The following is a 111648-nucleotide window of genomic DNA, read 5'->3' on the forward strand; positions in this document are numbered from 1 at the left end:
TCAGCGTGGAGTCCCGCAGCCAGCAGAAGCGGTAGTCCCAGTTGCGTTCGCCGCCTGCGCACTCGGGGAGCGAGGTGGTCGGCGCCGCGACGATGCCGCCGGTGGGCGCGTAGGTGAGGGCTTTGAGCGTGATCAGCGAGCGCGTGACGGCCTCGCGCCAGGGGCCCTGGTAGCGGCACCGGGCGGTCCAGCGGCGCCAGAAGTCACCGGTCGCCTTCAGCGCCGTCTCGGCGGGGACGCTCAGGGGTGCGGGCAGCCCCGGCAGATGCGAGGGCGCCCAGGCGAGCTGCAGCGTGAGGCGCTGACCTGCCGAGACGGTGAAGTCGATGACGGTGGAGTCGCGCAGGCCCACGTCGTGAGCCGTGCTGTACGCGCCGCCGCGGATCTCCATCGGTCCGTCCGCGCTCACCCACAGGGAGTCAGGACCGGCGACGGCGACCGTGCAGTGGCCTTCGGCATGCACCCAGGGCACGACGCGGCCCTGATTGAAACGCGGGCGCAGTTCGCTGCTCATGGCCACGGCTCCGGACAGGCCCTCGACGATGCGTACGACGCAGGGCAGTTCGGAGCGGGGCGGCATGAAGTCCGTGACGCGGACGGCGCCGGACGGGCACTCCCAGAAGGAGTCCATGATCAGGGTGTCCTGGCGGTAGGCGCGGCGGGTACACGGGCCGCCGTCGACGGGGGAGACGCGCCAGAATCCGTGGTCCTCCGTGCCGAGCAGAGCGGCGAAACAGGCCGGTGAGTCGAAGCGCGGCAGGCACAGCCAGTCGATCGACCCGTCCCTGCCGAGCATGGCAGCCGTTTCCAGGTCGCTGATGAGGGCGTAGTCCTCGATGCGTGTATTCATGATCGAACCGGACCACGCCGTGTGCACTTTGCCGCCCTTCTATTGTACGGCGGACAGGGGCGTCCGGCCTGGCCTGACGGGCACTTCCGGGGCCGGTTCAGGCCCCCGCCCCGGGCACCACGAGCCCCGATTCGTACGCCGCGACCACCGCCTGGGTGCGGTCCCGAAGGCCGAGCTTGCCGAGCACCCGGCTCACATGGGTCTTCACGGTCTCCTCGCTGACGTGCAGCCGCCCGGCGATCTCCGGGTTGGAAAGGCCTTCCGCCATCAGCCGGAGCACCTCGGTCTCGCGCGGCGTGAGCGCGTCGATGCGGGCAGCGGGGCCGGCGGGCGGCCCTGGCCTGAGCCGTGCGAACTCCGCGATGAGGCGCCGGGTCACGGTGGGGGCGAGCAGCCCCTGGCCCGCGGCCACCACCCGCACGGCGTCGAAGAGGCGCTCCGCCGTGACGTCCTTGAGCAGGAACCCGGCGGCGCCCGCGCTCAGCGCGTCGTACACGTGCTCGTCCAGGTCGAAGGTGGTGAGGATCAGCACGCGGGTACCGGTCCCGGCGAGCCGCCCGGTCGCCTCGATGCCGTCCATCACCGGCATGCGTACGTCCATCAGGACCAGGTCGGGCAGCAGCTCCCGGCAGAGCTCGACCGCCCGGGCTCCGTCGGCGGCGGTGCCGACGACGGTGAAGTCCGGCTGGGTGGCGAGGAGTCCGGCGTATCCGGCGCGTACGACTTCGTGATCGTCGGCGATGACGAGGCGCAGCGGGGTGGGGCTCGGGGCGGTGCTCGGGAGGGCGCTCGGGGTGCTCATGCGGCATGCTCCCTCACCGGCGCCGGGAACCTCGCCTCGATGAGGAAGCCGCCGCGCCGCGCGGGGCCCGCGCGCAGTTCGCCTCCCACCATCGCGGCGCGCTCACGCATGCCGAGCAGTCCGTGTCCGTCGTCGAAGCCCTTGGCCCTATGTGGACTTGGCCCGTTGTCACGCACCCGCAGGCGCAACGCGTCCTGGGTGTAGTGGAGTTCGATGTCCACCGCGGCGCCAGGCGCGTGCCGCCGGGTGTTGGTGAGGGCCTCCTGCACGATGCGGTAGGCGGTGAGTTCGAGGCCGGGGCCCAGGGGGCGGACAGGTCCCTCGACGATGAGGCGCACGGCCGCGGCGGAGGCGTCACGTGCCTCGTCGACGAGCTCCCCCAGTTGTTCGAGGCCCGGCTGGGGGCGCCGGTCAGGGGTGGTGGTGCCCGCGTCCTCGCGCAGCACGCCGAGCAGTCTGCGCATCTCGGTGAGGGCCGTACGGGCCGTGTCACCGATGGCGAGGAACCGCTCGGCGCCGACGGCCGGGAGCCCGGGGGTGGTCAGCCGGGCGGTCTCGGCCTGGACCGCGATCATCGAGATGTGATGCGCGACGACATCGTGCAACTCCCGGGCGATCCTTGCCCGTTCGCCCCGCGCGGCATGCTCCAGGAGGGTGTCCGCGATGGCCTGCTCGGCCGCGCTGTTCACGAGGGCGGTGTCCCGCGCCCGCCGCGCGAGCCCCGTACCGGCGGCGACTCCCGCGCACACCGCGACCAGCACGGTGAGGAACCGCTCCCCCGCGCCGGATCCCGCCGGGGCGGTGACGGCGTACGCGATGAAGGGCAGCGGCAGAAGACCCGCCAGCGGCTTCGGCCCGCGCAGCCCCGCCTGGTGGAGCGCGACGAGCAGCGCGCACACCCCGGCGCCGGTCAGCACGTGGAACGGCGCGAGGGAGAGCGCGGCGGCCACGGCGGCCAGGACGGCCGCCGCGGTGAAGGTGGCGGAAGCCACCCCTGCGCCCACCAGGGCCGCGACCGGCGCCGTCGTCCCCAGCGCGAGTGACAGCGCGAGCGGCAGCGGAACCTCACCGGCGGCCCGCAGCAGCACCTCGCTCGCGGCGGCCAGGGCCAGGAGTGCCGCCGCCACGGCCGGGGTCTTCGGCCCTCGCGCGAGACGGCCACGCACCGCGCCGCGCCCGTGGACCAGGGACCGCGCGGCCCCGCGCCCGAAGACCGCTCTGGATGATTTCGCCCTCACACGTGTCATTGTCACCGGCACGGCCCCCGGCGGAGTCCCTCACGTGAGGGATACGAAGACGGCTCCACGGCGTGACGACCCGCGGGCACGGCCGTCCCTAACCTCGCTTCTCATGGATGGCATCACAGCAACGGCCGATGGCGGCGAAGCAACCATCGAAGTGCGCGGTCTGCGCAAGCGGTTCGGGTCCGTCACCGCGGTGGACGGGCTCTCCTTCACGGTGCCGCCGGGGCAGGTGACGGGGTTCGTCGGCCCCAACGGGGCGGGCAAGTCGACCACCATGCGCATCGTCCTCGGTCTCGACTCCGCGGACGAGGGCACCGCCCTCATCGGCGGGCGCCCCTACCAGGACCTGCGTACACCCCTCCTCGAAGTGGGGTCCCTGCTCGACGCGGCGGCCGTGCACCCCAGCCGCCGGGGACGCGATCACCTCCTGTGGATGGCGCACTCGCACCGGCTGCCGGTGCGCCGCGTCGACGAGGTCCTTGAGCTCGTCGGCCTCGGGCAAGCGGCGCGGCGCCGGGCAGGCGGATACTCGCTCGGCATGCGGCAGCGTCTGGGCATCGCGGCGGCGCTGCTCGGGGACCCGCCCGTTCTCCTCTTCGACGAGCCGGTCAACGGGCTCGATCCGGAGGGCATCCGGTGGATCCGCGGCTTCCTGAAGTCCCTGGCGGCCGAGGGCCGTGCCGTGCTGGTCTCCAGCCATCTGATGAGTGAACTGGAGGACACCGCCGACCACTTGGTGGTGGTGGGACGCGGTCGCGTCATCGCGGACACGAGCGTACGGGAGCTGCTTGCCGCCGCGTCGGACGACCGCGTGGAGGTGCGGACGACCGAGCGGACGACGGCGATGACCGTCCTGGCGGGCGCCGGAGCGAGTGTCGCCGCCACCGGACGCGACACACTCACCGTCTCCCATCTCGAAGCGGGGCGCGTGGTGGAACTGCTCGGCGGCGCGGGCGTCGCCTTCTCGGGCGTCGCCGCGCACCGGGCCACGCTCGAAGAGGCGTACATGGAACTCACCAGGGACGACGTGGAGTTCGCCACCGAGACCGCCGGGCATGCCGAGCAGACAGCCGAGGGGGGCTCGCGATGACCACCGTGACTCCGCCGCGTCGCCCCAGCACGGTCATCGTCGGCCGCGACGGCTTTCCGCAGCTCCTTCGCGCCGAGTGGACGAAACTGCGAACCGTCCGCCGGTGGGGTCTGACGCTGCTGGGGGCGGTCCTGGTGACCGTACTCATCTCCCTTTTCTCCGCGTCCAGTTCACGCCTCGATCTCGCGGGCGGCGGCTCGACCGCGCCCACCGGGCCCGGCGGGCAGCCCATCCGGGACGACTTCACCTTCGTGCATCGCACGCTGCCCGCCGACGGCAGCATCACGGCGCGGGTGACCGGGCCCACCGGCGTGCGCCCCGACCGTGCGCCCGAGTGGGCCAAGGCCGGAGTACTCGTCAAGGAGAACACCGAGAGCGGCTCCGACTACGCGGCGCTGATGATCACTCCGGGGCACGGGGTGCGCTTCCAGAGTGACTTCACCCGTGATGTCGCGGGGGGCGCCGCGTCCGCGGGCAAGCCGCACTGGCTGCGGCTGACCCGAGCGGGCGCCACCGTGACGGCGTACGCGTCGGCCGACGGCCGCGGCTGGCACGAGATCGGCACCAGTCGCATCGACAGGTCGACGGGCGCGGTGACGGTCGGCCTCTTCGTGGCGTCGCCCAACGCGCAGTCGATGAAGCGCGCCTTCGGCAACGTCTCGATCAGCGACAACCCGTCGCGCTCCTCCGCCCGCTTCGACGAGGTGACCGTCAAGGGCGCGGTGAGCGGCACGGACTGGCAGCGGACCGACGTCGGCCAGGACGGAGGAAGGCAGGGCGACGGAGGGCAGGGCAGCGGGCAGCAGAACAGCGGGCAGCAGGGCGAACTGGTCCGCTCCGGCGGCACGTTCACGGTCAGCGGTTCCGGCGACATCGCCCCCGGCACCCCCATGCAGCCCGACCTCGTGGCGACCTCCCTGAACGGCAGCCAGCTCGGCCTGGTCCTCATCGCGGCGCTCGGCGTCCTGTTCATCACCGCCGAGTACCGGCGCGGCATGATCCGCACCACGTTCGTGGCAAGTCCACGGCGCGGCCGGGTCCTGGTCGCCAAGGCCGTGGTGGTCGGAGCCGTCGCCTTCGCCGCCGGGCTCGTCGCGTCCCTCGCCTCCTACCTGCTCAGCATGCCGGTACTGCGGGACAACGGGCACAAGCCGCCGCTCTTCCCCGAGTTCGCACTGACCGACGGGCTCGTCCTGCGCGCCGTGCTCGGCACCGCCGCCCTGCTCGCGCTGATCGCCGTACTCGCCCTGGGACTCGGCGCCCTCCTTCGCAGCACCGCCGCCGCGATCACCACCGTCATCGTGGTGATCGTCCTGCCGCTGATCCTGGTCAGCGTGCTGCCGCTCGGCCTGTCGCAGTGGCTGCAACGCCTCACGCCCGTAGCGGGTTTCGCGATCCAGGAGACGACGCCGCGCTACGACCAGGTGTCGAGCCTGTGCCTCCCTGAGGACGGCTGCTACCCGCAGGGCGCCTTGGCCGGCTTCGCCACCCTGGCCGCGTACGCCGTCGTGGTGCTCGGCATCGCGGTGTGGCGCATCCGGAAGCGGGACGCGTGAACGCCCGGGCGCCGGGCCGCGCGCTCGGCACGGTCCATGCCGAGTGGACCAAACTCCGTACGCTGCACAGCACTTGGTGGCTGCTGCTCGCCCTGGTGGCCCTGACCGTCCTCGCGGGCGCGGCCACCACCGGGTCGATGACCGCCGGGGACTGCCCCGTCCCGGCCGACTGTCACGAGGACACCGTCAAGCTCAGCCTCACGGGGGTCTGGCTCGGCCAGGGCGCGGTCGTCGTCCTCGCGGTGCTCACGATGAGCGGCGAGTACGGCACGGGCACGATCCGTACGACGCTGACGACGGAACCCGGCCGCGTACGACTGCTGGCTGCGAAAGCCCTCGTACTCTGCGCCCTGACCGCGGCGGCCAGCGCCGTCGGTGTGCTCGGCTCGCTGGTCGTGGGCCGGCTGCTGCTTTCGGCCGACGGCTTCACGACGCCCGGCCTCACGGACGGCCCGACCCTGCGCGCGGCCGTCGGCACGGTCCTCTACCTGACGCTCGCGGCGCTGATCGGCCTGGGCGCGGCCACGGCGCTGCGGGACACGGCCACGGCCGTCACCGCGGTCCTCGCCCTCTTCTACGCCTTCCCGCTCCTCGCGGGGCTGCTCGCCGACCCCGACTGGCAGGAGAGGGCGCTGCGGGCGGCCCCCGCGACGGCGGGCCTCGCGATCCAGGCGACCATCGACCTGGACCAGTTGCCGATCGGGCCCTGGGCGGGGATCGGGGTGCTCGGCGGGTACGCGGGGGCGGCGCTCGTCGCGGGCGGCTGGGTGCTGCGGGCGCGGGACGCGTAAAGCCGGGGCACGGAGCGCGGGGCGCCCCCGGAGACGTCCACTGGCCCAGCACACATGCCGTACCGCTGGGCCATTGGTACAGTCACCAGGTTCACCTCCGCCTCCCCGGGAGCCTCGCGCCATGGCCGTCGACGAACTCGACACCCGCATCCTGCGTCTCCTCCTGGAGCAGCCCCGCACCAGCGTCCGCGAGTACGCGCGCGTGCTCGGCGTCGCCCGCGGCACCTTGCAGGCCAGGCTCGACCGCCTGGAGCGGGACGGGGTGATCACCGGGACGGGGCCCTCCCTCTCCCCCGCCGCGCTCGGGCACCCGGTGCTCGCCTTCGTGCACATCGAGGTCACACAGGGGCATCTGGACGAGGTGGGCGACGCGCTCGCCGCCGTACCGGAGATCATCGAGGCCTTCTCGATCACCGGCGGCGGCGACCTGCTGACCCGTGTCGCCGCACGGGACAACGGCCACCTGGAGGACGTGATCCAGCAGCTGATCCAGCTGCCGGGCGTCGTCCGCACCCGTACGGAGATGGCCCTGCGCGAGCGCGTCCCGCACCGGCTGCTTCCGCTCGTGGAGTCGATCGGCCGGGCGTCCGCCGCGTCCGCCGCGTCCACCGCTCGGAAATGAGCGGTTCGCCCCCGCCCCTCGCCGCCGTGAACTGCGGCTTTGGCATGCTGGACGGCATGAGCACCTTGGGCAGGATCTCGGTCATCTTCGATCTCGACGGCACCCTCGTGGACAGCGAGCCGAACTACTACGCGGCATCGCGCGAGCTGCTCGCCGAGCACGGCGTCGACTACACCTGGGCCGACAACGAGCAGTACGTGGGCATCGGCACCCAGGAGACCCTCGCCGCCTGGAAGGACCGATACGGCATCGACGTACCGGTGGCCGGGCTGCTCACCGAACTCGACCGCCGCTATCTCGCGCTGGCCCGCGCCGACACGCACGTCTTCCCCGAGATGCGGGGGCTCGTGGGGCGGCTGTACGAGGCGGGCGTGCCGATGGCCGTGGCCTCCGGGTCCTCGCGCGCCGCGATCGAGGCGATCCTCGCGGGCACGGGCCTCGATGCCCTGTTGACCACGGTCGTCTCGGCCGACGAGGTCGCGCACGGCAAGCCCGCGCCGGACGTCTTCCTGGCCGCGGCGGCTCTCCTGGGCGCGGACCCGGCCGACTGCGTGGTCCTGGAGGACGCCGCTCCGGGCGCGACGGCTGCGCACGCGGCGGGCATGCACTGCATCGCGATCCCCTACGTCACCGCCCACGCGGACGCACCGGCGTTCACCGCGGCGGGGCTGCTGCTGCGGGGCGGTCAGGCCGAGTTCACGGCGCGGGGCGCCTGGGACCACCTCGTGGAGCTGACGCAGCCTGCGGCGCGGCCCGCTCTGTGAGCTCTGGCTTCTTGATCCTGCCGATGGGGCGGCTCCTCAGCGTGCGGGTTCGACTCCGAGCAGGTGCAGGAACATGGCGGTCACATCGCGTACGGCCGCGTCGTACGCTGCCGGGTCGGCCGCGGTGAGCCGGGCGAACTGGGTGCTCATGCCGCCGACCGCGCGGGCGACGGCGAGGGGGTCGGCGACCGGGGACGCCTTGCCCTCGGCCGCCAGGCGCCGGATGTAGCGGGCCGAGCGGTGGATGGGCCGCTCCTGGGTCTCCTCCCACAGGGCGCGCACGTCGTCGTCGGTCTGCGCCTGCTGCTCAAGGAGTCGCAGCAGCGGCAGATGGTGGGCGTAGGCGGCGATGAAGGCGGCGGTGGACGCCCCCGCGACCTCGCGGGCGTCGTCCAGGTCGACGCCCGGCACGTCCTGCGCGGCGAGGAACGCGTCCCGTACGCGCACCGCGAGGACGCGGAAGATCTCCTCCTTGGACGCGAAGTACACATAGAAAGCCGCCCGCGAGACCTCCGCGTCGGCCGTGATGTCGGCGATGGTCGTCGCGCCGTAACCGCGCCGCGCGAACACGGCCTCGGCCGCGTCAAGGAGCCGCCCGCGGGCGGGGGCGTCGCTGCGGTCGCGGGCGGTGCGGGTCGCCCAGGGCTGCTGCTTACGTGCCACGCGGCGAGCATATTGACGTTGACGCCAATGTCAATGAGCATGGCGGCGCACGACACTTCAGGAGGGCTTCATGGGTTCTGCCGCCGTGCTCGTCGCCAATCGCGGGGAGATCGCCGTCCGCGTCCTCCAGGCCGCCGCGGAGGACGGTCTGCGTACCGTCGCCGTGTACGCGCAGGACGACGCCGCCGCGCGGCACGTCCAACTGGCCGATGAGGCGCACCCGTTGGGCGGCGTCGGTCCGGCCGCCTATCTGGACGCTGACGCGGTGCTCGCCGTGGCGCGGCGCTCCTCGTGCGAACTGGTGCATCCCGGTTACGGCTTCCTCAGCGAGGACGCTCACTTCGCGGCGCGGTGCGCACAGGCGGGGCTGCGGTTCGTGGGGCCATCCCCCGAGGTGCTCGGTCTGTTCGGCGACAAGGCACGCGCGCGTGCGCTCGCCGAGCGTCTCCAGGTGCCCGTCCTCGCGGGTACGCGCGGGGCGACGAGCCTGGTGGAGGCCGCCGAGTTCCTCGCCGGGCTCGGCCCTTCGGGTGCGGTGATGGTGAAGGCCATCGGCGGCGGAGGCGGGCGCGGCATGCGGGCCGTGCACCACGCGGACGAGCTCGCGGACGCCTGGGAGCGCTGCCGCTCGGAGGCCTTGCAGGGCTTCGGGCGCGCGGAGTTGTACGTGGAGGAGCTGCTGACCGGGGCCCGCCACATCGAGGTACAGATACTCGGCGACGCCACCGGCGAGGTCACGCACCTGTGGGAGCGGGACTGCAGCGCGCAGCGGCGCCACCAGAAGCTCATCGAGATCGCCCCGGCACCCGGCCTCTCCACGGCCGTCCGCGCCAAGCTCCTGTCCGCCGCCCTGCGTATGGCAGGTGAGTGCGGCTATACGGGCCTCGGCACCTTCGAATTCCTTGTCCGGGGCGAGGAGTTCCACTTCATCGAGGCCAACCCGCGTCTCCAGGTCGAGCACACGGTCACCGAGGAGGTGACGGGCGTGGACCTGGTGGCCGCTCAACTCCGCCTGGCCGCAGGAGAGTCCCTCGCCGCGCTCGGCCTCTCGGGCCCGGTGCCGGAGCCGCGTGGCTACGCGATCCAGGCCCGCGTCAACGCCGAGTCCCCGGCGGCCGACGGCGCCGCGCTGCCCTCCACGGGCACGCTCACCCGCTTCGACGTACCGACCGGGCCCGGCGTGCGGGTGGACACCGCGGCGCGGAGCGGCTCGGAGATCGGGTCACGCTACGACTCGCTGCTCGCCAAGGTCATCACCCATGTGCCGCACGGGGACTTCACGGCGGCCTGCGAACGCGCCTCGCGCGCCTTGGCGGACTTCGCCGTCGAGGGCGTACGCACGGGGATTCCGCTGCTCCGTGCGCTGCTCGCCCATCCGGGGTTCACGGCGGGCGGCGCGCACACGGGCTTCGTGGCGGAGCACATGGCGGAGCTGCTGCCGGGGACGCCGCGGGTGTTCTCCGGTGACGCGGTGGTGGCCGCCCCCATGACGGGGACGGTCGTCGCCGTGGACGTGTCGGTGGGCGAACAGGTCGTAGCGGGGCAGCAGTTGCTGGTCCTCGAAGCGATGAAGATGGAACACGTGCTGCGCGCGGAATCCTCCGGAACCGTGACCGCCCTGCACGCGCGCGTGGGCGACACGACGGCGGAGGGCCACCCCTTGGTGACGGTGGACGCGTCGGCGGGCGCCGAGGCGAGCACGGCGTCCGCCGAGGAAGCGTTGGACCCGGACGCCGTCCGCCCCGACCTGGCCGAGGCCCTGGCCCGGCACGCCACCGGCCTCGACGCGCACCGCCCCGACGCCGTCGCCAGACGCCACCGCATCGGCCGCCGCACGGCGCGCGAGAACATCCAGGACCTGTGCGACGAGGGCACGTTCACGGAGTACGGGGCACTCGCGATCGCCGCCCAGCGCCGCCGCCGTTCGCTGGAGGACCTGATCGCGTCGACGCCCGCGGACGGCATGGTCACCGGGACGGGGCGGATCGACGGCGTGCGGTGCGTGGCGATGTCGTACGACTACACCGTGCTCGCCGGCACCCAGGGCCTGCAGAACCACCGCAAGACGGACCGGATGCTCCAGCTCGCCGAGGAACGGCGGTTGCCTGTAGTGCTGTTCGCGGAGGGTGGCGGTGGGCGGCCGGGGGACACGGACACGACGTCCGTGGCCGGTCTTGACGTGCCGACGTTCCACCGGATGGGCAGGCTGAGCGGTCAAGTCCCTCTGGTGGGCGTCGCGTCGGGGCGGTGCTTCGCGGGCAACGCCGCACTGCTCGGCTGCTGCGACGTGGTGATCGCGACGCCGGAGGCGAGCATCGGGATGGGCGGCCCCGCGATGATCGAGGGCGGCGGCCTCGGCGTGTACCGCCCCGAGGAAGTCGGCCCGCTCTCCGTCCAGGTGCCCAACGGCGTCGTGGACATCGCGGTCGCCGACGAGGCGGAGGCGGTGCGGGTGGCGCGGAAGTACCTCGCGTACTTCTCGTACGAGGACGGTGCTCACGGCAGTTGGGACGCACCGGACCCGCGGCTGCTGCGGCACGCGGTTCCGGAGAACCGGCGCCGCGCCTATGACGTACGGGCCGCGATCGAAGGAATCGCCGACCTGGACTCGGTCCTGGAACTGCGGCGTGGTTTCGGCGTCGGCATCATCACGGCTCTCGTACGCGTCGAGGGCCGCCCGATGGGGCTGCTCGCCAACAACCCCGGGCATCTGGGCGGGGCGATCGACCGCGACGCCGCGGACAAGGCGGAGCGCTTCCTGCGGCTGTGCGACGCGTTCGGCCTCCCGGTGGTCTCCCTCTGCGACACCCCGGGTTTCATGGTCGGCCCGGACGCCGAACGCACCGCGACCGTACGGCACTTCGCCCAGCTCTTCGTGACCGGCGCGCAGCTGCGGGTGCCGCTGGTGAGTCTGGTCCTGCGCAAGGCGTACGGGCTCGGCGCGATGGCCATGATGGGCGGCTCCACCCGGGCTCCGGTGGCGACGGCAGCCTGGCCGAGCGGCGAGTTCGGGGGGATGGGGCTTGAGGGCGCGGTCCGCCTGGGCTACCGCAAGGAACTGGCGGCGATCACCGATCCCGAGGAGAGGCAGCGGGTGTTCGAGGCCCGGGTCGCGGAGCTGTACGAGCATGGCAAGGCGGTGAACGCGGCGGCTGCGCTGGAGATCGACGCGGTGATCGACCCGGCGGGGTCGAGGGGCTGGATTCTGGCGGCGTTGGAGGGGGTTGGTGAGGGTGGGCCCGTCCCGGAGAGGGCCCACTGATCGCCCTGTCGGCCGCCGATCAGTACATGATCCCCACCAAGCCGTCCCCCTCCTCGGCGCAGACGAGGCCGCCCGCGCAGCAGGCGCCCCAGCCGCCGGACTCCGGGCCGAGGAGGGTCACCCGCTCCCAGCGGTCCGCCGTAGGGTCGGTCCGTGAGAGCCGGAGGCCCAGCTCGGCGACCGTCACCTCGGCCGGTGGCGTGCCATCGGCCGCGGCGGCGCCCGGCAGCACGGCCACGATCTCCGTGGCGGGATAGCCGAACAGGTCGATGTCCTCCCAGGCGACGGGAGTCACCTCCGCGCCACCCTGCCGGGTCCGCGTCCGGATCTCCACGCGGGACAGCCGGTCCGTGGCCCCGGGGCCGCCACCGCCGAAGCCCAGGACGACGCCGTCGAACTCGGCGTCGAAGTTCCACTCCGGCTCGAAGAGGAGGCCGCCGAGCCAGGCATCGTGCGCGTGCCGAAGCTCCGCGTACTGGCTCAGCGTCAGCCCGAGGCACTGCCGGTGGCGCGTGACCTTGTCGGGCGGGAGTTTTTCCAGGATCTCGCCGGGCGCCATCCCGAACTTCAACAGCCCGGCGCCGCCCGGCAGTTCCACGCCGACTTCTCGCAACAACTCCAACATTGCACCATTGTTCACCCGTTGGAGCAGGTGGCAAGGCCGTCGACGAGATCACACAGGAAACGGGTGCCGGGCAGCGGTCAGGAGTACGCAGTCAGGCGTCGGCGGTCAGGACTGGGGCCGGCTGCCGTGATTGGCCGCGTGCTTGCGGCGTGCCTTCTTCTTGCGGCGTCGCTTCGATGACATGCGCTTCCCCTCTCGCAGGGTTTGCCGGTTCGCCAGGTCGCCACATGGTGGCTTTTCATTCGGTTTCTACCGTTCCATACACCCGGAACAGGTGCGAGCGGGGGCATGGGCGATTGCGATCGGGGGCACGGGCGAGGGGCGCCTGGGCGGCCCTAGCCCAGGACGGCCGGCCGGAGCACCTCCTCGCACCACTGGCGGAAGCCGGCGGGCGCGGTCTCGGGGGTGCTCGGCGCGGCGGCGCCGTAGAAGCCCTGGGCGTTCATCGCGTTCGTCATGTCGGCGAGACCCTGCGCACTCGCCTCGCTCGCCCCGAAGCGCAGCGCCGTCGCCTTGTACTCCATGCTGCTGGTCCGCCGGAAGCGCACCGTACGGCCGAGGACCTCGGAGATGACCCCCGCCATCCCCTCGGGGGTCAGCGCGTCGGGCCCGACCAGCGGGACGTCGCCCTGCCCGGTCCAGGAGCCGTCCAGGAGCAGCCGGGCCGCGGTGGCTGCGATGTCACCCGTGGCGCAGGTGCGCAGTACGCGGTCTTCGGCAAGCGCCAGGTAGAAGACACCCGCGTCACGGATGGACCCGGCCTGGCCCAGCAGGTTCTCCATGAGGAACGGCGGGCAGAGCGCCCGGTAGTGCACGCCGGTGGCCTCGATGGCCTCGTCCATGGACAGCGACGCCGATACCTGCCCGGCGTTCTTCGCCACGCCGCGTCCCAGGGACGACACGTTCACGACCCGCTCGATGGCCCCGCGTCCGATCTCCTCCCGCAGGGGCTCGGTGAAGTCACGGAAGTGGCCCTCGACGCTGTCCGCCGCGGGCGCAGGGGGCACCAGCCAGAACAGGCGGTCGGCGCCGGCGCACGCCTCCTTGAGGACGGCCGGGTCGGCGTGCGAACCCCGTACGACCTCGACGCGTTCGCGCACCGCCGCGGGGAGCCGGGCGGGGTCGCGGACGATCACGCGGACCGGCGCGGCTCCCTTCGGGGCGTGGGGATGGGCGTCGAGGAGGTGGTCGAGGACCTTCCGGCCTATCTGGCCGGTCGGGGCGGTGACGACGATCATGAAAACTCCAGGGGGAACGCTTGATGCTTGATCTCTTGCGTCTCTTGCGTCTCTTGCATCTCTTGATCTCTTCATCGGATGCGGTCGAGCCTGCTGCCTCGCGCGCCCGAACTGAAGGTCCGAGCCGCTCCCTCTTGTTACCCTCAGGGCAATACCGGCCGCCCCCGCTGGAAAGGAGGGAGAGGATGGAATCCCGCCCCCTGCGCTACTTCGTCGCCGTAGCCGAAGAACTCAACTTCGCCCGCGCCGCCGAGCGCCTCGGCATCTCCCCGCCGCCCCTGTCCCGCGCCATCCGGCAACTGGAGACGGAGATGGACGTCACCCTCTTCGAGCGGACCACCCACAGGGTGGCCCTGACCCCGGCCGGGACGGTACTCCTGGCCGAGGCCAGGATCGCCCTGGACGCCCTGCAAGCCGCCGGCCGACGGGCCCAGCGCGCCGCCGCACCGGAGACGAAGCTGATCCTCGCCGTCAAGGCCGACGGGGACGCGGGGCTCCTCGAACCGATCCTGGCGCGCTTCGCCACGGAACCGGCCGCTGTGCCCGTCGCCGTCAGGTTGTGCGGCTGGCAGGAACAGCCGCGGCTCCTGCGCCGGGGCGAGGCGGACGCGGCCCTGGTCCACGAGCCGTTCGACCGCACCGGCCTGGACACCGAGACGCTGACCGCCGAACCGCGCGTCGCGGCGCTCGCCACCGCCCACCCGCTCGCCGCCCGGGACCGCGTATCCCTCGCCGACCTGGGCCTGCGCCCCGACGACCTCCAGCAGTACATCGACGAGACCCGCCGCGAGAGCAGTGACCTCGCCCAACTGCTCACGCTCGTCGGACTGGGCGGCGTCGTCCCCGTGCTGCCCGCCTCCGTCGCCGCCCGCTATCCACGCCCGGGCGTCGCCTACCGCCCGGTCCACGACGCACCCCCCGCGATCCTCGCCATCGCCTGGCCCCAGCAGTCCCGCTCGACGGCTACCGCGGCGCTCGTCCGGTCGGCGGCCTGGGCGGCCTCGGTGGCCTCGGTGGCCGCCACCCGGCGCGACGCCGGTCAGGACCCGGAAGCGGACGAGTGACTCGCCCCCGCGAGGGTGGCCGCCCGCGCAGCGGGGAAGGGCGGGAACTCCCTGTACGATCGCTCCCGCCATGCAGATGAATGCCAATTACACCAGTCTTGTCGCGGTCGGCGACTCCTTCACCGAGGGCATGTCGGACCGGCTGCCCGACGGCAGCTACCGCGGCTGGGCCGACCTGCTCGCCGGTCGGATGGCTGCCGCTTCCCCCGGATTCCGGTACGCGAACCTCGCGGTGCGCGGAAAGCTCATCGGGCAGATCGTGGCCGAGCAGGTGGACGTCGCGGCGGCGATGCAGCCCGACGTGATCACGCTGGTGGGCGGCCTCAACGACACGCTGCGGCCCAAGTGCGACATGCCCCGCGTGCGGGCTCTCCTGGAGGAGGCCGTCGAACGCCTCGCCCCGGCGTGCAAGCAGCTGGTCCTGATGCGCAGCCCGGGCAGGAACGGTCCCGTGATGGAGCGTTTCCGTCCGCGCATGGAGGAACTCTTCGTGTACGTCGACGACTTGGCGGCGCGGCATGGCGCGGCGGTCGTGGACCTGTACGGATCGGCCGTGCTCGGCGACCAGCGCCTGTGGGACGTGGACCGGCTGCACCTGACGGCCGAGGGCCACCGCAGGGTCGCCGAGGCGGTGTGGCAGACCCTCGGCTACGCGCCCGAGGACGACTGGCGGTCCCTGCTCCCGGCCACACCCCCGCCGAACTGGGCGGCACGCCGCGTCGGCGACATCCGCTTCGCCAGGCAGCACCTCGTCCCGTGGATCGGCCGCCGCCTCACGGGCCGCTCCTCCGGCGACGGCCGCCCGGCCAAGCGGCCTGATCTGCTGCCGTACGAGGGCCCGCTCGACTGACCCCACCCTGCTCCCGCCGGACGGCGGAGGCAGGCCGCCCCGGTGGCCGCCGCCCCCACGGCCGCGCCATCCCAGGGAGGGCCGCGCGCTCCCACGCAGGCCACACCCCCGCCCCGCTCTCGTAGCTTCCGACAAATCAGCCCGTGGCGCTGGCCTGCATGAATGCCCAGTAGAATCCGTACACGTGACTTCCGCGCCTGCAAAGCCCCGTATCCCGAACGTCCTCGCCGGGCGTTACGCCTCCGCCGAGCTCGCCACGCTCTGGTCGCCCGAGCAGAAGGTGAAGCTGGAGCGTCAGCTCTGGCTCGCCGTGCTGCGGGCGCAGAAGGACCTGGGGATCGAGGTGCCGGACGCCGCCATCGCCGACTACGAGCGCGTCATCGACGACGTCGACCTCGCCTCGATCGCCGAGCGCGAGAAGGTCACGCGCCACGACGTGAAGGCCCGCATCGAGGAGTTCAACGCGCTCGCCGGGCACGAGCAGGTCCACAAGGGCATGACGTCCCGTGACCTGACCGAGAACGTGGAGCAGCTGCAGGTCCGGCTCTCCCTGGAGCTGGTGCGCGACCGCACCGTGGCGGTGCTCGCGCGGCTCGGGAAGCTGTCGGGTGAGTACGCCGAACTGGTCCTCGCAGGGCGCTCGCACAACGTCGCCGCGCAGGCGACGACGCTGGGCAAGCGGTTCGCGACCACCGCCGACGAGCTGCTCGTCGCCTACCGCCGCGTCGAGGACCTGCTGCGCCGCTACCCGCTGCGCGGCATCAAGGGCCCCGTCGGCACCGCGCAGGACATGCTCGACCTCCTTGGCGGCGACGCCGAGAAGCTCACCGACCTCGAGCAGCGCATCGCCGGGCACCTCGGCTTCGACCGCGCCTTCACCTCGGTCGGCCAGGTCTACCCGCGCTCCTTGGACTACGAGGTCGTCACGGCGCTCGTGCAGCTCGCCGGCGGGCCTTCCTCGCTGGCCAAGACCATCCGTCTGATGGCAGGGCACGAGCTCGTCACCGAGGGCTTCAAGGCGGGCCAGGTCGGCTCGTCCGCGATGCCGCACAAGATGAACACCCGCTCCTGCGAGCGCGTGAACGGCCTCACCGTCATCCTGCGTGGCTACGCGTCGATGACCGGTGAGCTGGCGGGCGACCAGTGGAACGAGGGCGACGTCTCCTGCTCCGTCGTACGCCGTGTCGCCCTGCCCGACGCGTTCTTCGCGCTCGACGGGCTTCTGGAGACGTTCCTGACGGTCCTCGACGAGTTCGGCGCCTTCCCCGCCGTCGTCGCGCGCGAGCTGGACCGCTACCTCCCCTTCCTCGCCACGACCAAGGTCCTGATGGCCTCGGTGCGGGCGGGCGTCGGCCGCGAGGAGGCCCACGAGGCCATCAAGGAGAACGCCGTCGCCTCCGCGCTCGCCATGCGCGAGCAGGGCGCCGAGCGCAACGAACTCCTGGACAAGCTCGCCGCCGACTCGCGCATTCCGCTGGACCGCGCTCAGCTGGACGAACTCATGGCCGACAAGCTGTCGTTCACGGGCGCGGCCGGTGACCAGGTCGCCGCCGTGATCGCGCAGATCGAGGCGGTGCTCAAGGAGCACCCCGAGGCCGCGGCGTACACGCCGGGCGCGATTCTCTAGCCGCCTGTCGAGGAGTGGGCGAGGGGGGCGGGGCGGGGGTCAGGCCTTCGGCTGGTGCTGCGTGGCGCAGTGGATGCCGCCCCCGCCCTCGGCGACGTCGTTGATCTCCAGCTGGACCACCTTCCGCCCCGGGTAGGCCGCTCGGACGATCGCCGCCGCGTTCCGGTCCGCTTTGCGGTCGCCGAAGCGCGGCATGATCACGGCGCCGTCCGCGAACGAGAAGTTGGCGTAGCAGCCGAGGAAATCGTGGCCTCGGCTGCCCAGCTCGGCCGGGTCGGGTTCCGGCAGGTCGACGATCTCGATCTTCCGGCCACGGGCATCGGTGGACGACTCCAGGACGCCGCGTGCCTGGTCGTAGGCGCGGATCCACACGTCCGGCGCGGCGTCCTTCGGCGGGCGGCTGAGCAGGACGACGCCGTCCTCGGCGAAGCGTGCGAGGGAGTCGACGTGGTAGTCGGTGATGTCCTTGCCGCGGACGCCCTTGAACCAGATCACCTTCGTGGCGCCGAGCAGGTCCTTCAGCGCTTCCTCGATCTCGTCCCGGGAGCGGCCGGGGTTGCGGTTGTCGTTGACGAGGGAGCTCTCGGTGACCAGCAGGGTTCCGTGACCGTCGACCTCCAGTGAGCCGCCTTCGGCGGTCAGGGGCGCGTCGACGCGGGGCACGTCGGCGAAGTCGAGGACGGCGCGGGCGACCCGTGCGTCACGCGTGTGCTCCTGCTTGCCGCCCCAGCCGTTGAAGTGGAAGTCGACGCCCTGCGGGCCGTTCGCGCCGAGGACGAAGGTCGGGCCGGTGTCGCGCATCCACAGGTCGTCCACCGGCACGGGGATCACCTCCACCCCTGAACCGCACGCCCGCCGGGCCGCCTCGGCCTCCGTCGGCGCCGCGAGCAGCACCACGGGTTCGAACTCCGCGATCGCGCGGGCGATGCCCGTGATGTCGCCCTGGACGTCCTTGGCCCACTTTCCCCATACGGAGTCCAGCGGCGGCCAGGCCATGAACGTACGGACATGCTCCCGCGTCTCCGCGGGCATGCGGCGCCGCTGATCTCTCGGTTTCCGCTCGCCGGACGCGTTGTCGCCGCCGGGCACGCAGGCGCTCAGGCCGGCTCCGGCCAGCACGGCGGCCGCTCCAGTCCTCAGCAGCGTCCGGCGGTTCGGGCGGCGGATCATGTCGTGACTCCCACTCTCGGCAAGCTGCGCTTCCTGACTGCACTGCCCACCCCTGACTGTCCTGACTGAAATTTCAGTCAGGACAGTCGACGCTAGCACGCGGGAGGTTCAGTCCCGGCGCGACGATCGGTGCTCCCCCTTGCCCGACCTGCGCACCCGCACCGCCACGAAGGCCAGCACGGCGAGCGCGGCGGCAGCGAGGACGCCCTTGGAGTACAGGCCGACCAGATCGGTGACCTGGTGCCAGCGGGCACCCAGCGCGTGGCCGATCAGGATGAAGACGGCGTTCCAGATGAAGCTGCCCGCGGTCGTCAGGGCGAGGAAGACGGGCAGCCGCATCCGCTCGACGCCCGCCGGAATCGAGATCATGCTGCGGAAGATCGGAATCATCCGGCCGAAGAAGACCGCTTTGGTGCCGTGCCGCGTGAACCACTCCTCCGTGCGCTGGATGTCGGAGACCTTCACCAGCGGCAGCCGGGCGGCGATGGCCACGGTGCGGTCCCGGCCGAGCAGCGCGCCGACCGCGTAGAGGGCGAGCGCGCCGATCACCGAGCCCGCCGTGGTCCAGAGCAAGGCCGCGACGAGGCCGAACGAGCCCTGGCTCGCTGCGAATCCGGCGAGCGGCAGGATCACCTCGCTGGGCAGCGGCGGAAACAGGTTCTCCAGGGCGATGGCCACGCCCGCGCCGACGGCGCCGAACGAGTCCATGAGGTCGGCGGCCCAGCCCGCGATGCCGCCGGTGGGGGCTTCGTTCGCGGCAGCGGCGGATTCGTACGCGGCAGTCAGGATCATGCACTCGACGCTACGAACATCCCGCGCGCGGCGGTATGAGGGCGGCCACAGAGCCTTGGTGCGGTGGACCGCAGGCAGCTTTGTGGTTTTCCGCAGTCCGTACGTGTGCGCGACTCGGCTAGCGTGACCGATCATGCGTACGCACATCAAGCGCTGGCTCAGGGTGACGGTCGGCGTCCTCGTCGGCGCGCTCACCGCGGTCGTCGAGCTGGCCTTCGCCCTGGTGGCGGGGGTGTGGCTGCTCGCCACGCTCGGGCGGCGCACCGGGCGCGGCGCCGAGGCCCGCGTGGTGGCCGGGGCCCGACGGCTCGCCGAGATGGAGCGGCGCCGCATGGCCGCCTTCTTCGGCACGGACCTCGCGGCGGCGCCCACCGGCCTGCCCGCGGTCAACTACATCTCCTCTCGCTGGACGGTAGGGCTGCTCGGTGGTGTCGTCCTGGCCTGCGCGCTCATCGGGGCCGGTTATGCCTCGCTCGCCGTGTGGGGGTGGTTCCTCACCGACGTCCGCGCTCCGGGAACCCTGCTGCTCTCCTCGGTCGGCGGTCTCTTCCTGCTCTACCTCTGCGTGCAGGGGACGTACGGCGTCGCGCTCGCGGACGAGCGGCACGCGCGCCGCTTTCTCGGCCCGGACGACGGGCAGCTCATGGAGCGCAGGATCGGCGAACTCGTCGCGAGCCGCGCCGGAGTCGTCGAGGCCGTGCACGACGAGCGGCGCCGCATCGAACGCGATCTGCACGACGGCGTCCAGCAGCGGATCGTGGCTCTCGGCATGCTCCTCGGCAGGGCCCGCCGCGCCTCCGATCCTGAGAAATCGGCGCGGCTCCTCGCCCAGGCGCACGAGGAGTCCCAGCGGGCCCTTGTCGAACTGCGTGACGTCGCCTGGCGCGTCTACCCCGCGGCGCTCGACGAGGGCGGACTCGCCGCCGCCCTGGCCACGGTCGCCGAGCGTGCGGCGATCCCCGTGCGGCTCGACTGCGCGCTGCACGAGACGCCTCCCCCGACCGCGCAGGCCGTGGCGTACTTCGTCGCCGCCGAGGCCGTGACGAACGCGGTCAAGCACTCCGGCGCCACCCTCGTCACCGTCCACGCCGAGCAGCGAGGTGCCGTGCTGCACTTGCGGGTCGAGGACGACGGACGGGGCGGCGCCGACCCGTCCGGCGGCGGTCTGCTCGGGCTCGCCCGGCGCGTCGCCGCCCTGGACGGCACCCTCACCGTGGCCAGCCCCGCCGGAGGGCCCACTCTCATCACCGCGGAGCTGCCATGCGCGTAATGCTCGCCGACGACTCGACCCTGCTGCGGGAGGGCCTCGCCCGGCTCCTCGCGGACGAGGGGCACACGGTCACGGCCTCGGTGGGCGACGCGCGGGCGCTGCTCGACGCCGTGGCCGAGGATCCGCCGGACGCCGCCGTGATCGACGTACGCATGCCGCCGACGCACACGGACGAAGGGCTGCGCGCCGCACTGGAGATCCGTAAGGAGTGGCCGCAGACGAGCGTGCTCGTGCTGTCGCAGTACGTCGAACGGCGTTACGCCACCGAGCTGTTGACCACCGCGACCGAGGGCGTCGGCTATCTGCTCAAGGACCGGGTGGTCCAAGTCGACGAGTTCCTGGACGCCTTGGAGCGGGTCGCGTCGGGTCAGACCGCCTTCGACCCGGAGGTCGTACGGCAGTTGCTGACGCTCAGCAGTCACACCGACCCGCTCCAGCGGCTGACGGCCAGGGAGCGCGAGGTGCTCGGCAAGATGGCGCAGGGGCACACCAACGCGGCGATCGCCGGGCAGTTGTACGTGTCGCAGAGCGCCGTGGAGAAATACATCAACGCCATCTTCGACAAGCTGGAGCTGACCGGCACGACCGGCTACAGCCGCCGCGTGCTCGCCGTCCTGCGCTATCTCGGATCCTGATCTCGGATCCTGACGCTCCTGGCGGGGCGCTCGCTACAGGCCGACATCCCTGCTGCGGAAGTCCTCAAGGGACTCGCGCCGCACCAGGAGCCGCGCGTGCCCGTCGGCGACGGCGACCACGGGTGGGCGCCCGACGAGGTTGTAGCCGGAAGCCATGGAGAGGTGGTAGGCACCGGCCACCGGCACGCCCAGGATGTCTCCCGGCCTTATGTCGCCGGGGAGTTCGACGCCGGACGCGAGCACGTCGCCCGCCTCGCAGTGGCGCCCCACCACGGTCACCGGCGCGGCGGAAGCCGTGGAGTGGCGGCCGATGAGCCGCGGCACGTACCGCACGCCGTACAGCGCGGGCCGCGGGTTGTCGCTCATCCCGCCGTCCACGGCGACGAAGGTGCGTCCGCCGGTGCGCTTGACGGCGAGGACGCGGTAGAGGGCCACTCCTGCGGGGCCCACGATGGCGCGCCCCGGTTCGATGAGCAGCTTGGGCACGGTGATCCCGGCCGCCGCGCAGCTCTCGGTCAGTTCGGCGCGCACCTTGCGGGCGAGCGCCGTGATGTCGAGGGCCTTCTCGCCGGGGCGGTAGGCGATGCCGTGGCCGCCGCCGAGGTCCAGTTCGGGGAGGGTGAGGCCGTGCTGGTCCTTGACGCGGGCCATCAGGCCGACCAGTCGGCGTACGGCGGCGAGGAACGGTTTGTCGGTGGTGATCTGTGAGCCCAAGTGGCAGTGCAGGCCGGTCAGTTCGAGGCCTCTCTGGCCGATGATGCGGGCGATGGCGTGCTGCGCGGAACCGTCGGTGATCGACAGGCCGAACTTCTGGTCGTCGGTGCCGGTGCGGATCTTGGCGTGGCCGCCGGCCGCGATGCCCGGCACCACCCGGACCATCACCTTCTGGCGGCTGCCCGGCGCGACGGCCGCGGCAAGCCGGGCGATCTCCGATGCGCTGTCGATGACGATGCGCCCCACGCCGAGCCGCAGCGCGGCCTCGAGGTCGTGCGGGCTCTTGGCGTTGCCGTGCAGGATGACGCGCTCGGCGGGGAAGCCCGTGGTGACGGCGAGTTCCAGTTCCCCGGCGGAACAGACGTCGAGGCCGAGGCCCTCATCGGCCACCCAGTGCGCCATCGCGCGGCACAGGAACGCCTTGGCGGCGTAGTGGATTTCGGCGTCCGGGAAGGCGTGCAGGTAGGTGCGGCAGCGGGTGCGTACGTCGCCTTCGTCGATGAGATAGGCGGGGGTGCCGAAGCGTTCGGCGATCTCGGTGAGCGGTACGCCACCGATGGCGAGGTCCCCGTGGGTGAGGCGCGCGGTGGACGCGGGCCAGACGGACAGGTCGTCGTCGGCGGTGGCGTCCGGGGTGACCGGAGCGTGCACGGTGGTCATGGCGGGTTCTCCCTTCGCCTCGTCCTTAGCCGATCCGGGTGGTCAGGGCACCGGCCGACGCCGCCCGCGGGGACACTTCGCGCCAGGCGGGGGTGGGCCGCTCGGGTGCGCCGACGGGGTGGGCGGCGAGCCGCGGGTCGACGGTGACCGCGGTGACGCCGAGCGGCTCGGTGAGCGCGCGCAGGGCCGGTTCCGAGAGCCTGATCCATGCCTGCCGGGCGCCGAGGGCCGCGTACAGGCACCGGGGTGTGGTGAAGGCGACGGCGGTACGGCCGCCGAGCGGCGTGCGGAACAGGCGGGCGACGCAGCCCGCGGGTCCCGGCCGGACGGGGACGAAGAGCGGTCCGGCCGGGCCGGGTTCAGAAGGCTCGGGGTCTTCGCCGTACTGGAGCTCTGTCATGGGGGTGCCTCCTTGAGGATCCTGCTTCCGTGAACGGTCGCCCCCTGGGCCGGGCGGGAACCCGGGGGCACGTGGTGACGCTATGCCCGGCGCCGGGTGCGGCCGACCCTCCATGACACGACGTTGACGGCGGCCCGGCCGACGCTGACACGATGCTGACGGCGCGCGGGCCCTCTGCCTGCGGTGACCGTCATCCACCGGCATCAGTCGACATCCGCCGCGGCCGTAGCCGTCCGCTCGTTTGAGATCAAGAGAGCGCGGAAGAGGTCAAGGTCACAGCCCTATACGGCACCCGGTGCCACGGGTTCCGCCCTAGCATCATGCCCATGACGGTCCTGCCTGACGACGGGCTTTCCCTGGCCGCCGAGTTCCCTGATGCGACCCATGAGCAGTGGCAGCGCCTGGTGGAAGGCGTGCTGCGCAAATCGGGTAAGGACGTATCGGGGCCGGCCGCCGAGGAAGCGCTGTCCACCGCACTCGAGGACGGGCTCAGCACCCGCCCCCTGTACACCGCCCGAGACGCCGCGCCCGACGCCGGTTATCCGGGTTTCGCCCCCTTTGTCAGGGGCGGCACCGTAGCGGGCACTGCCCCGTCCGGCTGGGACGTACGGCAGCGGCACGCGACGGCGGATCCCGCGCGCACGAACGAGACGGTGCTCGCCGACCTGGAGAACGGCGTCACCTCGCTGTGGCTCGGTGTCGGTCCGGGCGCGCTCCCGGTCTCCGGTCTCGCCCGGGCCCTCGAAGGCGTCTATCTCGACCTCGCGCCCGTCGCCCTCGACGCGGGCGGCGAATTCGAGCCCGCCGCACGCGCGTTGTTCCGGCTGTACGAGGAGCGGGGCGTCCCCAAGGACGCGGCGCGCGGAACCCTCGGCGCGGATCCCATCGGCCACGAGGCCCGCACCGGCGAGCGGCTCGACCCTGCCGCCGCGGTCGAACTCGCCCGCCTGTGCGGCCAGGAGTATCCCGGTCTGCGCGCCCTCGCCGTCGACGCCCTGCCGTACCACGAGGCGGGCGGCTCGGCGGCGCAGGAGCTCGGCGCCTCCCTCGCCACGGCGGTCGCCTACCTGCGCGAGCTGACCGATGCGGGGCTTGACGTCGAAGCGGCCTGCGCTCAGCTGGAGTTCCGGTACGCGGCAACCGCCGACCAGTTTCTGACCATCGCGAAGCTGCGGGCCGCGCGGCGGCTCTGGGCCCGCGTGGCCGAGGTCTGCGGCGCTCCGGACGCGGGGGCGCAGCGTCAGCACGCCGTGACCTCGCCGGTGATGATGTCGCGCCGTGATCCGTGGGTGAACATGCTGCGGACGACGGTGGCCTGCCTCGGCGCGGGCGTCGGTGGCGCGGACTCCGTCACCGTCCTGCCCTTCGACCACTCGCTGGGCCTGCCGGACGCGTTCGCGCGCCGCATCGCCCGCAACACCTCGACGATCCTCCTTGAGGAGTCGCACCTCGCCCGCGTGATCGACCCGGCGGGCGGCTCCTGGTACGTGGAGCGGCTCACGGATGAACTCGCCCACGCGGGCTGGGAGTTCTTCCAGGAGATCGAGCGCGCGGGCGGCCAGGCCGCGGCCCTGCGCTCCGGTCTGATCGGCGAACGCCTCGCCGCTACTTGGGCCAAGCGGAGCGAGAAGCTCGCCAAGCGCCGTGAACCCATCACCGGTGTCAGCGAGTTCCCGAATCTGACGGAGCGTCCGGTGGAGCGCGAGGCCCCGCCCGTCCAGGCGCCGGGCGGCCTGCCGCGCGTCCGCCGCGACGAGGCCTACGAGATCCTGCGCTCCCGCTCGGACGCGCACCTCGCCTCGACGGGGGCGCGCCCCCGCGTGTTCCTCGCCGCGCTCGGCCCCGCCGCCGCGCACACCGCGCGGGCCTCCTTCGCCTCCAACCTCTTCCAGGCGGGCGGCATCGAAGCCGTACACGACCCCGCGACGGTGGACGCGACGACGGCCGCCGAGGCGTTCAAGACCAGCGGCGCCACGGTGGCGTGCCTCTGCTCCAGCGACGCGCTCTACGAAGAGCAGGCCGACGAGGTCGCCAAGGCGCTCAAGTCGGCCGGCGCGGGGCGGGTGTTCCTGGCGGGACGTCCCGCCGAGCGCCCCGATGTGGACGCGTACGTCTTCGCCGGCTGCGACGCCGTGTCCGTGCTCTCCTCCACCCTCGACCACATGGGAGTGGCGTAATGGCGATCCCCGACTTCACCGGTGTCGACCTGACGTCGGCCGCCGCCGCCGACGTCTCCAAGGACCAGTGGCGCAGCGCCGTCAAGGAGTCCACCGGCAAGGCCGACGACGACCTCCTGTGGGAGACGCCCGAAGGCATCGCGGTCAAGCCGCTCTACACGGGCGCCGACCTCGAAGGCCTCGACTTCCTGGAGACGTACCCCGGTGTCGCGCCCTATCTGCGCGGCCCCTACCCGACGATGTACGTCAACCAGCCCTGGACGATCCGGCAGTACGCGGGGTTCTCCACCGCCGAGGAGTCCAACGCCTTCTACCGCCGCAACCTCGCGGCAGGACAGAAGGGCCTCTCGGTCGCCTTCGACCTGCCGACGCACCGCGGTTACGACAGTGACCACCCCCGGGTGACGGGCGACGTCGGCATGGCGGGCGTCGCGATCGACTCGATCTACGACATGCGTCAGCTCTTCGACGGCATCCCGCTGGACAAGATGACGGTGTCGATGACGATGAACGGCGCCGTGCTCCCCGTACTCGCGCTGTACATCGTGGCCGCCGAGGAGCAGGGCGTACCGCCCGAGAAGCTGGCCGGGACCATCCAGAACGACATCCTCAAAGAGTTCATGGTCCGCAACACCTACATCTATCCGCCCAAGCCCTCGATGCGGATCATCTCTGACATCTTCGCGTACACCTCGCAGAAGATGCCGCGCTACAACTCCATCTCGATCTCCGGCTACCACATCCAAGAGGCGGGCGCGACGGCCGACTTGGAGCTCGCCTACACCCTCGCCGACGGCGTGGAGTATCTGCGGGCCGGTCAGGAAGCGGGCCTGGACGTCGACGCGTTCGCGCCCCGGCTCTCCTTCTTCTGGGCGATCGGCATGAACTTCTTCATGGAGGTCGCCAAGCTCCGCGCCGCGCGCCTCCTTTGGGCGAAGCTGGTCAAGCAGTTCGACCCGAAGAACGCCAAGTCGCTCTCCCTGCGCACCCATTCGCAGACCTCGGGCTGGTCTCTGACCGCGCAGGACGTCTTCAACAACGTCACGCGTACGTGTGTCGAGGCGATGGCGGCGACGCAGGGCCACACCCAGTCGCTGCACACGAACGCCCTCGACGAGGCGCTCGCCCTGCCCACCGACTTCTCCGCCCGCATCGCCCGCAACACCCAGCTGCTCATCCAGCAGGAGTCGGGCACCACGCGGTCCATCGACCCATGGGGCGGCAGCGCGTACGTCGAGAAGCTGACGCACGACCTCGCGCGCCGCGCCTGGCAGCACATCGAGGAGGTCGAGGCTGCGGGCGGCATGGCGCAGGCCATCGACGCGGGCATCCCGAAGCTGCGCGTCGAGGAGGCCGCGGCCCGCACGCAGGCCCGCATCGACTCCGGGCGCCAGCCCGTGATCGGCGTCAACAAGTACCGCGTGGAGACCGACGAGCAGATCGACGTCCGAGCCGTCGACAACTCCTCGGTGCGCACGCAGCAGATCGCCAAGCTGCGCCGGCTGCGCGAGGAGCGCGACGAAGCGGCCTGCCAGGACGCGCTGCGCGCGCTGACGGCGGCGGCCGGACGAGACCCCGGTCCGGGCCTTGAGGGCAACCTCCTGGCGCTCGCGGTCGACGCGGCGCGCGCGAAGGCGACGGTCGGTGAGATCTCCGACGCCCTGGAGACCTCGTACGGGCGGCACGCGGGGCAGATCCGTACGATCTCCGGTGTGTACCGCACCGAAGCAGGCTCCTCGCCGTCCGTGGAGCGCACCCGCACGCTCGTCTCGTCCTTCGAGGAGGCCGAGGGGCGCCGGCCGCGCATCCTGGTCGCCAAGATGGGCCAGGACGGCCACGACCGCGGCCAGAAGGTCATCGCGACCGCCTTCGCCGACCTCGGCTTCGACGTGGACGTCGGCCCGCTCTTCCAGACCCCGGCGGAGGTGGCACGTCAGGCGGTCGAGGCGGACGTGCACATCGTGGGCGTCTCGTCGCTTGCCGCGGGGCACCTGACCCTCGTACCGGCGCTGCGCGCTGAGCTCGCCGCCGAGGGCCGCGAGGACATCATGATCGTCGTGGGCGGTGTGATCCCGCCGCAGGACGTGCCGACGCTCCTGGAGATGGGCGCCGCCGCCGTCTTCCCGCCCGGCACGGTCATCCCGGACGCCGCCTACGACCTGGTGAAGCGGCTGGCGGCCGACCTCGGCCACGGGCTGTGAGCATGGCGGCGCCGAGGATCGACATCGACGCGTACGTCAAGGGCGTACTCGACGGGAAGCGGGCGCAGATCGCCCGCGCCATCACGCTCGTCGAGTCGACCCGGCCCCAACACCGGGCCCTGGCACAGGAGTTGCTGACCCAGCTGCTTCCGCACAGCGGGCGGGCGCGGCGGATCGGCATCAGTGGGGTGCCCGGCGTGGGCAAGTCGACGTTCATCGACGCGCTCGGCACGATGCTGACGGGGCTCGGCCACCGGGTCGCGGTCCTCGCCGTCGACCCGTCGTCCACGCGGACGGGCGGCTCCATCCTGGGCGACAAGACCAGGATGGAACGCCTGTCGGTGGACCCCGCGGCCTTCGTGCGTCCATCGCCCACCGCGGGGACGCTCGGCGGGGTCGCGAAGGCGACGCGCGAGTCGATCGTGGTGATGGAGGCGGCGGGCTACGACGTGGTGCTCGTGGAGACGGTGGGCGTGGGCCAGTCGGAGACGGCGGTCGCGAACATGGTCGACTCGTTCCTGCTGCTCAGCCTGGCCCGGACCGGCGACCAGTTGCAGGGCATCAAGAAGGGCGTCCTGGAACTGGCGGACGTCCTCGCCATCAACAAGGCGGACGGCCCGCACGAACGTGACGCGCGCTCGGCGGCGCGTGAACTGGCTGGCGCGCTAAGGCTGATGCACCCGGCGGATGCGGCCTGGACTCCCCCGGTGCTCAGCTGCAGCGCACGGGAGTCCAGCGGCCTCGACGAGGTCTGGGACCGCCTGGAGCAGCACCGTTCCCTGCTCGACTCCACGGGCCGCCTCGCTGCCAAGCGGCGCGATCAGCAGGTGGACTGGACGTGGACGATGGTGCGCGACGAGCTGCTTGACCGGCTGCGGGGGGATGCGGTGGTGCGGGCGCTGGCCCCCGACCTGGAACAGCGGGTGCGGGAGGGCACGTTGACGGCTACGACTGCGGCCGAGCGGATTCTGGAGGCGTTCCAGGGGGGCGGGGGCAGTTCTCACTGACGCCCGAATCCCCTGACGAAAGTAGGGGGTTGCTCCACACCTTCGTCGCTGCCGGAGGCTTTCCGCGGTTCATACGCTCCAGGGCATGATCAGAATCCGCGTACGGCGCAACGCCGTCACCGTTTTGTTGGCCCTCTCCCTCCTCGCCCCTGCCTTCGCGGCCTGCGCCGAGGACGGCGGCTCGTCGTCGGCGGGACACGCTTCCCCGTCGGCGACGGAAGCCGCGCTCGCCCTTCCGCGCCCAACCGGGTCCTACGAGATCGGCCGGGACTCCCTCCACCTCGTGGACGACAAGCGCCGAGACCCGTGGGTGCCGTCAGCGGGGTCCCGCGAGCTGATGGTGTCCGTCTTCTACCCGGCCCGGCACCGGGGCGGTGACGGCGACCGCGCCCCGTACCTGTCGGCCAAGGAGGCGGAACAGCTCCTGAAGGGGCAGAAGCTGGACAAGGTGATCCACGCCGAGCAGCTGACCTCCGTCCGCACGAACGCCCGTTCCACCGCCCGCCCCGCCAGGGGCAAGCACCCGCTGGTCGTCCTCTCCCCGGGCTTCACGCTGCACCGCGCAACTCTCACCGCGCTCGCGGAGACATTGGCCTCGCACGGTTACCTCGTCGCCGTCGTAGACCACGCGTACGAGTCCTTCGGAACGGAATTCCCGGGTGACAAGGGCTCCTCGCGCATCCGCACCTGTGTCGCGTGCAGGAAGGTCGAGGAGGCGCCGGGCGGTGACGCCGGGGAGAAGAAGATGCTGGCCAAGGCCACAAGGAACCGGGCGGCTGACATCTCTTTCGTCATCGACGAGCTGACCGCAGGGTCCCGCCCAGGCGGGGGGCGGCACCCCGATTACGCGGCGCTCGTCGACACCCGGCGGATCGGGGCCGCAGGCCACTCGCTGGGCGGAAACGCGGCGGCTGTGGCCGCCGGCACGGACCACCGGATCCGCGCCGCCGCCAACTTGGACGGCACGTTCTTCGCCCCGGTGCCGTCCGCGGGTACCAGCCGCCCCGTCCTCATGCTCGGTACCCGCGAGGGTCACAACCCCCGTGCCGACGACGCCACTTGGCTTCAGCAGTGGCAGCGCCTGAACGGCTGGAAGCGCTGGCTCACGGTCGCGGACTCCGGGCACCTCACCTTCACCGATCTGCCGATACTCGGCGAACAGCTGGGGATGACCGACCCGAAGGCCCCGCTCTCCGGCAAGCGCTCGTGGCAGATCACCACCGGCTACGCCACGGCCTTCTTCGACCGACACCTCCGCAACCAGCACCGCCCCCTCCTGGACGACCCCTCGAAAGCCAACCCGGAGGTCGCCTTCCACTCGCCGTGACGGACCAGGGCCGCCCCTTCCGCCGTCCGCCGAAAGCCACACCGTAGATTCGAACCGTGCGTGCGCCGTCCGTCACGCGCTGATCGACCGACCGAGTCACCCGTCGAAGGAGCCACCCGCCCCATGACCACCGCTGACTCCGACGAAGCCCCCGTTCTCCTGCGCACCCACGGCCGCGCGGGGCACATCGTTCTCAACCGTCCCCGTGCCATCAACGCCCTCAACCACGCCATGGTCCGCCTGATCGACGACGCCCTCCGGCGTTGGGAGCGGGACGACGCCGTCGCCACCGTCGTCCTCACCGGGGCCGGTGAACGTGGGCTGTGTGCCGGGGGTGACATCCGGTCCATCCATGACGACATCCGTGCGGGCGGGGGCGCCGCGTCCGTGGACTTCTGGCGTGCCGAGTACCGCCTCAACGCCCGCATCGCCCGCTTCCCGAAGCCGTACGTCGCCGTGATGGACGGCATCGTGATGGGCGGCGGCGTCGGACTCTCCGCGCACGGCGGCGTGCGGATCGTCACCGAGCGCTCCAGGGTCGCCATGCCGGAGACCGGGATCGGCTTCGTGCCGGACGTCGGCGGTACATATCTGCTGACGCGCGCGCCCGGCGAACTGGGCACCCACCTCGCGCTGACCGGCGCAGCCGTGGGCGCCGCCGACGCGCTGCTGTGCGGCCTCGCCGACCATTACGTGCCCTCCGAACGGCTGGCGGACTTCACCGCCGCGCTCGCCGAAGCCGAGGTGAGTGAGGTTGTGGAGGAGTACGCTGCCGCCGCTCCCGAGGGTGAACTCGCCTCCCACCGCGAGTGGATCGACGCCTGCTATGCCGCGGACTCCGTGGAGGAGATCGTCGACCGGCTGTACAACTCCGGTGACCGGGCGGCGAAGGAGACGGCGGAGACGATCCTCGGCAAGTCGCCGACCGCCCTGAAGGTCACGCTCGCCTCCCTGCGCCGGGCCCGCGCCCTCATCTCTTTGGAGGAGGTGCTCGACCAGGAGTTCCGCGTCTCGTCCACCGCGATCACCGCGCCGGACATGGTCGAGGGCATCCGCGCCCAGGTCGTCGACAAGGACCGCGATCCGCACTGGTCCCCCGCCGAGCTCACGCGGGTGACCGACGCGGAAGTGGCCCGCCACTTCGCGCCCCGCGGCGGCGACGAGCTGGGCCTGGCGCCTGATGCGGCCCCGCGGTGACCCTGATCCTGACGCCCCGCCTCGTGCTCCGGCGCTGGCGCGAGACGGACGTCGCACCCATGACCGTGATCAATTCCGATCCCGAGGTGATGCGCTGGATCGGCGACGGTTCCGTCCACGACCGGGAGGAGCAGACACGGTCCACCATGGCGATGTGGGAGCACGGCTGGGACACCGAAGGCTTCGGTCTCTTCGCGGTGGAGGTGCGCGCCACCGGTGAACTCGCCGGGTTCACCGGCCTGTCCGTGCCGCGGTACCTTCCCGAGGTGCTGCCCGCCGTGGAGATCGGCTGGCGGCTCGGACGCTCCTTCTGGGGGCGGGGTCTGGCCACCGAGGCGGCACGCACGGCCCTCGACTTCGGTCTCACCGACCGTGGTCTGGAGCGGATCGTCAGCATCGTCCAGGTGGGCAACGACGCCTCGGAACGCGTCATGCACAAGCTCGGCATGCGCGTGGAGCGAGGAACGCGTGACCCCAACTGCGGCCGGGCCCTGCGCATCCATGCCTACGACGTCCACACCCCCGACGCGTCCGCTACGGCGGATCGATCTCCGTGACCACGGCGAGGAGCTGGAACGGCAGCTCCTTGTCCCACTGCGAGACACCGAGCGCGATCCACCGGCCGTCGACCCGCCAGAGGTGAAGATCCGGCACCGACGCGCTCAGTGAGCCCCACGGCTCCGATACGTCTTCGACCTCGTCCCCGCCCTGCGTCCGCTCGAAGAGGCCGGCCAGGCTGAATATCTGCGGCGCTCCCCAGCGGTCGGCGAGGAGGACCGAAAGGCCGTCGCGCTCGGCGTCGTACTGATCCGCTGTCGCCTCCCACTGCGTGCCGTCGTCCTCCCAGAAGCCGTCGCTCGTCAGTAACTCGGCGATGTGGTACCCCGGACCGCCGACGCCGCTCCCCGACCTGCCGTGCTCCGCGGGGAACTCCCTGGAGCACAGCAGGTCGATCGCGGCGAGATGCTGTGCGGTACTCATGACATCCAGTAAAGCCGCCACCACTGACAACTGGCCCCCTGTCAGGTCCCCGTCCTCAGCATCCGGACATCCGCCTCACGCGTCACGGCGCCGCACGGCCCACCAGCCCGCAAGGAGCGCGGCCCCCGCCCACGCCGCCATCACGGCAAGCCCCGCCCAGGGCCCGAGTGTTCCGGTCGGGTCCTGGTGGAGCACCTGCTGTCCCGCCTTGTCCGGCAGGAACTGGGCGGCGCCGCTCGCGACGTCCCCGACCACGAAGGAGACGATGAGCGTGAACGGGATGAGGATGCTCAGCACGGCGATCCCGCTGCGCAGCAGCGCGGTCAGCCCCGCGGCGAGCAGCGCCATGAGCCCGAGGTACACGCCTCCTCCGACGCACGCCCGGACCGCGCCGTCGTGACCGAGGCCGATGGCGTAGTCCCCCATGAAGGCCTGCCCTGCCAGGAAGCTGACGAAGCTGGTGACGATCCCCACGCCGAGCGCCAGCGCCCCCACCACGGCGACCTTGGCCCCGTAGAAGAGCCCTCTGCGCGGCACCGCGGAGAGCGAGATCCGCAGGGCCCCGTTCAGATACTCGGAGGACATCGCCGTCGTACCGAAGCTGATGGCGGCGATCTGGCCGAAGTTGAGCGCGTAGAAGGCACCGAAGAGCGGTTCGAAGCCGGCGTTGTCCGCCTCCGCCGTGCCGATCGAGGCGAGCGCGAGCACGGTGATGGCGACGGTGGCAAGGAAGACGGCGATCAGCGACCCGAGACCGGCCCGCAGCGACCTGATCTTGATCCACTCCGAGTGGAGCACGGCGGTTGTGGTCATGGTCATGGTCAGACCTCCTGGCGGGGCGTCGGCGCGGCGGCGAACTCGGTGTCGTCGGCTGTGAGGGCGAGGTAGGCCTGCTCCAAGGAGGCCTGCTGGTCGGAGAGTTCAAGGAGGGGGACGCCGTGCCCGGCGGCGATGGCCCCGATCTCCTCGGCCTTCGCGCCGTCCACCGTCCAGCGGCCGTCGTCCCCCGCGGTCATCGCGTACCCCTTGTCCGCGAGGAGGTCCCGCAGCCGCTCGCTCTCCGGGGTGCGCAGCCGGACCCGCGGGGCGCTGTGCGCCTCGATGAAGTCCCGCATCGAGGTGTCGGCGAGCAGCCTGCCCCTGCCGAGGACGATCAGGTGGTCGGCGAACGTGGCCGTCTCGTTCATGAGATGGCTGGACACCAGCACCGTGCGGCCCTCGCGTGCGAGGCGTCGCACCAACTCGCGGATCCAGATGATGCCTTCGGGGTCGAGCCCGTTGGACGGCTCGTCCAGCATGACGGTCCTGGGGTCGCCGAGGAGCGCCGCCGCGATGCCCAGGCGCTGGCGCATGCCCAGGGAGAACGTCTTGATCCGGCGCCCGGCCACCGTGGTGAGTCCGGCCTCTTCGAGGACCTCGTCCACGCGGCGCGCGGGGATGCGGTTGCTGACGGCGAGGGCGAGGAGGTGGTTCCTTGCCGTCCGCGATCCGTGCGCGGCCTGGGCGTCGAGCAGGGCTCCCACGTGGCGCAGAGGTTCGTCGATGGCCGCATAGGAACGGCCGCCCACGGTCGCGCTCCCCGAAGTGGGCCGGTCGAGGCCGAGGACGAGGCGCATGGTGGTGGACTTGCCGGCGCCGTTGGGGCCGAGGAAACCGGTGACCTTGCCCGGGCGGACGGTGAACGACAGGCCGTCCACCGCGCGGACGGTGCCGTACTCCTTGGTGAGGTCTTGGACGTCGATGCTGGTCATGGGCCCAGACTCGCGGCCCGGCGGGTGGTGGGTCTTCCCCCGCCCGGGGAGTCCGCCTCCCCCGCACGGGGGAACCGAACGGCGAGAGGTGGCTGGCACGATGGCGTGATGCCCCACTTCCTCAGGCCGCTCACCCGCGCGGTCACCTACACGCGTTGGCTGCATCTGCTCATCGGTTCGGCCATCGCGTTGATGATCGCGTTCGTCTATCCCGGCCTCAGCGATCCTTCGTACGCCGACTGGGCGCTGATCGTGGTCCAGCCGGTCCCGCTGGTGGCGGCGGCCGCCCTGCTGCCGTCCATGCGCCGTGCGGAGGGGCTGCAGGCCCGGCTGATGCTGTTCCCGGGGCAGCACGCGCGCGTGCCGGGCGATGACGAGGATCCCGGCGTCTCCGTCGCCCCCTCCGCGTCCTGGCGCGACCGGGGCAGGACGGCGGCGTGGCTCGTGCTGCGCCTTGAGGCCGGGGCGGCGGGCGCGTTCTGCACGGTGCAGCTGCTCGGGACCATGCTGGCCCTGCTGGGTGCCGCCTCGGAGCCCGCCGAAGACCCCGGGCTGCTCCTCCCCGTCCCCGCCCCGAACTGGACCAACCCGCTGCTCGCGCCGCTCCCGGTGCTGCTCCTGCTCGCGCTTGCCGTGGTGGCGGGCCGGCTGATGGCGGCAGCCGCCCGCCGGCTCCTTGGCCCCTCCCCCGTGGAGCGTCTCGCCGCCCTGGAGGTGCGCACCGAGCAACTCCTCGAACGCAACCGCATCGCACGGGAACTGCACGACTCCATAGGTCACGCGCTGACCATCGCCGTCGTCCAGGCGGGCGCGGCCAAGGCCGCGGCCGACCCGGAGTTCACGGACCGCGCCCTTGACGCGATCGCGGACACCGGCCGGGCCGCCCTGGAGGACCTGGAGCGCGTCCTGCGCGTCCTGCGGGAGGACGCGCGGCCCGCGAGCGGACGCCCCACACTCGGCGACGCCGAGCGGCTCCTGGACTCCGCGCGGGCCTCGGGGGCGAAGGTCGACATCGAAGTGACGGGCCGGCTGGAGCGGTTGCCGGGACCGGTCACCCGCGAGGCCTACCGGATGCTTCAGGAGGCGCTCACCAACGTGCTGCGCCACGCGGGTCCTGTCCCGGTGCGGATACGGCTCACGGTCGACGAAGCCGCCCTCGTGATGGACGTGCGCAACGCCCTGCCCGCGGGCGGAGAGGCCACCGGCCGCGGGGGCAGCGGGCTGCGCGGCATCCGCGAGCGGGCGGCCCTGCTCGGCGGCCGGGCCACGACGGGCCCGCGTGAGGGTGAGTGGCAGGTGCACGTCGAGCTGCCCCTCGGGTGACCTACGCTGGCCGGATGCCTGTCACCGTCCTGCTCGTCGACGACGAACCCCTCGTACGCACGGGCCTGCGAGCCGTCCTGGAGGCGCAGCCCGACATCGAGGTGGTCGGCGAGGCGGCCGACGGCGCCGCGGTGATCCCCCTGGTGCGTCAACTGCGCCCGGATGTGGTCGCCATGGACGTCCGCATGCCGCTGCTCGACGGCATCGAGGCCACGCGCGCCGTCCTGCGCACCGTGCACGACCCGCCGAAGATCCTCGTGGTGACGACCTTCGAGAACGACGAGTACGTGTACGAGGCGCTGCGCGCGGGCGCCGACGGCTTCCTCCTGAAGCGGGCCCGTCCCGCGGAGATCGTGAACGCCGTGCGTCTTGTCGCGGAGGGCGAGTCGCTGTTGTTCCCCGCAGCGGTGCGGCAGTTGGCGGACGAGTACGGGCGGCGCCCCGGCAACGCGGGGGCCAAGGCAGCCCTGGAACGGGCGGCGCTCACCGAGCGCGAGGCGGACGTGCTGCGTCTCATGACGCGGGGCCTGTCGAACGCGGAGATCGCGGCGGAGCTGGTCGTCGGCGCCGAGACGGTCAAGTCACATGTCAGTTCCCTGTTGGGGAAGCTGGGCGCCCGCGACCGGACGCAGGCCGTGATCGCCGCGTACGAATCCGGTTTCGTCGCGCCCGGCTGAGCGGCGGCCCGAGCGGCCGGGCCGAGCGAGGGGAAGATCGGCACACTGTGTGACAGATGGGCCCGGCACTCGCAGCGACCGGCCACGGCGAGTACGATCCGGCCAACATGCGCACGAGCTGGGAGGACGGACGTTGGGGCGGCTGACCGGCGGGGATCCCTCTCTGCTGCGGCGGATCAACTCCGCGGTGGTGCTGCACGCGCTGCGTGCGACGGACTTCGCGACACTCACCGAGGTGACCCGGGTGACCGGGCTCTCCCGGCCCACCGTCGAGGGCGTGGTCGAGGGGCTGATCGAGGCCGGGCTCGTGGTGGAGACCGCCGCCGAGGAAGGCGCGGCCAGACGCCAGGGACGGCCCGCCCGGAGGTTCCGCTTCCGGGCGGAGGCGGGGCATCTGCTCGGCCTGGAGATCGGCCCGCACCGGGTGGCCGCCGTCCTCTCGGACCTGGACGGCCGGGTCCTTGGCACGACGGCCAAGGTCGTGGACGAGACGGCCCCGGCTGACGAACGCATCGAGCGCCTGCGCACGGCGGTCGCCGACCTGCTGCGCCGGGGCGGCATCGCCCGCAGCTCACTGCGGGCGGTCGGGGTCGGCAGTCCGGGCATCGTCGAGGCGGACGGCACGGTCCGCCTGGGCACAGCCCTGCCGGAGTGGACAGGTCTCCCGCTGGGCGAGCGCCTTCGCAGGTCCTTCAAGTGCCCGGTCCTGGTGGAGAACGACGCCAACGCGGCGGCCGTCGCCGAGCACTGGAAGGGCGCGGCGATGGAGTCCGACGACGTGGTGATGGTCCTCGCCGGGCTCAGCCCGGGAGCCGGTGCGCTGATCGGCGGGCGGCTGCACCGCGGCTACGGAGGCGCGGCCGGGGAGATCGGCGCGCTGCATCTGCTGGGCCGTGACGTGACCCCGGAGACGCTGCTTTCGACCACGGACGAGCCGCTGCATCCGCTCGACGAGCAGGCGGTGGCGGAGGTGTTCGCCCACGCGCGCGAGGGCGACGAGCGGGCGAAGCAGGCCGTCGAGCGGTTCATCCAGCGCCTCGTGCACGATGTGGCGGCGCTGGTCCTCGCCCTTGACCCCGAACTGGTCGTCGTCGGCGGCTGGGCGGCAGGCCTCGACGGCGTGCTCGAACCCCTGCGCCGGGAGCTGGCCCGCTACTGCCTGCGGCCACCCCGGGTGGCCCTGTCGATACTCGGCGAGGCCGCCATCGCCACGGGCGCGCTGCGCCTAGCGCTCGACCATGTCGAGGAGCAGCTGTTCGCGGTGGAGGGGACGGTCACGGCGCGGCGCTGAAAGCGCCGCGCTCGGGTCGGGCGGGCGTCAGGAGGCCTGGCGCTCCGGGCCGTGGTGGATCTCGACGCCGACCGCGTCACCGAACGTGAGGCGGCAGGTGTCGGCGCGGTAGGTCGCCGCGGAGACCGCGGCGGTGCGTCCCTCGGCCAGGAAGCGGGTCGTCACGACGAGGACCGGGGCGCCGGGCAGCCGGTCGAGCGCCTTGGCGTCGTCCGCGCGGGCCGAGCCCAGCTCGACGGCCCTGTCCTGCCCTTCGAGACCGAGCCGGTGCAGCTCACGCAGCACGGCACGCGCACGCGCGGGCCCGGACGGGGCATCGATGGCGGACAGTTCCGCGACGGATGACAGCGGGACGTACAGCAGCTCGGCGGCGACGGGCTGGCCGTGCGAGACGCGCGTACGACGCACCACGTGTACGGGCTCTTCGGGCTTGGTCTCCAGCATGCGGGCCACCGCGGCGGGCGGGACCGCCGGCGCGCAGTCTACGGGCTGCCAGGCGTCGCCGACCGCGCCCGGCCATGTGCCCTGTGCGGATCCGACGGCCACACCCATCCGCGGCGGGGCGACAGTCGTGCCGACCCCGCGGCGGCGCTGCAGTCGGCCTTCGAGCTCCAACTGCTCGAGCGCCTGACGGAGCGTGGCGCGGGCGACGCCGAAGCGGGCCGCGAGATCACGTTCGTTGGGCAGGATCTCGCCCACGGCGAACTCGGAGTCGAGTGCCTCGCTGAGCACGGTCTTGAGGTGCCAGTACTTCGGCTCCGGTGCCGTTTCCAGCTGCGTGGTCCCCACCCTGTCCTCCGCAATCGCCGTGTACCGGCGGCGTTTTAGCGCCCTTGTTTATTAAAGGTTCCTGCACTATCTCTGCGACGATAGAGCCGCACCCACCCTTGGTCAAGACCAATCCTCGATCCGTTACAGCCCGCACAGGGTCGATGCCACAGAGCATTCACGCGATGTTGGCGTACGGCCACGCGCGCGTGGCCCACACGACGAAACCCCCGCCCTTGATGGACGGGGGTTGGCCGGTCGCCGACTGCGCCGGCCGGCGTCTATACGCCGAGGCCGAGCAGCTTGTCCGGGTTGCGGATGATGTAGACGTATCGGATCTGCCCGTCGACGACGTCCAGTTGGAAGACGCTGTCCGGTTTGCCGTCGACCACGACCAGGACGGAGTCGGCGCCGTTGATCTCCAGGAAGCGGAACTCCACCTTCGCACCCTCGGCCACGCCCTTGCGGGCCGCGCCGTCCAGGAAACGGCCCACCTTGTCGGCGGTCTCGATGACGCGCAGCGGCGCCTTGGCCTTGCCACCGCTGTCGCCGACGAGGCGTACGTCCGGGGCGAGCAGGGACATCAGGCCGTCCAGGTCGCCCTCGGCCGCCGCGGCGAGGAACCGCTCGGTCAGGTCGCGGCGCTCGTCCGGGTCCACGTCGTAGCGCGGCCTGCGCTCGTCGACGTGTTTGCGGGCCCGCGCCGCGAGCTGCCGGACGGCAGGTTCGCCGCGGTCCAGCGTGAGGGCGATCTCCGCGAACGGGAACCCGAAGGCCTCCCGGAGCACGAACACCGCGCGCTCCAGCGGCGACAGGGACTCCAGGACGACCAGGACGGCGAGTGAGACCGAATCGGCGAGGACGGCCTGCTCGGCGGTGTCGGGGACAGTGGGGCCGTAGTCGGTGATCAGGGGTTCGGGCAGCCACGGCCCCACGTAGGACTCGCGCCGGGACTGCACGTGGCGCAGCCGGTCGATGGCGAGCCGCGTGGTGACGCGCACCAAGTAGGCACGCGGTTCGCGCACTTGCGTCTGATCGGCCGCCGACCAGCGCAGCCAGGCGTCCTGCACGACGTCCTCCGCGTCGGCCACCCGGCCGAGCATGCGGTAGGCCACGCCCATCAGGACGGGTCGGTGCTCTTCGAAGACGTCGATCGCGGTGTCCGTTGCCACCTCTCCATCCCACCTGACGGATCACCCGCTGTCCAGACGCATCGGGTGCGTCGCACCCCACACCGGACCGGCGACCGTCGCGCCACCCCTTGAACTGAAGGCTACTGAGCGGTAATTGTTGCTGACAAGGTGTCTAAGGTGTCTGAGGACCGTCGCCAGGCGGCGGGGAGTGGAGCAGCAATGGCCGCAGAGGTGTCCTTCAGCGTCGAATCGACCGGCGGCCCGCGGACGGTGTCCGTCGCGTACGAACGCGCGGGCGAGGGAGAGCCCCTGCTCCTGCTGCACGGCATCGGCCACCACCGTCAGGCATGGGGCTCGGTGTTCGACATCCTGGCGACGGAGTACGACGTCATAGCCGTGGATCTCCCGGGCTTCGGGGAGTCTCCCGCGCTTCCCGACGGGCTTCCCTACGACATCTCCACGGTGGTGTCCGTGCTCGGCTCGCTGTGCGAGGCGCTTGAGATCGAGCGCCCGCATGTGGCGGGCAATTCCCTGGGCGGGCTTCTCGCCCTTGGGCTCGGCCGCGAGAAGCTCGTGCGGTCGGTCACCGCGCTCTCCCCCGCCGGTTTCTGGACGCCCGCGGAGCGGCGGTACGCGTTCACCACCCTGCTCGCGATGCGGCACGGGGCGCGGCTCCTTCCGCTGCCGATGATCGAGCGTCTTTCGCGGACGGCTGCCGGGCGGGCGGCGCTCACGAGCACCATCTACGCCCGCCCGGGGCGCCGTTCACCCGAGGCCGTCGTCGCCGAGACGCTCGCGCTGCGTGACGCCCAGGGGTTCGAGCAGACGCTGGCCGCCGGGCGCGACGGGCTCTTCGGCTTCGATGTGCCCGGACTCGCGGTCACCGTCGCGTGGGGCAGCCGTGACCGGATCCTGCTGCGCCGCCAGGGGATCCGCGCCAAGCACACCGTTCCCGGCGCCCGTCTGGTGCGGCTGCCCGGCTGCGGGCACGTCCCGATGAACGACGACCCGGCCCTTGTCGCCCGCGTGGTCCTCGACACGTGCCGCCGCGACCCTGCCGCGTAGCACGCCGGAGCCCAGGGCCACCCCCGTCCCGACGAGCGCGCTCCCCACGGCCTGCGGCACTCCGTAGCCGCCGGTGCCGACCAAGGGGGCGGTGAAGGCCGCCGCCACGGGGATCAGACCGGAGAAGAGGGTGGCCCGCTCGGCACCGATGCGCTGGATGCCCGAGTACCAGCAGACGAACCCGATGACGGTGACGATCGCCGCCTGCCACAGCAGGGCCGCAGCCTCGGTGGTGTCAGGCACCCGCAGCATGTCCCTGCCGTCGGCCACGGCGCCGATGGCGGCGGACTCGACGGCGGCGATCCCGCACACCGTGGCGGAGAGCAGCTTCGGGCCGAGCGGCCGCAGGACGGGCACGGCGAGGACCGCGAAGCCGACCTCGCCCGCGAGCGCGCCGACCGAGAAGACGATGCCGACCGCGTCGGTGCGCCCCCAGCCCTGCACGGTGAAGGCTCCTGCCGCCACGATCAACGCGCCGTACATGACGGCCCGTTGTGGCCGACGACCCTCCAGTAGAGGCACGATCACCGCCACGACGACCGGGGCGCACCCTACGAAGACACCCGGTACGGCAGGTTCCGCCGTTCGTTCGGCGGCGAGGATCGCCAGGTTGAAGCCGACCATGCCGACGGCGGCGAGGACCGCGAGCCGCCCCCACTGCCGTCGCGTCAGCCGGCGCAGCGGCGCGGTGCCGCCCCGCCCGAGCAGCGGCAGGAGCAGCAGACAGGCCAGGCCGTAGCGCAGGAACTGGCCGCCGGCGTACGGGTAGTCGCCGAGGAGGCTGTTGGCGGTGAAGGAGCCGCCTACGAGGAGGCAGGCGAGGGCGGCGAGCAGGGAGCCGCGGGTGAGGTTCGCGTTCATGTCCCTGACGCTAGGCAGGGACGCGGACCGGTTTAAGGTCCACTTCCGGGGGCTGTTCGGGGACCACTTGCCGGCGCCGGAACGCACAGGAGGTGCATCACGTGACATCGGATTCAGGGCGGATGCCTGGGACCGCCGCTTGGGAGCTGCTGCTCCCCGCCGCGTCCGCCCCCGCCCGCAGCCGTGGCCGCAGCCTCCAGTCGGCGCTGCGCGAGGCGGTCAGGTCCGGGCGGCTGGCACCAGGGACGCGGCTGCCGTCCAGCCGTGAACTCGCCGCCGATCTGGGCGTCTCACGTGGCCTGGTCACGGAGGCGTACGAGCAGCTGACGGCCGAGGGCTATCTGCGCAGCGACCGCGGGGCGGGGACCTGGGTGGGCGGTGCGGCGAGGGCCGCCGCACGAGGGGCCCGTGATCTGGCGCCGCGTCCCGTGCACGCGCGCGTGGACTTCATCGCGGGAACCCCCGACCTGTCCCTGTTCCCGCGCGCCGCGTGGGCCGCCGCGCACCGCGGTGTGCTGGCCGAACTGCCGCACCACGCGCTCGGCTACCCCGACCCGCGCGGTCTGCCCCGGCTGCGTACGGCCCTCGCCGAACTGCTCGTTCGCCGCCGGGGCGTGGTCGCCGACCCGGAGGGGATCGTCGTGTGCTCCGGAGTCGCGCAGGCCATGGCGCTGGTCGGTTTCGTGCTCCACGCGCGCGGGGTGCGTGCCATCGGCGTCGAGGACCCCGGAAGCCCGCAGGCCGCCGACCTGTTCGCGTCGGCGGACGTCGCCACGGTGCCGGTCCCCCTCGACGACGAGGGTGTGGTCACCGGCGTACTGCGGGAGCGGGGCCTGCGCGCCGTGGTCACGACGCCCGCCCATCAGTTCCCCCTGGGCATCGGCTGTTCGGCGCGGCGGCGCACCGAACTCCTCGACTGGGCCAGGTCCGTGGACGGTCTGGTCGTCGAGGACGACTACGACGGGGACTTCCGCTACGACCGCGCCCCGGTGGGCGCGCTGCAGGGACTCGACCCCGAGCACGTCGCGTATACGGGCTCGGTCAGCAAGTCGCTCGCTCCGGGGCTTCGCCTGGGCTGGCTCCTTGTGCCGGAGTCGATGACCGAGGAGGTCGTCGCCCGCAAGCGGATGATGGACCTCGGCAATCCCTCGCTCGACCAGGCGCTGCTCGCCCGGTTCATCGAACGCGGTGACTACGACCGCCAGTTGCGCCGCTGCCAGCGCGCCTACCGCGAGCGCAGGGACACCCTGGTCGCGGCGCTCGACGAGCACTTTCCCGGCGCCGAGGTCACCGGCATCGCCGCCGGGCTGCACGTCATCGCGCGGCTCCCCGACCGCTGGGGGCCGCAGGAGGCGTTTCTTCGGCGGGCGTCGGCGGCCGGGGTCGCGGTCAGACCGCTGAGTGAGTACGGCTCGGCGGACGGCTCCGGGGTGCGGCTTGTCCTCGGGTACGCGCACCTGACGCCCGCGAGGATCATCGAGGGGGTGCGGCTCCTCGCCGAAGCCGCGCAAGGTCCGGATCCTGATCCGGGACGCGATCAGGAGTTGGACCACGCGCGCGTGCAGAGCACCAGACGGTAGCCGTCCGGGTCCTCGATGGTGACGCCCCACTCGTTCCAGTAGGGGTTGGGCGATGTGACGCGCTTGCCGCCGTGCGCTTCGAGACGGGCCACCAGCTCCTCGGGGACGGGCTCATCGACGTAGATGACGAGCAGGTCCTCCTCCGTGGGCCGGGGCTTGACCGGCTTGCCCGGCTCGTGGACGAGTTCGAGATGCCAGGACGCGTCCGGCCATCCGGCCATCAGCAGGTCGTGCTCACCGGGAACGTCACCACCTTGCGACCGCCATACGACGTCCAGGCCGAGGCCCGTCACCCAGAACCGCTCCGCCGCCGCGAGGTCACGGGACGGGCGGGCGATGCGGATGTGGCTCTGCCCGTTGACCGGCATGGGCTCCCCCTTCGGACGCGGCGCGCTCGGCCGCGCGCCCCTGCCGTCGCAGCGTAGACGGCGGATGATCTTGCGGACATCGGCCGTTCGACGTCGGGCGCACGGCCGAGGGCCGGCGACCGGCGACCGGCGACCGGCGACCGGCGATGTAGCGACACAGGCTTCGCACACTGGTTCCCTTCTGCCCATGGGCAGTTGTTCACTTGGGGTTTGTGTGTGCGCCGCCGCGCACCACTAGTTGTGGCCCTGCACACTGGTCGGACCTGTCCCTGGAGGCGCATTCATGTCACACCCTCAGCCGAGCCCGTCCCCTCGCCGCCGCAGCGTGCTGCGCGGCTCGCTCGCCGTGCCGGCGGCGCTGGCCGTGCCCGGTCTCGCCGGGGCCGCTCCGGCGCTCGCCCTTTCGGGACGGCCGCGGGCCGAGTGGGGTGTGCAGGCGGGTGACGTGACAGCGCACGCGGGCCTGGTCTGGACGCGTTCCGACCGCCCCGCCCGCATGATCGTGGAGACCTCCGCCACGGAGTCGTTCCGTAACCCCACCCGCTGGCGCGGTCCGTTGCTCGGACCCGACACGGACTTCACGGGGACGACGCGGCTGCGCGGGCTGCCCGCGGGCGAGCAGATCCACTACCGCGTGGTCCTGGCCGACCCCGACGACCCCAGACGCACCGGCGAGCCGGTCACCGGCACGTTCCGTACGTCGCCGAAGAGCCGCAGGGAAGGCGTGCGCTTCCTGTGGTCGGGCGACATCGCGGGCCAGGGGTGGGGCATCAACCCGGACCGCGGCGGATGGCGCATCTTCGACGAGATGCGCCGCAGGGACCCGGACTTCTTCCTGTGCAGCGGCGACCACATCTACGCCGACGGCCCCATCCTGCCGAGCGTCACCCTGCCGGACGGCACGGTGTGGCGGAACATCACCACGGAGGAGAAGTCGAAGGTCGCCGAGTCGCTCGCGGAGTTCCGCGGGGCCTTCCGCTACAACCTCCTGGACGAGAACCTGCGGCGCTTCAACGCCCAGGTTCCCTCCATCGTCCAGTGGGACGACCACGAGGTGCGCAACAACTGGTACCCGGGGCAGATCCTGACCGACCCCCGCTACACCGAGAAGAACGTGGACGTACTCGCCGGGCGCTCGCTGCGGGCGTTCAGCGAGTACTTCCCGGTCTCGACGCTCCCACCGGGCGACGACGACGGCCGGGTGTACCGCGTGCTGCGGCACGGCCCGCTCCTGGACGTGTTCGTCCTGGACATGCGCTCCTACCGCAACGCCAACTCGCCCGGCAGGCAGCCCGACGACGCCACCGGCATCCTGGGCGCCGAGCAACTGCGCTGGCTCAAGCGCGAGTTGTCGCGCTCGCGTGCCACCTGGAAGGTCATCGCGTCCGACATGCCGCTGGGTCTCGTCGTACCGGACGGCTCGGCGAACTTCGAGGCGGTCGCGCAGGGCGACCCCGGCGCGCCGCTCGGCCGGGAGCTGCAGATCGCCGAGCTCCTGCGGCACATCAAGCACCGCAAGATCACCGGAACGCTCTGGCTGACCACGGACGTGCACTACACCTCGGCCCAGCACTACGACCCCTCGCGTGCGGCGTTCAAGGACTTCGCGCCGTTCTGGGAGTTCGTGTCGGGGCCGCTGGCCGCGGGCGGCTTCCAGGCCCTGAAGCTCGACGGGACGTTCGGCCCCGAGCAGCGGTTCATCAAGGCGCCCAGCCGCTCCAACACCTCCCCCGCCGAGACCCCGCAGTACTTCGGCGAGGTCGATGTCGACGGCGACAGCGGCGAGCTGACCGTACGGCTACGGCAGGAAGGCGGCGGCGTGCTGTTCACCCAGGTCCTGCAGCCGGGACGGGTGGGGCAGCAGTGAATCCGCCCCCGAACGCACAACGGGACGTCACGTCCGGACAGCAAGAAAGACCAAAGATGAACTAAACGGACAGAAGGCCTCTTAACCCATCAGTCACAGAACGTTCGTGATCACGCAACACCCTTCCTCCACAGTGGCCGTATGAGTGCAGACATGTCTGATGTGACCCGAACGAAGCACGGCCGCCCCGTCCACCACTGGCGGCGGGACCTGGTGGAACTCGCCGCCCTCTTCACCGCCGTGGCCGTGGCGGACGCGGTGGCGAACATGATCGGGCACGGCCCCGACGGTCCGGCCCTGCTCGTGATCTCGGCCGTGGCCCTGCTCGCCACGGTCGGGTTCCACACGTGGTGGGCACGCCGCCACGACCACGCACCCCCGCCGGCGGACGATACCGGCGCCCGGCCGTTCGCCGCCGGGCACGGAGCCGGACACGAAGGGAACGGAGCCGGGACCGGAGCCGGGCCCGTGGAGACGACCCTGTGGCGGATGCGCACCACGGTGCGGGACGAGCCGGGTTCGCTGGCCGCCCTGTGCACGGCCCTGGCCCACGGCAAGGTCGACATCCTGAGCCTCCAGGCGCACCCCCTGGCCGAAGGCACCGTCGACGAGTTCCTGCTGCGCGTCCCCGCGGGCCTCTCGGCGGCCGACATCACCCGGGGCGTCTCGCACGCGGGCGGCTCCGACACCTGGATCGAGCGGGCGGACGCCCACGACCTGGTGGACGCTCCCACCCGCATCCTCGGCCTGGCCACCCGCACCGCCCTCGACGCCGCCGAACTCCCGCTGGCCCTGCGCCAGTTGCTGGGCCGCTGCACCATCCGGTCGCTGCCCGCGAAGGCGCGGCCCGGGGCGGCCGGAACGCAGGCGGACACCTCCGCCGACGGTGCGCCCGTAGAGGGCGCGCTCGAAGGGACCGTGCTCCGGCTGCGGGCCCCCGAGGGGGAGGTGATCACGGTGGAGCGGCCGTATCTGCCGTTCACGCCCACCGAGTTCGCCCGCGCACGTGCCCTGGTCGAGCTCGACACCCGGCTCGGCCCGCGCATCCCCCGCAGCCAGGACGTACTGACGCTCGCCGAGGGCAGCGCCATCACCGTGCGCCGCGCGGACACCGCCGACGTCGAAGCCGCCAAGGCCATGCACGAGCGCTGCTCGCAGCGCACCCTCGGCATGCGCTATCACGGCCCCGTGCGGGACGCCGACCGCTATCTGAACCACCTGCTCAGCCCGCGGTTCGGCCGCACCCTCGCGGTGCAGACCGCGTCCGGGCGCATCGTCGGCATCGGCCATCTGCTCTGGGACGGCGACGAGACCGAGATCGCGCTGCTCGTCGAGGACGACTGGCAGCGCCGCGGTATCGGCGGCGAGCTCCTCGGCCGCCTGGTGGGCATGGCGGTCGAAGCGGGCTGCGACAGCGTGTACGCGGTGACGCAGGCCTCCAACACCGGGATGGTCGCCGCGATGCGCGGGCTCGGCCTGCCCCTCGACTACCAGATCGAGGAGGGCACGCTCGTCATCACCGCCCGCCTCGACGCGACGCCGGTCAGCTCGCGACTGCCGTACGACCAGCCGCAGGAGCGTACGCGGGAACAGGAGCCATCGGAGCAGCACTGACCGGAGCCTCGCCCTCCCGGCCGTCCGCGCCGGACGGCTTCGGGCCAAGGGCGTGATCGAGGTCCCGCCAGAGGTCCTCGACGTCCTCAAGGCCTGCCGACAGGCGCAGCAACCTGTCGCTCACGCCGGACGAGCGCCGGTCCGCCGGGTCCACCACGCGGTGGCTGATGGACGCCGGATGCTGGATGAGGGTGTCGACGCTGCCGAGACTGACCGCCGGGGTGATCAGCCGCACCCCGGCGGTCACCTCGTGCGGGTCGCCCCGTACCTCGAAGGCGACCATCGCGCCGCCGAGCCGCGGATAGTGCACGCGGTCCACGCGCGGGTCGGCGGCCAGGCGCCGCGCCAGTTCCGCCGCGTTCGCCGAGGCCGCCCGCACACGCACCGGCAGTGTGGAAAGGCCCCGCAGGAGGAGATACCCGGCGAGCGGGTGGAGCACCCCGCCGGTCGCGAACCGGACCTGCCGCAGCTGCCGCGCGAACTCCTCGTCGCACGCGACCACTCCGCCCAGCACGTCACCGTGGCCGCCGAGATACTTGGTGGCGCTGTGCAGCACGAGCCGCGCACCACTCTCGGCCGGCCGCTGAAGGACCGGCGTCGCGAAGGTGTTGTCGGCCAGCAGGGGCACCGTGCCGCAGGCGTGGGCCACCGCGCGCAGGTCGAGTTCGGCGAGGGTCGGGTTGGCGGGCGACTCGACCATCACCAGGCCCGTGTCGGGGCGTATGGCGTCGGCGATCCCGGCGGGGTCGACCCAGGTCACCTCGGAGCCGAGCAGTCCCGCGGTCAGCAGGTGGTCGCTGCAGCCGTACAGCGGACGGACCGCGACGACATGACGCAGGCCTGCCGCGCCTCGTACGAGCAGGACAGCGGTCAGCGCGGCCATGCCGCTCGCGAACGCGACCGCGCTCTCGGTGCCTTCGAGCCGGGCGAGCGCGGTCTCGAAGCGGGCGACGGTCGGGTTGGCGAGGCGGGCGTAGACGGGCGGTCCGTCGTCGAGCGAGCCGTCGGCGGCGAAGGCATCGATGCGCGCGGCCTCGCCCCGGGTGTCGTACGAGGGATACGTGGTGGACAGGTCGATCGGCGCGGCGTGCAGGCCGAGACCGGCGAGGTCGTCGCGCCCGGCGTGCACGGCCTCGGTGGCCAGGGCGCGCGGTGCGGGCGCGGTCGGCGCCGGTTCGAGGTGGCCGGATCCGATGCGGGGTTCCGTGTTCGTGTCCATGCCGGGCAGCCTGAACAACGGCCGGGGTTCCATGGTTGAAGCCCGTGCTACGTTCGGCGAGTGGCTGAATCTGTCGTACTCGACCCGGTGGATCTCCGCATACTGCGGCTCCTGCAGAACGATGCCCGGATCACCTACCGCGATCTCGCGGCACAGGTCGGCGTCGCCCCTTCGACCTGCCTGGACCGGGTGGGCAGGCTCCGGCGCTCCGGTGTCATCCTCGGCCACCAACTGCGGCTCGACCCCGCGAAACTCGGCCGCGGCCTCGAAGCGCTGCTCTCCGTACAGGTGCGGCCGCACCGCCGGGAGCTGGTCGGCCCGTTCGTGGAGCGGATCAGGGCGCTGCCGGAGTCCCGGTCCGTCTTCCATCTCACGGGCCCTGACGACTACTTGGTGCATGTGGCGGTCGCCGACCCCGCGGATCTGCAGCGCCTCGTCATCGACGAGTTCACCTCGCGGCGCGAAGTGGCGCGCGTGGAGACGCGGTTGATCTTCCAGCAGTGGGAGTGCGGGCCGCTCCTGCCGCCGCGGGCGGAGGCGGACGCCCTCGGGGATGACGCGAAGGAGGGCTGACGCCTCCCTCGCCCTCTCCGGTCCGACCAGTCGGTATGTTACGCGGCATCCCGGCCCGGTCGGCATCCCCGTGGCGGCACACCTGAAGGGCGGCTGCCTCGCAGGTCAAAGCCCTGGCGTCGACCGGCCGACTCCGTACAGGATGTCCGTATGTCAGACACGAAGCTCCCGAATCCGAACCCGGGCGAGAGTCAGGGCCCTCTGCCGCGCGAGGTCGCCGACGCGTACGTCGACGAGTTCGTCGCCCTCGATCCGATCAACGGCACGTATCTCGGCGTCGCAGCGAGCCACAGCAAGCTTCCCGACGCCTCACCCGAGGGGCAGGAGGCCGTCGCCCGCCTTGCCCGCACGACGCTGGCCCGGCTCGACGAGGCGGAGCGCAGGCCCGGCGCGGACAGTGATGCCGAACGCCGGTGCGCGCGGCTCCTGCGGGAGCGGCTTACCGCCGAACTCGCCGTGCACGAGGCCGAGGAGGGGCTGCGCGCGGTCGGCAATCTGCACACGTTCCCGCACGCGGTGCGGGAGATCTTCACCGTGACGCCGATGGAGACGGACGAGGACTGGGCGGCGATCGCCGAGCGGCTGCGGGCCGTGCCCGCCGCGTACGAGGGGTACCGCGCCTCGCTCGAACTGGGCCTGGAGCGCAAGCTGTTCGCGGCTCCTCGCCCCACGGCCACGTTCATCGGGCAGCTCGGGGAGTGGGCCGGGCCGGGCGGCGACGAGGGCCGCGGCTGGTTCGAGGAGTTCGCCGCGGAGGGGCCTGAGGCGCTGCGCACCGATCTTGACGCCGCCGCGCGCGCCGCGACCGGGGCCGTTGTCGCGCTGCGCGACTGGATGCGGGATGTGTACGCGCCGGCGATCGAGGGCGCCCCGGACACGGTGGGCCGCGAGCGGTACGCCCGCTGGTCCCGCTACTTCAACGGCACGGACCTGGACCTCGACGAGGCGTACACGTACGGCTGGGCCGAATTCCACCGCCTGCTGGGCGAGATGCGGACCGAGGCCGAGAAGATCCTGCCCGGGGCGGCCACGCCGTGGGTGGCGCTCGCGCACCTCGACGTGCACGGCACGCACATCGAGGGCGTGGAGGAGGTGCGGATCTGGCTCCAGGACCTGATGGACGAGGCGATCGGCGCGCTCGACGGCACGCACTTCGAACTCGCCGAGCGGGTACGAAAGGTGGAGTCCCACATCGCCCCGCCGGGCGGCGCCGCGGCCCCGTACTACACGGCACCCTCCGAGGACTTCTCGCGCCCCGGCCGTACGTGGCTGCCGACGATGGGCGACACCCGCTTCCCCGTCTACGACCTGGTCTCCACCTGGTACCACGAGGGCGTGCCCGGCCATCACCTCCAGCTGGCGCAGTGGGCGCACGTCGCGGAGAACCTCTCCCGCTACCAGGCGACCATCGGCATCGTCAGCGCCAACGCGGAGGGCTGGGCGCTGTACGCGGAGCGGCTCATGGACGAGCTCGGTTACCTCACGGACGCCGAGCGCAGGCTGGGTTATCTGGACGCCCAGATGATGCGCGCGCTGCGGGTCATCGTCGACATCGGCATGCACCTGGGGCTGGAGATCCCGGCGAACTCGCCCTTCCGTCCCGGCGAGCGCTGGACCCCGGACCTCGCGCAGGAGTTCTACGACGCGCATTGCAGCCGACCCACGGATTACGTGACGAGCGAGATGACCCGCTATCTCTCCATCCCCGGCCAGGCCATCGGCTACAAGCTGGGCGAGCGTGCCTGGCTCCTGGGCCGGGAGAACGCGCGGCGGCGGCACGGGGACGCGTTCGACGCGAAGGCGTGGCACATGGCGGCGCTGTCGCAGGGGTCGCTCGGCCTCGATGACCTGGTGGACGAGTTGTCGGCGCTCTGAGCCCGGCCGCTCGGAGGGCGGGGCCGGTCAGCGCCGGAACCCGCCCTCCGAGTCGATCACCTGCCCCGTGATCCACTCGGCCTCATCGGTGGCGAGCCACGCGATGAGCCGGGCGGGATCATCGGGCATGCTCCACCGTCCGGCGGGAAACCGTGCGGCGATCGCCGCGTAGTCGTCGCCGGTGAGGTAATCGGTGTCCACGGGGCCGGGGTTGACGGAGTTCACGGTCACGGCCAGCTCGGCGAGCGTCGTGGCCAGGGAGCGCGTCGCCGAGGCGAGGGCCCCCTTCTGCAGGCTGTAGGCGATCTCGTCCGGCATGCCGCCCGCGATGTCCTGCCCGGACGTCATCATCATGACGCGTCCGCCGGGCGTTCGGGGAGGGAGTGCGGCCCGCAGCCGAGCGTACGCCTGCACGAGCAGGATCACCGAGCGGGTGTCGACCGCCCAGTGCTTGTCCAGCATGGCCGCGTCGACGGTGTCGAGCGTTCCGTCGTCGCCGCTGACTGCGTGGTTGGCGACGAGGATGTCGATACGTCCGCCGAGCGCGTCGGCGGCCCCTGCGATCAGCTCGCCCGGGGCGGCGGGATCCGCGAGATCACCGGGCCCCGCATGAACCAGCGCGTCCGGATCGCCGAGCGCGTCCCGCACCCCGGCGACGACATCCGCGGGCCGGTCGGCGCCCCAGGGCATCGCCGCGTCGTGCGGCACGTGGTGATGCAGGTAGAGACTCGCGCCGTACGCGGCAAGACGCCGGGCCACGGCATAACCGATGCCGCCGCGTCTGCTGGCTCCGGTGACGAGGGCAGTGCGCCCGCGCAGGGGCAGCGGGTCGCGCCTGAGCGCTTCGAGGCTTGGGTGCGGGAGAAGGGGCATGACGGATCATCATGCGCCCTACGGGGCTTTCGTGCACGGGAGTTACGTGCGTCTCCCCACCCTCAGCAGCCGCAGTCCTCCGCGTCCCTCAGCAGCCGCAGTCTTCCGCGTCCAGCGGCGCCGTCAGGGCGTCGGGCGTACGGCGCTCGTTGCCCTCCCACGTCTCGAACTCGAAGCCCTCACGAACCCAGTACTCGAAGCCGCCCAGCATCTCCTTGACCTGGAAGCCCAGTTGGGCGAGGGCCAGGGCGGCGCGGGTCGCGCCGTTGCAGCCCGGGCCCCAGCAGTACGTCACCACGGGAACGGACTTGTCCAGGAGCTGTTCGGCCCGCAGCGGGATGAGGGCGTTGGGCAGGTGGACGGCACCGGGCACGTGGCCCTGGTCCCAGGACTCGGTCGAGCGGGAGTCGACCACGACGAAGCCGGGGTCACCGCCGGCGGCGAGCACCGAGGCGACGTCGGACACGTCGGCGTGGAAGGCGAGGCTCGCGCCGAAGTACGCGGCGGCGGCAGCGGGGGACGCGGGGGCGACCCGGAGGACGGAGTTCGTCGCTTCTGTGCGCGTGTTTGTCGTAGTGCTCATGGCCGAAAATCTACGGGCGAAGCCGCCTGGCCAGAAGAGCCGATCACCGGCGTACCCCTTGATCAGCCGGGGATTCCCCTGTTACCTCTCATGCATGACCGGTTATTCCACGGACGCCACCGACTGGCGCATCCTCGATGTCCTCCAGCGCGAGGGCCGCGCCAGCTACGCCGAGCTGGCCCGCGCCGTCGCCATGTCTCCGAGCGCCGTCACCGAACGGGTCCGCCGCCTGGAGGAAGCGGGCGTGATCCAGGGGTACGCGGCCGTGGTCGACCCGGAGCGGCTCGGCCTGCCCATCCTCGCGTTCGTACGCCTCCGCTACCCGAACGGCAACTACAAGCCGTTCCACGACCTGGTCGAGGTGACCCCCGAGATCCTGGAGGCGCACCACGTCACCGGCGACGACTGCTTCGTGATCAAGGTCGCGGCGCGCTCGATGGGTCATCTGGAGGAGGTCGCGGGGAGGATCGGCGCGCTGGGGTCCGTGACCACCAGCATCGTCTACTCCTCTCCCCTGCCGAGGCGCCCGCTGGGCCGCTGACCCCGCCCCTCACACCCCGCCCCGCTGCCGTACGACCGACCCCGCGCGCCCCTTCTCGACCTCAAGCTGCGCGTGGACGCGGCGCCGCAGGTCCGCGACATGGCTGACGATGCCGACGCTGCGGTCGCGCTCGCGCAGGGAGTCCAGGACGTCGAGGACCTCGTCCAGGGTCTGGTCGTCGAGGCTTCCGAAGCCTTCGTCGATGAAGAGCGTGTCGAGCCTTACGCCGCCGGCCTCGTCGGTGACGACGTCCGCGAGGCCGAGCGCGAGGGCGAGCGAGGCGAAGAACGTCTCGCCGCCCGAGAGCGTCGACGTGTCGCGCTCGCGGCCCGTCCACGCGTCGACCACGTGCAGGCCGAGGCCCGAACGCCCGCGTCCTGTGCGGTCGTCGGAGTGGACGAGGGTGTAGCGGCCCGACGACATGCGCCGCAGGCGTGCGGTAGCCGCGGCGGCGACCTGTTCGAGCCGGGCGGCGAGGACGTAGGACTCCAGGCGCATCTTGCGTTCGTTGTCCGCCGATGTGCCCGCGGCGAGTCCCGCGAGGCGCGCCACACGGTCGTAGGCGCCGCGCAACGGCGCGAGCCGCCGGGCTCCGGCCGCCGACCGTTCGGAGAGCCGGTCGAGTTCGGCGCACCGCCGCTCGGCCGCGTCGAGCGCGGACGCGCTCTCGCGGGCCCGCCGGTCGGCGCACTCGGCGGCTTCCTGGGCGGCCTCCAGGTCGGCGGGCGGCTGCTGAGCGGCGGCCGCCGCGTCCGGCTCGGCGAGGAGGGAACGTACGGCCGCCTCCTCGTTCTGCCATGCGTCGATACGGTGCTGGAGTTCGCGGTGGCCCGCGTCGTCGAGCAGCGCTTCGGCGGCGGCTACCGGCGTGTCGAACCCGGCGCGGAATGCCGCGTCGGCGAGTCGCGCGTCGGCGTCCTTGAGGCGCTGGGCGGTGTCGTCGGCGACGCGTGCGGCATCCGAGGCCTCGGTCAGGAGGGCGGCCTGTCGCTCCAGCTGTGCGGCGCGGGCCGCGACGCTGTCGCTTGCTCCTCGCGCACGGGTCAACTCGACGTCGATACCCGCCTGTTCGCGGTCGAGCGTGTCCCGCAGGGTGGCGCGCGACGCGGCCCGGACGGCGGCTTCCTGCCGCACTGCGGCCCTGCGGTCGTACTCCCGCTCGGCCTGCGCGAGGGCTTCCCGCGCCGCGTGCAGCCCGGAGGCGCGGCTGCGCGCCTCGGCATGCTCCCGCCGCAACTCCTGGACGTATGAGGCGAGTTGCTCGACCGTCGGACCCTGAGGGGTGACCTCGGGTTCTTGGGGGCCTGAGTCCACGCCTGACGATCCCAGCGCCGCGGCCGTGGCCGACGCCAGCGACTCCCTGACCTCGCCGAGGAGCCGTTCAGCCTCGGCGCGCCCCTCGTCCGCGTGCTGGTAGGCGGTGAGCGCCGACTCCTCCGTGGCGCGGTCGACGTGACCGGCGGTCCTCGAGGCGGGGGCGGGGTGTTCGGTGGCTCCGCAGACCGCGCAGGGCGCGCCGTCGGCCAGGCCCGCGGCGAGTTCGGCCGCGATGCCGGTGAGGCGCTGTTCCTTCAGGGTGAGCCAGTGTTCGCGGGCGGTGGTGGTGTGTTCGCGGGCCGCGAGGGTGCGCGCGTACGCCTCCGAGGCCTCCCGGGTGAGCCGGTCGCGGCGCCGGGCCGCGTCCAACCTCCTCTGGGCGGGCTCCAGTTGGCCCGCGAGGTGCTCGGCGCGTGTGGCCGCGTCCTGGGCGGACTCGATGCGCTCCTGCAGCGCGGCGCGGGTCGCCTCCCAGCCGTCGAGCCAGCCCGCGGCCTCACGGAGCAGCTCGTCGTCGGCTCGCTCCTCGCGCTCCAAGGAGGCGCGCTCCGTGGAGAGTTCGGTCAGGCGCAGCTCGGCGCGCCGGGCGGATTCGAGGCCACCGAGTTCTTCGGCCGCCTTGCGCGCGGCGGCGGCGAGTCCCGATGCCCCGGAGTCCGCGAACGTGGCGGGCAGGTGTCCCCGCGCGCGTGCCTCGTCGGCGGTGGCGCGGCGGTGCTCCTGCTCGGTGGCCTGGCGGAGGCCGAGCGCGGGGGCGACCGTCTCGGCCTTGCGGGCCCGGTCCATCTGAGCCAGCCGCCGCCGGTGTTCCTCCGCACGCTCGTCCAGGCGCGCGGCCCGCTCCCGCGCCTGGGCGAACCGCCTTTGCAGCCGGTCGAGTTCGCGTACGTCGTCGAGGCGGCGCCCCGCGGTGGCCTGCGCGGACTCGGCGGCGTCGAGGGCGCACCGGGCAATGGTGCGCCGCTCGCGGGCGCTGGTGCGGGCGACCGCGGCCCAGGCCAGGACGGATTCGGCGAGCCCCGGATCGCCGGGCGAAAGATCGGGCAGCGGCACCTCGGTGACCTCAAGAGCGCCTGACGCGGCCTGCTGCATCCGGTGCGCGTCGGCGAGCAGCTCCCCGTCGCCCTCCCGCACCGCGCCCTCGGCGTCGCGCCGCTGCTCGGCGAGGCGCTGCTCGACGGCGGCGAACCTGCGGGTGTCGAAGAGCCGCCCGAGGAGCTTGCCGCGGGCCTCGGCATCGGCCCGCAGGAAACGTGCGAAGTCGCCCTGGGGCAACAGCACGACCTGGCAGAACTGCTCCTTGCTCATGCCGAGGAGCTGCGTGATCTCCTCGCCGATCTCCTGGTGGGAGCGGCTGAGGTCCTTCCACGCACCGCCACCGGCGGCCCCGGTCTCGTACTCCCGGAGCCAGCTCTGCGCCTTTTCCATGGTGGTGCCGGTGCCGCGTTTCTTCGGGCGCTCCCACGGCGGCTGCCGGGTGACCTCCAACCGGCGCCCGGCGACGGTCAGTTCGAGGCACACCTCGGTGCGCGTGGCGGGCTGCGCGTGGTCGCTGCGCAGGGTCACGCCCTGTCCGCTGCCCTGCCGGGGGCCGGGCACCGAGCCGTACAGGCCGTAACAGACGGCGTCCAGGACGGAGGTCTTCCCGGCGCCGGTGGGCCCGTGGAGCAGGAAGAGACCGGCGGCGGAGAGGTCGTCGAAGTCGATGTCCTGCGGGGTGCCGAAGGGGCCGAACGCGGTGATGCGGAGCCGGTGCAGCCTCATCGGGCCACCTCGCGCACCGTGTCGTCGGTGCGGACGGTGTCGAACGCCGCCCGCAGCACGGCCTGTTCGGGAATATCGGGTCCCGCACCCCGCACATGGGTCACGAAGTCCTCCGCGATCTGCTGGTCGCTGCGGCCCTTGAGGCGCTGGGCGTAGGAGACGTCCGGGTCCTCGGGGGTGCGCTCCGGGTCGAAGACGAGGCTGAGGGTGTGCGGGAAGCGTTCGCAGAGGCGGGCCATGGGGTCGTCGGGGCGCACCGGGTCGGTGAGCGTCGCCTCGACCCACGCCTCTTCGTGGCGGGCGAGCTCCGGGTCGGCGAGCAGCGTGTCGAGCTCCCCTCGGATCCGGGCGAGGGGCCGCGGCACCGGGCAGTCGATCCGCTCGGCCTCGATCTGCCCCGCCGCCCCGAGGTCGATGAGCCACATGCTCTTGCGGTGGGCGGACTCGGAGAACGAGTACGGCAGCGGGGAACCCGAGTAGCGCACGCGCTCGCCGATGGTCTGGCTGCCGTGCAGGTGGCCGAGAGCCACATAGTCGGCGCCGTCGAAGACTCCGGAGGGCACGGCGGCCACCCCGCCGATCGTGATGTCCCGCTCGCTGTCGCTGGCCTCGCCGCCGGTGACGAAGGCGTGGGCGAGGACGACGGAGCGGGTGCCGGGGGCGCGGGAGGCGAGGTCGGCCCGCACCCGGTCCATGGCGGCGCCGAGCACCGCCTCGTGACCGGCCCGCGTCACCCCGAACTCGTCCTTGACCAGGGCCGGTTCGAGGTAGGGCAGGCCGTAGAACGCGACGTCGCCGTGGTCGTCGGCCAGGACGATCGGCTCCCCGCAGGCCGCGGGAGCGGTCCGCAGGTGGATGCCGGCGCGGCCGATGAGTCCGGCACCCACGCCGAGGCGGCGCGCCGAGTCGTGGTTGCCGGAGATCATCACGGTCGGGACGCCCAGGTCCGCGAGGCGGTGCAGCGCCTCGTCGAACAGCTCGACGGCGGCGAGCGGCGGCACCGCCCTGTCGTACACGTCGCCGGACACGACGACGGCGTCGACCTCGCGCTCACGCGCCGTGGTGACGAGGTGGCCGATGAACTCGGCCTGGGCTCCGAGCATGTTCACGCGGTGGAACGACCGGCCCAGATGCCAGTCGGATGTGTGCAGAATTCTCAAGACGTCGCTCCGGCCCGCATGCTCGCTTTCCCCTCCTACGCCCCGGATCGAGGACCCGCCCCAGCACGGGCCTCGCCGACAGCAGCCACCACGCTAGCGCCTGTCGGTACCTCCCCGATCACGAACCTCAATCTGTCACCGGCGACGACGGCGGTTCCGGAACCTCGGACGCGGACGACTGCTCCTCCTCCGGGGAGGGCGGCTGCGACGCGGCCGAGGACGACGGGGCGGACGGCGGGGGCGAGGACGGCTCGTCGGAGGACGCCGACTTGGACGGGGAGGCGGTGGAGCTGGACGTGGACGTGGACGGAGTCGGTGTCGGCTTGTTCGCCGGTGGCTGCGTCTTCTTGTCGCCGGCGCCGGTGTCGCCCTTGTCACGTTCGAACCAGTCCCCGCTGTCGGGGTCGTACATGACGAACACGTTCACGACCTGGGTGGCGGGCGCGACCACCACGACGTCCGACGACCGGTAGCCGGGCCAGGCGTCGCCCGTGCGCTTCGGGGTGCTCTTCTGCGCGACCGGGGGCAGCAGGGGGTTGCCGCAGGCACAGCGCACGCGGGGGACGCCGCGGTCGTCGACGAGTACGGCGGTGCCTGCCTGGAGGACGGCCTGGTAGCTGGTGGGGGCGCCGTCGCGGTAGCCGTGGTTCGTGACGCGGGTGTCCATCCGCAGCTGCACGGGCGTGAGTGCCCGCAGATACGCCGGGACGCCGGAGGGAGCGATGTCGAGGACCTTGGCGAACGCCTTGTTCTTCGCCGGGTCCTTCTTGAGGGCACCGACCTGCTTCTCCACGTCGCAGCTGCCGACCTTGCGGGTCCCGCCGTAGAGGCCGGGTGCGGCGCCGTCGACGCCGCGGGTCACGTTGGCCGACGCCGATGAGCTGGGCAGCGCGGTCGGGGACGGCGGCGTGGAGTCGTCGTCCTTGGCCGTCGAGGGAGTGAAGGGGTGGGGGCCCGACTTGCCCGCGGGCTGGAGGATGACCTCGCCGCCGGATTTCGATGTGCCGTCGGGGCGGGTGAGTACGACGGTCAGCACCACCGCGGCCACGACGGCGGCGGCGATCACCGCCACGCGCGGAGCCGACTTCCACCAGGCGCGCTGCGGTTTGCCCCCTGGGCCCTCGTCCGGGGTTGCGCCACTTGGGCCGGCGCCTCCGGGCGGACCGCCCGGGGGGCCGCCGGGCGGACCACCGCTGGGCGGGCCCGAGGGTCGGTCGCCGCTCGGTGGTGGCGTCGAACCGGCCTGGGTCGCGCCTCCCTGGCTCTCGCCCGGCTGTGCGGGACCCGGCTGTGAAGGGCCCGAGAGCGGGCCCGAGGGGGGTCCGGTGGGGCGCCCTGACGACGGCGGTTCGACGCTCACGAGCACTTCTTCCCTGCGTAGGGGATCAGTTACATACGGTTTCTACCGTTACGCGCCTATTGTGTGCCCCGGTTCCGGGGCACCCGCAAGCTGACGCGGTCGGCCCTCCCGAGGGGCGGGCCTTGGCCGCTCTGCTTAGCGTGACAACGTGAGCGAGCAGACACCGACCGGGCGGCCAGGCACGCAGCGCGCGCCGCGAACCCGGCGGGCCCCGCACGGCTGGCCCCATGCCCTCGTGACCGTGCTCGCGGCGCTTGTGGCCATGGCCGTCGTCGCCGCGCTCGGCCTGTGGGCGGCGGGGGCGGCGGATCTGCCGGACGGCGCGTTCCCGAGCGTCGTCGCGGCCGTCGCCGTGATGGCGGTCGGTGGCTCCGTGGGGCTCTCCGGCGGCGCCGGGGCGATCGCCGAGACGGACGCGGGGCTCTCCGTGCTTCCCCTCTCCGTCAGCCTCGCCGGGGCTCTGGTGACCGCCGCCGGATTCCTCAGGCCGCTGCGGCATCGGGCCGTGGCCCACACCCGGGAACTGGCGGGGTGGGCCGCCCGGATCGCCGTGCTGTGGCTCCTGCTCCTCATCAGCCTCGGCCTCGCGGCCCGTCACCGGTTCACGATCTCGCTCGGGGAGGGGACGGCCGGGGACATCGGGGACCTGCTGGATGCCTCTCCCGAGGTCGGTTTCGAGACCGACGTGCCGCTGACTGTCGTCTTCGGACTGCTCTGGCTGGCGGGCGTGCTCGCCGTGACGCTGCTGGTCTCGCGCGGGGCCCCTCTTCCGGCCCGCCTGGTGCGCTTCCAGGAGTCGGTACGTCCCGCGGCCTTCGCCATGGTGGTGCTGCTTCTGTCGTACGTGGCTCTGGGATTCGTCATCGGCGTGATCGTGGCCGCGACCAAGGGGCATCCCGCCGAGACGTTCGCCGTGCTGCTGCTCGGGCTCCCCAATCTGGTCTGGCTCGCCTTCACCCTCGGGCTCGGCGCGTCCTGGGAGGGGCGGGTGGACGGGCCGTTCGGGCTGCCCATGCCGGAGGTCCTCGGGGACGTACTGCGCACCCCGAAGGACTCCACGCTCAGCCTTCACACGCTCGCCGAACACGACGGCCGGGTGTGGTGGCTGCTGGTCGTCGCGGCGGTCCTGGTGCTGGGGGCCGCGTTCCTGATGGCGGCACGCTCGCCTGCGCGGATGCGGTCCTGGCAGCATGCCGTGCACATGGCGGTGGCGCTGACGCTCACGGTCCTCGCCGTCTGTCTCCTCGCCCCCGTCTCCGCCCACTACGGCCTGTCGCTCCTGGGCATCGGAGATCTCGGCGGCGGCCTGTCCGGCCTGGTGGAACTGCGGCCCCACCTGTGGCGCGCGCTGCTCCTGGCCGTGGCCTGGGGCCTGGTCGCCGGGTTCCTCGGCGGTCTGCTCGCGCGGCGGGTCCACCGGCGGGGCGAGGTGGAGTCGCCGGGCTGAGCGGCGGCCTATCCGTCAAGGCCGCCTATCCGTCAATGCGGCCTATCCGTCAAGGCGCCGGAAGACCGGCCGTGCCCAGGCGGGCGGCTCGGTGACGGGGAGGTTCACCCGGGTAGGTGGATGTGCCCGTCCCCCGGCACCACCCGTGGCCGCGGCACGCAGGGCGGCGGTGAACTCCAGGCAGGAGCCGTACCGCTCATCGGGGCTCTTGGCCAGCGCCTTCGCGAGGACGTCGTCGAGGGCGGGGGGTACTTCGGGCCGCGATTCGGTCAGGCGGGGCGGCTGGTCGTACTGGTGGGCCCAGAGCAGAGCCATGTCGTCGTCACGCTGGAAGGGCGGGCCGCCTGCCATGGTCTCGTGGACGACGCAGGCGAGGCTGTAGACGTCACACCTGCCGTCCACGGGGCGTCCCGAAATCTGCTCCGGCGCGACGTAATCAAGCGTCCCCACGAACTGGCCCACGGTCGTGAAACCGGTCAGCGAGAGCGACTTCTTCGTCAGGCCGAAGTCCGTGAGGTAGACGTGCTCCGGGTGGTCGCTGTCGGTGCCCTTGGCCACGAGGATGTTGCCGGGTTTGACGTCACGGTGGACGAGGCCGTGGTCATGGGCCGCGTCGAGGGCGGAGGCGACCTGCGCGGCGATGCGGAGGGCGGCGCCGACGGGGAGGGGGCCCGATTCGTCGAGCAGGTGACGCAGGTCGAGCCCCGGGACGTACCGCATGGCGATGTAGAGCACGCCGTCGGTCTCGCCCGCCTCGAAGACGGGCACGATGTGCGGATGCTCGATGGCGGCGGCCACGCGCGACTCGTGCGTGAAGCGCTGCCGGAAGGTGTCGTTGCGGGCGAGCTCGGGCGCGAGCAGCTTGAGGGCGACGGTCCGGTCGAGGCGCAGATCCTTGGCCCGGTACACGACGGCCATGCCGCCGCGCCCGATCTCACCCTCGACCCGGTAGCCGGCGATCTGCTTCCCGACCAGCTCGGAGGGCCGCCCGGAGTACACACTCCGGCTCGACGCCATCAGGCATCACCGTTCGACCGCGGGGGCGGGGCGGGCTCGCGGCCGTACGCGGCGGGGGCGAGGTCCTCCACGACCTGAGTCGCCTCGGGCCCATCCGCGCCACGCTCGGACGGAACGGCGCCGTCGCCACCGGACGCATCGGGGGCGGGCCCCGGAGCAGCCGCGGCGTCCACGACCCGAGTCGCCTCAGGCGCCACGTCACCGGAACCGCCGTCCGCAGAGGGAACGGCCCGAGTGGCGTCGCCACCGGACGCATCGGGAACCCGATCCGAACCAGACACAGCGTCCACCACCTGGGTCGCCTCAGGCCCCAGGTCACCGGCATCGCCGCCCACGGGCGGACCAGAACCCTCGAGACCGCCGCCGGACACATTGGGAGCCTGACCCGGGCCAGAACCCCCGGGGCCGCCACCGGACGCGCCGGGAGTCCGGCCCGGGCCAGCCGCCGCCTCCCCCGCCTCCGGCCCCACCGCACCGCCAGAACCGCCGCTCACAGCCGAAGCGGGACGGTCGGGGTCGCCTCCGTGCCGACCGGAAGCCTGGCCCGGAGCAGGCGCCGCCTCCGGCGCCGCGGAACTTGGGCCCGCGCCCACCGCGTACGTGCTCAACCGCGTCCCGTCGCAGAACACCCACCGCTCGTGTTCCGCGTCGTACAGCCACACCGATTCGCCGTCCACGACCACCCCTACCCGCAGCCCGCGGGTCCGGTGGCGGAAGGATTCGGGCTGGGTGGTTCCGGTCGCCAGGTCCTCCATCGCCAGCCGGTAGCGGCCCAGTGCGTCCTCCGTTTTCGTCAGGAGGGGGCGCGGATCGGCCGTTCGGGTCAAGGGCCGGCCCGCGGGTGGTGGGTCTGCTGGGACCGCGATCAGGAGGCGGGCGTCCAGCCAGGCCGACCAGCCGTTGGCGCAGACGACCTGGCCCCAGTCGCCGAGCCGGTCGACCAGTTGCACGGGCAGCAGCGCGTCGAGCGGTGCCGTCGGCCGGGTCGCGTCCGGGACCTCCCAGGCGGGCAGCCCGTCCTGGGGGACGACATGTGTGGGGCGGAAATCCGCAGTGGTCATCTCGTCTGCTCCAGCTCCAGCGCCAGCTACTGATCGCTACTTCCGCATGACCGCGGGCTCGTGCCGTCGCAGCAGCCTCGCGACCGCGTAGCCGAAGACCACCGAGAGCGCCACCAGCATCCCCATGTTGAGCAGCCACACGCCCGCGGAGTGCCGGAACAGCGGGTCGGCCGTCAGCTCACCCGGGACGATTTTGCCGAGGCCGATCGTCCCGGCCATCGCGCCGAGCGCCCAGCGCGACGGCACGAGCCACGCCAACTGCTCGACGCCCGGCACCCCGTGCAGCTTCAGGAGCGCCCCGCAGAACACCACCTGGACGATGGCGAGCAGCACGAGCAGCGGCATCGTCACCTCTTCCTTGCGCACCAGGGCCGAGACGAGAAGCCCGAGCATCATGGCCGTGAAGGCCAGGAGGGCCACCGCCACAGTGATCTCCACCAGCGGTGGCAACAGCACTCCCTCGCCGCCCGGCGCGCCCAGATCGACGCCGAGCAGCGCCACAAGGGTCAGCACGACGGCCTGCAGCACGGTGATCGTTCCGAGCACGACGACCTTGGACATCAGGTACGCCGATCTGGAGAGCCCGACGGCCCGTTCGCGCTGGTAGATGACCCGCTCCTTGACCAACTCCCGCACGGCGTTGGCCGCGCCGGTCAGGACTCCGCCCACGCAGAGGATCAGCAGCGCGTTCAACGCCGTCTCCTGCGTCAGCTTGCTCCCGGCGAGCGCGCGGGCCATGGCGCCCATCACGAACGGCAGCGCGATCATGATCGCGAGGAACGTCCGGTCCGCGACGAGCGCCGCCGCGTATCGCCGTACCAGCGTGCGCAGTTGGGATCCCCAGCTCTGCGGCTTCGGCGGCGGCGGTGGCGCGAAGGGAGCTGTCGACGACCCATCCTCCTGCGCGGGATACGGCAGATAAGGCTGCGCGGAGGCGTTGACGATGTACTGCTGGTGGAACGGTGAACTCCCGTACCGCCCCGCCCAGTCCCGCTCGCGATCGCCCTCGAAGGCCTCGAACGCCTCCGGCCACTCCTCGTAGCCGAAGAACGGGAGGGCGTCCCGCGGCGGCCCGTAGTAGGCGATTTTGCCGCCCGCGGCGAGCACGAGGAGCCGGTCGCACACGTCGAGGCTGAGCACGCTGTGCGTGACGACGATGACCGTGCGGCCGTCGTCGGCGAGGCCGCGCAGCATGTGCATCACGGAGCGGTCCATGCCGGGGTCGAGCCCGGACGTCGGCTCGTCGAGGAAGAGCAGCGACGGCTTCGTCAGGAGTTCGAGCGCGACGCTGACCCGCTTGCGCTGGCCGCCGGAGAGGCTGTGGATGGGCTGGTCGACGCGCTGCTCAAGGCCCAGTTCGTGGATCACCTCGTCGACCCTGGCCCGGCGCTCCGACTTCTCGGTGTCCTGGGGGAAGCGGAGTTCGGCGGCGTATCCGAGGGCGCGGCGCACGGTGAGCTGGGCGTGCAGGATGTCGTCCTGCGGTACGAGGCCGATGCGCTGGCGCAGCTCGGCGTAGTCGCGGTAGAGGTCGCGGCCGTCGTAGAGGACGGTGCCGCCGTCGGCGGGGCGCAGGCCGGTGAGGGCGTTGAGGAGCGTGGACTTCCCCGCGCCGCTGGGGCCGACGACAGCCAGCAGGCACTTCTCGCCCACGGGGAAGGACATCCGGTCGAGGAGCTTCTTCCGGCCCTTGTCGACGGTGACCGTCAGCTCCTGGACGTCGAGCGAGACCTCGCCCGTGTCGACGTACTCCTGGAGCTGGTCTCCCATGAGGCAGTACGCGCGGTGCCCGACGCCGACGATGTCCCCGGGCAGGACCGGGGCGCGGGCCACCGGCTGACCGTTGAGGTAGGTGCCGTTGTGGCTGCCGAGGTCGACGATCTCGTACGTACCGTCCGCGAGGACCCGCAACTCGGCGTGTCGGCGGGAGACGATCAGGTCGTCGATGACCAGGTCGTTGTCGTCGGCGCGGCCGATACGGACCGTACGGGCGGGCAGCGGGCGCACGGACGTCGGCTGCCGGAAGGTGCCGGTGGCCGATGGCGTACGGACGGCGGAGGGGCGTTCGGGAGCGGCGTGGGCGGCGGGGGCGGGCTCGCGGCCGACGAGCACCGCCCGCGGGCCGTCCGCGACGCTGCCGAAGCGCAGGACGCTGCCGGGTCCGATGCCCCACTCGTGGATGCGCCGCCCGTCCGCGTACGTGCCGTTCGTGCTGTGCTCGTCCTCGACCGTCCAGTGGTCGAGCTCGGCGTGGAGGACCGCGTGGTGCCAGGAGACGCGGGCGTCGTCGATGACGATGTCGCTCAACGGGTCCCGGCCCACGTGATAGTCCCGGCTCGGACTCATCACCGTGGATCCGGTGTCGGTCTCAAGGACGAGTTCGGGCGCAATCGGCGCTACAGGCCGCTCTCCCATGCCCGAAGTCTACCCATTTGCACGGTTTCACGCGCGTCATGCCCGCATCTGTACGCCCTCACGCGCGTGTCGCGCTCTCCCGCCTGCGCATCACGCGTCCCCGTACGCCTCTCCCCCGAGCGCGAACACCGCACTGCCCGCGGTCGCGTCCGCCAGCCACGCCGTGAAGGCCTCGACGTCGGCGTCGGGCAGGCCGATCTCGATGGTCACCGCGTCTGCGTAGCGCACGTCCCGCACCTCACGGCCGGCCGACCGCAGATCGTTCTGGATCTTGCCCGCGCGCTGGTGGTCGACCGTGACCGTGGCCAGCCTGAAGCGCCTGCGCGTGAGGGTGCCGACGGCGTCGAGCGCCTCACCCACCGCTCCCCCATAGGCCCTGATCAGCCCCCCGGCGCCAAGTTTGACCCCTCCGTAGTAGCGGGTCACGACGGCGACGACATAGCGCATGTCACGGCGGAGCAGCATCTGGAGCATCGGTACGCCCGCGGTGCCGCCGGGCTCCCCGTCGTCGCTCGCCTTCTGCACCCCGGCGTCGGCCCCGATGACGTAGGCGAAGCAGTTGTGCGACGCCGAAGGGTGCTCCTTGCGGATGCGCGCGACGAAGTCCTGGGCCTCCTGCTCGGTGGCCGCGGGCGCGAGGGCGCACAGGAAGCGCGAGCGGTTGATCTCGGTCTCGTGCACGGCCTCGCGGGCCACTGTGCGGTACTCGTCGTGCATCCCGCCAGGGTAGGCCCCGGCCCGCCCGTCACTCCGGCCCGCCCGTCACTCCTCCCGCTCCCGGTACGCGGCCCGGTACGTGGTGGCCCCGCCCAGCCATGTGCCGAGTACGCGCACGTGCCGGATCGCCATCGGGTCCACGGCACGCGGGTCGGCGGAGAGCTGGACCAGGTCCGCGGGAGCGCCGGGCACGAGGGCTGTCCGGTCGTCCGCGCCCGCCTGGTGGGCCACGCCGCTGGTCGCCGCCGCGATCGCCTGCTCGACCGTGAGCCGCTGGTCCGGGACCCAGCCGCCTTGCGGCTCCCCCTCGAACGTACGCCGTGTGACCGCGACTTGAATGCCCTCCAGCGGCTCGTACGAGCTGACCGGCCAGTCGCTGCCGAAGGAGAGCCGCACCCCGTCGCGCGCCAACTCCCCCATCGGGTACTGCCGTTCGGACCTTTCGACGCCGATCCTCGGCAGGGACAGCTCGGTCTGCAGCGGATCGGGCTGGGCCCACAGGGGTTCGAAGTTGGCGATGACGCCGAGCGCGGCGAACCGCGGCAGGTCGGCCGGGTCGACGAGTTGGACGTGGGTGATCACGGGCCGCCGGTCCCAGGCCGGGTTGGCAAGGATCGCGGACTCCACCGCGTCGAGCGCCGCCCGCACGCCCGCGTCGCCGATGGCGTGGATATGCGTCTGGAAGCCGTCGGCGTCGAAGGCCCGGACGGCTTCGGCCAGCGCGCGCGGCTCCCACACGGGCATGCCGCAGCTGTGCGGCGCGTCCAGATAGGGGGCGAGCAGGGCGGCCGTACCGCCTTCGATGACGCCGTCGCTGAAGTACTTCACCGTGCGCGCGGACAGCAGCGGGCCGCCATCGGCGGCCACCCGCGCGCGTGCCTTGGCGAAGTCTCCGCGCTGTGCGCGCCAGCGGTCGGGGTCGGCGCGCTGGGCCAGGTCGACGCGGACGCTCAGCGCGTCGCGCCGTGCCGCCGCGAGATAGGCCTCCACCATCTCGGGTTCGACCCAGGCGTCCTGCACCCAGGTGATGCCCGCTCGTGCGTACGCCCCTCCCGCGCGGCGCACGGCTTCGACCAGTTCGTCCTCGTCGCGGGCCGGCACCTGGTCGAGCACCAGGTCACAGGCGTGCCACTCGCGAAGAGTGCCGAGCGGCGAACCGTCCGGCCGCCGGACGATCCAGCCGAGGCGCGGATCGGGCGTCGTGTCGCGCACCCCGGCCCGGCGCAGCGCTTCCGTGTTGCACCACACCGTGTGGTAGTCGTGTGCGCGCAGCACGACGGGCCGTTCGCGCACCGCGGCGTCCAGCCACCGCGCGTCGAACTCCCCGTCGGGCGCGAGCGCGGGGTCGTAGGAGGCGCCGACGATCCACTCCGTGCCCGGATGGGCGTCGGCCCAGCGCCCGACCTCCGCGACGATCGCCTCGACGGACGTCAGCTCCTTGATCTGCGGACCGAAGCTCTCCAGGCCGCCGAACAGGGGGTGGGCGTGGCCGTCACCGAAGGCGGGAAGCAGCAGCCCGGCCCCCAACTCGACGATTTCGTACGCCACTTCGGCGAGCGCGCGGGCCTCGTCCCCCAGCGCGATGACGCGTCCGTCGCGTACGGCGAGTGCCGTGGTGTCCTTGTGCTCGTCGCTCCCGGTGCGGACCGCACCCAGGAAGACGCGCAGGGCCGTCTCGTCCGCCATACCGTTCCGCTCCTCCATCACATGTTCTCCGCGTCCACCGTCGTCAGCTGTTCGTAGGCCCGCGGATCGCGGCGCCGGATCCGCAGGGCCATCGCCGCTCCGGCCACGAACAGCACGGGCAGCGGTGCGATGAGCGCCGCGTTGACGCCGCCCGAAGCGCCCGTCAGGAGATCGAGGTTGGCGCACACCAGGACGATCAGTACGGCGAGGCCGGCGCAGGCGAGCAGCGGGGCCGCGACCACCCGCCACGCGGGCATCCCCCTGCGGTCGCGCCGGAAGAAGCCGTACACCGCGAGCGCGGCGAGCGCCTGCATCAGCATCACGCCGAGGATCCCGGAGCCGTTGCTCCACAGGAACGTGACGGTGTAGGGGTCCTCGCCGCTGATGACGGTGAGGATCACCACGGCCAGCGCGAGGGCCGACTGGACGACGACCGCCGCGGCGGGTGCCCGCGTCTTCGGGGAGACGGTGCCGAGGCGGCGCGGCAGCAGCCCTTCGCGGCCCAGGGCGTAGAAGTAGCGGGCGGCGCCGTTGTGGAAGGCGAGGGTCGCGGCGAAGGCGCTGGTGATGATCAGTACGTGCATGGAGTCGGCGGCCCAGGCACCCGCGAACCGATCGGTGGCCGTGAAGACCATGTCCGCGCCACCCTCCCCGTTGGCGACGGCCTGGGCCCGGTCCGATCCGTACGCGTTGATGATCGCCCAGACGGTGAAGGTGTAGAAGAGCGCGAGGAACGCCACCGCGATGTAGGTGGCGCGCGGCACCGTGCGTTCCGGCTCCCGCGCCTCCTCGGCGTAGATCGCGGTCGCCTCGAATCCGACGAAGGCGCCGATGGCGAGCACGAACATGCCGCCAACGCCCGCCCCGCCGAGGTGTTCGGGCGAGAGGGTGCCCAGGTCGAGGCCTTGCGGCCCGCCGCCGTGCGCGAACACTCCCGCTTCGAAGACGAGCAGCACGAGCACTTCGAGGACCAGCGCGACGCCGAGGACCTTGGCGCTGAGCGTGACCTTCAGATACCCGAGGACGCCAATGGCAATGATCCCGCCCAACGCCCATATCCACCATGCCACTTGGATGCCGGTCAGGTCCTTGAACCCGGACTCGGTGAACCATCCGAAGACGACGAGCAGGCCGACCTCGATCGCGTTGTACGCGAAGAGCGCGACGTACGCGGAGCCCGCTCCCGTGGGGCGGCCGAGCCCCCGGCCGATGTAGGCGTAGAAGGCGCCCGCGTTGCGCACGAACCGGCTCATCGCGGTGAATCCGGCCGCGAAGACGATGAGCAGCACCCCTGATATCAGGTAGCCGAGCGGCGCCGCCTCGCCCGCCATGCCGATCGCCAGCGGGGCGACTCCGGCCATCACGGTCAGTGGTGCGGCGGCCGCCACGACGAAGAAGACCAGGTCGCCGGTGCCGACGGCGCCGCCGCTCAGGCCCTTGGCGGCATGGGAGGAGGGTGCGGTCACGCGGGTGCTCCCGGGCAGGAAGGGGCAGGAAGGGACAGAAGGGGGAAGAAACTAAAGGCTTTAGTCGCGGCTGGGCAGGACCGTACTCTGCACACGGGCGGCTGTGAAGACCTCGAACGACGACGGGAGTTGCGGGACCATGGGCAGAGGGAGACCTCGTATACCGGTGCTCAGCGCGGACCTGATAGCGCGGGAGGCGCTCGCGCTGATCGACGCCGAGGGTGCCGACGCGTTCAGCCTGCCGCGGCTCGCCGCGCGGCTCGGGGTGAAGACCGCCTCCCTCTACAACCATCTGGACGGCCGCGCCGAGGTCATCGAGGGCGTACGCCGTCTGATCGTCGAGGAGATGGACGTCTCCGCCTTCGACACGCTGCCGTGGCCCGACGCCCTTGCCGCGTGGGCCCGTTCGTACCGTGACGCCTTCGCAGGGCACCCGCACTCCATCGACCTGCTCGCCACGACGACCATCAGCTCACCGGCCACGCTCAGCATGTACGAGGCGGTCGTGACGGCCCTTGCCCGTGGCGGCTGGCCGCAGGACCGTCTTGTCGCGGCGCTGACCAGCGTCGAGTCGTTCCTGCTCGGCTCGGCGCTCGACCTCGTGGCACCGCCGCTGATGATCGACCCGGCCGGACACGCGCCACGGGTGCCGGTGCTTGCCGCGGCGCTGGAGAGTGCGGTGGGCGGCAGCAAGGCGGGGCGGGCTGAGGAGGCGTTCGGGGCCGGGCTCGACGCACTGATCCGGGGCCTTGTGGCTCAACTGGCCGATATCCAGGCGGAGTACGGGGAGGAGCGGGCGGAGTGTACGTGTACCGATGGCCGGGCGGAGCCTGCTGGCGGTCAGGCCGAGTGAGAGAGCGTCTCCCAGAACATCCCCTCGTACCGCTGGAGCAGCTTCCCGTACCGCAGGGCCGTCCCCGCCGCCGATCCCGCGTCGAGGCCCCGCCCGGCAGCACCCGCGTCCACGGCGGCGAGCGCCTGGCTCTCCAGCTCGGGCGCGGGCTCGGCGAAGAAGTCGAAGAACGCGCAGGCTTCGGCACTGAAGCCGTAGTGGGCGGGCAGCGCTCGGGCGAGCGAGGCGCAACAGGCGCCCCAGGCCGCGAAGTTGGCGGTCAGGGCGAGGACCACGTCGCCGGGCGCGGCGTTCAGGGCGAGCCAGGCCACGTACGCGGGATAGGCCTGGCAGCCCGCCCGCGGCTCGTACGCGTCGGCGCCCGTCTTGTCCACGCCGCACGCCGCGACGAGGTCACCGAGCCGCTCGAAGGCGACCGTCTCCCCTTCGGCGAGAGTGCGGAAGAAGGCCGCGCACTCCGCCTCCCCCGCGTCCGCCGAGCGCGTGGCCAGGTGGAGGAAGGAGCGGCGGTCGGCCGGGATCACGGAGCGCTGCTCCAAGGCGAGAGCGGTGATCGCGGAACGGTTCGCGGTGCCGTCCGCGAGCCGCGGGACGAGCGGGTTGGCCGCCGGGTCCGGCGCGAGTTCCGCCGTCACGGATTCGAGCAACTCCTGGGCTGTCCGCGCCATCGTCCGCCCTCGCCTTCTCTCATGCGTCGCGTACGCCGCGTACGCCGCGTGCGTTTCGTGTGCTTGATTCGCCTCGCGCACTTTCGTATGGCTCTTACGTTATGGAGTCTTCGACCCCTTGACGCCCGCTTGCGGAGCGCCACATCGTAACGGGACGCGGAACCGGGAGGCGGCACCCCGCCAACTTCTACAGTGCTGTAGATTTTGACCCCGGCCCTGACCACGGCCGGTACGCATTTCACCTCAGGACTTCAGGAGGACATCGTGGGAGTTTCCCTGGCCAAGGGCGGCAACGTCTCGCTCAGCAAGGAGGCCCCCGGCCTCACCGCCGTTCTGGTCGGCCTCGGTTGGGACGTCCGCACGACCACCGGCACGGACTACGACCTGGACGCCAGCGCCCTGCTCTGCGACGACTCGGGGAAGGTCGTATCCGACCAGCACTTCATCTTCTACAACCAGCTCAAGAGCCCCGACGGCTCGGTCGAGCACACCGGCGACAACCTCACCGGTGAGGGCGAGGGCGACGACGAGGCGGTGAAGGTGAACCTCGCCGGGGTCCCCGCCACGATCACGAAGATCGTCTTCCCCGTCTCGATCCACGACGCCGAGAACCGCGGCCAGAGCTTCGGCCAGGTCCGCAACGCCTTCATCCGCGTGGTCAACCAGGCCGACAACGCGGAGATCGCCCGCTACGACCTCTCCGAGGACGCCTCGACCGAGACCGCCATGGTCTTCGGCGAGCTCTACCGTCACGGCGCGGAGTGGAAATTCCGCGCGGTCGGCCAGGGTTATGCGAGTGGCCTGCGCGGCATCGCGTCGGACTTCGGCGTCAACGTCTGAGGCGCGGGCCGGGACGGCAGAGGAGCGGGACGTGTACGGCGATCCGGCAACAGTGCGCAAAATCCTGACGGAGCTCGGGGACACCTGGGCGGTCGTGGGCCTGTCATCGAACGACGCGCGAGCGGCGTACGGAGTCGCGAACGTCCTGCAGCGTTACGGAAAGCGCATCGTCCCCATCCACCCGAAGGCCGAGACGGTGCACGGCGAGCAGGGCTACGCGTCCCTCGACGCCGTGCCCTTCAAGATCGACGTGGTCGACGTCTTCCTCAACAGCGGCCTTGCGGGTCAGGCCGCCGACGAGGCCGTGGCGATCGGTGCGCGGGCGGTCTGGTTCCAGCTGGGCGTCATCGACGAGGCGGCGTACGAGCGGACGCGGGCGGCGGGCCTTGAGATGGTGATGGACCGCTGCCCGGCGATCGAGCTGCCCGCCATGCGTTAGAACGTCCGCCCCGCCCCCGCGTATCGCTCGGGCCGCCTCCTCTGAGGGCTTCGGTCTCCTCGGAGGGCGTCGGTTTCGTCAGAGGGCGTCGATGAGCGCCTTGGTGACGTCCTCCGTCGAGGCGGTGCCGCCTACGTCGCGGGTGAGGATGCCCGCGGCGGTGGTGGCCTCGATGGCCTTGTGCAGTCGGGCCGCCTGCTCCGGCAGGCCGAAGTGCTCCAGCATCAGGGCCGCGCTGCCGACGGCGCCGATCGGGTTGGCGAGGCCCTGGCCCGCGATGTCCGGGGCTGAGCCGTGGACCGGCTCGAACATGCTGGGGAAGCGGCGCTCGGGGTTGAGGTTGGCGCTGGCGGCCAGGCCCAGGCTGCCGGCCAGGGCGCTGCCGAGGTCGGAGAGGATGTCGGCGTTGAGGTTGGAGGCGACCACGACGGACAGGTCCTCCGGGCGCAGCACGAACTTCGCGGACATCGCGTCCACCAGGACACTCTCGGTCTCGACGTCCGGGTAGTCGGCGGCGACGCGCTTGAACACGTCGTCCCACAGCACCATGCCGTACTGCTGGGCGTTGCTCTTGGTGACCGAGGAGACCTTGCGGCGGCTTCGGGTGCGGGCCAGGTCGAAGGCGAAGCGCATGATGCGTTCGCAGCCGACCTCGGTGAACAGGGCGGACTGGACGGCCACTTCGCCGCCCGGGCCGCGGCCCGAGAAGTTGCGGCCGCCGAGGCCCGCGTACTCGCCCTCGCTGTTCTCGCGGACGACGACCCAGTCGAGTTCGGTGTCGTCGGCCTTGCGCAGCGGACTCTGGATGCCCGGCAGGAAGGTCACGGGGCGGATGTTGGCCCACTGGTCGAAGTTCTGGCAGATCTTCAGGCGCAGGCCCCAGAGGCTGATGTGGTCGGGGACGGTGGGCCAGCCGACCGCGCCGAAGTAGAGGGCGTCGAAGTCCTTGAGCCGGTCAAGGCCGTCGTCGTCGATCATCTTGCCGGTGCGCTCGTAGTACTCGCAGCCCCAGGGGAACTCCTCCCAGGCGAAGGCGAAGGGATCCGGGGTGCCCTTGGAGTCCTCGGCCAGGGCTTCCAGGACGGCTCGCCCTGCGGCGACGACTTCCTTGCCCACTCCGTCGGCGGGGATGGCGGCGATGCGGAAGGTGCGGGGTGCGGCTGTCATGGGTGCCTCCGGGTCACTGTGGTGCGGTGGTTCCGAGTCAACACAGCGCGGGTGGAGCGCGTCCAAGACCTGCTTTCGATGCGACGTATAGGCCTCGCCGATCGGTCGTACGTCAAGGTGGCACCGCCCTCAACGCTCTGCCCGGCGCTGGGCGAGGGAGCGGGCGAGGGCGAGGAAGGCGCGCGCGGCGGGCGTGAGGTGCGCGGGCAGGCTGACCATCGCCACATGGAGGTGGGCGGTGGGCTCGATGGGCGCGACCACGGCCCCGCAGCGGCGTGCGAGCCGGGTCCAGGCGGAGGGCAGGACGGCGGCCCCCACCCCGGTGAGGACCAGCGGCAGGATCGACGTGCGGTGGTCGACGACCGTGACGATCTGGGTGCCGGTGCCGCCCGCGGTGATGTCGTCGACGATGCTGCGCATCAGGCTGCCCGTACGGGACGCGATGAGCTTCTGCCCGGCGAGGTCCTCCGGCCGGACCGTGACGTCGTCCTCGATCGCTCCGCCGGGCGCGGCGACGACCACGAACGGCTGGTCCTCGATGTGCAGGACGTCGACCCCGGCCGGTTGCAGGGGCGCCGCGCTGCCCAGCAGGCCGAGTTCGCAGGCGCCGCTGCGGACCAGGGAAACGACCTCGTCCGGAGTGAAGGCGGCCTGCGTGCTCACGGTCACCGACGGATGCAGCTCGGCGAAGCGGTGGATGAGCGTGGTGAGGGGTTCGATGCCGGGTGACGGCATGGTGGCCACCTCGACGGTGCCGCCGCGCAGCCCGGCGAGCGCGGCGGCGGTGTCGCGCACGGCGCCAAGGTCACGCAGCACGCGCCGGCTCGGCTCCAGGAGTTCGCCGCCGGCTTCGCTGAGGACGACCCCGCGCCCGACCCGGTGGAAGAGAGCGACGCCGAGGTCGGCCTCCAGGTTGGCCATGGCCTGGGACAGCGAGGGCTGAGCCACGTGAAGGGCGGCGGCGGCCTTGCTGAAGCCACCGTGCTCGACGATGGCCAGAAAGTACTCGAGCTGCCGGGCGTCCATGGTGCCTCCGCGGTGGTGTTGAGCTGCGGCGGGTCAACCTATACGCAGCGGCGCCGAGAGGCTGAGAGGCCCCTTGGCCTCAGGGGGCCGCCTCAGCGGAGTGAGCGGCGGGCACTGCGACAGGCAGTCGGGCCTTCGCCTTCTCCGCGTCGCCAGGCGCTTCCTCCTCCTCTGCGCTCCCCGGGGGCTCGCCCGTCTTCCCGGCCAGCACCGCACGCGCCCGCACCAGGTCCACGCCGTTCTCCCACTTGGCTACGACGAGGGTGGCGACGGCATTGCCGAAGAAGTTCACCAGCGCCCTGCACTCGGACATGAACTTGTCGATACCGAAGATGAGCATGATCCCGGCAGCCGGGACGTGACCCACCGTGGAGAGCGTCGCGGTGAGCGCGATGAAGCCGCCGCCCGCGACGCCCGCGGCTCCTTTGGAGGTCAGCAACATGACGGCGAGCAGCCCCAGTTGCTGGGTGACGGTCAGCGGGGTGTCGGTGGCCTGGGCGATGTAGAGCGTGGCCAGGGAGAGGTAGATCGCCGCGCCGTCGAGGTTGAAGCTGTACCCCGTCGGTACGACCAGACCGACCGTGGGCTTCTCGACCCCCATGAACTGCAGCTTGCGCATCAGCCCCGGCAGCGCGGGCTCGGCCGTGGACGTGCCGAGGATCAGGAAGAACTCCTCCTTGAAGTAGCGGAAGAGCTGGAAGATGTTCAGCCGCACGTACGCGGCGAGCACACCGCCCAGCACGACCACGACGAACAGGGCGGAGGTGACGTAGAAGAGGAGGATCAGCGAGCCGAGGCTGGACAGCGTGGACAGGCCGAACTTCCCGATGGCGTACGACATCGCGCCGAACGCGCCCAGGGGCGCGAGCTTCATGACGTACGACAACACCTTGAAGACGACCTCGGTCAGGCGGCTGACACCCGCGATGATCGGCTCGCCCGCCTTCCCGACCGCCTTCACCGCGACGCCGAATATCACCGCCAGGAAGATCACTTGAAGGATGTCGCCCTCGACGAACGGGCCGAAGAAGCTTTCCGGGACGATGTGGGTGAGGAACTCCCACCACTTCTGCTGCTCGCCCTCGTCGATGTACTGGCTCGCGTCCCCGGAGGCGCTCAGGGTCGAGGGATCGGCGTGCACTCCGTCGCCGAGACGGAAGATGTTGATCGCCACCAGGCCGGTGAGCAGGGCGACGATCGTGCCGACCTGAAAGTAGGTCAGCGCCTTGAGGCCGGTGCGCCCGACCTTCTTCAGGTCCGCGACACCCGCTATCCCGCCGATGATGGTGAGGAAGACGATCGGCCCGATCAGCATCTTCATCGCGGTGATGAACGTGGTGCCGATGGGTTCCATGGAGGTGGCGAGATCCGGCCATCGCCAGCCGAGCACGATGCCGATCACGATCGCCACGAGTACATGGAAGTACAGCTGCCGGTACCACGGTTTCGGCGCGGCTCGCCCCTTGGCCGGGGTGGTGTCCGGGGTGGTGTCCCGGTTGATGTCCGGGGTGATGTCCGGGGTGTCCGGGGTGGTGTCCGGGGTGTGCGTCATTGCAGCCTCCCTGATCGCGCGACACCGAGCCCGATCGGCGCGCGCCGGCGTTGCGCCACAGTGAACCGGCCGCGCGTCAGGGGGTCCACGACCAAAAATCGATGCCCCGTATAGGCAGGGCCTATCCGTCCCGCGCCCGGAGCTCAGCGTCGCTCACCTCGCCCTTCCCATCGGTCGTGAAAGTCCACGTGAATTCCCCCCGGAAACGCGCATCGCCATCGCGCGCCACCATTGCGCGTCGCTTTCGCGCATTACACATGACACATGCCGGAGCGCCCATCCCCGAAAGGGGATGGGCGCTCCGGAAGTTGACTGCTTGCGTGCGGCGCCTTTTACCAGCGATACCATCGTGCGCTTCCGCCCTTTGGGCGGACGACGAAACCTATCAGCCAGACGGCCAGCACGATGACGGCGATCCACCACAGTGCCTTCAATGCGAAACCGGCACCGAAGAGGATCAGAGCGAGCAGTAGAACGATGAGCAGGGGAACCATTGTTATCAACCTCCAGGCCGACGTGTGCCCCGACCTCGCACGGCCATGCATACGAAAGAGTCTGTTTCTCTTTCAACCCGACTGTTGCTTCCGTTACTTCTTCAAGAGGTGTGGCCTCGGATACGCGGGGCACTCGCATCGACGGCGGCCCGCGCACAGGCCGTGAACAGGTCGGTAAGCGCGGGAGTCACGGCCACTATTTTGTCGATGAGGGAGCGGAATTCCATGACGGAAAACATGTGGGGCTACCAGCCGACAACCGGCCACTCCGCGGGTGCGAGCCTGGTCGGATACAAGGTCGAGGCCACGGACGGCAGCATCGGAAAGGTCGACAAGCACTCGGACGAGGTCGGTTCCTCGTATCTCGTCGTCGACACCGGTGTGTGGATCTTCGGCAAGCACGTCCTGCTTCCCGCGGGCACGGTGCGCCAGATCGATGCCGCCGAGGAGAAGATCTACGTCGACCTCACCAAGGACCAGATCAAGGGTGCCCCTGAGTTCGACAAGGAGAAGCACCTCGGCGACACCGGCTATCACCAGAGCGCGGGCGAGTACTACGGCAAGCACCGTCGCGTCTGACGGTCATCATGGGCCGGTGGCCCGCCGGTAGTTGCCGGTGGGCCACCGGTCCGTCGCCGTATCAGGGGTGCTGCTTCGCGATGAGCCGGCTCATGCCCAGGCAGTGCAGCGTGGCGGCGGTGCGGGGGCAGGCGCCGTGCACCGCGAGGGAGCCCTCGACGTCCTTGAGCGCCCGCAGGGTGTCGAAGAAGGCGCCCGCTCCGTCCCGGGCCAGATAGGTGACCTCGGTCAGGTCCACGACCAGGCACCGGCAGCCGTCCTGGACCATCTGGCGCAGATGCTCGGAGAGCGAGTCGGCCTCACGCGCGGTGATCTCGCCCCGCAGCGTCACCCGCACCAGGCATCCGACGACGAGCACTCTCGCGATACCGGCCCGCCGCAGCCGACGAGCCGCGCGGGTACCTGGCAGGCGGCGTGCCTTGTCGGTGCGCGGTAGCGCGGAGTCAAGGAGAACGCGATCGGGAACACGATCGGGAGCTTGCACGGGAACAGACCTTCCGGAGACGCACCGCGTATAGGCCGAGCGGGGCCGACACGTGCTTCTTTCATACGTCTATACCATGTTTGCCCGAGCAAGGCCCCTGCCCAGGAAGGCGGCTGTACGCACCAGGTATTTCGCCGGGGTGACGTTGTCGCAGGTGAGGCGTATCGGCAGGCCGCGGCGGGTCACTTTTCACTTCTTTCTCCTTTTACCATTGGTCTACTCCAATCTGGGCCGCCGGGCAGGCTGCGGAGTAGGGACTCAGGTAGGAGATGTCCTTGTCAGCCGGGAGTCTTCGCGGCCTCCGCAAGGCCGCGGACTACCCCACCCTCCGCAACGCCCGCTCACGCCGCTCCGCCACGCTCGACCCCGACTCCCTCCGCGCCATCCGGCGCAGCACGACCGGCGCGAGGAGCAGGCCGAGCACCGCCCAGGCACCCAGGACCCCCGCGGTCTCCCAGTGCCGCCAGGAGCCGGCGATCTCGATGCCGGCCGCGCCGTCCGGCAGCAGCGCCGACCGCATGCCGAGGCCGAGCCAGTAGATGGGCGATGCCTGCGCGATCCACTGGAGCCACTCCGGCATCGCGGTGACCGGGTAGAAGATGCCGGAGACCGCGATCAGGCCCATGACCGGCAGCTGGATCAGACCCTGGCTGCGCACGCCGGTGAACACCGAGCCGAGGACCGCCCCGATGGGCAGCGTCGCCACCATGCCCAGGACCAGGACCCAGACCAGCGTCACCCAGGAGCCCACCCCTCCGACCGCGAGGCCCTCGACGATCAGGATCCCGGGGATCAGCAGGATCGCGAGGTCGGCGAGCAGGTCATGCTGACCATGCCCATCGCGGCGTTCATCCCGAGGATGCTGGGCAGGGCCAGGGTGCCGAGCAGGAGTCCGCTCGTACCGAACGACGCGTCCCGCATGAAGAACATGACGGTCAGCATCAGGACCGGCCAGAGGAAGTGGGAGAGCAGGTCCCCGCCGTTGGTGAACGACTGCCGCAGCTCGATCAGGCCACGGGTCAGGCCCGCCCGTAGCGCCACGCTCGTTACGTTCATCGCGTTCGCCGCGCTCGCTACGTTCATCGCGTTCGCTACTTTCGTCGTGTTCACCGGGCCGCTGCCTTCCCCGACTTCCGTGCCGCGGACCGCCGTTCGGCGGGTTCCCTCGCGGCCGGCCCCCGCTCCCCGCTCTCCCCCTGCCGCACCAGCGCCAGGTACGCGTCTTCCAACGAGGCCCGGTAGACCTCCAGTTCGCGCACTTCATCGCCGTACTCGCGAAACAACTCGCGTACGAACGCCGTCGATTCAGCCGTCGACCTGACGAAACGCTGCCCGTCCCGCGTCCAGCGGACCTCGTCAAGGCCCGCGGTCCGCCGTGCCAGGTCCTGTGCCGAACCGTCCGCGATGATCCGCCCCCCCCAGAAAGGATCATGATGCGGTCGGAGAGCTTGTCGGCCTCGGCGAGGTCGTGTGTGGTGAGCAGGATCGTGGTCGCGTGGTCACGTGGCGCCCTCAGTAGCGTGGCGCCCAAGGGGAACGTGTTCCACGGAGGCGAACACGGCCTGTCCTTGCCCAACGGAGGCACCACCGCTGTCTTCATCGACGTCCCCATGCTCGCGGTGACGTCACGGGCCGCGGGGCGGTCGTCCCGCGCGGAGCTGCCGGCCGCCCGGCCGGGAAGCCGGGCGACCCCCGCGGACCGTCAAGCCCGTCAGGCCGCGGCGCCCGCCAACGCAGGGCGCTCCGCGTCCCGCAGTCTCTCCATCAGGGAGATCCGAGCGCGCGCCACACGTGAGCGCACCGTTCCCACCGGGCAGCCGGCGAGGAGCGCGGCCTCCGCGTAGGGCAGCCCCAGGAGTTGGGTGAGGACGAATGCCTCGCGCCGCTCGTCGGGCAGCGTCGCAAGGAGGTCGGCGAGGACCACTCCGTCGTCGAAGCCCGGGAGGCCTCTCGGCTGGGCCCGCTCGGCTGCGGACTGCCAGTCGTCCGTGTCGCAGAGGCGGGGCCGGGCCGCGGCGTGCCGCAGGCTGTCGATCACCGCGCGGCGGGCGATGGAGAGCAGCCACGTACGGGCGGACGAGCGCCCTTCGAAGCGGTGCAGGCTGCCGAGGGCGCGCAGGAACGTGTCCTGCGTCAGATCGTCGGCGGCCTGCGGGTCGCCGCCGAGGTACGTCACGTACCGGCGGACGTCCCGGTGCAGGGCGCGCACGAAGTGCTCGACCGCCTCGGGGTCACCGGCGCGGGCGGCGAGCGCCCAGGCCGTTATCGACTCGTCGGGTGAGCTGGGCAGGGCAGGAATGATCACCTGGTGTCCTTCTCGGGAATCCGGGACCCGGATACGCCATGCGTCCAGGCGTTCCGCGGGTCCGGTGATGGGGGGGTACGGCCGCGCGCGGAAGCGTGCGGCCGATGCCCGAGCCGTCCGGGTACGCGGCGTTGCGCGTCGGCACGGCGTCGGGGAACCAGCTGTCAGGCGACAGCGGTCCCGACGGGCGGACCCCGAGAGGTGATGGCGTGCACGAGAAGGAACTGCCGCGGCCTGCCCGCCGAGCGGTGGCGGCTGGGTCGGACGCGGGGGCGATGCGCGGGCGCGGGCAGCGCGAGGGGCACGCGCAACGGGGCGACCAGCCATCCGGCGAAGGCCCGCGCGACGCGGAAGGCGGCGCGTTCGCCGTGCGCGAGCCAGAGACCGCAGAGGAGGGCGGCGAGGAGGTGGGCGGCGAGCATGCCGGTCGGCGACATGCCGCCCATGTCGTGACCACCGCCGCCGCCCGCATGGGCCACGTGCTCCATGTGTTCCATGGCGCCCATGGGCCCCGGAGAGGACGGCATCGAGGTCATGTCAGGCATGGCCTGCGACGCGGGCGCGGACGCGGACATGGCCGAGCCCTGTCCCGACCCCGTCGAGCCGCTTTCCGCCTGCGTCGCGCAAAGCATGTGCCGCACCCAACGCTGGAGTAGCGACGCCCCGCCCGCGGACGAAAACGCCGCCTGCGCCAGGGAGAACCCCGAGTGCAGCGCGGCCTGCGCGGCCACCGCCACGGCAACGACCAACGGGAGCCCCCGCTCGCGCCCGGCCAGCGCCCACGCCGCGCCGCCGACTCCGACGGCGCCCGCGCCAAGGGCCCACCCGGGGACCTGGGTCCCCGACATCAGTACGTGCCCCAGGGCAGCGAGCAGCACACAGACGGCCGCGAACACCGCAGCCCGTACCGCGCGAGAACACCACCCAGCAGTCATGGCGGGGTCATCCTTGCATCCGCGCCACTCCATGCGTGGACGGGTACGCGACCCCGCCCCCTGAGAGGGCGCTAGCGCGCCGAGTCCGCCAGGAGTTTCAGGGCCAGGGCCTCGGTCTCCGCGTCGGCCTTCTCGGGGCTGCCCGTGTCGTAGGGCGGGTCCGGGTCGTACTCGACGGCCAGTTGCATCGCCTGCGCGACCTTCTCGTCGGAGAGCCGGGAGGCGAGGTGCAGGCCCATGTCGATGCCCGCGGATACACCGGCCGCCGTCACGATCTTCCCGGTCTCGACGAAGCGTCCGGGGGTGTAAACGGCGCCGACCTCCTTCAAGTACGGGCGGGACGCCCAGTAGGTGGTGGCCGGGAGTCCGCGCAGCAGGCCCGCCGCGCCGAGAATGAGCGAGCCCGTGCAGACGGAGGTGGTCCAAGTGCTGCGGCGGTGGATACGGCGGATCCACCGGTGGACCCCGGCGTCCTCCATCATCGCGACGGTGCCGCGATTGCCGCCGCCGGGCACCAGCAGGACGTCGGCTCGTTCGACCTCGCTCATGGCCCGTTCGGCCATCAGCGTCAGCTCGCCGGTGTCGGTACGGACCGGCCCCGCCTCCCGGGCCACCATCGTCACGCGTACGCCGGGGACACGGCACAGCACTTCGTACGGGCCTACCGCGTCGAGGGCGGTGAATCCGTCGTACAGCAGCACGGCGACGCTCAGCTTCCCCTCACCGTCCCCGCCGGGTGCGCGACGATCCGCCGCGGCGGCGGGGTGGCCCGACGCGGCGCCAAGCCCGGCCACGCCCAGTGACCCGGCCACTGCACCACGGAGCACCCGGCGACGGCTCTCCCCCGCCCCGGTTTGCACAGCACTCATCACTCAACACCCTCTCGCTTATCGCTTACCGAACGTCGGCCGTACCCACTGCCATCGGTTCAGGAGTCGGCCGAGGAGGGGCCCGAGTTCCCGCACCCGCCCATCTTCTCGCCGAGGCGACGATCCGCCGTGGTGCACGTCCGCGAGGTGACACCCGCCCGGTCGCTGCACCAACCCGCCCGAGCACCAAGGGGGACCCAGCAGGTCAGAGGTGGGCGGCCAACTCTTCGGCGCCGACCGCCGCTTGGGCATCCGCGGCCAGCTTCCCGCGGTCGGATCCGTACAGCGGGGTGTGCGCGGTGACCCGCACGGTCAGGCCGCGGGCGCGGGCCACGCGGTGCAGTGAGGCCCCGAAGGTTTCGTCGCCGAGGAAGGCGGCGGTGGTACTGCGCGCCCCGTGCTGGTAGTAGCGGAGGGTCACCGGCCGTACGGGTGCGCCCGCGTCGGCCGCCGCCTGGAAGGTGGCCCGGCGGAACCGGCCTCCGGACACGGAACACCAGGTGGTCGCCTGCGGGAAGACGAGGACCGAGCGGCCCGAGCGCAGGGTGTCCGACAACTCCGAGACCACCCCGGGGAGTTGGCGAAGGCCGTCGCGGTCGATGAACTGGCTCCCCGCGCGCCGCGCGAGCGTGCCGATGACCGGCCACTGGCCCACCTCCCGCTTCGCGAGGACCGTCACGGGCTCGACGGCGAGGAGGGCGACGACGTCGAGCCAGGAGATGTGATTGGCGACGATCAGGGTGCCGGGCCCGCTGCCGCCGCCCACCGTCAGCCGCCGCCCCGCACGCCCCCGTTCAAGCTCGACGCCCAGCGCGCCCAGGATCCCCCGGGCCCGCGCCCGCAGCGCACGAGGCCCGGCGAGCCGCTCGCCCTGTGCCACGCCAAGGCCGATCTCGTACGCCAACGCCGCGTACCGGCGGGCTACTTCGGCGGCGGAAACCCTCGGCGCCGACCGCGTGACACAGCCAGGGCCGCACACCGAGGCCGGGGCCCCGCCCGGCAGAACCGCAAGCCCAGGCACAGCACCCCGCGAGGCCGCGGGCGCCGCGGCTCCCCCGGGGCTCATCGTGTCTCCCCCAGGAAATAGCGCCGGTAGCGGTCGCCGAGCCGGTCCATGTCGAGGAGGACGAAGAAGTCGGCGACGTCGAACTCGGGGTCGTGCGCGGGCGCCCCGCACATCCAGGCGCCGAGCCGGAGGTAGCCGCGGAGCAGTGGCGGCAGATCGGTGTAGGCGGGCCGCTCCACCGGCGGCGCGGTGGGCACCCAGAGGCGCCGGGGGTGCACCCGCAGTTCGGGCGGTGACGCGTGCTTGGACGTGCCGAGCAGCCAGGCGCTGGACGCCGCCGCGCCACCGTCGGACAGCGGCACGGACGCGCAGCCCGCGAGGTAACGGTGGCCGGAGAGCAGGACGTAGCGGGCGAGCGCCGACCACATCAGGTTGATCACCGCGCCGGAGCGGTGGTCGGGGTGCACGCAGGAGCGGCCCGCCTCGATCGTGGAGGAGCGCAGGCCTTCCAGTGCGCGCAGGTCGAACTCGCTGTCGGAGTAGGAGTGCGCGGCCCGTCCCGGCGGCAGCAGTCGGTAGGTGCCGACGACCTCGCCCGTGGTGGTGTCGGTGACGATCAGATGGTCCGCCAGGTCGTCGAAGGCGTCCACGTCGTGGCCCGGCAGCGAGGTGTCGAGGGTCGCGCCCATCTCCTCGCCGAAGACGCGGTACCGCAGCCGCTGCGCGGCCCGTATCCGCGCCTCGGAGTCGGCGATGGAGGTGACGTACGAGGAGGTGGCGAGGGCGGGAGCGGACGGCGTCAAGGGGGCAGCGGATGTCGAGAGCATGACAGTTCCGGTCTCCGTTCGGGGAGGCAGGTCGTACGCGGAGGAAGGCTCAGGCGTCGCGCCGCCTGAGGATCGCGGTGGCCAGGGTCAGGGAGGCGGCGGTCCAGGCCACCAGGATCAGCAGCCCGGTGGCAGGACCGTAGAGATCCCCGTCGCCGGTGAGGAACTGCGTGCCCGCCGCCTGGGGCAGGAACTGCGCCAGGTTCGTGAGGAAGTCGAGGGGAGTCGATTGGAGGATCGTCGGCACGATGAGCAGCAGCACGAACAGCACGGTGATGGCCCCGGCTGAACTGCGCACGATGGCCGCGAGGCCGACGGTCAGGACACTCATGAGCATCAGGTGAACGGCGATCGCAAACACCTGGCCCGCCACTTGTGCGAAGTCGAATGTCGACTTGTCCATGGCCGCCGCTCCCGCGACGACTCCGGTCACCGCGAGCACGATCCCGGCGGCGAAGGCGACGGCTCCCAGGGTGAGGCTCTTGGCGATGAGCAGGCGTGCGCGGTCCGGCACGCACTGGAGGGTGTTGATGATGCTGCCGGTGGCGTACTCGCCGGTGACGCCGAGCATGGCGAGGGCGGCGACGACGAACTCGACGCCGAAGACCGTGGCGAGCGTCGCGGGGTCGGCGGCCGACGCCCCCGCGTCATGGGTGACCGCACCGACGCAGCCGGCCGTCACCCCCATCACGGCGACCGCCGAGAGCAGGAAGTACCAGGTCGAGCGGAGCGAGAAGAGCTTGGTCCACTCGGCGGCCACTGCGCCGCGAAGCCCGCCCCCGGCCGTCCGCAGCGCTGCCCGGCCCACTTCGGATGTCTGGGTTCTCACAGCCGTGCCTCCCCGAACTCGACGCTGCCTGCGGTCAGTTCCATGTATGCCTCTTCCAGGGACGCCTCGACGGGGCGCAGTTCGTGCAGTCGTACATGTGCCTCGTGGGCGAGATCGCCGACGCGCTCCGCCGTCAGGCCCCTCACCACCAGTTCGTACGCCGAGACCCACTGGAGGTCGTGCGCCTCAGGGCCGAGCCGGTCCGCCAGGAGGTGCAGGCCCGCCGCCTCGGGCCCGCGCACGCGGACCGCGTTGCGGGAGCTTCGCGCGAGGATGTCCTCCATCGGCGCGTCCGCGATGAGCCGTCCCTTGCCGATGACGATCAGCCGGTCGGCGGTGACCTCCATCTCGCTCATCAGATGGCTGGAGACGAACACCGTCCTGCCCTGCGCGGCGAGCGAGCGCAGGAAGCGGCGGATCCAGAGCACGCCGTCCGGGTCGAGCCCGTTGACCGGCTCGTCCAGCATCAGCACCTCCGGGTCACCGAGCAGCGCCCCCGCGATGCCGAGGCGCTGCCCCATGCCCAGCGAGAACGAGCCCGCCTGCTTGCCCGCCACATCGCCGAGCCCCGTGACGTCGAGTACGTCGCCGACGCGGCGGGCGGGAATGCCGTGGCTGCGGGCCATGGCGAGCAGGTGCTTGTACGCGCTGCGCCGGGGGTGCACGGCGTTGGCGTCCAGGAGGGCGCCGACCTCCCGCAGGGGGTGGCGGTGCTCGGCGTACCGCTTGCCGTTGATGAGGGCCGTGCCCGATGTGGGGTGGTCGAGACCCAGGATCATGCGCATCGTGGTGGACTTGCCCGCGCCGTTCGGGCCGAGGAAGCCGGTGATCTTCCCGGGGGCGACCTCCAGGGTCAGGGCGTCGACGGCGGTCTTCTCGCCGTATCTCTTGGTCAGGCTCCGCAAGGTGAGCATCGTTCCCCAAGTTCCTTTCCGTGCCCGCGCCTTCGGTGGCGTCGGCGGTGATGGCAGGGACGCTACGGAGCGGCGTGGCCGGGGACAGGGGACCTTGGTCAGCACCCGCACCGCACTTTCGTAAGGTGCCGGGGCCCCGGGTAGCGTGCTCGCATGATCCGAGTGCTGCTTGCCGACGACGAGGCGATGATCCGGGCCGGGGTGCGGGCGATCCTCGGCACCGCCGAGGACATCGAGGTCGTCGCCGAGGCGGCCGACGGGCACGAGGCGGTCGAACTCGCCCTCAGGCACCGCCCCGACGTCTGCCTCCTCGACATCCGGATGCCCCGGCTCGACGGCCTCCAGGCGGCGGCCGAGCTGCGCAGGGCCGCGCCCGAGACGGCCGTGGCGATGCTCACCACGTTCTCCGAGGACGAGTACATCGCGAGCGCGCTCGCCTCGGGCGCCGCGGGTTTCCTCCTCAAGTCCGGCAATCCGCGCGAACTGATCGCCGGGGTGCAGGCGGTGGCGGAGGGCGGCGCGTATCTCGCCCCGTCGATCGCGCGGCGGGTCATCTCCCACCTCGGCGCGGGGCAGCTCGGCAAGCAGGCCACCGCGCGGGCCCGCGCCGAGGAGCTGACGGCGCGCGAGCGTGAGGTGCTCGCCCTGGTCGGGGCAGGGCTGTCGAACGCGGAGATCGCCCAGCGGCTGCACGTGGTCGAGGGCACGGTGAAGGCGTACGTCAGCCAGGTCCTGGCCCGCCTCGGCTTCAAGAACCGGGTGCAGGCCGCGATCCTCGCGTACGAGGCGGGGCTCGTCGGCGGGGAGTGAGGGCCGCCCAGGGGGGTGCCGGGCGGCGGCGTCCTTACCGCCGGGGTCCAGGGCCCCCTACTTTCGTCAGCGGCGCGGAGCACCCGTCATCGGCGATCCTTGGCGGATGCGCGGCAGAACTGGCTGGCTCCCCCGGCTCTTCGACATCGGGCTGTGGCTCGTGGTGTGCGCGCCACCGGCCACGGCCGTCTTCAGTCTCGACGGACGTGCGGCGGTCGTCGCCGCCGTGGGTGTCCCGCTGCTCGGGGCCGCCGTCGCGTACAGCAGGCGGTGGCCGCTCGCCGCGCTCGCCGTGCCGGTGGCGCTGAGCCTGATGACGGACCCGGAGATGCTGACGCCCGTGTACTGGGCGGCGTTGGTCTGCTTCGGCTGCCTCGCCGGCAGCCGCACGGCCGCCGTACGGCCCGCCCTGTGGTTCTTCGCCGCGGTCGCGCCGACCGGGCTCGTGCTGAGCGCGGTCGTGTCGAGCGATCTGTGGCACTGGCCGACGATGCTCCTCACGCTGCTGCTGAGCGTGGTGCTCCCGTGGCTGCTCGGCCGCTGCCGCCGCCAGTACGCCGACCTGACGGCCACCGGCTGGCGGCTCGCCGAGCGCATGGAGCACGAGCAGCAGGCCGTCGCCGACCGCACCCGCATCCGCGAACGCGCCAGGATCGCGGGCGACATGCACGACTCGCTCGGTCACGACCTGACGCTCATCGCGGTCCGGGCGGGCGCCCTTGAGGTCGATCCCACCCTCGACGCCCGTCAGCAGGCGGCCGTCGGTGAGCTGCGCGCGGCGGCGGGGGCGGCGACCGAACGGCTACGGGAGATCATCGGCGTACTGCGTGCCGACGACGAAGTGCCGCCCCGGGCCCCGTCGGAGGAGAGCCCGGAGGCCTTGGTCGAACGCGCGCGGGCCTCCGGCGTCAAGGTCACGATCGAAGAGCCAGGCGACACGGTGAGTATGAGCGGCAGCGGTGACACTCCTGGCACCGAGAACCTGCCGCCCATGGTCGCCCTCGCCGTCCACCGCGTGCTCCAGGAGGCCCTGACGAACGCCGCCAAACACGCACCGGGCGCCGCGGTTCGGGCCCGCATCGCGCGAGGCGGCGAAAGCCTGCGGCTCACGGTGGTCAACGATCCGGCCCCGGCCGGGCGCCTGGCCGGAGTGGCCTCGGGCGGCAACGGCCTGGTCGGCCTCGACGAGCGGGTGCGCCTCGCGGGCGGCACGCTGCGCGCGGGGCCGACGGACGACGGCGGCTTCGAGGTGACCGCCGAACTGCCCACGACTACGGCCGCACCCCGCACCGCCGACGCGCCCCGGCCGACCACCTCCGCCCAGGAGCTGGAGCTGGCCCGGCGGCGGGTGCGGCAGCGGCTCGCGCAGGCGGTCCTGACCCCGCTCGCGGTCCTCGCCGGGATCCTGCTGCTCATGATCCCCGTCAGTCTGATCAGCTCGTCCTTCTCGGTGCTCGACCGGGACGTGTACGAGGACCTGACCATAGGCGAGCCGCGCGGCGAAGTGGAATCCCGGCTGCCACGGTTCACCCGGGACGGCCCACCGGACGGCTCACCGGCGACACCGCGCGGTCAGGCGTGCGCGTACTACAGCACGCACCTCATGTCCGGCGACGGCTACCGCCTCTGCTTCGACGAGGGGCGGCTGGTCTCCAAGTCGGTCGTGGGCAGGAGAGATTGATGGTGTACGAGCCCCAGAACACGAGGCCCCGTACAAGGCCCAATGCAAGGCCCAGTACAAGGTCCAACAAGCAGGAACGAGAGGCAGTCATGGCGACGCACCCCACACCGCCCGGCCGGCTCCCCCTGGAGGGCATCACCGTCGTCAGCCTGGAGCAGGCCGTCGCCGCCCCCTTCGCCACCCGGCAGCTGGCCGACCTCGGCGCCCGTGTGATCAAGGTCGAGCGCCCCGGCGGCGGCGACTTCGCCCGCCGCTACGACACCACCGTGCACGGCCAGGCCAGCTACTTCGTCTGGCTCAACCGCTCCAAGGAGTCCCTCACCCTCGACCTCAAGTCCAAGGAAGGACTGGAGATCCTGCACGAACTCCTCGCGGGCGCCGACGTGTTCGTGCAGAACCTCGCGCCGGGAGCGGCCAACCGCCTTGGCCTGGGCGCGGAGGAACTCCAGGCCCGCTACCCCTCGTTGATCCCCTGCACGGTCAGCGGGTACGGCACCAGCGGCTCCTGGGCGAACCGCAAGGCGTACGACCTGCTCGTGCAGTGCCAGACCGGGCTGCTCTCGCTGACCGGCACGCCCGACGAGGCCGTGCGGGCGGGGATCTCGGTCGCGGACATCGCGGGCGGGATGTACGCCTACAGCGGCATCCTCACCTCGCTCCTCACCCGGGCGACCACCGGCCGCGCGCCGGCCGTCGAGGTCTCCCTCTTCGACGCGCTGGCCGAGTGGATGAGCCAGCCCGCGTACTACACGCGCTACGGCGGCACCCAGCCGCCCCGCGTCGGTGCCCGGCACGCCACGGTCGCGCCGTACGGCCCCTTCACCGCGTCCGACGGCAAGGACGTCCTGCTGTCCGTGCAGAACGAACGCGAGTGGGCCGCCCTGTGCGAGCAGGTCATCGGGCGTCCCGAACTGACCGACGACCCGCGGTTCGCCACCGGCTCGGACCGCGTCGCGCACCGCGACGAACTCGACGCGATCATCTCCGTACGCTTCGCCGAACTCGGCAGCGACGAGGCGATGGAGCTGCTCGACCGCGCCAACATCGCCAACGCGGGCGTCAATTCGGTCACCGAGTTCCTCGCCCACCCCGCCCTCACCGAGCGCGAGCGCTGGCGCGACGTCGCCATTCCGGGCAGTTCCTCCCCCGTTCAGGCGCTGGTGCCACCGGCGGATCTGAGTGGCGTACCCCCGCGGATGGATCCCGTGCCCGCGGCGGGCGAGCACACCGAGCTGATCCTTGAGGAGCTGGGCCACGGCCCGGACGACATCGCCCGGCTGCGCGCGGAAGGGGTCTGCCGGTGAGCGACCTCACGGTCTGCCGGTGAGCGGCCTCACCTGACTCAGGCGACGCCGAGCCCTTCGAGCACCACCGCGTTCGGCAGCTCGGCGAACGCCTTGCCGGGCACGATCAGCTTGCCCCGTCGGCTGCCGCTGCCGATGAGGGCGTACGGCAGATCGACGACGGCGGCGTCGACCAGGAGCGCCCAGTCGGCGGGCAGGCCGATCGGGGTGATGCCGCCGTACTCCATGCCGGTCTCGCCGGTCGCCGTGTCCATCGGTGCGAACGAGGCCTTGCGCGCGCCGAGTTGGCGCCGTACGACGCCGTTCACGTCGACCCGGGTCGTGGAGAGGACCAGGCACGCGGCGAGCGTGGACTCGCCGCCGCGCTTGCCCGCGACGACGACGCAGTTCGCGGACTGCTCCAGGATGTCCTGGCCGTAGTGCTCCACGAAGGTGGCGGTGTCGGCCCACCGCGGGTCCGTGTCGACATGGAGGACCTGCTCGGCGGGGACGGCTCCGCTCCAGCCGCGCACGGCGTCGGCCACGGGCGCGACCAGGAGGTCGAGCGCCTCGGGTGCGGGGCGTACGTCGTCGAAGTCTCCCATGGGTGCACGCATGACGGCACGCTAACAGCGTTGCCCTCCATCGGAGTCGGCCGTCTCAATGAGCGGGCGCCCGGCCTCGGCGGACAGCACGACGGGCGACGCGCGGCCTCAGTAGGACGACGCGTGCGCGGGCGGCACGGACACGGACATGGTCATCTCGACCGGCTCGGCGCCCTTGTTGTGATAGCCGTGCGCCACGTTCGCCTCGAACGAAGCGGCCGACCCGGCGGGCACAAGATGCTCGACCCCGTCGACTAGGAGCGTCAGTTCGCCCGCCGCGACGTGCAGCAGCTCCATGGTCCCCGGCGGATGCGGGTCGGAGTCGCTGCCGTCACCGGGCATCAGCTTCCACGCCCAGAGCTCGAAGGGGCCGCGCGCCTCGGTCCCCACGAGCAGCGTCGTGCTGCTGCCCGCCTCCGTGGACCACATCCGCACCGCCTGTTCCGGCGGCACGAGGCGGACGTGGGAGCCCTGTTCGTAGTCGAGGAGCGTGGTGATGCTGACGCCGAGCGCGTCGGCGAGCTTCACCGTGATGCCGACGCTGGGGTTGGTCCTGGCCTGCTCGATCTGGATGATCATGCCGCGGCTGACGCCCGCGCGGGCCGCGAGCGCGTCGAGCGTGAAGCCGCGTTCGGTGCGCCACCGCTTGAGGTTGCGAGCGAGCGACTGGGTGAGCTGGTCGAGGTCCGACACATTCCGTCCAATATTATGGATGACAGAGTTCAGGATAGTGAACTACGGTGTGGTGCACCCGAAGGTTCATCACACTGTACTGCGAGGTCTCCCGATGACAGCCCTGTTCGCTCTGGCCACCAGCCTCCTGTGGGGCCTGGCCGACTTCGGCGGCGGACTGCTCACACGACGCTTCCCCGCACTGACGGTCGTCGTCGCCTCGCAGACCATCGCGGTGGTCGTACTCGGAGTGATCGTCGTCGCGACCGGCGGCTGGACGGAGTGGGGGCCGCAGCTGTGGTTCGCGGTGGGCGCGGGACTCGTCGGCCCCGTCGCCATGCTCGCCTTCTACAAGGCCCTCGCGCTCGGCCCGATGGGCGTCGTCTCACCGCTCGGTTCGCTGGGCGTCGTCGTACCGGTGGGCGTCGGGCTCTTCCTGGGCGAGCGGCCGGGAGTTCCGCAGTTCGCCGGGATCGCCGTCGCCGTGGTCGGCATCGTGCTCGCGGGCGGGCCCGAACTGCGCGGCGCCCCCGTGCAGCGCCAGGCGGTGCTGCTCACACTGGTCGCGGCCTTCGGGTTCGGCGCGGTGATGGCGCTCATCTCCGAGGCGTCGAGCAGCCTCACGGGCCTGTTCCTCGCCCTGTTCGTGCAGCGCGTGACGAACGTGACCGCCGGCGGCACCGCACTGTTCATCTCGGTCAAGCGCGGCGGCAGGGCGCTCCCCGACGGCAGCGGGATGCGCGTCATCTGGGCGTCGGTCCCGGCCCTCGCCTTCGTCGGCTTGGCGGACGTCGCGGCCAACGGCACGTACTCGGTGGCCGCCCAGAACGGCCCGGTCACCGTGGCCGCCGTACTCGCCTCCGTCTACCCGGTGGTCACCGCCCTCGCCGCCCGCTTCGTACTCAAGGAGCGGCTGCGCGGGGTCCAGGCCGCGGGCGCGGGCCTGGCCTTGGTGGGCACGGTACTACTGGCCAGCTGAATCAGGCCTCGTCCAACTCCGCCAGAGCAAGCAGCTGTTCCGGCGTGACACCGTCAGGAATCGGCACAGGCGCAGGCGTCCGCAGCGGCGGCTGCCACCCCGTGTCCGCGTCCCAGCGACGCACCACACGGGCCGGCGCCCCTGCCACCACAGCGTGGTCGGGCACGGAGCCGCGCACGACCGCGCCCGCCGCCACCACGACATTGCGGCCGATCCTGGCACCGGGCAGGATCACGGCGTTCGTGCCGATCCAGCAGCCGGGGCCGATCTCGACCGGCTCCATGCGGGGCCACTGCTTGCCGATGGGCGTGTGCGGATCGTCGTACGAGTGGTTCGTGGACGTCACATAGACCGTGGGCCCGAAGTAGCAGTCGTCGCCGATCGTCACCGTCGTGTCGGCGATGACATGGCTGCCGCGGCCAAGGACCACGCCGTTTCCGATGCGCAGTATGGGATCGGGACCGAGGTCCAGGTCGGGCATCATCCCGGCGGTGAGGGTGACCTGCTCGCCGATGATGCAGTGGTCGCCGATGCGGATCCACGGCTCACCGAAGACCGTCCCCTGCGGGAAGGCGAGCTTCGTGCCCTGGCCGAGCGCGCCGAACCGCAGCCGCCCCGGCCGTTGCGCGGTCACCGCGCCCGTCCGCTGCACCCAGGCCCAGCCCGCGTGGACGGCGCGCTGCGCCGCGCGGCGCCGCCAGTCGGCGACCGCGGATGAGAACGTGTTCCTGTTCTTCGGCACGCGCATACGTTACTCAGCCACACGCGCCCGGGTGAGCCCGCGCCCCTGTGATCTTCACCCCACACGGTGGCGCAACCCGCCCCGTCCCGTACCGTTCCGCCAGGCGCGAGACACGTACGAATGGAGACATCCGATGGGCCACGAGGCACTCATCACCGGAATCGGCGGCAAGGACCCGAAGATCGATCCGGCCGCCTTCACCGCGCCCACCTCCGTCGTCATCGGCGAGGTGACACTGCACGCCGGGGCGAGCACCTGGTACGGAGCGGTGCTCCGTGCGGACGGCGGTCCGATCGTCATCGGCGCCGACAGCAACATCCAGGACAACTGCAGCCTCCACGTCGACCTGGGCTTCCCGATGACGATCGGCGAGCGGGTCTCGGTCGGCCACAACGCCGTCCTGCACGGCTGCACCGTCGAGGACGACTGCCTGATCGGCATGGGCGCGACGGTCCTCAACGGCGCGGTGATCGGCGCGGGTTCGCTGGTCGCGGCGCAGGCGCTTGTGCCGCAGGGGATGGTCGTGCCGCCAGGCTCACTCGTCGCGGGCGTACCGGCGAAGGTGCGGCGCCCGCTCACCGACGAGGAGCGCGCGGGCATCACGCTCAACGGCACGATGTACGTGGAGCTGGCCAAGGCCCACCGGGACGTCCACGCCGGGTGACGTCAGTCGGCGGGGTCGGTCAGCGGCGTCAGTCGGCGGTCGGCACGGCGGCCGGCCCGGCCGCCGACTGCCCTCCGCTGTCGGCTTCGGCCTCGGCGCGCGCCGCCGCGGACTTCTTGGCGCGGCGCTTGACGAACAGCATGGAGCCGACGCCGATCAGCACGGCGATGGCCAGGCCGACGTACGAGAACCGCTTGAGCCAGTCCTCGGCGACGACGCCGATGTAGTAGATGACGGCGGTGGTGCCGCCCGCCCAGATGATGCCGCCCAGGACGTTGGCGACGAGGAACTTCCAGTACGGCATGCGAAGCACGCCCGCGAGCGGCCCGGCGAAGATCCGCAGGAGGGCGACGAAGCGGCCGAAGAAGACCGCCCACATGCCCCACTTCTGGAAGGACTGCTCGGCGCTGCCGACGTTCGCGGCGCTGAAGTGCTTGGGGAACTTGCGTTCGAGCCAGGCGAGCAGTGGTCGGCCGCCCTTGCGCCCGATCGCGTACCCGATGGAGTCGCCGATGATGGCGCCCGCGGTGGCGCAGATCCCGAGGACGACGGGGTTGAGCTCGCCGTGCTGCGAGGAGAGCAGCGCCGCCGATACGAGGACGATCTCACCCGGCAGCGGTATGCCCAGGCTCTCCAGGCCGATGACCACGGCCACCAGCGCGTAAATACTGACGGCCGGTACGGTCTCCAGCCATTCCTGGACGTGCAACGCCGGTTCCTCCTGTGCTGGTGTGCCTGTACCCGGCGTGCGCGATCCCCCCGGGGCGCGCACGCCGGGCAGCCTACCCGCTCACCCGGCGTCGGCCGCCGGGGCGGAGTCCCAGAGGTCACACCGGTGCTCACGGCCCACGGTGGTGCTCAGCTCATTGCCTCCCGCGGACGCGGTGCGCAGCGAGAGCACCTGGCCAGGCCGGACGCGCTGGTCGGGCGCGGCGGGCTGGCCGTCGGCGCGTGGCGGACCGCCGTGGACGAAGGAGCCCCAGTACTGGATCATCTGGCGGGACAGGGCGCGCTGTTCGGCATTGAGCGGCGACGCGAGCCCGAAGTGCTTGAAGAGGTACTGCACTTCGTTGACGTGGGTCGCGCCGAAGTCGAACGTCCTGCCCGCCTCGCGGATCGACGCGAAGGGCGGCGAGGTGCGGTCGGCGAACTCATACGCGTAGACGGGCCCACGGCCCGCGAGCGCCCTGTCCATGCGCAGCGCCGTGCAGGCGAACATCTGGTCGCCCTGGGCAGCGGCGTAGGCGTGCGTCGGTGAGGCGTGCCCGGAGAGCGGATAGCGCCCCAGGACCTTGGCGCCAAGGTCCTCGCCGTACGTCCGGGTCAGCGCGGCCGGGTACTGCGCCTCGGTGAGCGGCTTGCCCTGCCCGTCGAACTGCCCGTAGGCGAAGAGCCGCCCTTCGTCGCTGTTCGCGCCGTTCAGGACGGGCACGCGTGAGGCGCTCCCGTTCTTGTACGCCTCCTCCGGCTGGACCGGCAGGAAGTCACCGCCCGCCACCGGACCCCAGTCGAACCCGGCCTGGGCCGCGAGGATCTCCTTGGCGGGCTTCCTCCGCAGACAGGCGAGGGCGTTCGCCTCGTCCGGGCAGCCGGCCTTCTTCGCGAACGCCGCGCCCTGAGCGACCGCCGCCTTCCGATCACGAGCCGCGCAGTCCCCGTAGGCCCCGCTCTCCACGATGCCCGCGCGATAGAGCCCCTTGGCGGTGGGCGAGGCGAGCTGGGTGCAGACGGAACGGCCGCCCGCGGACTCGCCCGCGATGGTGACGCGCTGCCGGTCGCCGCCGAACGAGCCGATGTTGGCGCGCACCCAGCGCAGGGCCGCCTGCTGGTCGAGCATTCCGTAGTTGCCCGAGACATGGTCGGACGCCTCACCGTCGAGCCCCGCCGCGGCGAGGAACCCCATGGCTCCCAGGCGGTAGTTGACGGTCACGACCACGGTGCCGGTGCGCCGCGCGAAGGTGTCGGGCACGATGTCCTCGCCCGCGCCCGCGGTGAGCCCGCCGCCGTGCAGCCAGACCAGGACGGGCCGTTGCCCGTGCCCCTCCGGGGCGTACACGTTGACGTCGAGGCAGTCCTCGGTGTGACTGGGATTCTCGTAGCCAGGGTCCCAACTGGACGACTGTACACAGCGGTTGCCGAAGGAAGTGGCGCTGCGTACGCCCTTCCAGGGCTCGGCAGGCCGCGGCTCCGTCCAGCGCAGGCCCCCGACGGGCTGACGTGCGTAAGGGATGCCGAGGAACTGCCGCCCCTGGTCGGTGGATTCACCGCGCACCCAGCCCCCGTCCGTGCGGACGAGCGTGCCGCCGCCCGTCCGGGGCGCCCCCTCCGGGGAGGCTTGGGCGGCCTGTGGGGTGAGCACCGCGGCTGCGGCCGCCAGGGCGACGAGGGCGGCTGCGGCACGCCTCGTCCGGCCGCCGTTCCTGTCTCTTCCCGTGCTACTGCGTCCCGTTCGTCTCATGCGGCGACTCCCCTTGATGACGTCGACCCACTGGCGGCGGAAAACTATGACCGTCACTGACTCGTGTCAATGAGTTGAACAAAGGAGCCGGGGAAACGGCGGGAAAGCGGCCACAAAGAACGGCGTCGCGGCGGTCGGGACCCCCGTGGCCCGGCCGACGCGACGCCGTGTGTTCAACGAACGTACGGAACCCAACGCCCGTACGCGACTCAGTTATTGGGACGCAGCGTCCAGACGACGGTCATCTCGCCGGTCACGGCGCCGTCCTCGCGCTGGATCGCGATGGCCACCGGGAACTCGGGGCGCTGCCCGGCGTCCAGCTCGGCGACGACATCGGCGGCCGGGCGGCCGAGGGTCGCGGTGGCGGTGACCGGCCCCATGGCGAGCTTCTTGTACGAGATGTCGGCGCGGACGGCGAGCGGCACGGCCCGCGAGAGCTGCTCCCCGAAGGCGGCCAGCACGATCGCGCCGCTCGCGGACTCGCCCAGCGTGAACATGGCTCCGGCGTGCGGCCCGCCGATGTGGTTGTGGAAGTCGCCCTGATCGGGCAGGGCGACCACGGCCTTCTCGGGGGTGGTCTCGCGGAACTCGAGGTTCAGCGTCCGGGCCATCGGCACGGTGGCGGCGAGCATCTCGCCTATCGACATCTGGTCAGCGCTCATGGACGCGATGTTACCCACGGGTAGCGTTCTTTGGCCAGGAGCGTGCTCGTCGTAGATCGCGGTCCCCTATCGTTTCCCCCCATGTGGCCAGGAGAGCAGCAGCCCGGGGGCGGGCCCGACCAGCAGCCGAATCCGTACCAGCAGCCGGGATACCAGCAACCGGCGCCTTGGAACGCTCCTACCGTTCCGGGTGGCACAGCCCCGCAGACACCGCAGACCCCACAGGGCGGGGGCGGGGGCAACAGAACCAAGGTCATCGCCGTCGTCGCCGCGGCCGCGGTCGTGGTGGCCGCCGGTGTCACCGGTTTCCTCGTCCTGGGCGGCGACAAGGACGACGACGCGAAGCCGGACCCGGCGCGCTCCGCCTCCGCGTCTCCGCAGCCGGTCCGGTCGGGCGACGCCGATGAACGTGGCAACGGCGGCGGGCCGAAGCCGACGATTTCAGGCTGGCAGACAGTCGTGAATCCGGCCCGCGGCATCGCCTTCGACGTACCCCCGGGGTGGAGCCTGAAGTCGGCGGACTGGGTCGGCTGGGTGTCGGAGGACGACGACCCCGAGGACAAGCCCATCGTCGCCATCGCCTCTCCCGCGTACCTCAAGGAGCAGTGGTGCGGGGCCGACGAGGACAGGGACGGCACCAAGGACTACACGCCCCTCGCCGCCACCGGCACCAAGGGCAACAAGGGCGCTACCAGCACCGACGAGGCCGCGGCCAAGGACGCGCGGCTGTGGATCTACGGGGCGTTCACGCAGCCGGACAAGAAGAAGGTCAAGGCCGGGGCCCCCGAGCCCTACACCACGAAGTCGGGTCTCAAGGGCAGCCTGGCGACCGCGTCGTCCGCCGGCGTGGAGAAGAAGGGCAAGTGCGATACGGACGGCAAGGCCACGGTGTTCGCGTTCATGGACTCCGACGGCGAGTACGCCTCCTGGTCCTTCCACGGCGCCACGGGCGTGAATGACGAAGTCCCGGACGCGACGGTCAAGAAGATCCTCGGTACGGTGCGCGAGATCAAGGCCCAGCCGGAGTCCTGAACGGCCGGTCGCCCTCACCTGAGGTGACGGTGACATGTCCAATCCGACAACCCGTATCGTTTCCCGCCATGTGGCCAGGACAGCAGCCGCCCGGGGGCGAGCAGAACCCGCAGGACCAGAATCCCAACCCGTACCAGCAGCCGGGGTACCAGCAGCCCAACCCGTATCACCAGCAGGGCCAGTGGAGCGCGCCGACCGCGCCGATGGGCGTGACCCCGCAGCCGCCGAGCGGCAACGGCGGCGGCAACCGGACCAAGCTGGTCGCCATCGTCGCGGCGACGGCGGTCGTGGTGGCCGCAGGTGTCACCGGCTTCCTGGTGCTCGGCGGTGAGGACGACAAGGCGGACAGCGCGGACGCAAACCCGTCCAAGTCCGCCTCGGCGTCCAAGAAGCCCGAAACCGACCCGGCGACCGGCGGCGGCGAGGACGAGCGCGGCACGGACAACGGCCCGAAGCCGGTGGTCAAGGGCTGGCAGGTCGTGGTGAACCCCAAGTGGGGCACGGCCTTCGACGTCCCGGCGGACTGGGAGGTGCAGACCCCCGGCACCCTCATCGGCTTCGAGGACGCCGGCAAGGGCGCCGAGGCAAAGCCGCTCATCACCATGTCCGCCCCCGCGTACTACAAGTCGAAGTGGTGCTCGTCCGACGACGACAAGGACGGCACGAAGGACGACATCGCGCTTGGCGCCGTCGGCACCAAGGGCGCGAACGGCGCGAAGAGCACCGACGAGGTCGCGGTCAACCAGGTGCCCTGGTGGGTCTTCGGCGGCTACACCCAGCCGGACCGGAAGAGCCTCTCCTTCGACAAGAAGGCGCAGCCCTTCACCACGAAGACGGGCATCAAGGGCAGCATCGCGCGCGCCCACTCGACGAACACGCCGCAGAGCGGCAAGTGCGACTCGGACGGGAAGGCGATCACGTTCGGCTTCAAGAACTCCCAGGGTGACTATGTCGCCTGGAGCCTCTACGGCGCGAAGGGCGTCAAGGACGAGATCCCGGAGGCGACGGTCATGAAGATCCTCAATACGGTGCGCCTGCACGGGGATCCGTCCGGGTCCTGAGCCGTTTCGTACACCGACGGGGCTTGTGACCCGATGTGCCGGCTCCCCCGCGGGGTCAGCGATGGCATCAGGCCACAGGCCCCTCTATGGTTACTGCCCATGTGGCCAGGACAGCAGCCGCCCGGGGGCGAGCAGAACCCGCAGGACCAGAATCCCAATCCGTACCAGCAGCCGGGGTACCAGCAGCAGCCGAACCCGTACCAGCAGCCGGGATACCAGCAGCAGCCGCACCCGGGGGCGTACTCGCAGCCGGAGCAGCCGCAGTGGGCGGCGCCCACGCCGCCGCCGATGCCGCCCCAGCAGGGCGGCCCGGGCGGGGACGGAAACAAGACGAAGGTCACCGCGATCGTCGCGGCGCTCGCCGTCCTGGTGGCCGCCGGTGTCACGGGCTTCCTGGTCCTCGGCGGCGACAAGGACGACGAGGCGGACGGGAAGCCGGGGAAGTCTCCCGCCAAGTCCGCCTCCCCGAAGCCGAGCCCCAGCCCGACGGGTTCGGGCGGCACGGAGCGCGGCACGGGCAACGGCCCGAAGCCGACGATCAAGGGCTGGCAGGTCGTCGTGAACCCCAAGTGGGGCACCGCCTTCGACGTCCCCGCCGACTGGGAGGTCGACACCCCGGACACCTTCATCGGCTTCGAGGACAGCGAGAAGGGCGACGGCAGCGTGCTCATCGGCATGTCCGCCCCCGCGCACTACAAGTCGAAGTGGTGCTCCTCCGACGACGACAAGGACGGCACGAAGGACGACACCGCCCTCGGCGCCGTCGGCACCAAGGGCCAGAACGGCGCGAAGAACACCGAGGATGTGGCGCGCAACGACTCCGCGTGGTGGGTCTTCGGCGGCTACACGGGCCAGAAGAAGGCCGACAAGAAGAAGATGAAGGTCGGCAAGGCGGAGTCGTACACCACCACGTCGGGCATCAAGGGCAGCGTCGCCACCTCCACGACGTCCGGTGTCGTGAAGGAGGACAAGTGCGACTCGGACGGCAAGGCCACGACGTTCGCCTTCAAGAACGCCGATGGTGAGTACGTCGCCTGGTCGCTGTACGGCGCCAAGGGCGTGAAGGACGAGATCCCCGACGCGACGGTGAAGAAGATCCTTTCGACGGTACGTCTGCACGGCGACCCCGAGGAGTCCTGAGCCGCCGTCCCCCGCGGAGAATCGGTTTGGCAAGTCGGCTCCACGACGGGGATAGTCCCCTGGTGACCAAACCCGCCGCCGCGCGCCGCCCCTCCTGGGCCGGCCGCAACTACACCCTGCTGACCGCCGCCGCGATCGTCACCAACCTGGGCAGCCAGGGCGCCCTGATCGCGGCGGCGTTCGCTGTGCTCGACTCGGGTGGGGACGGCGGGGACGTCGGTCTCGTGGCGGCGGCGCGGACTCTGCCGCTCGTGCTGTTCCTGCTCATCGGCGGTGCCATCGCCGACCGGCTGCCGCGCCACCATGTGATGGTCGCGGCCAACGCGCTCAACTGCGTCTCGCAGGCGGTCTTCGCGGTCCTCGTCATCTCCGGCACGCCCCCGCTGTGGTCGATGATGCTGCTCACCGCGCTCTGCGGCACCGGCCAGGCCTTCTTCAGCCCCGCCGCCGAGGGCATGCTGATGTCGACCGTGAGCGGCGAGCAGGCCGGCCGTGCCTTCGCGCTCTACCGCATGGCGACGCATGGCGCGGGGCTCGGCGGTGCGGCGCTCGGCGGTCTGATGGTCGCCGCGTTCGGGCCCGGCTGGGTGCTCGCGGTGGACGCGGCGGCGTTCGCGGTGGCCGGAGCCCTGCGGTCGTTCCTCGACGTGAGTCACATTCCGGCGCGTGAGCCCGGCGGCGGACTGCTGTCCGATCTGCGGGAGGGCTGGCGGGAGTTCATCGGGCGGCCCTGGCTGTGGGCGATCGTCGCGCAGTTCTCCGTGGTGGTGGCCGTGGTCGGTGCGGCCGAGGCCGTGTTCGGGCCACTGGTCGCCCGGGACGAGCTTGGCGGTGCGGGGCCCTGGGGGCTCGCGCTCGGCGCGTTCGGCGTGGGTACGATCGGCGGCGCTCTCCTGATGATGCGGTGGAAGCCGCGGCGCCTGCTGCTCGCGGGCACGCTCTGCGTCTTCCCGCTCGCCGCGCCGTCGGCGGCGCTCGCGGTGCCGCTGCCGGTGTGGGGCTTGGCCGTGGTGATGTTCGTCAGCGGTGTCACCATCGAGGTGTTCGGCGTCTCCTGGATGACGGCGATGCATCAGGAGATCCCGGAGGAGAAGCTGTCGCGGGTCGCCGCGTACGACGCCTTCGGTTCGCTCGCGATGGTCCCGCTCGCCACGGCGCTCGCGGGCCCCGCCGAGCTCGCCTTCGGGCGTTCGGCCTCACTGTGGGGCTGTGCGGCCCTTGTGGTCGTGGTGACGGCGCTGGTGCTGCTCGTTCCTGACGTACGCAATCTGACGCGGCGCACGCCCTCGAAGGAGGTCGCCAAGGCGGCCCCCGCTCCCCCGGCCACGCCGTCAGCCGATGCTGAAGGCCCCCTCGGGCGGCTCGGGTGAGGCGACCGCGTCCTCGTCCCGCACCGGCTTCGCGTCACCGGTGAACCGCCGCAGCGAAACCCCGTACTCGACACGTGCCGGGAAGACGTCGCCCGCCGCGCGGCGGGCCAGCGCCTCGACGTCGATGGGTGCGTGGGAGGCGACGAGCACCGCGTTGCCGAAGCGCCGGCCGCGGAGCACGGAAGGCTCGGCGATCAGCGCGAGCTCCGCGAACACCTCGGAGAAGGTGGCGAGCTGGGAGCGGAGGAAGCCGAAGGGCGCTCCGTCGGCGAGGTTCGCCGCGTAGAGCCCGCCCGTGCGCAGAACGCGGTCCGCGGAGCGCGCGTAGGCCACCGAGGTCAGATGTGCGGGCACCCGCGAGCCGCCGAACACATCGGCGATGAGTACGTCGGCGCTGTCGGGCTCCGCCGCTTCGAGCCACCCGCGGGCGTCCGTCGCGTGCACGGTGATCCCGGAACCCTGGGGCAACGGCAGCCGCTCGGTGACCAGTTCGAGCAGGCCGTGGTCCGCCTCCACCACGTCCTGGCGTGAACCGGGCCGCGTGGCGGCGACATAGCGGGGCAGCGTGAGCGCTCCGCCGCCGAGATGGGTGACGTCGAGCGGGCGGTCCGGAACGGCGGCGGTGTCGATGACGTGGGCGAGCCGCCGCACGTACTCGAACTCCAGATGGGTCGGCGCGTCCAGGTCGACGTACGACTGGGGCGCCCCGTCGACCGTGAGCAGCCAGGCATGCGCGCGGTCGACGTCCGGCATCAGCTTGGCGGTGCCGTGGTCCACGTCCCGGATGACAGGTATGGCCTCGTCGTCGCGTTCGTCCTCGGTCACCGCTCCATTGTGCCCGCCTCCCCCGGGGGTGGGTCCCCCGAGGGAGGCGGGCATCGCGGCCGTCAGACGACCCCGGTCACGGTGCCCGCTCCGACGGTGCGCCCGCCCTCGCGGATCGCGAAGCCGAGGCCCGTCTCCAGGGGCATGTGGCGGCCGAGCTCGACCGTCATGGTGACGGTGTCGCCGGGCCGGGCGACGGCCGTCTCGCCGAGGTCGACGTCGCCGACCACGTCCGCGGTGCGGAGGTAGAACTGCGGCCGGTAGCCGGTCGTGATCGGCGTCGAGCGTCCGCCCTCCTTCGTCGACAGGACGTACACCTGGGCGGTGAAGCGGCGCCTTGGGCTGACGCTGCCGGGCTCCGCGACGACGTGCCCGCGTCGTACGGCGTCGCGTGGCACCCCGCGCAGGAGGAGCGCGACGTTGTCGCCGGCCTGCGCGGACTCCATCGGCTTGCCGAATGTCTCAAGGCCGGTGACGACCGTCTCCGTTTCGGCGCCGAGCACCTCCACCCGGTCGCCGACGCGCACCGTGCCGCGCTCGACGGCTCCAGTGACGACGGTTCCGCGCCCGGTGATGGTGAGCACGTTCTCCACCGGGAGCAGAAAGGGCGCGTCGACATACCGCTCGGGCATGGGCACATAGGTGTCCACGGCGTCGAGCAGCGCCTCGATGGTGGCGGCCCACCGCGGGTCGCCCTGCAGCGCCTTCAGCCCCGAGACCCGTACGACGGGGACGGAGTCGCCCCCGTACCCGTTCGCGGAGAGCAGCTCGCGCACCTCCAGCTCGACCAGGTCGGTCAGCTCCTCGTCGCCCGCGTCGGCCTTGTTCAGCGCGACCACGATGTGGTCGACGCCGACCTGCCGGGCGAGCAGGACGTGCTCGGCGGTCTGCGGCATGATCCCGTCGAGCGCGGAGACGACGAGGATCGCCCCGTCCAGCTGGGCGGCGCCGGTGACCATGTTCTTGACGTAATCGGCGTGGCCCGGCATGTCCACGTGCGCGTAGTGGCGGGTGTCGGTCTCGTACTCGACGTGCGCGATGTTGATGGTGATGCCGCGCTGCCCCTCCTCGGGGGCCCGGTCGATGCGGTCGAAGGGCACGAACGTGCCGGTGCCGCGCTCGCTGAGGACCTTGGTGATGGCGGCGGTCAGGGTGGTCTTGCCGTGGTCGACGTGGCCCATCGTGCCGATGTTGAGGTGCGGTTTCGTGCGGATGTATGCCGTCTTGGACATGGCGGTTCCTTCTGTGGAACTCGAAGCTGAAGTCCTGGGCGCACGTCATCGCGTGCGCGCTCGGGACGGGGACCCCGGGGCCGGACCGACCCTCCCCCTACGGGGTCCGCCGGAGTGTCCGGGGAGGGTCAGCGTCGGGCGCCGTCGACAAGAAGTGCGGCAGGAGGTGCGGCGCAGAGGAAGACGGCAGCCTTCGCAGCGTCCGCGACTGCGGACGGGGCTGCGTGGAAGGCGTACCGGAACATGTCGCAGATCATCGCTGACGGGGAGGGGTACGTCGAATGGTTTTCCGCTGGATTTCCGCCGTGCCGACAGCGTGAAGTCGGGTGCGGTCAGAGGTTCTTCAGGGCCTCGCGCACCGAGAGGGGCGAGAGGTGCCCGCGTTCCCGTTCGACGAAGTCGCGTACCGCGTCCGGATCGGTCTTGGCATACTCCCGCAGGCTCCAGCCGATGGCCTTGCGGATGAAGAAGTCGGGGTGCCCGGACTGGCGCAGGCAGTAGGCAAAGAGGCGTTCGGTGTCGGTGGCGTCCTTGTGGCGGAGCTGGTGGAGCAGGGCGGTGCGGGCCACCCACAGGTCCTCGTCCTCGATCCAGGCGTCCATCGCGGCCGTGAGCTTCGGGTCGGCGGTGACGAGCCCGCCGACGACGTGCGCGGCGAGCGCGTCGACCGTGTCCCACCAGGGGACCGTCGTGACGAGATGGCGGACGACCGGCAGGAAGCCGGACGAGCAGCGCTTCACGTGGCGGCGCAGATAGTCGACCGCGAAGTACGCGTACTCGCGTTCGGGCAGTTCCCAGCAGCGCAGGGCGACGGCCGCGCAGTCCGCCTCGCGGGGGCGTGGGAGTCCGGCCACCACGGTGCGCGAGAGCACGCGGCGCAGGGGCGCGGGCACGCCGAGGAAGGGCGCGACGCCCTTCATGTACGCCTGTGCCTGAGCGGCCCGCTGCGGATCGGCGGCCGTCGCGTAGGTGGCGGTGAGCCGTTCCATGACGGTGTCGGCGACGTCGCTGTGCGGGACTGTCGGGCTCATGGGCCGCACCTTAGAACTGTGACGCCGGTGAGACACACGATACGGCGATCACACACATGTGTCGGTTAGTCTCCCCGGATGCTCGACACCGCCGCCGCCCGTCCGCGGAGCCTCCCCGCGCGCTGTTCCAAGGCGCTGCTCTCGCCGTGGTCGCGGCTGTCCCTGCTGGTGCTGCTGCTCGCGGCCGCCGGGACGTGCGTGCTGCTCTTCGAGCCGCAGCGGCTGCTGTCCACCGGGTCCGACGGGTTGACCCGGCAGCTCGGCGGCGCCGCCGCGGTGACGGTGTTCGCCGCCGCGTACGGGCTGTGCACCGCGGCGTTCGTACCGCGTCCGCTGCTCAACTTGGCGGCGGGCGCCCTCTTCGGGTCGCAGGCGGGGCTCGCCGCGGCGATCGCCGGCACGGTCCTCGGCGCCGGGATCGCCTTCGGGCTGGGCCGGATGCTGGGGCAGGACGCGCTGCGCCCGCTGCTCCGTGGACGCTGGCTCGAGGCCGCCGACGGGCAGTTGAGCAGGCACGGCTTCCGGTCGATGCTGGCGGCGCGGCTGTTCCCCGGGGTGCCGTTCGCGGCGGCCAACTACTGCGCGGCGGTGTCCCGCATGGGGTGGCTGCCGTTCCTCCTGGCCACGGGCCTCGGGTCGGTCCCGAACACCGCCGCGTACGTCGTCGCGGGCGCCCGCGCTTCGACGCCGACGTCCCCGGCCTTCCTGATCGCGATGGGCTTCATCGCCGTGACGGGCCTCGCGGGAGCGGTGGTGGCGTGGTGCAAGCGCCACCAGTTGCGGGGCCGGTAGTTCAACCGGCGGCTGCCTGCAACGCTTCCAGGCTGGTCGCGTAGCGGCACGGGCGGGGCAAGAGGAAAGGGCCGCCGCACATGGACGGCAGCCCTCCGGCGGTCTCTTCATCTGGTGACGCTACGCTGCCCCACGGGAGGGGAGTGATCACCCCTCGCTCTCACACCCCTCATATCCCCTTCACATGACCGCTTCCGCAGCCCATGATCCGTACTTGGACGGCGCAGTTTCCATGTCTTGGCTTGAATCCTTCATCCTCGGGCTCGTCCAGGGACTGACCGAGTTCCTCCCGATCTCCTCCAGCGCGCACCTGCGGCTGACCGCGGCGTTCGCCGGCTGGCACGACCCGGGGGCCGCGTTCACCGCGATCACCCAGATCGGCACCGAGGCCGCGGTGCTGATCTACTTCCGCAAGGACATCGCGAGGATCATCTCCGCGTGGTTCGGTTCCCTGTTCGGGAAGGTGCCGCGCTCGGACCACGACGCGCAGATGGGCTGGCTGGTCATCGTCGGCTCGATCCCGATCGGTGTGCTCGGCGTGACCTTCAAGGACCAGATCGAGGGCCCGTTCCGTGATCTGCGGCTCATCGCCACGACGCTCATCGTGATGGGCATCGTCCTCGGCATCGCCGACCGCCTGGCGGCCCGCGACGAGACCGGCGGCAAGCACCGGGCCGTCAAGGAGCGCAAGAGCCTGAAGGAATTGGGTGTCCGCGACGGCCTGATCTTCGGCATCTGCCAGGCGATGGCCCTGATCCCGGGCGTCTCCCGCTCCGGCGCCACGATCAGCGGCGGCCTGCTCATGGGCTACACCCGCGAGGCAGCGGCCCGCTACTCGTTCCTGCTCGCCATCCCTGCCGTCCTCGCGTCCGGCGCCTTCGAGCTGAAGGACGCGGGCGAGGGCGGACACGTGTCCTGGGGCCCGACCATCTTCGCGACGATCATCGCGTTCATTGTCGGATATGCGGTCATTGCGTGGTTCATGAAGTTTATTACGACGAAGTCCTTCATGCCGTTCGTGTACTACCGCATCGCCCTGGGCCTGGCCCTGTTCGTGCTGGTGGGGACGGATGCGCTGAGCCCGCACGCGGGGGAATCGGCGGACTAGCGGGGTCCGGCCGACATATTGCGGTACGCCAACATGCCCACCCAGACTGCAAGTTCATGGCGTGCGCACCCACTTCAGGAACCGGCGAAACCGGGTCGCACCGCTCCGCTAGCATGATCGAACCTGTGACGATCGCCTTTATATAGCCAACAACTAACAAATCGGCCAAGCAATTGATACCTATAGCATCGCGGGTGTTTTCGCGACAAAACTGCACAACTCTGCTCGCCGCGTGGCGCCGCCCACGGCCGATGCTGTGGACCGCGGTGGGCGTCGTGGCCCTCGGATTCCTCGTCGCTCTGGAGGTCGCCGCGCGTCACTACGGCACGCCAGGACCTCTCACCAACCAGGTGCAAGAGGTCATTTTCGCGCCCAAGTCGGGGCCGCTGCTGTACGCCAGCATGGCGTTGATGATGGTGGTGCTCACCTGGCGGCAGCGGTTCATCGCGGCCGGTGTCGCGATCGGCATCGACGTCGTCTTCTTTCTGGTGCGGTGGGCGGTCGGCGCCGACATGATGTTCGGCAACGGCGCGCTGTGGGTGATGTTGGGCTGCGCGGTCATCGCCGTCACGCACCGCACCGGCCAGGAACGTGTCCTGCTCCTCAAGGGCGTCGGCCTCGGCCTGCTGCTGGTGGCCGGCCGCAAGACCGGTGACGCCTGGCTGCTCATCACGTCGGAGACCCGCCCCGGGGTGCTCGACCAGTACGTCGCGACCGCCGATCAGGCGCTGGGCAACCCGTCATGGGTGGTGGGCCGGCTGGTGCAGGCCACCGGTCCGGTGGGCTCCCATGTCCTCGACTGGGTCTACATCCAGCTCGCGGTGGCCGCGGTCGTCGTCACGCTGTACCAGCTGCGTAATGTGGCGACCGAGCGCCGGTTCCCGGGCCACCATCTGGTGCGCACCTTCTTGGTGATCGGCGTCCTCGGACCGGCCGTTTACATGATCTTCCCGGTGGTCGGCCCGATCTTCGCCTACGGCGCCGATGGCGGGCAGTGGGCGATGGCCAACGTGTGGCCGAACACTCCGCCGCCGATCAGTGCCCCGCACGAGATGGCGATGGCCACCGGTTTCGACGACATACTCCCCCGTAACTGCATGCCGAGCCTGCACACGGCGTGGGCCACAGCGATCTTCATTCATTCCCGCAAGGCCCCGCGGTTTCTTCAGTTCGTCGGCGCCTTCTGGCTGCTTGCCACGCTCGGCGCGACGCTGGGGTTCGGCTACCACTACGGCGCGGACATCATCGCCGGCGTGGTGTTCACGCTCACGATCGAGGCGGCGCTGCGCTCGTTCGAACGCGGCTGGGACCGGTCGGGAATCCAGCTGGTCGTGCACGGCACGGTGGTCTTCGCCGCGCTCCTGGTGTCCTATCGCTATCTGCCGATGGAGATGGCCAGGCATCCGTGGCTCTTCGGCCCTCTCCTCATTCTGGCGATGGTTTCGGTGATCCACGGATACGTACGGACCACCAGGCTGTGGGATCCGAAGGCGGCACCCACGTGGAAGCCGGAACCCCAACCCGAACTGGTCTGAGTCCGGTCGCGTCCGACAGTGGGCTGAGCGCTTCTCCAGTGGGAGCCAAGTGAGAGGGATGCAGTGCAGTTTCAGGTGCGTGGGCGGGCCGCCCGCCGGTGGGTCACGCTGGGGTTGATCGCGTTCGGGTCGCTGTTCTTGATCATCGGGCTGATCCTGGCGGGTCTCTCGGTCTCGTTCCTCGCGGACGCGGAGCGCGCCCCGGGCACGGTGGTGGCCCTGGAGTGGCGCAACGACCACAGCGGCACGTCCCGCAAGAGGCAGCAGAGCGACGGGCCCGTGGCCTACCCCGTGGTCGAGTTCACCTCGAAGGACGGCGCGCCGAGGTCGTTCCGCGGCTCCATGGGTTCCGATCCACCCTCGTACGAAAGGGGTGAGCGGGTCGAGGTGCTGTACCGCGCCGACTCCCCCGGGGACGCCCGGATCAACGGGTTCGCCTCGCTGTGGCTGCTGCCGCTCATCTTCGGCGGGGTCGGCCTGGTGATCATGGCGGCCGGGGCGGTCGTCGCGACGGTGATGCGGCGGCGTTCCCGGGCAGAGTCCGGGAACCGCCCCCTCAGGCCAGCAGTTTGACCTTGGCCCGGTCGAATTCCTCGTCGGTCAGCGCACCGGAATTGCGCAACTCCGCGAGTCGCGCCAATTCGTCCGTACCGCTGGGTCCGGTCCTGCCCTCGGCTACCGTTTTGCGGATGTAGTCCTGGAGCGCCGCTTCCGACTGCTTCGCCTGCTTGATGTCGCGTTGGCCCATGCCTCGGCCTCGCGCGATGACGTACACAAGCACCCCGAGGTAGGGGAGAACGATACAGAAGACCAGCCATCCCGCCTTGCCCCAGCCGCTGAGTTCGTCATCGCGGAAAACGTCCATGACGACTCGGAAAAGCAGGAAAAGCCACATGATCCAGAGGAAGAAGTACAGCATCGTGAGAAAGAGATCGAGAAGCGGATAGTCGTCCATGACTGCCTCTTTCCAGCCTCGCGGATGGTGCAGAAAAGTATCTCCCTGAGCGTCGGCGCGCGCATTCCGGGCGAATTCCGAGCGGTCGCATGGCACACCCCGCCCTCGGGGCAGGGCAGCCGGGCGGGGACACGGCCTGAGCGCGAGCGGCAGAAGGGGACGCCGGATACCGCTTCGGTCGACGCGTCCCGGGAGGGGGCACGTCAGGAGTTCAGGACCCGCGCTTTCTCGGCGGTGAACTCCTCGTCGGTGCGGCGCCGACCAGGGCGGCTGCCTCGCTCTTGCCCAGTACGTCCTCGTCGAGGCCGATCGCCGTGATGGCGACGACGAGCGGCAGGCAGGTCGACGTATAGAGCCTCAGGGCGCACGCGAGACCGGGCCGTGCGGGTGAGGCCCGCGGTGGAACCGCCCCTAAGTCTTCAGTTCCGCCGCCTCGATGGCCTTGTTGCGCCGCACCGACGACGCGAACGAGGAGGCGATGAGGACGACGCCGACGAGGCCGGTGATGACCTCGTTGATCTCGTACTGGATGGTGACCAGGAGGATCACGGCGAGCGCGCCGATCGCGTAGTGCGCGCCGTGCTCCAGATAGACGTAGTCGTCGAGCGTTCCCTGGCGGACCAGATAGACGGTGAGCGACCGGACGTACAAGGCGCCGATGCCCAGGCCGAGCGCCATCAGGACGATGTCGTTGGTGATCGCGAAGGCGCCGATCACGCCGTCGAAGGAGAACGACGCGTCCAGGACCTCGAGGTAGAGGAACATGAAGAACGCGGCCTTGCCGGTCAGCACCACTGCCGACTTGGGCTTTCCGCCGCGCGCGGCCCGCTCCTCGGCCTCGTTTTCGCGCTCCTCCTCTTCCTCAAGACGGTTCTCGAAGAAGGAGGAGAGCCCGCCCACGACGAGGTACGTGATCAGACCCGCGACACCCGCGAGCAGCACGGTCTCCTGCTTGTCGGCGTGTACGCCGCCGTGCTGATGGGCGTGGACCGCGAAGGTCATGGACGCGACCAGGAGCACGACGAGCGCGATGCAGACCGACAGCATGTCGACCTTGCCGAGCTTGGCGAGCGGGCGCTCCAGCCAGCCGAGCCACTTGATGTCACGCTCCTCGAAGATGAAGTCGAGGAAGATCATCAGCAGGAACATGCCGCCGAAGGCCGCGATGGAGGGGTGTGCGTCCGTCACCAACTGCTGGTAGCGGTCCGGCTGGTTGACGGCCAGGTCGACCGCCTTGACGGGGCCCATCTTGGCGCTGATCGCGACGATCGCCACCGGGAAGACCAGACGCATGCCGAACACGGCGATCAGCACACCCACCGTGAGGAAGATCGTCTGCCAGAAGGAACTCATCTTCTTCAGGATCCCGGCGTTGACCACCGCGTTGTCGAACGACAGCGAGATCTCCAGGACGACCAGGATCGCGACGACTCCGAACGCGGTCCATCCGCCGTAGAACACCGCCCCGATCAGGCCGAGCACAGTGATCGCGAAGGACCAGCCGAAAGTCTTCAGAATCATGGGCTTCCCTCATGAAGTCGTCAGGTCTTGCATCGTGCGCCGGGTGAGGCCGACGCCCTTCTCTTTGCCGTTCTCGCGGCTCTCACTACTGCTGTCCGTTGTGACCAATGGCATGCCGAAAGACCCTCTTCAGGAGGGTAGGTCCGTCCTACGGTGAAGGGATGTCGCCTCTCGCCCGCATCAGCGCCGCGTACACCCCGCGCTTCGCCGAGTTCGCCTTCGAGCCCGGCTTCACGGCCGCCGTGGACCAGCACGTCGCGGAGCTGCGGGACCGGCTCGAGATGGGCGGCGGCGGGCTCGTACCGCCCGCACCGGACCCGGAGATCCTCTCGGACTATGCCCTGGGGTTCCTCGACGCGCTGTCCGACAACGGGTGGCGGGAGCCGGTGGGCCACGACTACGCGGTGTGCCGCCTCACCGCCATCTCCTGGCTTGTGAGGCGGCACGACCTGGTGCCGGAGTCCTCCGGGGCCTGACGCCTGGTGCCGGAGTCCGGGACCAGGCGAGCGGCGCTCGGTCACATGTCGTTGCGCTCGCGCTCCTGCACCGGCTGGTTGGTCATCACGTCCTGCCGTCCTGCCTGGTAGGCGCTGACGCTGCCACGGGCCTTCGCCGTCTCCTGCTCAGCCGTGTTCAGCCAGCGCTCCCAGCGCTGCCGCATCGGGCCGATGAGGCCGCCGCCCACGCCGACGATCAGGATTCCGGCACCGGCCGCGAGGGCCGCGTACAGGACCGGCTGGGTGACCGTCGTGGCGATGCCCGCCTGACCGAGGGCCGCGATCGCGCCGAGGGCGACGATGCACACCCAGACGATCGTGCCGACGGTCTTCCCGTACGACATCGAGGACAGGGCACTGGTGACGATGTCGCGTACGACGTTGGCCACGGCCATGGCGACGACCATCAGGACGATGGCGACGACCGCACGCGGCAGCCAGGCGACGATGCCGTTGAGCATCGCGGAGACCGGGTTGGGGCCGAAGACGCCGAAGCCGATCTGGAGAGTGATCAGGAGCAGCGCGAAGTACACGACCCTGCAGACGATCGCCGTCATGTCGTACTTGGAGCCCGCCAGCATCCGTGAGGCACCCGCCCGTTCGGCGAGCCTCTCGGAACCGACCTTGCGCAGGACCCGGTCGAGGACCCGCGCGATCATCTTCGACACGAACCAGCCGATGGCCAGGACGACAAGGAAACCGACAAGTTTCGGCACGAACTGAGCGACCTTCGACCAGGCGTCGTTGAGGCCTTGAGTGAATTCCACTGAGAGGCTGACGTACTGAGACATGAGTGGCCCTCCACTCGGTGAGCCCCGCGCCTCGCTGCGTCAGGGCGACGAACCCCCCATGCCGCGCCGCTTCCGGCGCGTCCCTTGTCCCTGGATATCAGGGGTCCCGGCCGGGGGCCGGGCGGTGCTGAGCCGTACGGGTGACCGGCCCGCAGCCGGTCTCGGACGGCCGCGAACTGTGTGGATGCTCACCTGGAGGATCTGCCCGGTAGCTGACAGTTCCGATTGTCGTAGCTATCCCCTAGGCTTGACGTATGCCCTTAAGCCCCCAGCCCCGTGGTTCCGTGCGGTCTGCCGCGGAACTGAACGAGCGCATCCGCGGCCTGTGGCTGCGCGCCGGCGGCCGCCTCTCGGCCGAACAACGCCGGGAATACGAACAGTTGGTCACCGAGTGGGCCACCGCCATGCGTGCAGAGGTCGTCGAGGCGGCCTAGCCGGCGGCTGAAGTCCGCCCCCAGCACCCCCGGCACTCCGGCATCCCGTTCCCGCACGCATCCCGTTCCTGCACGCCTCTTGGCTGGGCACCCCTGGTGCCCAACACTGAGCCGATGACGCAGCGTGTGGAACTCGCCGCCGTGATGGACCGGTTGGCCATCGACTCTCTCATCACCGAGTACGCGGTCACCGTCGACGACGGGGACTGGGACGCCTATCAGCGGCTGTTCACGCCGGACGGGCGCGCCGACTACAGCTCCGCGGGCGGCATCGACGCGAGCGCCGCCGAGGTGGCCGGCTGGCTTGCCGGGACGATGGAGCTCTTCCCGATGCGCCAGCATCTGATCGTCAACAGGAGGCTGCGGTTCGGGACGCTCGACCAGGACATCGACGACGTCGCGCAGATACAGGCCGACTACGTGAACCCGATGCGCTTCACGGCACCCGAAGGCGCCGAGGACGGCGGCGGGCAAGCCCCGGCCCCGGACTTCGTCTGCGGTGGCCGCTATGCCTTCACTGCCTTGCGCACCGCCGGTGGCTGGCGGCTGAGCCAGGTGACCGTGCAGGAGAAGTGGCGCCAGACCCAGCAGCGTTCCCACAGCCGCACCACCTCATGAGAACGAGCACCCACGGCACCCTGTCCTAGATCGTCCGCGGCGCGCACACTGGTACGCACGACCGACCGGGCGTCGGGGCCGAGGGAGGCGCTGCATGGAACCTTTCAGCGACGACCGGGACAAGGGGCGGCCACGGCTGCCGACCGGGACCGTGGCGCGGCTGCTCGCCTCGTCGCGATGGCGTGGCGTCATCGCCGTGGTCCTCGGCGCGCTGCCCGCCCTCGCCTTCCCCGCCCCGTCGCTGTGGTGGTTCGCCTATATCGCGCTCGTCCCCTGGATCCTGCTGGCACGCTCGGCGGAGACGGGGCGCAGGGCCGCGCTCGACGGATGGCTCGGCGGCCTTGGATTCATGGTCGCGGTGCACCACTGGCTGCTGCCGAGCCTGCATGTGTTCACCCTCGTCATCGCCGCGCTGCTGGGTCTGCTGTGGGCGCCGTGGGGCTGGCTGGTGCGGCATCTCCTGGGCGGGGTGGCGTCGCCCGGGCGGACCGCCGCCGCGCTGGTGGTCCTGCCGTCGGGCTGGCTGATGGTCGAACTGGTCAGGTCCTGGGAGGGGTTGGGCGGCCCGTGGGGGCTGCTCGGCTCCAGTCAGTGGGAGGTCGGGCCCGCCCTGCGCCTGGCGTCGGTGGGCGGGGTGTGGCTGCTCAGCGCGCTGATCGTCGCCGTCAACACCGGCGTCGCGGTCCTGGTCGCGGCGCAGGCCGCACGGACACCGGGGTCGTCACGCGCCGCCGCGAGGGCCGTCCCCGCCGCGGCGGGACTCGTGGCCGTGGCCGCGGTGACCACCTCCGCCTGGGCCTGGGCGCCGCGCCCCGAGCCCGCGGCCCGGATGCGGGTGGCCGTCGTCCAGCCAGGAGTCATAGAAGGTGCCGACAAGCGGTTCGCGCGCGAGGAGGAGCTCACCCGCGACCTGGCCGGGCGGGATCTCGACCTCGTCGTGTGGGGCGAGAGCAGCGTCGGGTACGACCTGGCGGAGCGCCCCGATGTAGCGCGCCGAATAGCCGCGCTGTCCCAGGAGGTCGGCGCCGACCTCCTGGTGAACGTGGACGCGCGCCGCTCCGACCGGACCGGCATCTTCAAGAGCTCCGTCCTGGTGGGCCCCGACGGCCCGACCGGCGACCGCTACGACAAGATGAGGCTCGTCCCCTTCGGCGAGTACGTCCCCGCGCGCTCGCTCCTCGGCTGGGCGACGTCCGTGGGAAAGGCGGCGGGCGAGGACCGCAGGCGCGGTGAGCGTCCGGTGATCATGCGCGTCGGGGACGGTCTGAAGGTCGGGCCGCTGGTGTGCTTCGAGTCGGCGTTCCCCGACATGAGCCGCCATCTGACGCGCGAGGGTGCCCAGTTGCTCCTGGCGCAGTCGTCCACCTCGTCGTTCCAGTCCAGTTGGGCGCCCCAGCAGCACGCCTCGCTTGCGGCGCTGCGGGCCGCCGAGACCGGCCGCCCGATGGTGCACGCCACCCTGACGGGCGTCTCCGCGGTGTACGGCCCGGACGGCGAGCGGGTCGGTGCCCCGCTCGGCACATCGGCGAGCGCCACGGCGACGTACGACATCCCGCTGGCGAACGGCGTCACGCCCTACGTCAGGCTGGGCGACTGGCCGGTGCACGCGGCCCTGGCGGTGCTCGCGGTGCTCTGCGCGGCCGAGGGTGTACGTGCTCTGCGCCGCCCCGCGAGGGGACCCTTCAGGCGGCCTGCTCCTGAGCCGCACGGACCACACGCTCGCACAGCTCATGGGTCGCCAGCGCATCCCGGGCGCTGAGCACCTTGCCCGCGCGCACCGCGTCGAGGAAGGCGAGCACCACCTGCTCGATGCCACGCTGCCTTGCCACCGGCACCCAGTCGCCGCGCCGCCGCACGGTGGGCTGGCCCTTGTGGTCGATGACCTCGGCAAGGTTGACCACCTGCCGCTTGGTGTCCTGGCCCGAGACCTCGAGGATCTCCTCGGTGGAACCGCTCAGCCGGTTCATCACGCCGATCGCGGTGAACCCGTCCCCCGCGAGCTGCAGCACGACATGCTCCATGAGGCCGTCCTGGATGCGGGCGCGCACACCGACGTGGTCGATCGGACCGGGCGCGAGGAAGCGCAGCGTGTCCACGACGTGGATGAAGTCGTCCAGGACGAGCGTGCGCACGTCCTCGGGCAGACCGACGCGGTTCTTCTGCATCAGGATCAGCTCGCGCGGGTGCTCGACGCACTGCGCGTAGCCGGGGGCGAAGCGGCGGTTGAAGCCGACGGCGAGGCTCGTCGCGCGCTCATCGGCGAGGTGCACGAGCCGCTCGGAGTCGGCGAGTTCGTACGCGAGAGGCTTGTCGACATAGGTGGCGACGCCCGCTTCGAGCAGCCGCGTCACGATCTCAGGGTGGGCCGCGGTCGAGGCGTGCACGAAGGCGGCGTCGATGTCCTGGGCGAGC

The 111648-nt window shown here is 71.6% G+C and carries 105 protein-coding genes and 2 pseudogenes (2 of these 107 running past the window's edge); 49 read left to right on the top strand and 58 right to left on the bottom strand.

The genetic code is table 11. The features are described from left to right. The 3 genes from ACGFX9_RS29635 to ACGFX9_RS29645 form a co-directional block, all read right to left on the bottom strand. Window positions 1-850, bottom strand: partial view of a glycoside hydrolase family 15 protein gene (locus tag ACGFX9_RS29635; protein WP_393479057.1) — the 5' end (the start) only. It extends 1040 nt beyond the left edge of the window; the window shows 850 of its 1890 coding nt (coding positions 1-850); its start codon is at window positions 848-850; the stop codon falls past the left edge of the window. Between the two features lie 97 nt (window positions 851-947). Then, window positions 948-1652: a response regulator gene (locus ACGFX9_RS29640; protein WP_393479061.1), complete on the bottom strand. Its 705-nt coding sequence runs from the start codon at window positions 1650-1652 to the stop codon at window positions 948-950. Then, window positions 1649-2818: a sensor histidine kinase gene (locus ACGFX9_RS29645; RefSeq protein ID WP_393479611.1), complete on the bottom strand. Its 1170-nt coding sequence runs from the start codon at window positions 2816-2818 to the stop codon at window positions 1649-1651. Before ACGFX9_RS29645 ends, ACGFX9_RS29640 begins: the two co-directional genes overlap by 4 nt. Before the next feature lie 184 nt (window positions 2819-3002). Between ACGFX9_RS29645 and ACGFX9_RS29650 the strand changes: the two genes are divergently transcribed. The 5 genes from ACGFX9_RS29650 to ACGFX9_RS29670 all read left to right on the top strand — a co-directional run bounded on the left by ACGFX9_RS29650 (window position 3003) and on the right by ACGFX9_RS29670 (window position 7719). Further along, window positions 3003-3986, top strand: coding sequence for an ABC transporter ATP-binding protein (locus ACGFX9_RS29650; RefSeq protein WP_393479064.1), 984 nt, complete (start codon window positions 3003-3005; stop codon window positions 3984-3986). Further along, complete coding sequence (locus ACGFX9_RS29655) at window positions 3983-5542, top strand: ABC transporter permease subunit (RefSeq protein ID WP_393479067.1); 1560 nt, start codon at window positions 3983-3985, stop codon at window positions 5540-5542. Before ACGFX9_RS29650 ends, ACGFX9_RS29655 begins: the two co-directional genes overlap by 4 nt. Continuing rightward, the gene (locus tag ACGFX9_RS29660) at window positions 5539-6333 is read left to right on the top strand and encodes an ABC transporter permease (RefSeq protein WP_393479070.1); all 795 of its coding nucleotides are present in this window, start codon (window positions 5539-5541) and stop codon (window positions 6331-6333) included. Before ACGFX9_RS29655 ends, ACGFX9_RS29660 begins: the two co-directional genes overlap by 4 nt. Window positions 6334-6454: 121 nt before the next feature. Further along, window positions 6455-6955, top strand: a complete 501-nt coding sequence (locus ACGFX9_RS29665) for an Lrp/AsnC family transcriptional regulator (RefSeq protein ID WP_393479073.1) — start codon at window positions 6455-6457, stop codon at window positions 6953-6955. A 56-nt stretch (window positions 6956-7011) separates the two neighbouring features. After that, window positions 7012-7719 carry an HAD family hydrolase gene (locus ACGFX9_RS29670; RefSeq protein ID WP_393479076.1) on the top strand — a complete coding sequence of 236 codons (708 nt, stop codon included), beginning with the start codon at window positions 7012-7014 and terminating at the stop codon, window positions 7717-7719. Window positions 7720-7755: 36 nt separating this feature from the next. Here the strand turns inward: ACGFX9_RS29670 and ACGFX9_RS29675 are convergent, their stop codons facing one another. Then, on the bottom strand, window positions 7756-8382 hold the full coding sequence (locus tag ACGFX9_RS29675; protein WP_393479079.1) for a TetR/AcrR family transcriptional regulator: 627 nt from the start codon (window positions 8380-8382) through the stop codon (window positions 7756-7758). Between the two features lie 70 nt (window positions 8383-8452). Here ACGFX9_RS29675 and ACGFX9_RS29680 point away from each other — a divergent pair, with 70 nt between their 5' ends. Next, window positions 8453-11644: a carboxyl transferase domain-containing protein gene (locus ACGFX9_RS29680; RefSeq protein ID WP_393479082.1), complete on the top strand. Its 3192-nt coding sequence runs from the start codon at window positions 8453-8455 to the stop codon at window positions 11642-11644. A 19-nt stretch (window positions 11645-11663) separates the two neighbouring features. Here ACGFX9_RS29680 and ACGFX9_RS29685 read toward each other — a convergent pair whose 3' ends face one another. Together ACGFX9_RS29685 and ACGFX9_RS29690 are read right to left on the bottom strand one after the other, a co-directional pair. After that, complete coding sequence (locus ACGFX9_RS29685) at window positions 11664-12269, bottom strand: hypothetical protein (protein ID WP_393479085.1); 606 nt, start codon at window positions 12267-12269, stop codon at window positions 11664-11666. A gap of 335 nt (window positions 12270-12604) precedes the next feature. Beyond that, complete coding sequence (locus tag ACGFX9_RS29690) at window positions 12605-13507, bottom strand: NAD(P)H-binding protein (protein WP_393479088.1); 903 nt, start codon at window positions 13505-13507, stop codon at window positions 12605-12607. Window positions 13508-13692: 185 nt separating this feature from the next. On the opposite strand from ACGFX9_RS29690, the gene ACGFX9_RS29695 reads away from it, so the two are divergent. The 3 genes from ACGFX9_RS29695 (at window position 13693) to purB (ending at window position 17048) form a co-directional block, all read left to right on the top strand. Next, window positions 13693-14571: a LysR family transcriptional regulator gene (locus tag ACGFX9_RS29695; RefSeq protein ID WP_393479092.1), complete on the top strand. Its 879-nt coding sequence runs from the start codon at window positions 13693-13695 to the stop codon at window positions 14569-14571. A gap of 70 nt (window positions 14572-14641) precedes the next feature. Continuing rightward, entirely contained in the window at window positions 14642-15421 is a 780-nt protein-coding gene (locus ACGFX9_RS29700; protein ID WP_393479095.1) for an SGNH/GDSL hydrolase family protein, read from the top strand. Window positions 15422-15605: 184 nt separating this feature from the next. Continuing rightward, entirely contained in the window at window positions 15606-17048 is a 1443-nt protein-coding gene (gene purB, locus ACGFX9_RS29705; RefSeq protein WP_393479099.1) for an adenylosuccinate lyase, read from the top strand. Window positions 17049-17087: 39 nt separating this feature from the next. On the opposite strand, the gene ACGFX9_RS29710 is transcribed toward purB, so the two are convergent. Together ACGFX9_RS29710 and ACGFX9_RS29715 are read right to left on the bottom strand one after the other, a co-directional pair. Further along, complete coding sequence (locus ACGFX9_RS29710) at window positions 17088-18218, bottom strand: agmatine deiminase family protein (RefSeq protein ID WP_393479102.1); 1131 nt, start codon at window positions 18216-18218, stop codon at window positions 17088-17090. A gap of 108 nt (window positions 18219-18326) precedes the next feature. After that, window positions 18327-19010: a DedA family protein gene (locus ACGFX9_RS29715; protein ID WP_393479107.1), complete on the bottom strand. Its 684-nt coding sequence runs from the start codon at window positions 19008-19010 to the stop codon at window positions 18327-18329. 133 nt (window positions 19011-19143) lie between these two features. On the opposite strand from ACGFX9_RS29715, the gene ACGFX9_RS29720 reads away from it, so the two are divergent. After that, complete coding sequence (locus tag ACGFX9_RS29720; protein ID WP_393479112.1) at window positions 19144-20280, top strand: sensor histidine kinase; 1137 nt, start codon at window positions 19144-19146, stop codon at window positions 20278-20280. Beyond that, window positions 20280-20915: a response regulator gene (locus ACGFX9_RS29725; protein ID WP_393479615.1), complete on the top strand. Its 636-nt coding sequence runs from the start codon at window positions 20280-20282 to the stop codon at window positions 20913-20915. Before ACGFX9_RS29720 ends, ACGFX9_RS29725 begins: the two co-directional genes overlap by 1 nt. A 33-nt stretch (window positions 20916-20948) precedes the next feature. Here the strand turns inward: ACGFX9_RS29725 and lysA are convergent, their stop codons facing one another. Together lysA and ACGFX9_RS29735 are read right to left on the bottom strand one after the other, a co-directional pair. Continuing rightward, window positions 20949-22289: a diaminopimelate decarboxylase gene (gene lysA / locus ACGFX9_RS29730; protein WP_393479117.1), complete on the bottom strand. Its 1341-nt coding sequence runs from the start codon at window positions 22287-22289 to the stop codon at window positions 20949-20951. 25 nt (window positions 22290-22314) lie between these two features. After that, a complete protein-coding gene (locus ACGFX9_RS29735) occupies window positions 22315-22689 on the bottom strand; it encodes an SAV_915 family protein (RefSeq protein ID WP_393479122.1) in 375 nt (124 codons plus the stop codon). Between the two features lie 326 nt (window positions 22690-23015). Between ACGFX9_RS29735 and mutA the strand changes: the two genes are divergently transcribed. The 6 genes from mutA (at window position 23016) to ACGFX9_RS29765 (ending at window position 31155) form a co-directional block, all read left to right on the top strand. Next, complete coding sequence (gene mutA, locus ACGFX9_RS29740; protein ID WP_393479127.1) at window positions 23016-24866, top strand: methylmalonyl-CoA mutase small subunit; 1851 nt, start codon at window positions 23016-23018, stop codon at window positions 24864-24866. Next, window positions 24866-27067: a methylmalonyl-CoA mutase gene (gene scpA, locus ACGFX9_RS29745; RefSeq protein ID WP_393479133.1), complete on the top strand. Its 2202-nt coding sequence runs from the start codon at window positions 24866-24868 to the stop codon at window positions 27065-27067. The genes mutA and scpA overlap by 1 nt, the downstream gene beginning before the upstream one ends. 2 nt (window positions 27068-27069) lie before the next feature. Continuing rightward, entirely contained in the window at window positions 27070-28074 is a 1005-nt protein-coding gene (meaB, locus tag ACGFX9_RS29750) for a methylmalonyl Co-A mutase-associated GTPase MeaB (protein WP_393479139.1), read from the top strand. An 85-nt stretch (window positions 28075-28159) separates the two neighbouring features. Continuing rightward, window positions 28160-29401, top strand: coding sequence for an alpha/beta hydrolase family protein (locus tag ACGFX9_RS29755; protein WP_393479142.1), 1242 nt, complete (start codon window positions 28160-28162; stop codon window positions 29399-29401). Window positions 29402-29524: 123 nt separating this feature from the next. Continuing rightward, window positions 29525-30598, top strand: a complete 1074-nt coding sequence (locus tag ACGFX9_RS29760) for an enoyl-CoA hydratase/isomerase family protein (protein WP_393479145.1) — start codon at window positions 29525-29527, stop codon at window positions 30596-30598. Then, window positions 30595-31155, top strand: a complete 561-nt coding sequence (locus ACGFX9_RS29765) for a GNAT family N-acetyltransferase (RefSeq protein ID WP_393479148.1) — start codon at window positions 30595-30597, stop codon at window positions 31153-31155. Before ACGFX9_RS29760 ends, ACGFX9_RS29765 begins: the two co-directional genes overlap by 4 nt. Here ACGFX9_RS29765 and ACGFX9_RS29770 read toward each other — a convergent pair. The 3 genes from ACGFX9_RS29770 to ACGFX9_RS29780 form a co-directional block, all read right to left on the bottom strand. Further along, window positions 31133-31579, bottom strand: a complete 447-nt coding sequence (locus ACGFX9_RS29770; protein WP_393479152.1) for a hypothetical protein — start codon at window positions 31577-31579, stop codon at window positions 31133-31135. The two genes, ACGFX9_RS29765 and ACGFX9_RS29770, sit on opposite strands and share 23 nt — an antisense overlap. A 75-nt stretch (window positions 31580-31654) precedes the next feature. Then, a complete protein-coding gene (locus tag ACGFX9_RS29775) occupies window positions 31655-32398 on the bottom strand; it encodes an ABC transporter permease (RefSeq protein ID WP_393479157.1) in 744 nt (247 codons plus the stop codon). Between the two features lie 2 nt (window positions 32399-32400). Further along, the gene (locus ACGFX9_RS29780; protein ID WP_393479160.1) at window positions 32401-33330 is read right to left on the bottom strand and encodes an ATP-binding cassette domain-containing protein; all 930 of its coding nucleotides are present in this window, start codon (window positions 33328-33330) and stop codon (window positions 32401-32403) included. A 108-nt stretch (window positions 33331-33438) separates the two neighbouring features. On the opposite strand from ACGFX9_RS29780, the gene ACGFX9_RS29785 reads away from it, so the two are divergent. From ACGFX9_RS29785 to ACGFX9_RS29795, 3 genes are all read left to right on the top strand, one after another. Then, complete coding sequence (locus ACGFX9_RS29785; protein ID WP_393479164.1) at window positions 33439-34653, top strand: sensor histidine kinase; 1215 nt, start codon at window positions 33439-33441, stop codon at window positions 34651-34653. A gap of 14 nt (window positions 34654-34667) precedes the next feature. Then, entirely contained in the window at window positions 34668-35330 is a 663-nt protein-coding gene (locus tag ACGFX9_RS29790; protein ID WP_393479169.1) for a response regulator, read from the top strand. 133 nt (window positions 35331-35463) lie between these two features. Beyond that, entirely contained in the window at window positions 35464-36621 is a 1158-nt protein-coding gene (locus tag ACGFX9_RS29795; RefSeq protein WP_393479173.1) for an ROK family transcriptional regulator, read from the top strand. 27 nt (window positions 36622-36648) lie between these two features. Here the strand turns inward: ACGFX9_RS29795 and ACGFX9_RS29800 are convergent, their stop codons facing one another. Next, the gene (locus ACGFX9_RS29800) at window positions 36649-37410 is read right to left on the bottom strand and encodes a GntR family transcriptional regulator (RefSeq protein WP_393479178.1); all 762 of its coding nucleotides are present in this window, start codon (window positions 37408-37410) and stop codon (window positions 36649-36651) included. A gap of 260 nt (window positions 37411-37670) precedes the next feature. Then, window positions 37671-38561, bottom strand: coding sequence for an RNA polymerase sigma factor SigJ (sigJ, locus tag ACGFX9_RS29805; RefSeq protein WP_393479181.1), 891 nt, complete (start codon window positions 38559-38561; stop codon window positions 37671-37673). 180 nt (window positions 38562-38741) lie between these two features. Between sigJ and ACGFX9_RS29810 the strand changes: the two genes are divergently transcribed. Then, window positions 38742-39587 (top strand): alpha/beta fold hydrolase, encoded by an 846-nt coding sequence (locus ACGFX9_RS29810; protein ID WP_393479186.1) that lies wholly within the window; start codon window positions 38742-38744, stop codon window positions 39585-39587. 24 nt (window positions 39588-39611) lie between these two features. Here the strand turns inward: ACGFX9_RS29810 and ACGFX9_RS29815 are convergent. Next, window positions 39612-40556 (bottom strand): annotated as a pseudogene (locus ACGFX9_RS29815) (DMT family transporter); the annotation flags it as partial. 14 nt (window positions 40557-40570) lie between these two features. Between ACGFX9_RS29815 and ACGFX9_RS29820 the strand changes: the two are divergent. After that, entirely contained in the window at window positions 40571-42028 is a 1458-nt protein-coding gene (locus ACGFX9_RS29820) for a PLP-dependent aminotransferase family protein (protein ID WP_393479618.1), read from the top strand. Here ACGFX9_RS29820 and ACGFX9_RS29825 read toward each other — a convergent pair. Further along, a complete protein-coding gene (locus ACGFX9_RS29825; protein WP_393479189.1) occupies window positions 41986-42396 on the bottom strand; it encodes a VOC family protein in 411 nt (136 codons plus the stop codon). The genes ACGFX9_RS29820 and ACGFX9_RS29825 overlap by 43 nt on opposite strands. 283 nt (window positions 42397-42679) lie before the next feature. Between ACGFX9_RS29825 and ACGFX9_RS29830 the strand changes: the two genes are divergently transcribed. Next, window positions 42680-44263, top strand: coding sequence for an alkaline phosphatase D family protein (locus ACGFX9_RS29830; RefSeq protein ID WP_393479194.1), 1584 nt, complete (start codon window positions 42680-42682; stop codon window positions 44261-44263). 153 nt (window positions 44264-44416) lie between these two features. Further along, on the top strand, window positions 44417-45877 hold the full coding sequence (locus tag ACGFX9_RS29835) for a GNAT family N-acetyltransferase (RefSeq protein WP_393479198.1): 1461 nt from the start codon (window positions 44417-44419) through the stop codon (window positions 45875-45877). On the opposite strand, the gene ACGFX9_RS29840 is transcribed toward ACGFX9_RS29835, so the two are convergent. Then, complete coding sequence (locus ACGFX9_RS29840; protein WP_393479203.1) at window positions 45807-47096, bottom strand: trans-sulfuration enzyme family protein; 1290 nt, start codon at window positions 47094-47096, stop codon at window positions 45807-45809. The two genes, ACGFX9_RS29835 and ACGFX9_RS29840, sit on opposite strands and share 71 nt — an antisense overlap. Before the next feature lie 60 nt (window positions 47097-47156). Between ACGFX9_RS29840 and ACGFX9_RS29845 the strand changes: the two genes are divergently transcribed. Together ACGFX9_RS29845 and ACGFX9_RS29850 are read left to right on the top strand one after the other, a co-directional pair. Continuing rightward, window positions 47157-47669, top strand: coding sequence for an Lrp/AsnC family transcriptional regulator (locus ACGFX9_RS29845; RefSeq protein ID WP_393479207.1), 513 nt, complete (start codon window positions 47157-47159; stop codon window positions 47667-47669). A gap of 150 nt (window positions 47670-47819) precedes the next feature. Next, window positions 47820-49544, top strand: a complete 1725-nt coding sequence (locus ACGFX9_RS29850) for a DUF885 domain-containing protein (RefSeq protein WP_393479210.1) — start codon at window positions 47820-47822, stop codon at window positions 49542-49544. Window positions 49545-49571: 27 nt separating this feature from the next. On the opposite strand, the gene ACGFX9_RS29855 is transcribed toward ACGFX9_RS29850, so the two are convergent. Next, on the bottom strand, window positions 49572-50417 hold the full coding sequence (locus ACGFX9_RS29855) for an SDR family oxidoreductase (RefSeq protein WP_393479215.1): 846 nt from the start codon (window positions 50415-50417) through the stop codon (window positions 49572-49574). An 88-nt stretch (window positions 50418-50505) separates the two neighbouring features. Then, window positions 50506-51000 carry a rhodanese-like domain-containing protein gene (locus ACGFX9_RS29860; protein WP_393479219.1) on the bottom strand — a complete coding sequence of 165 codons (495 nt, stop codon included), beginning with the start codon at window positions 50998-51000 and terminating at the stop codon, window positions 50506-50508. A gap of 94 nt (window positions 51001-51094) precedes the next feature. Here ACGFX9_RS29860 and ACGFX9_RS29865 point away from each other — a divergent pair, with 94 nt between their 5' ends. Then, window positions 51095-51541 (top strand): Lrp/AsnC family transcriptional regulator, encoded by a 447-nt coding sequence (locus ACGFX9_RS29865; protein WP_393479223.1) that lies wholly within the window; start codon window positions 51095-51097, stop codon window positions 51539-51541. Window positions 51542-51550: 9 nt separating this feature from the next. Here ACGFX9_RS29865 and ACGFX9_RS29870 read toward each other — a convergent pair whose 3' ends face one another. From ACGFX9_RS29870 to ACGFX9_RS29880, 3 genes are all read right to left on the bottom strand, one after another. Further along, window positions 51551-54622, bottom strand: coding sequence for an AAA family ATPase (locus ACGFX9_RS29870; RefSeq protein WP_393479226.1), 3072 nt, complete (start codon window positions 54620-54622; stop codon window positions 51551-51553). Continuing rightward, window positions 54619-55782, bottom strand: a complete 1164-nt coding sequence (locus ACGFX9_RS29875; RefSeq protein ID WP_393479231.1) for an exonuclease SbcCD subunit D — start codon at window positions 55780-55782, stop codon at window positions 54619-54621. Before ACGFX9_RS29875 ends, ACGFX9_RS29870 begins: the two co-directional genes overlap by 4 nt. A 127-nt stretch (window positions 55783-55909) precedes the next feature. Beyond that, on the bottom strand, window positions 55910-57142 hold the full coding sequence (locus ACGFX9_RS29880) for a DUF6777 domain-containing protein (protein ID WP_393479236.1): 1233 nt from the start codon (window positions 57140-57142) through the stop codon (window positions 55910-55912). A 148-nt stretch (window positions 57143-57290) separates the two neighbouring features. On the opposite strand from ACGFX9_RS29880, the gene ACGFX9_RS29885 reads away from it, so the two are divergent. Continuing rightward, the gene (locus ACGFX9_RS29885; RefSeq protein WP_393479240.1) at window positions 57291-58589 is read left to right on the top strand and encodes a streptophobe family protein; all 1299 of its coding nucleotides are present in this window, start codon (window positions 57291-57293) and stop codon (window positions 58587-58589) included. Window positions 58590-58631: 42 nt separating this feature from the next. Here the strand turns inward: ACGFX9_RS29885 and ACGFX9_RS29890 are convergent, their stop codons facing one another. The 6 genes from ACGFX9_RS29890 to ACGFX9_RS29915 all read right to left on the bottom strand — a co-directional run bounded on the left by ACGFX9_RS29890 (window position 58632) and on the right by ACGFX9_RS29915 (window position 66951). Beyond that, window positions 58632-59606: a serine/threonine-protein kinase gene (locus ACGFX9_RS29890; protein WP_393479246.1), complete on the bottom strand. Its 975-nt coding sequence runs from the start codon at window positions 59604-59606 to the stop codon at window positions 58632-58634. After that, the gene (locus ACGFX9_RS29895) at window positions 59606-60667 is read right to left on the bottom strand and encodes a hypothetical protein (RefSeq protein WP_393479249.1); all 1062 of its coding nucleotides are present in this window, start codon (window positions 60665-60667) and stop codon (window positions 59606-59608) included. Before ACGFX9_RS29895 ends, ACGFX9_RS29890 begins: the two co-directional genes overlap by 1 nt. 36 nt (window positions 60668-60703) lie before the next feature. After that, complete coding sequence (locus tag ACGFX9_RS29900) at window positions 60704-63082, bottom strand: FHA domain-containing protein (RefSeq protein WP_393479253.1); 2379 nt, start codon at window positions 63080-63082, stop codon at window positions 60704-60706. Between the two features lie 90 nt (window positions 63083-63172). Then, window positions 63173-63799, bottom strand: coding sequence for a YigZ family protein (locus ACGFX9_RS29905; RefSeq protein WP_393479258.1), 627 nt, complete (start codon window positions 63797-63799; stop codon window positions 63173-63175). 45 nt (window positions 63800-63844) lie between these two features. Then, window positions 63845-65485: an amidohydrolase gene (locus ACGFX9_RS29910; protein WP_393479262.1), complete on the bottom strand. Its 1641-nt coding sequence runs from the start codon at window positions 65483-65485 to the stop codon at window positions 63845-63847. A gap of 17 nt (window positions 65486-65502) precedes the next feature. Beyond that, window positions 65503-66951 (bottom strand): APC family permease, encoded by a 1449-nt coding sequence (locus tag ACGFX9_RS29915; RefSeq protein WP_393479266.1) that lies wholly within the window; start codon window positions 66949-66951, stop codon window positions 65503-65505. A 166-nt stretch (window positions 66952-67117) separates the two neighbouring features. On the opposite strand from ACGFX9_RS29915, the gene ACGFX9_RS29920 reads away from it, so the two are divergent. Continuing rightward, the gene (locus ACGFX9_RS29920; RefSeq protein WP_393479271.1) at window positions 67118-67804 is read left to right on the top strand and encodes a TetR/AcrR family transcriptional regulator; all 687 of its coding nucleotides are present in this window, start codon (window positions 67118-67120) and stop codon (window positions 67802-67804) included. Here ACGFX9_RS29920 and ACGFX9_RS29925 read toward each other — a convergent pair. Further along, the gene (locus tag ACGFX9_RS29925; RefSeq protein ID WP_393479275.1) at window positions 67792-68472 is read right to left on the bottom strand and encodes a transcriptional regulator; all 681 of its coding nucleotides are present in this window, start codon (window positions 68470-68472) and stop codon (window positions 67792-67794) included. The two genes, ACGFX9_RS29920 and ACGFX9_RS29925, sit on opposite strands and share 13 nt — an antisense overlap. A gap of 264 nt (window positions 68473-68736) precedes the next feature. Here ACGFX9_RS29925 and ACGFX9_RS29930 point away from each other — a divergent pair, with 264 nt between their 5' ends. Both ACGFX9_RS29930 and ACGFX9_RS29935 read left to right on the top strand, forming a co-directional pair. Beyond that, complete coding sequence (locus ACGFX9_RS29930) at window positions 68737-69312, top strand: TerD family protein (RefSeq protein ID WP_393479280.1); 576 nt, start codon at window positions 68737-68739, stop codon at window positions 69310-69312. A gap of 31 nt (window positions 69313-69343) precedes the next feature. Beyond that, window positions 69344-69751 carry a CoA-binding protein gene (locus ACGFX9_RS29935; protein ID WP_393479285.1) on the top strand — a complete coding sequence of 136 codons (408 nt, stop codon included), beginning with the start codon at window positions 69344-69346 and terminating at the stop codon, window positions 69749-69751. A gap of 78 nt (window positions 69752-69829) precedes the next feature. Here the strand turns inward: ACGFX9_RS29935 and ACGFX9_RS29940 are convergent, their stop codons facing one another. From ACGFX9_RS29940 to ACGFX9_RS29955, 4 genes are all read right to left on the bottom strand, one after another. Continuing rightward, window positions 69830-70918 (bottom strand): tartrate dehydrogenase, encoded by a 1089-nt coding sequence (locus tag ACGFX9_RS29940; protein WP_393479288.1) that lies wholly within the window; start codon window positions 70916-70918, stop codon window positions 69830-69832. Between the two features lie 129 nt (window positions 70919-71047). Further along, window positions 71048-71944: a LysR family transcriptional regulator gene (locus tag ACGFX9_RS29945; RefSeq protein ID WP_393479291.1), complete on the bottom strand. Its 897-nt coding sequence runs from the start codon at window positions 71942-71944 to the stop codon at window positions 71048-71050. Between the two features lie 79 nt (window positions 71945-72023). Further along, complete coding sequence (gene dctA, locus ACGFX9_RS29950; RefSeq protein ID WP_393479293.1) at window positions 72024-73496, bottom strand: C4-dicarboxylate transporter DctA; 1473 nt, start codon at window positions 73494-73496, stop codon at window positions 72024-72026. A 332-nt stretch (window positions 73497-73828) separates the two neighbouring features. Beyond that, on the bottom strand, window positions 73829-73990 hold the full coding sequence (locus ACGFX9_RS29955) for a hydrophobic protein (RefSeq protein WP_393479295.1): 162 nt from the start codon (window positions 73988-73990) through the stop codon (window positions 73829-73831). Window positions 73991-74215: 225 nt separating this feature from the next. On the opposite strand from ACGFX9_RS29955, the gene ACGFX9_RS29960 reads away from it, so the two are divergent. After that, a complete protein-coding gene (locus ACGFX9_RS29960; protein WP_393479298.1) occupies window positions 74216-74569 on the top strand; it encodes a PRC-barrel domain-containing protein in 354 nt (117 codons plus the stop codon). A gap of 61 nt (window positions 74570-74630) precedes the next feature. On the opposite strand, the gene ACGFX9_RS29965 is transcribed toward ACGFX9_RS29960, so the two are convergent. The 10 genes from ACGFX9_RS29965 to ACGFX9_RS30010 form a co-directional block, all read right to left on the bottom strand. After that, window positions 74631-75053: an STAS domain-containing protein gene (locus tag ACGFX9_RS29965; protein ID WP_393479301.1), complete on the bottom strand. Its 423-nt coding sequence runs from the start codon at window positions 75051-75053 to the stop codon at window positions 74631-74633. Between the two features lie 316 nt (window positions 75054-75369). Next, window positions 75370-75873, bottom strand: coding sequence for an ABC transporter permease (locus tag ACGFX9_RS29970; protein ID WP_393479621.1), 504 nt, complete (start codon window positions 75871-75873; stop codon window positions 75370-75372). Then, window positions 75846-76136 carry a hypothetical protein gene (locus ACGFX9_RS29975; RefSeq protein ID WP_393479652.1) on the bottom strand — a complete coding sequence of 97 codons (291 nt, stop codon included), beginning with the start codon at window positions 76134-76136 and terminating at the stop codon, window positions 75846-75848. Before ACGFX9_RS29975 ends, ACGFX9_RS29970 begins: the two co-directional genes overlap by 28 nt. A gap of 628 nt (window positions 76137-76764) precedes the next feature. After that, window positions 76765-77358 (bottom strand): sigma-70 family RNA polymerase sigma factor, encoded by a 594-nt coding sequence (locus tag ACGFX9_RS29980; RefSeq protein ID WP_393479303.1) that lies wholly within the window; start codon window positions 77356-77358, stop codon window positions 76765-76767. A gap of 164 nt (window positions 77359-77522) precedes the next feature. Continuing rightward, the gene (locus ACGFX9_RS29985; RefSeq protein WP_393479307.1) at window positions 77523-78293 is read right to left on the bottom strand and encodes a hypothetical protein; all 771 of its coding nucleotides are present in this window, start codon (window positions 78291-78293) and stop codon (window positions 77523-77525) included. Between the two features lie 71 nt (window positions 78294-78364). Further along, a complete protein-coding gene (locus tag ACGFX9_RS29990; RefSeq protein ID WP_393479310.1) occupies window positions 78365-79162 on the bottom strand; it encodes a DJ-1/PfpI family protein in 798 nt (265 codons plus the stop codon). Between the two features lie 205 nt (window positions 79163-79367). After that, complete coding sequence (locus tag ACGFX9_RS29995; RefSeq protein ID WP_393479313.1) at window positions 79368-80228, bottom strand: lysophospholipid acyltransferase family protein; 861 nt, start codon at window positions 80226-80228, stop codon at window positions 79368-79370. Beyond that, entirely contained in the window at window positions 80225-80995 is a 771-nt protein-coding gene (locus ACGFX9_RS30000; protein ID WP_393479316.1) for a GNAT family N-acetyltransferase, read from the bottom strand. The genes ACGFX9_RS29995 and ACGFX9_RS30000 overlap by 4 nt, the downstream gene beginning before the upstream one ends. Window positions 80996-81044: 49 nt before the next feature. Then, window positions 81045-81824, bottom strand: a complete 780-nt coding sequence (locus ACGFX9_RS30005) for an ABC transporter permease subunit (protein WP_393479320.1) — start codon at window positions 81822-81824, stop codon at window positions 81045-81047. Further along, window positions 81821-82738, bottom strand: a complete 918-nt coding sequence (locus tag ACGFX9_RS30010) for an ABC transporter ATP-binding protein (protein ID WP_393479325.1) — start codon at window positions 82736-82738, stop codon at window positions 81821-81823. Before ACGFX9_RS30010 ends, ACGFX9_RS30005 begins: the two co-directional genes overlap by 4 nt. 153 nt (window positions 82739-82891) lie before the next feature. Here ACGFX9_RS30010 and ACGFX9_RS30015 point away from each other — a divergent pair, with 153 nt between their 5' ends. The 3 genes from ACGFX9_RS30015 (at window position 82892) to ACGFX9_RS30025 (ending at window position 86533) form a co-directional block, all read left to right on the top strand. Next, window positions 82892-83548 carry a response regulator gene (locus ACGFX9_RS30015; protein ID WP_393479329.1) on the top strand — a complete coding sequence of 219 codons (657 nt, stop codon included), beginning with the start codon at window positions 82892-82894 and terminating at the stop codon, window positions 83546-83548. A 106-nt stretch (window positions 83549-83654) separates the two neighbouring features. Then, window positions 83655-85229, top strand: a complete 1575-nt coding sequence (locus tag ACGFX9_RS30020; protein WP_393479334.1) for a sensor histidine kinase — start codon at window positions 83655-83657, stop codon at window positions 85227-85229. Between the two features lie 89 nt (window positions 85230-85318). Continuing rightward, window positions 85319-86533: a CaiB/BaiF CoA transferase family protein gene (locus ACGFX9_RS30025; RefSeq protein ID WP_393479337.1), complete on the top strand. Its 1215-nt coding sequence runs from the start codon at window positions 85319-85321 to the stop codon at window positions 86531-86533. A 38-nt stretch (window positions 86534-86571) separates the two neighbouring features. On the opposite strand, the gene ACGFX9_RS30030 is transcribed toward ACGFX9_RS30025, so the two are convergent. Together ACGFX9_RS30030 and ACGFX9_RS30035 are read right to left on the bottom strand one after the other, a co-directional pair. Then, window positions 86572-87129 carry a YbaK/EbsC family protein gene (locus ACGFX9_RS30030; RefSeq protein ID WP_393479342.1) on the bottom strand — a complete coding sequence of 186 codons (558 nt, stop codon included), beginning with the start codon at window positions 87127-87129 and terminating at the stop codon, window positions 86572-86574. Between the two features lie 96 nt (window positions 87130-87225). Continuing rightward, a complete protein-coding gene (locus ACGFX9_RS30035) occupies window positions 87226-87810 on the bottom strand; it encodes an XRE family transcriptional regulator (protein WP_393479347.1) in 585 nt (194 codons plus the stop codon). Between the two features lie 94 nt (window positions 87811-87904). On the opposite strand from ACGFX9_RS30035, the gene ACGFX9_RS30040 reads away from it, so the two are divergent. Next, window positions 87905-88768, top strand: coding sequence for an EamA family transporter (locus tag ACGFX9_RS30040; RefSeq protein WP_393479351.1), 864 nt, complete (start codon window positions 87905-87907; stop codon window positions 88766-88768). Between the two features lies 1 nt (window position 88769). Here the strand turns inward: ACGFX9_RS30040 and ACGFX9_RS30045 are convergent, their stop codons facing one another. After that, the gene (locus ACGFX9_RS30045) at window positions 88770-89510 is read right to left on the bottom strand and encodes an acyltransferase (protein WP_393479354.1); all 741 of its coding nucleotides are present in this window, start codon (window positions 89508-89510) and stop codon (window positions 88770-88772) included. Between the two features lie 133 nt (window positions 89511-89643). On the opposite strand from ACGFX9_RS30045, the gene ACGFX9_RS30050 reads away from it, so the two are divergent. Beyond that, complete coding sequence (locus tag ACGFX9_RS30050) at window positions 89644-90174, top strand: gamma carbonic anhydrase family protein (protein ID WP_393479358.1); 531 nt, start codon at window positions 89644-89646, stop codon at window positions 90172-90174. A 28-nt stretch (window positions 90175-90202) separates the two neighbouring features. Here the strand turns inward: ACGFX9_RS30050 and ACGFX9_RS30055 are convergent, their stop codons facing one another. From ACGFX9_RS30055 to ACGFX9_RS30065, 3 genes are all read right to left on the bottom strand, one after another. Then, window positions 90203-90883, bottom strand: coding sequence for a DedA family protein (locus tag ACGFX9_RS30055; protein ID WP_393479362.1), 681 nt, complete (start codon window positions 90881-90883; stop codon window positions 90203-90205). 81 nt (window positions 90884-90964) lie between these two features. After that, window positions 90965-92632 carry a carboxylesterase/lipase family protein gene (locus ACGFX9_RS30060; protein ID WP_393479366.1) on the bottom strand — a complete coding sequence of 556 codons (1668 nt, stop codon included), beginning with the start codon at window positions 92630-92632 and terminating at the stop codon, window positions 90965-90967. Window positions 92633-92841: 209 nt separating this feature from the next. Further along, window positions 92842-93294: a DUF4442 domain-containing protein gene (locus ACGFX9_RS30065; protein WP_393479370.1), complete on the bottom strand. Its 453-nt coding sequence runs from the start codon at window positions 93292-93294 to the stop codon at window positions 92842-92844. Between the two features lie 81 nt (window positions 93295-93375). Between ACGFX9_RS30065 and ACGFX9_RS30070 the strand changes: the two genes are divergently transcribed. The 4 genes from ACGFX9_RS30070 to ACGFX9_RS30085 all read left to right on the top strand — a co-directional run bounded on the left by ACGFX9_RS30070 (window position 93376) and on the right by ACGFX9_RS30085 (window position 97897). Beyond that, window positions 93376-94326: a hypothetical protein gene (locus ACGFX9_RS30070; RefSeq protein ID WP_393479373.1), complete on the top strand. Its 951-nt coding sequence runs from the start codon at window positions 93376-93378 to the stop codon at window positions 94324-94326. Window positions 94327-94394: 68 nt separating this feature from the next. Beyond that, on the top strand, window positions 94395-95387 hold the full coding sequence (locus tag ACGFX9_RS30075) for a hypothetical protein (protein ID WP_393479378.1): 993 nt from the start codon (window positions 94395-94397) through the stop codon (window positions 95385-95387). Window positions 95388-95486: 99 nt separating this feature from the next. After that, a complete protein-coding gene (locus ACGFX9_RS30080) occupies window positions 95487-96527 on the top strand; it encodes a hypothetical protein (RefSeq protein ID WP_393479383.1) in 1041 nt (346 codons plus the stop codon). Window positions 96528-96586: 59 nt separating this feature from the next. Further along, window positions 96587-97897 (top strand): MFS transporter, encoded by a 1311-nt coding sequence (locus tag ACGFX9_RS30085; RefSeq protein ID WP_393479624.1) that lies wholly within the window; start codon window positions 96587-96589, stop codon window positions 97895-97897. On the opposite strand, the gene ACGFX9_RS30090 is transcribed toward ACGFX9_RS30085, so the two are convergent. The 3 genes from ACGFX9_RS30090 to ACGFX9_RS30100 form a co-directional block, all read right to left on the bottom strand. Further along, entirely contained in the window at window positions 97859-98650 is a 792-nt protein-coding gene (locus ACGFX9_RS30090) for a spermidine synthase (RefSeq protein WP_393479629.1), read from the bottom strand. The two genes, ACGFX9_RS30085 and ACGFX9_RS30090, sit on opposite strands and share 39 nt — an antisense overlap. 134 nt (window positions 98651-98784) lie before the next feature. After that, window positions 98785-99954, bottom strand: coding sequence for an elongation factor Tu (gene tuf, locus ACGFX9_RS30095; RefSeq protein WP_393479387.1), 1170 nt, complete (start codon window positions 99952-99954; stop codon window positions 98785-98787). Window positions 99955-100286: 332 nt separating this feature from the next. Next, a complete protein-coding gene (locus ACGFX9_RS30100; protein WP_393479391.1) occupies window positions 100287-100985 on the bottom strand; it encodes a DNA alkylation repair protein in 699 nt (232 codons plus the stop codon). Window positions 100986-101063: 78 nt separating this feature from the next. On the opposite strand from ACGFX9_RS30100, the gene ACGFX9_RS30105 reads away from it, so the two are divergent. From ACGFX9_RS30105 to ACGFX9_RS30120, 4 genes are all read left to right on the top strand, one after another. Then, window positions 101064-101777, top strand: coding sequence for a TVP38/TMEM64 family protein (locus tag ACGFX9_RS30105; protein WP_393479396.1), 714 nt, complete (start codon window positions 101064-101066; stop codon window positions 101775-101777). A gap of 232 nt (window positions 101778-102009) precedes the next feature. Next, window positions 102010-102885: an undecaprenyl-diphosphate phosphatase gene (locus ACGFX9_RS30110; RefSeq protein ID WP_393479401.1), complete on the top strand. Its 876-nt coding sequence runs from the start codon at window positions 102010-102012 to the stop codon at window positions 102883-102885. Window positions 102886-103136: 251 nt separating this feature from the next. After that, complete coding sequence (locus ACGFX9_RS30115) at window positions 103137-104420, top strand: phosphatase PAP2 family protein (protein WP_393479633.1); 1284 nt, start codon at window positions 103137-103139, stop codon at window positions 104418-104420. 63 nt (window positions 104421-104483) lie between these two features. Next, window positions 104484-104993, top strand: coding sequence for a DUF3592 domain-containing protein (locus tag ACGFX9_RS30120; protein WP_393479406.1), 510 nt, complete (start codon window positions 104484-104486; stop codon window positions 104991-104993). Here the strand turns inward: ACGFX9_RS30120 and ACGFX9_RS30125 are convergent. The 3 genes and pseudogenes from ACGFX9_RS30125 to ACGFX9_RS30135 form a co-directional block, all read right to left on the bottom strand. Further along, window positions 104977-105375, bottom strand: a complete 399-nt coding sequence (locus tag ACGFX9_RS30125) for an SHOCT domain-containing protein (protein ID WP_393479410.1) — start codon at window positions 105373-105375, stop codon at window positions 104977-104979. The genes ACGFX9_RS30120 and ACGFX9_RS30125 overlap by 17 nt on opposite strands. Window positions 105376-105625: 250 nt before the next feature. Further along, window positions 105626-105850 (bottom strand): annotated as a pseudogene (locus tag ACGFX9_RS30130) (hypothetical protein); the annotation flags it as partial. Further along, window positions 105787-106896, bottom strand: a complete 1110-nt coding sequence (locus tag ACGFX9_RS30135) for a DUF475 domain-containing protein (protein ID WP_393479415.1) — start codon at window positions 106894-106896, stop codon at window positions 105787-105789. The pseudogene ACGFX9_RS30130 and the gene ACGFX9_RS30135, both read right to left, overlap by 64 nt. A 161-nt stretch (window positions 106897-107057) precedes the next feature. Between ACGFX9_RS30135 and ACGFX9_RS30140 the strand changes: the two genes are divergently transcribed. Further along, window positions 107058-107372 (top strand): DUF6401 family natural product biosynthesis protein, encoded by a 315-nt coding sequence (locus ACGFX9_RS30140; protein ID WP_393479419.1) that lies wholly within the window; start codon window positions 107058-107060, stop codon window positions 107370-107372. Between the two features lie 41 nt (window positions 107373-107413). Here ACGFX9_RS30140 and ACGFX9_RS30145 read toward each other — a convergent pair whose 3' ends face one another. Further along, window positions 107414-108184: a hypothetical protein gene (locus ACGFX9_RS30145; RefSeq protein WP_393479423.1), complete on the bottom strand. Its 771-nt coding sequence runs from the start codon at window positions 108182-108184 to the stop codon at window positions 107414-107416. Between the two features lie 284 nt (window positions 108185-108468). Here ACGFX9_RS30145 and ACGFX9_RS30150 point away from each other — a divergent pair, with 284 nt between their 5' ends. From ACGFX9_RS30150 to lnt, 3 genes are all read left to right on the top strand, one after another. Continuing rightward, a complete protein-coding gene (locus tag ACGFX9_RS30150; RefSeq protein WP_393479428.1) occupies window positions 108469-108618 on the top strand; it encodes a hypothetical protein in 150 nt (49 codons plus the stop codon). A gap of 114 nt (window positions 108619-108732) precedes the next feature. Continuing rightward, window positions 108733-109236 (top strand): nuclear transport factor 2 family protein, encoded by a 504-nt coding sequence (locus ACGFX9_RS30155; RefSeq protein WP_393479433.1) that lies wholly within the window; start codon window positions 108733-108735, stop codon window positions 109234-109236. 94 nt (window positions 109237-109330) lie between these two features. Further along, window positions 109331-110995 carry an apolipoprotein N-acyltransferase gene (gene lnt, locus ACGFX9_RS30160; RefSeq protein ID WP_393479437.1) on the top strand — a complete coding sequence of 555 codons (1665 nt, stop codon included), beginning with the start codon at window positions 109331-109333 and terminating at the stop codon, window positions 110993-110995. Here lnt and ACGFX9_RS30165 read toward each other — a convergent pair. Continuing rightward, on the bottom strand, window positions 110919-111648 hold the 3' portion of the coding sequence (locus ACGFX9_RS30165) for a Gfo/Idh/MocA family protein (RefSeq protein ID WP_393479636.1). It continues 176 nt past the right edge of the window; 730 of the gene's 906 nt are visible here — the last part of the coding sequence; the start codon falls outside the window, past its right edge; its stop codon occupies window positions 110919-110921. The two genes, lnt and ACGFX9_RS30165, sit on opposite strands and share 77 nt — an antisense overlap.

The sequence above is a fragment of the Streptomyces sp. NPDC048436 genome, from assembly GCF_043200355.1.
In the GTDB taxonomy this organism is placed as follows: domain Bacteria; phylum Actinomycetota; class Actinomycetes; order Streptomycetales; family Streptomycetaceae; genus Streptomyces.

Excerpts from the sequence above, each read along its gene's own strand:
- ACGFX9_RS29640 (WP_393479061.1), bottom strand. The coding sequence starts at position 1,652 with ATGAGCACCCCGAGCGCCCTCCCGAGCACCGCCCCGAGCCCCACCCCG.
- ACGFX9_RS29650 (WP_393479064.1), top strand. The coding sequence starts at position 3,003 with ATGGATGGCATCACAGCAACGGCCGATGGCGGCGAAGCAACCATCGAA.
- ACGFX9_RS29655 (WP_393479067.1), top strand. The coding sequence starts at position 3,983 with ATGACCACCGTGACTCCGCCGCGTCGCCCCAGCACGGTCATCGTCGGC.
- ACGFX9_RS29665 (WP_393479073.1), top strand. The coding sequence starts at position 6,455 with ATGGCCGTCGACGAACTCGACACCCGCATCCTGCGTCTCCTCCTGGAG.
- ACGFX9_RS29670 (WP_393479076.1), top strand. The coding sequence starts at position 7,012 with ATGAGCACCTTGGGCAGGATCTCGGTCATCTTCGATCTCGACGGCACC.
- ACGFX9_RS29680 (WP_393479082.1), top strand. The coding sequence starts at position 8,453 with ATGGGTTCTGCCGCCGTGCTCGTCGCCAATCGCGGGGAGATCGCCGTC.
- ACGFX9_RS29685 (WP_393479085.1), bottom strand. The coding sequence starts at position 12,269 with ATGTTGGAGTTGTTGCGAGAAGTCGGCGTGGAACTGCCGGGCGGCGCC.
- ACGFX9_RS29690 (WP_393479088.1), bottom strand. The coding sequence starts at position 13,507 with ATGATCGTCGTCACCGCCCCGACCGGCCAGATAGGCCGGAAGGTCCTC.
- ACGFX9_RS29695 (WP_393479092.1), top strand. The coding sequence starts at position 13,693 with ATGGAATCCCGCCCCCTGCGCTACTTCGTCGCCGTAGCCGAAGAACTC.
- ACGFX9_RS29700 (WP_393479095.1), top strand. The coding sequence starts at position 14,642 with ATGCAGATGAATGCCAATTACACCAGTCTTGTCGCGGTCGGCGACTCC.
- ACGFX9_RS29710 (WP_393479102.1), bottom strand. The coding sequence starts at position 18,218 with ATGATCCGCCGCCCGAACCGCCGGACGCTGCTGAGGACTGGAGCGGCC.
- ACGFX9_RS29715 (WP_393479107.1), bottom strand. The coding sequence starts at position 19,010 with ATGATCCTGACTGCCGCGTACGAATCCGCCGCTGCCGCGAACGAAGCC.
- ACGFX9_RS29720 (WP_393479112.1), top strand. The coding sequence starts at position 19,144 with ATGCGTACGCACATCAAGCGCTGGCTCAGGGTGACGGTCGGCGTCCTC.
- ACGFX9_RS29725 (WP_393479615.1), top strand. The coding sequence starts at position 20,280 with ATGCTCGCCGACGACTCGACCCTGCTGCGGGAGGGCCTCGCCCGGCTC.
- lysA (WP_393479117.1), bottom strand. The coding sequence starts at position 22,289 with ATGACCACCGTGCACGCTCCGGTCACCCCGGACGCCACCGCCGACGAC.
- ACGFX9_RS29735 (WP_393479122.1), bottom strand. The coding sequence starts at position 22,689 with ATGACAGAGCTCCAGTACGGCGAAGACCCCGAGCCTTCTGAACCCGGC.
- mutA (WP_393479127.1), top strand. The coding sequence starts at position 23,016 with ATGACGGTCCTGCCTGACGACGGGCTTTCCCTGGCCGCCGAGTTCCCT.
- scpA (WP_393479133.1), top strand. The coding sequence starts at position 24,866 with ATGGCGATCCCCGACTTCACCGGTGTCGACCTGACGTCGGCCGCCGCC.
- meaB (WP_393479139.1), top strand. The coding sequence starts at position 27,070 with ATGGCGGCGCCGAGGATCGACATCGACGCGTACGTCAAGGGCGTACTC.
- ACGFX9_RS29755 (WP_393479142.1), top strand. The coding sequence starts at position 28,160 with ATGATCAGAATCCGCGTACGGCGCAACGCCGTCACCGTTTTGTTGGCC.
- ACGFX9_RS29760 (WP_393479145.1), top strand. The coding sequence starts at position 29,525 with ATGACCACCGCTGACTCCGACGAAGCCCCCGTTCTCCTGCGCACCCAC.
- ACGFX9_RS29770 (WP_393479152.1), bottom strand. The coding sequence starts at position 31,579 with ATGAGTACCGCACAGCATCTCGCCGCGATCGACCTGCTGTGCTCCAGG.
- ACGFX9_RS29775 (WP_393479157.1), bottom strand. The coding sequence starts at position 32,398 with ATGACCATGACCACAACCGCCGTGCTCCACTCGGAGTGGATCAAGATC.
- ACGFX9_RS29780 (WP_393479160.1), bottom strand. The coding sequence starts at position 33,330 with ATGACCAGCATCGACGTCCAAGACCTCACCAAGGAGTACGGCACCGTC.
- ACGFX9_RS29785 (WP_393479164.1), top strand. The coding sequence starts at position 33,439 with ATGCCCCACTTCCTCAGGCCGCTCACCCGCGCGGTCACCTACACGCGT.
- ACGFX9_RS29790 (WP_393479169.1), top strand. The coding sequence starts at position 34,668 with ATGCCTGTCACCGTCCTGCTCGTCGACGACGAACCCCTCGTACGCACG.
- ACGFX9_RS29810 (WP_393479186.1), top strand. The coding sequence starts at position 38,742 with ATGGCCGCAGAGGTGTCCTTCAGCGTCGAATCGACCGGCGGCCCGCGG.
- ACGFX9_RS29820 (WP_393479618.1), top strand. The coding sequence starts at position 40,571 with ATGCCTGGGACCGCCGCTTGGGAGCTGCTGCTCCCCGCCGCGTCCGCC.
- ACGFX9_RS29825 (WP_393479189.1), bottom strand. The coding sequence starts at position 42,396 with ATGCCGGTCAACGGGCAGAGCCACATCCGCATCGCCCGCCCGTCCCGT.
- ACGFX9_RS29830 (WP_393479194.1), top strand. The coding sequence starts at position 42,680 with ATGTCACACCCTCAGCCGAGCCCGTCCCCTCGCCGCCGCAGCGTGCTG.
- ACGFX9_RS29835 (WP_393479198.1), top strand. The coding sequence starts at position 44,417 with ATGTCTGATGTGACCCGAACGAAGCACGGCCGCCCCGTCCACCACTGG.
- ACGFX9_RS29840 (WP_393479203.1), bottom strand. The coding sequence starts at position 47,096 with ATGGACACGAACACGGAACCCCGCATCGGATCCGGCCACCTCGAACCG.
- ACGFX9_RS29850 (WP_393479210.1), top strand. The coding sequence starts at position 47,820 with ATGTCAGACACGAAGCTCCCGAATCCGAACCCGGGCGAGAGTCAGGGC.
- ACGFX9_RS29855 (WP_393479215.1), bottom strand. The coding sequence starts at position 50,417 with ATGCCCCTTCTCCCGCACCCAAGCCTCGAAGCGCTCAGGCGCGACCCG.
- ACGFX9_RS29860 (WP_393479219.1), bottom strand. The coding sequence starts at position 51,000 with ATGAGCACTACGACAAACACGCGCACAGAAGCGACGAACTCCGTCCTC.
- ACGFX9_RS29865 (WP_393479223.1), top strand. The coding sequence starts at position 51,095 with ATGACCGGTTATTCCACGGACGCCACCGACTGGCGCATCCTCGATGTC.
- ACGFX9_RS29870 (WP_393479226.1), bottom strand. The coding sequence starts at position 54,622 with ATGAGGCTGCACCGGCTCCGCATCACCGCGTTCGGCCCCTTCGGCACC.
- ACGFX9_RS29890 (WP_393479246.1), bottom strand. The coding sequence starts at position 59,606 with ATGGCGTCGAGCCGGAGTGTGTACTCCGGGCGGCCCTCCGAGCTGGTC.
- ACGFX9_RS29895 (WP_393479249.1), bottom strand. The coding sequence starts at position 60,667 with ATGACCACTGCGGATTTCCGCCCCACACATGTCGTCCCCCAGGACGGG.
- ACGFX9_RS29900 (WP_393479253.1), bottom strand. The coding sequence starts at position 63,082 with ATGGGAGAGCGGCCTGTAGCGCCGATTGCGCCCGAACTCGTCCTTGAG.
- ACGFX9_RS29905 (WP_393479258.1), bottom strand. The coding sequence starts at position 63,799 with ATGCACGACGAGTACCGCACAGTGGCCCGCGAGGCCGTGCACGAGACC.
- ACGFX9_RS29910 (WP_393479262.1), bottom strand. The coding sequence starts at position 65,485 with ATGGCGGACGAGACGGCCCTGCGCGTCTTCCTGGGTGCGGTCCGCACC.
- ACGFX9_RS29925 (WP_393479275.1), bottom strand. The coding sequence starts at position 68,472 with ATGGCGCGGACAGCCCAGGAGTTGCTCGAATCCGTGACGGCGGAACTC.
- ACGFX9_RS29940 (WP_393479288.1), bottom strand. The coding sequence starts at position 70,918 with ATGACAGCCGCACCCCGCACCTTCCGCATCGCCGCCATCCCCGCCGAC.
- ACGFX9_RS29945 (WP_393479291.1), bottom strand. The coding sequence starts at position 71,944 with ATGGACGCCCGGCAGCTCGAGTACTTTCTGGCCATCGTCGAGCACGGT.
- dctA (WP_393479293.1), bottom strand. The coding sequence starts at position 73,496 with ATGACGCACACCCCGGACACCACCCCGGACACCCCGGACATCACCCCG.
- ACGFX9_RS29955 (WP_393479295.1), bottom strand. The coding sequence starts at position 73,990 with ATGGTTCCCCTGCTCATCGTTCTACTGCTCGCTCTGATCCTCTTCGGT.
- ACGFX9_RS29960 (WP_393479298.1), top strand. The coding sequence starts at position 74,216 with ATGACGGAAAACATGTGGGGCTACCAGCCGACAACCGGCCACTCCGCG.
- ACGFX9_RS29975 (WP_393479652.1), bottom strand. The coding sequence starts at position 76,136 with ATGAACGTAGCGAGCGCGGCGAACGCGATGAACGTAACGAGCGTGGCG.
- ACGFX9_RS29985 (WP_393479307.1), bottom strand. The coding sequence starts at position 78,293 with ATGACTGCTGGGTGGTGTTCTCGCGCGGTACGGGCTGCGGTGTTCGCG.
- ACGFX9_RS29990 (WP_393479310.1), bottom strand. The coding sequence starts at position 79,162 with ATGAGTGCTGTGCAAACCGGGGCGGGGGAGAGCCGTCGCCGGGTGCTC.
- ACGFX9_RS29995 (WP_393479313.1), bottom strand. The coding sequence starts at position 80,228 with ATGAGCCCCGGGGGAGCCGCGGCGCCCGCGGCCTCGCGGGGTGCTGTG.
- ACGFX9_RS30000 (WP_393479316.1), bottom strand. The coding sequence starts at position 80,995 with ATGCTCTCGACATCCGCTGCCCCCTTGACGCCGTCCGCTCCCGCCCTC.
- ACGFX9_RS30010 (WP_393479325.1), bottom strand. The coding sequence starts at position 82,738 with ATGCTCACCTTGCGGAGCCTGACCAAGAGATACGGCGAGAAGACCGCC.
- ACGFX9_RS30015 (WP_393479329.1), top strand. The coding sequence starts at position 82,892 with ATGATCCGAGTGCTGCTTGCCGACGACGAGGCGATGATCCGGGCCGGG.
- ACGFX9_RS30020 (WP_393479334.1), top strand. The coding sequence starts at position 83,655 with ATGCGCGGCAGAACTGGCTGGCTCCCCCGGCTCTTCGACATCGGGCTG.
- ACGFX9_RS30025 (WP_393479337.1), top strand. The coding sequence starts at position 85,319 with ATGGCGACGCACCCCACACCGCCCGGCCGGCTCCCCCTGGAGGGCATC.
- ACGFX9_RS30030 (WP_393479342.1), bottom strand. The coding sequence starts at position 87,129 with ATGCGTGCACCCATGGGAGACTTCGACGACGTACGCCCCGCACCCGAG.
- ACGFX9_RS30040 (WP_393479351.1), top strand. The coding sequence starts at position 87,905 with ATGACAGCCCTGTTCGCTCTGGCCACCAGCCTCCTGTGGGGCCTGGCC.
- ACGFX9_RS30050 (WP_393479358.1), top strand. The coding sequence starts at position 89,644 with ATGGGCCACGAGGCACTCATCACCGGAATCGGCGGCAAGGACCCGAAG.
- ACGFX9_RS30060 (WP_393479366.1), bottom strand. The coding sequence starts at position 92,632 with ATGAGACGAACGGGACGCAGTAGCACGGGAAGAGACAGGAACGGCGGC.
- ACGFX9_RS30065 (WP_393479370.1), bottom strand. The coding sequence starts at position 93,294 with ATGAGCGCTGACCAGATGTCGATAGGCGAGATGCTCGCCGCCACCGTG.
- ACGFX9_RS30070 (WP_393479373.1), top strand. The coding sequence starts at position 93,376 with ATGTGGCCAGGAGAGCAGCAGCCCGGGGGCGGGCCCGACCAGCAGCCG.
- ACGFX9_RS30075 (WP_393479378.1), top strand. The coding sequence starts at position 94,395 with ATGTGGCCAGGACAGCAGCCGCCCGGGGGCGAGCAGAACCCGCAGGAC.
- ACGFX9_RS30080 (WP_393479383.1), top strand. The coding sequence starts at position 95,487 with ATGTGGCCAGGACAGCAGCCGCCCGGGGGCGAGCAGAACCCGCAGGAC.
- ACGFX9_RS30090 (WP_393479629.1), bottom strand. The coding sequence starts at position 98,650 with ATGCCGGACGTCGACCGCGCGCATGCCTGGCTGCTCACGGTCGACGGG.
- tuf (WP_393479387.1), bottom strand. The coding sequence starts at position 99,954 with ATGTCCAAGACGGCATACATCCGCACGAAACCGCACCTCAACATCGGC.
- ACGFX9_RS30100 (WP_393479391.1), bottom strand. The coding sequence starts at position 100,985 with ATGAGCCCGACAGTCCCGCACAGCGACGTCGCCGACACCGTCATGGAA.
- ACGFX9_RS30105 (WP_393479396.1), top strand. The coding sequence starts at position 101,064 with ATGCTCGACACCGCCGCCGCCCGTCCGCGGAGCCTCCCCGCGCGCTGT.
- ACGFX9_RS30110 (WP_393479401.1), top strand. The coding sequence starts at position 102,010 with ATGTCTTGGCTTGAATCCTTCATCCTCGGGCTCGTCCAGGGACTGACC.
- ACGFX9_RS30115 (WP_393479633.1), top strand. The coding sequence starts at position 103,137 with ATGCTGTGGACCGCGGTGGGCGTCGTGGCCCTCGGATTCCTCGTCGCT.
- ACGFX9_RS30125 (WP_393479410.1), bottom strand. The coding sequence starts at position 105,375 with ATGGACGACTATCCGCTTCTCGATCTCTTTCTCACGATGCTGTACTTC.
- ACGFX9_RS30135 (WP_393479415.1), bottom strand. The coding sequence starts at position 106,896 with ATGATTCTGAAGACTTTCGGCTGGTCCTTCGCGATCACTGTGCTCGGC.
- ACGFX9_RS30140 (WP_393479419.1), top strand. The coding sequence starts at position 107,058 with ATGTCGCCTCTCGCCCGCATCAGCGCCGCGTACACCCCGCGCTTCGCC.
- ACGFX9_RS30145 (WP_393479423.1), bottom strand. The coding sequence starts at position 108,184 with ATGTCTCAGTACGTCAGCCTCTCAGTGGAATTCACTCAAGGCCTCAAC.
- ACGFX9_RS30155 (WP_393479433.1), top strand. The coding sequence starts at position 108,733 with ATGACGCAGCGTGTGGAACTCGCCGCCGTGATGGACCGGTTGGCCATC.
- lnt (WP_393479437.1), top strand. The coding sequence starts at position 109,331 with ATGGAACCTTTCAGCGACGACCGGGACAAGGGGCGGCCACGGCTGCCG.